We start from the raw sequence: 114,349 nt of genomic DNA, 5'->3' as shown, positions 1-114,349 counted from the left end.
TTTCTGGCAGATCGGCCGGGAGCGCAGCTTCATCACCCACGCCGTGATGGGCGCGATGGCCATGTTCACGGTCTTCGTCTTCATCAGCGGCGCGCCAGGTGTCTACATCGAGTATTTCGGACTCAACCCGACGCAATTCGGGCTGCTCTTCGCCGTCAGCGCGTCGGGCTTCATCGGCGCGTCGCAGTTGAACCCATGGCTGCTGCAGCGCTTCGGCGCGGGGCGGGTACCGATGCTCGCCATCCGGCTGGCGGGTGCGGCCGTCCTGGTGCTGACCGTCTTCGCCGTAACCGGCATCGGCGGGCTGATGGGCATCTTCATCCCGGCCGCGGTTGGCCTGGCCTGCACCGGGCTGGTCTTCCCGAACGCGGCCGTGGGTGCTCTGGCCCGGCACCCCGCGCGGGCCGGGAGCGCATCGGCCCTGCTCGGCACGCTGCAATTCACTTGCGCGGCGTTGGGCAGCGCGCTGGTGGGCGCGCTCGCGGACGGGACGCCGCGGCCGATGGCGCTGCTGATGGTGCTGGGCGCGGGCGCGGCGATCGCGGCGGAGGCGGCGCGGCCTCGGTTGTGACGGCGGATCGGGAAGGGCTCTGCCCTTCCCCGAACCCCCACCCGCCAAAGGCCTCAAGGCCTTTGGAAACCGTCACATGGCACCGTGCGCTCTCGGCCGAATGGTGCCGGAAGCCGCATTTGCGCAGAACTCGCGTTGAGCGGGGAGCGGAATGGCCGTTGCGCCGGGCACCAATGGACTACGGCATCAAGGATGCCCGGCATCCAGGGGCATTCACTGGCGTTACGAAGCAACATCAATGGCACCCCGATGGCGGGGTAGATCGGAGGCATGGCGCACGGGGTTGGTAAGGCGGCCGCGGGCGAAGCCAAGACTCTCAAGACTCTGACGCCGTGTCAGGCGTCAGCCTGGCCGATATCCGGGCCCCTTCCGATCTCGCAGCCTAGGGGGCCCGCGCTCCGCGCCGATTCGTGCCTACCCTCTTGGCAGCACCCGGCACGCCTCGTCCGCCGCCCGCGCCAGCAGGATCATCCGGCGTGCCGCAACGGCCCCGGCGGCCGTCTCGCCGGCGACATGCTCGGCGATGCGGCTGCTCAGCACCCCGCGTAGAACCGCTTCCACGGCCACATCCGTCGCAGCGACGGTCGCGGCATCGGCCGCCACGCGACGCAGCAGGGTCAGCGTGCCGGCGATGCCGGGACGAAAGCCGTGCAGGGCCGCGACCTGCCGCACCAGCCGAATGCCGCGCCAGGCGAAGACCAACGCATCCAACCCCGGCGAGGGGCTGATCGCGGTCACGGCGAAGGCTTGCATCGCGGCGGCCCGGCCGAGGGATTCCGCGTCGCGGCCGATGGGCGCCAGGGTGCGGGCCTCGACCAGGGCACAGGCCGCGTCGATGGGCATGTCGGCCAGGCCCTCGGCGCGCGGGCGCTCGGGCGGCAGCCGAGCCTGCCAGTCGCGCAGGGCGACGCGCAGCGCCGCGACGTCGCCGCGCGCATGGGCGGCGCGGGCACGATCGACGGTGCCAAGGGCGAGGTAGCCCCGCACCTCCCGCCCGATCGCGGCGAAGAGCAGCCCGAAGCCCGCGATAGCGACCGCCAGGCTGATCCAGCCCAGGGCGTCGCCGCGGGCGAATTGCGCGGCGACGAAGTTGCCGGCCTCCAACAGCGCGAAGCCGAGCACCAGCACGGTCAGCCCCGCCCCGGCCAACCCCAGGGACGACCAGCCGCGCGCCGGCGGCGGGACGACCGCCACGGCGGTCTCCCAGCCGAAATCGAGGCGCTCGGTCGGCGGCGCCGGGTCTTCCAGGATCACACGGGGCTGTGGGGTTGCGCTCACAGCGCATCCCCCAGCAGCCAGGCCAGCAGCCCGTCCATGCCGAGATGCGGCACGCCGGATGCGCCCTCGGGGTCGAGACGGGGTGGGCGGAATTCCGGCATCCGGAAGAAGCCGGACTGCCAGAAGGCGGGTTCGGGCGGTTTCATGGGCACCTCGCCGGGATAGATGGTGGCGCCCCGGCCCTCGTTCAAAAGGATGCCGCGCACGGCGGCGAAGGGCTGGCCTTCCAGGGTGGCGACGGCGTCCTCGGTGCAGCGGATGGCGGCGAGGGCGTGGAAGGAGGTCGCGGCACCCGCGGCCTCGGCCCGGCCGCGCGCGCCCAGGGCGAGATGTTCCAGCAGCGCGGCGAGCGCATCCCGCGCGCGCGTCGGGACGTGGTCGGCCTTGGTCGCGGCGAAGGCGACGCGGGTCGGCGCGGCGCCCAGCAGGCGTTCCAGCCAGTTTCCGCCCGAAACCACGGCAGCGACGGCGGCCAACGCCTCGGCCGTGTCCTCGAAGGCTTCCTGCCCGGCATGCAGCGCGCCGAGCACGTCCACCAGCACGACCTGGCGATGGAACCGGGTGAAATACGGGTCGAGGAAGGCCGTGCGCTGATCGTCGAGATAGGCGGCGTAGCGCCGGGCGCACAGCGCCCCGAGGCCGCCGCCCTGGGCAGCCGCCGGCAGCGGGAAGAACCAGAGCAGCGGCGCCTCCCCCCGCGGCCCGGGGTTCAGGAACCGACCGGGTTGCAGGAAGCGCAGGCCGTGTTCATCCCGGCAGACGCGCAGCGCGTCGCGGTAAAGGGTGAAGCCCCTCTTCGCCAGCGCGTCCTGTGCCGCCGCATCGGCCGGCAGCGCGTCGATGAAGGCGAGGAAATCGGCGGCCGCCTCGGCCCGCGTGCCACGCCGCATCCGCGTGAGCGTCGCCGCCGACCAGTCGGCGTAGTCCTGCCGCAGCATGGGCAGGTCGAGCAGCCACTCGCCCGGATAGTCGAGCAATTCCAGCGTCACCCGCCGATCCGGTAGCAACCCTCCGAGGGAGGTGCGGCGCTCGACATCGATCGCGATGGCGAGGGTGGAGAAGTCCTCGGTGCGCTCGGGCCAATGCGGCGGATCGGCGGCCAGCGCGCCGAGATGCGCGTCGGGGTCGAAGCGCGGCACCGTCTCGGTCCCCGCGGGGACCAGCGCGACGCGGCGGATGCGCCCGCCCACCGCGGCGTCCAGTGCCGGCAGCGTCCGCGCCCCCCGCCCCGCCGCCAGAAGGTTCGCGATCAGCGAAGTGAGGAAGACCGTCTTGCCGGCGCGCGACAGGCCGGTGACGGCGAGCCGCAGGCGTTCGCGGCCAATCAGGGCACGGGCGGCATCCTCGGTGGTGTCGAGCATGCCGCGCAGCAGGGAGAAGGGGTCCATGTGGATCAGGCGCTGAGGCAGGCGCGATGGGTCATGCCCGAACCTCGCATCGCGGCGCCGATGCGAATAGCCCTTGCATTCGAGTGTGTTTCGATATATCTAATTTATCGATACATCGAAACTGGAGAGGAAACTGATGCATCACGGACATTTCCACCACGGGCGCCATCACGAGGGCTGCCGACACGAACGCCGCTTCGCCCGACGCGAAGGCATGCATGAACGCCACGGGCATCGGGAGCGCGGCGGGTTGGGACGCTTCTTCGCCCATGGCGACCTTCGCCTGGTCATCCTGCACCTGATCGCCGAGAAGCCACGCCACGGCTACGAGGTCATCAAGGCCATCGAGGACCGCGTCGGCGGCACCTATTCCCCGAGCCCGGGCGTCATCTACCCGACGCTGACGCTGCTCGAGGAACTCGGCTACGTCACCGTCACGGCCGAGGAAGGCACGCGCAAGCTGCACACCATCACCGATCAGGGCCGGGCCTTCCTGGAGGCCAACCGGCCGACGCTGGAGGCGCTGCTCGCCCGCATGGACGAGGCATCCCGCCGCCAGGGCGACGGGCCTGCCCCGCAGATCGTGCGCGCGATGGAGAATCTCAAGCTGGCGATGCGCATGCGCCTGTCGCGCGGGCCACTGACCGACGAGCAGGCCAATGCGGTGGCGGCGGCCCTCGACGCCGCGGCCCAGGCGGTGGAGCGGAGCTGATGCTGCACTCCGAAGCCCGCGTGGCGACCGCCCTGCCCCGCCGCTACCTCGGCCAGTTGGTGAAGCACTTCGCGCACAAGATCCCGGCCACGCATGACGAGACCACTGGGCGGATCGAGTTCCCCTTTGGCCTGTGTGAACTGACGGCGGAGGGCGAGGAGGCGCTGGTCATGCGCGTCTCCTCGGCCGATGCCGAGGAGCTGGAACGGCTGGAAGGCGTGGTCGCACGCCATCTGGAACGCTTCGCCTTCCGCGAACCGCCCGTCATCGCCTGGAGCCGCGCTGACAGCCCTATTTCCTGAACTGTGGAACCGAGAGGGGCTTTGCCCCTCTCGGGCTCTCCCCACCAAAGGCCACAGGGCCTTTGGAAACCGATACCTGGCGCCGCGCGCTGCTGTCAAAATAAACGCCCGAACCCGCCCCTGCGCACGACACGTCCCAGGAGGGTATGGACTGCCTGAACCGCCCCATGCCAAGTGACGGTTTCCAAAGGCCCTGTGGCCTTTGGCGGGGTGGTTTGGAGGGGCAGAGCCCCTCCAATTCCGCCCTCAGCGCATCAGCGCTGGATCAACTCGATCTTGTAGCCGTCCGGGTCCTCGACGAAGGCGATGATCGTCGTGCCGAACTTCACCGGCCCGGCCTCGCGCGTCACCTTACCGCCGCCGGTCCGCACCTTCTCGCAGGCGCCGGCCACGTCCGGCACGCCCACGGCGAGGTGCCCGAACGCCGTGCCCTGCTCATACTTCTCGACGCCGTAGTTGTAGGTCAGCTCGATCTCGCCCTGCCCTTCGGCATTGCCCTCGCCATAGCCGAGGAAGGCCAGCGTGTACTTGCCGTCGGGCACGTCGCGGCGGCGCAGTTCCTTCATGCCCAGCAGGTCCGTGTAGAACTTCACGCTGCGGTCGAGGTCGCCGACGCGGATCATCGTATGCAGGAAGCGGCCCGTGCTCATGCTGTCGTTCCTTCTGTGAAGTGCTCCGGGTCGAAGGCGAGCAGGAACACCCCTGCGGCCGTCGCCCGGGCGATGGTGGTCTCACGCTCCAGAAGGATGGTGCCGTTCGCCTCGAAGGCCAAGCCGCGCAGCCCGGCTGTCACGGCATTGTCCACGGTGCGCGGGCCGATGGTGGGCAGGTCCGCCAGGCGCGACTGCCCCGGCTTCACGCATTTCACCAGCACGCCGCCAGGGCCTTCCCGCCGCAGCCCGCCGGCGCGGGCGAGCATGGCGTCGGTGCCCTCGATGGCTTCCACCGCCAGCACGAGCCCTTGTTGGATCACGCAGCCCTGCCCCACATCGACCGATCCGAGCGCACGGCACACCGCGAGCCCACGCTGGATGTCGGCGCGCGCGACGTCGTCCGGTTCCGGGCCGGACAGCAGCGCCGCGGCCGGCAGCAGCCCGGCCAGCACCTGCTGGGCGCCGATCACTTCGAAACCGTCCTCGGCCAGCACCTTCATCACCGCGCGCAGGATGGAATCATCGCCGGTGAAGGCCGCGCGCCCGATCCGGGCCAGCAGCTTGAAGCCCGCGGCGTCCGGCCGCAGCGACAGGATCGACGGGCGCGACACGGTGCCGGCGAGCACGACCTGGTGCACGCCATGCTCCTTCAGCCAGGCGAGCATCGTCGCCGCCAAGCCCCAGCGGAAGGCGCGGGAGGGATAGGCCGCATAGGCCGAGGCATCGCCATGCCCGTCCAGCACCGCGACGACGACATCACGGCCGGACGCCGCGACGGCCTCGGCCACCCGGACGGGCAGGCCGCCGCCGCCGGCGATAATGCCGAGGGGGGTCATCGGACGCCGCTGTGGCAGCGGAGGGGCATGGCCCCTGCGGACCACTCCGCTGCGGGTACCCATTCACGTCGCTCCGCCACGCGAATGGGGGTCCACATAGGCCCGAGGCGTTTCGAAACCATCACTTGGCGCCAGGCGCCACTGGCAGAACCCGTGCCGAGACCCGCACTTGCGCAGCGAAGGCGCTGTGAGGGTGGAGAATGTCGTTCGTGCCGGACGCCAAGTATCCGGCTTTCCAAATGATCCATCATTTGGCGGCGTGGTCCGGAGGGGCAGAGCCCCTCCGGTTCCGCGCTTGTCAGGACGGCACCTAGGCCTCGCAGGAAGCCGGACCGTTCCCGGTCTCGACCCAGGCCGGGTCTCACGACCCGTCCCCGTTCTCCTCTTCGACCCCGCCCAGTTCCGGCGCCGCCATCCGCCCGGGGCGGACGAGCTGCCGCCGGCGTGCGGGGTTGCGCACGAAGGCGATGATCTCAGCCACCAGGGGATCGGCGCCGTAGCGGCTCTCTGCCTCGGCCAGCTTCGCAGAGAACTCGCCCGGTTCCTTGAACAGCAGGTTGTTCACATCACGCAGCGTGCGGAGTTGGTCGCGCGACGCGCCACGGCGCAGCAGGCCGATCTTGTTGAAGCCGACGAGCCGCGCCGGCAGCCCGAAGACGTAGCCGAAGGGCGGGATGTCGTTCGTCACGCCGGCGAGGCCCGAGACCATCGCCAGCCGTCCGATGCGCACCGTCTGGTGCACCGCGGCACCGCCGCCGATGAAGGCGCCGGCATCGACATGCACATGCCCGCCCAGCATGACGTTGTTGGCGAGGATGACGCCATCGCCCACCACGCAGTCATGCGCGACATGGGCGACCGCCATCAGCATGCAGTTGGCGCCGACCGTGGTGATGCCGGACCCGCCGACGCTCGCGCGATGGATGGTCGCACCCTCGCGCACCAGCGTGCCGGCGCCGATCACGCAGCCGGTCGGCTCGTTCTTGTACTTCAGGTCCTGCGGCGCCATGCCGATGGTCGCGAAGGGGAAGACGCGCACGCCCGCGCCGAGGCGCGTGCGGCCCTCGACGATGACGTGGGCAATGAGCTCGACATTGTCCTCGAGCACGACCTCCGGCCCTATGACGCAGCCCGGGCCGATGCGGCAGCCGTCGCCGATCACGGCGCCCTCGGCGACCGAGGCAGTCGGATGGATGTCGGCCATGCTTACTTGTCCAGGATCATGGCGGCGTAGGTCGCTTCGGCCACGACTTTGCCGTCGACCTTCGCCTCGCCGTTGAACTTCCAGATATTGCCGCGCTGGCGTTCCTTCTTGACGTGCACGCGCATCTGGTCACCGGGCACCACGGGCTTGCGGAACTTGGCGTTGTCCACGCTCATGAACAGCACGAGCTTGCCGGCCCAGTCAGGGCCGAGCGTGCGCACCACGAGCACCGCCGCCGTCTGGGCCATGCATTCGATGATCAGCACGCCGGGCATCACCGGCATGGTCGGGAAGTGGCCCTGGAAGAAGTTCTCGTTGATCGTGACGTTCTTGATGCCGGTGCAGCTGTCGTTCAGCGCCAGATCGACGACACGGTCCACCAGCAGGAACGGGAAGCGATGCGGGATCGCCTGCATGATCTCCGCGATCTCGAGGGTGCTGACCTCGCCGGTCTTGATCTCTTCGTTCGTCATGGCGTCCCGCCGGGGGTTCCGTCCTTCTTCGGCGCGGCCAGCTGCCGCAGGCGCGCAAAGGCGCGCATCGTCTCTCGGGCTGGCCAGGCAGGACTGCCGACCACGTCGGTCGCCGCTGGAACGTCGTTCATCACGCCGGCCTGCGCGCCGATGCGCGCCTTCGAGCCGATTTTGATGTGCCCGACAAGCCCCGCCTGCGCCGCGATCACCACGAAGTCGCCGAGTTCGGCCGACCCCGCGATCCCGACCTGCGCGACGATGACGCAGCCGCGGCCCGTCTTCACGTTGTGGCCGATCTGCACGAGGTTATCGAGGCGGGTGCCGGGACCGAGCACCGTATCGCCGCCGGCGCCGCGATCGACGCAGGAATTGGCGCCGATCTCGACCCGGTCACCGAGGATGACGCGGCCGATCTGCGGCATGGTCACATGCTCGCCGGTGGCCGTGGTGACGAAGCCGTAGCCTTCGTTGCCCACACGCGCGCCCTGGGCCAACACCACCCCGGCCCCGGCGATGCAGTATTCCATCGAGGCGTGCGCCCGTAGCTCCGAACCGGGCCCCAGCACGCAGCCCGCGCCGACCGTCACATGCGGACCGATGATGCAGCCGGCACCGATCTCCGCCCCCGCGCCGATCATGGCGAAGGGGCCGATCTCCGTCCCCTCCCCGATCCGGGCGTCGGGCGCGACGTGGGCGGTGGGGTGGATTCCTGGCACCGGCGCGCGGCGCGGATGGAACAGCGCCGCCACCCGCGCATAGGCAAGTTGCGGCTGTTCCGTCACCAGGGCGATGCAGCCTTCCGGCACGTCCTGCGCCATGGCGGCAGCGACCAGCACTGCGCCGGCACGGGTCTCGCGGAGTTGCGCCATCATGCGCCGGCCTTCGAGGAAGGCAATCTCCCCCGGCCCAGCCAGGTCGAGGGGCGCGACACCGGTGAAGAGCCGGTCGCCGCCCTCGGCCAGCGCCACGCCTGCGGCTTCGGCAACCGCCGAGAGGGCGAGCGGACCGCGCGACGGAAAGAAGCGCGGATCCGCGCCCATGGGCCTCAGTTCCGCCGCTGTTGGCCCTGCGCCGGGCGCTGCTGCCCCTGCGCCGGGCGCTGCGGCTGCTGCTGCGCGGCGGCGGGCGCATCGGCGGCGCCTTCGGCCGGCAGGTTCACGTTCGGGATCATGCGGTTGAGCTGCGCGGCCACTTCTTCCGTCAGGTCGAAAGGCGGCTCGTTGAAGATCACCAGCGGGCGGGGCAGGACAAGGTTCACCCCGCGGCTCGACGCCACTTGGCGGATGACGATGCCGAGCGCCTGCTCGATCTCGCGCAGCGCGCCCTGGGCAAGCTGCTCGATACTCGCGGCCCGGTCACGCAGCGTGCGCTGGGCGTCGGTGATGCGGTCCTGCAGGTCGCGTTCGCGGACGCGGAGCTGCTCGGGCGACAGCGTGGCGCGGTCATTGGCGAGGCGCTGCTGCTCCTCCCGCCAACGCGCCTGCTCGCGCTGCAGGTCCTCGTTCAGCCGGGCGCGGCGCGCTTCGATCAGTTCGCGCACCTGGGTGAAGGCCGTCGAGACGCGCTGGATCTCGGGCACGTCGACGATGCCGATCACGGCGGCGGGCGGCGGCTGCCCCGGGGCGAGGGGCGGCGGCGTCGGGGCGGGGCGCTGGGCCGGCGCCTGGGCCGGGCGGGGACCCTGCTGGGCGGGCCGCTGCCCCTGCTGCTGGCCCTGCTGGCCAGGCACGAACCACTGCTGATTCTGCTGCGCTGCGGCAGGCAGGGCAAGGAGCATCGCCGCAAGCGCGGCCGGAAGGGTACGAACCATATCAGGCATCATCCTGGATCAGAAACGGGTACCGAAACCAAGGCGGAAGACCTGCGTCTCGTCGTAGGACTTCTTCACCACGGCCTGGGCGAGGTCGATGTTGATCAGGCCGATCGGGCTGCGCCAGGAGACGCCGACGCCGACGCCCACGCGCGGACTGGCGTCGTCGCGCACGCAGTTCGGCACCGTGCTGGGGCAACCCGAATCATTCACGCTGTCCGGCAGGCCGTAGTTGCCGCCCACATCGACGAAAGCGCGGCCGATGAAGCCAAGTTCCGACGGCAGCGGGAGTGGGAAGCGGAACTCCGCCGAGGAGGTCCAAAGCACCTGGCCGCCGAGCGCGTCATTGGTCGAGATGTCGCGCGGGCCAGCACCGCCCAGGGCGAAGCCGCGCAGGTTCTCGCCGCCCAGGAAGAAGCGGTCGACGATGCGGCTGTCGCCGCCATTGTAGGGCAGCAGCCAACCGCCGCCGACCGCGAGCACCAGCACATAGTCGGGGTCGCCCAGCAGGCGCTCGAAGGGAATGTAATACTGGCCGTCGCCGCGCAGGCGGACGTAGTAGACATCGCCGCCCAGGCCCGCGAGATCCGTGCCGGCACGCGCGACATAGCCGTCGCGCGGCTCGATGCGGCTGTCGCGGCGGTCATAGGTGACGGTGGTGGAGACCTGGCTCAGCAGGGTCGAGCCCGACTGTTCCTGGATGAAGCGAGACGCGTTCGGATCGACGTCGTAGAGGTCGCGGTCAACGAGCGTGTAGGACCAGCTCTGGCGCAGATGCTCGTTGATCTCGTAGCCCATGCGCACCGCGAAACCGGCACGGCGCTCGTTGTAGCCCGAGGTCGATTGCAGGTTGCGCTGCACCAGGAAGATGTCGGCGCCGGCGACGAGGTTGCGCTCGAGGAACTGCGGATCGGTCACCGAGATGTCCACCTGGCTGCGCTTCTGCGCCAGCGTCAGGTTGGTACGGGCATCGATGCCGGTGCCGAGCAGGTTACGCTCGCGCAGGCCGATATCGGCCAGGAAGCCGGCGTCGGTCGAGTAGCCGCCGCCCAAGGTGAATTCGCCGGTGGCTCGTTCGGTGACCTGGGTGTTGAGGATGACGCGGTCCGGCGCATTGCCCGGCGTCGAGTTCACTTGCACGTCCGAGAAGAAGCCCAGCGCCCGGATGCGCTCACGCGAGCGGCGCACCTGCTGGGTCACCAGGGGATCGCCTTCGGCCAGGCGGAATTCGCGGCGGATGACACGGTCCTGCGTCCGGGTGTTGCCGCTGATCTCGATGCGCTCGACATAGGCGCGCGGGCCTTCGGAGATGTCGAAGGTCAGGTCGACCGTCCGCGCCTCGCGATTGCGCACAACGCGGGGCTCGACATTGGCGAAGGGGAAGCCCCGCGCGGCAAGCAGGTCGGTGAGCTGCGTGTCGGCGCGGTCCACCGCGTCGCCGTCATACCAGTTGCCCACCGAGACCGGGATGTCGTTGCGCACCGAGGTGGGGTCGAGGCCGCGCAGGGAGCTGACCACCTGCACGTCGCCGATCCGATACCGCGGGCCCTCGTCGATCGTATAGGTCAGGAAGAACCCGCTGCGATCCGGCGCGAGTTCCGCCGTGGCGCCGGTGATCTGCACATCGGCATAGCCCTGGCGCAGGTAGAAGCGGCGCAGCAGCTCGCGGTCGAAGTTGAGGCGATCGGGATCGTAGGTGTCGGTGCTGGAGAGGATCCGGTACCAGGCCTGCTCGCGGGTCGCGATGACCTCCTTCAGGCGGCTGTCCGAGAAGTCGTTGTTGCCGACGAAGTTGATACGGGCAACGAGCGCGACCTCGCCCTCATTGATCTCGAAGACCACATCGACGCGGTTCTGGTCGAGTTCGATGATCTTGGGTTCCACCGTCGCGCCGAAGCGGCCGCGACGGGCATAGATCTCGAGGATGCGCTGGCGGTCGGTCTGGGCGGCGGCAGGGGTGAAAACGCCGCGCGGGCGCAGCTGCACCACCTCCCGCAGCACGTCGCTGGTGATGCGGCGGTTGCCCTCGAATCCGATGCGGTTGACGATCGGATTCTCGACCACGTTCACGATGACCCGTGAGCCGTCCTGCCGGATGGTCACGTCCCGGAACAGGCCGGTCGCGAACAGCGCGCGCAGGCTTCGGTCGAGCGTGTCGGGATCGGCCGTGCCACCAGGCTGCACCAGCATGTAAGAGCGGATCGTGTCCGCCTCGATGCGCTGGTTGCCCTGCACCTCGATCGCCGACACGCGCCCTGGCGCCTGTGCCGAAAGAGGGACTGCCACGATCAGCGCGGCAAGGACGAGGAGGAGGGTGCGCAGCCTGGTCAACGAATCGGCACCTGATCTGGGGGCTTACAGAGGGGCCGGACACTACCCGACGTGCCCGTCCCGCGTCACCCCTTGGCGCCTCTTCGCGGCAGCAAGAAGGCAGCCGAACCGTCGGAAGCCTTGTGACGACGGCTTCGTGGGTCAGGTGGCGACCGCCACCCGACCTTCCGGCTCTATCTCATCCGACGAGAGACGTCACCCAACGCACTACCCCAAGTTGTGTCAGGTCGTTCCAGGTGGCGAGCAGCATCAGGGTAATCAGCAGGGCGAAGCCGCCGCGGAAGGCGTATTCCTGCGCCCGCAGCGGCAGGGGCCGGCCGCGCAGCGCCTCGGCCGCATAGAGCACCAGATGCCCGCCATCCAGGACCGGGATGGGGAACAGGTTGATCAGGGCCAGGTTGATCGACAGCAGCGCGATGAAGGTGATCAGCGGCAGGATGCCCATATCGGCAACCTCACCCGACATCTGGGCGATGCGCAGCGGGCCGCCGATTTCCTCGGCGCCGCGCTGGCCGGAGATCATCTGCCACACCCCGGACAGGGTCTGGCCGCTGACCACGACCATGTGCCAGGTCCCGGCCACGAGGGCGCTGGCGGGATCGAGCCGCTCCCGCTGGATCGTCCCCCCGCCCTGCACGCCGATTCGGCCGCGGCCATCCTCGGCCCGGGCCGTGGGCGTCGGGGTGACGGTCAATTCCTGATCGCCGCGGCGCACCAGCATCGAGACCGGCTGTCCGGGCCGCGCCTCGATGTAGTGCTGCAGGTCGGTGAACTGCTGCATCGGCGTGCCGTCCAGCGCCAGGATGCGGTCGCCGGCGCGCAGCCCTGCCTCCGCAGCCGGGGATTGCGGCACGACGCGGCCGACCACCATCTGGTCTTCCGGCCGCTCCACCGGGTTCTGCACCGGCCGGCCGACGGTCGCGAAGATCGCGGCGAACAGCAGCGCCGCGAGGACGAAATTGAAGAACGGCCCGGCGAAAACGACGATGGCGCGGTCGCCGACGCTCTTTTCGTGGAAGGCCTCGCCCGGACGGTAGCTGGCGGGGTCAGGCTCGGCCTCCCCCGCATGCTCCATCCCGTGCATCTTCACGTAGCCACCGAGCGGAATCCAGCCGATCCGCCACTCGCAGCCGCGCTTGTCGGTCCATTGCGCGATGGCGCGGCCGAAGCCGATCGAGAAGCGTTCCACATGCACACCCCGCCAGCGCGCGGCGAGGTAGTGCCCGAGTTCGTGGACGAAGATGAGAACGCCCAGCACCACCGCAAAGGAGACGATGGTGCGGAAAGGCTCGGGGAGGAATTCCATCGCGTCCTTCGATCCGTCTGAGCGCGACCGGTCAAGCGGCCGCGCGTTCCGCGGCGATCCGCGCCGCTTCGTTCCGTGCCGCGCCGTCGAGCGCCAGGATGGCGGACAGGTCCGTCACCGTCGGCGCCCCCAGCCGATCGAGCGTCTCCTCGACCACCGCGGCAATGTCCAGGAAGCCGAGGCGGCGGTCCAGGAACAGCCCGACGGCCGTCTCGTTCGCAGCATTCAGTATGGTGGTTGCCCCGCCGCCCGCGCGCAAGGACTCCCTGGCCAGCCGTAACGCTGGGAAACGCACGGGGTCGGGGGCGAAGAAGTCGAGCCGCCCCAGCGTCACCAGGTCGAGCCGCGGCACCGAGGCCGCCATGCGCGCCGGCCAGGCCAACGCATGGGCGATCGGGGTGCGCATGTCCGGCGTGCCGAGTTGGGCCACCACGGACCCATCCGCATACTGCACCAGCCCATGGACGGTGGATTGCGGGTGGACCAGCACCTCCACCCTGTCCTCGGGCACCGGGAAGAGGCGGACGGCCTCGATCAGCTCCAGCCCCTTGTTCATCATGGTGGCGGAATCAACGCTGATCTTGGCCCCCATGGACCAGATCGGGTGGCGGATCGCGGCCTCCGGCGTCACGGCGGCCATTTCGGCCAGCGTCATGGTCCGGCAGGGCCCGCCCGAAGCGGTCAGCACGATCTTCTCGACCGTGGCGTAGGGATCGGCACCACCGCCCCGGGCCTCGAGCGCCTGGAAGATGGCGTTGTGCTCGGAATCGACGGGCAGCAGCGTGGCGCCCGCGGCGCGGGCGGTGGCGAGGACGATTTCCCCCGCGCAGACCAGGCTTTCCTTGTTGGCGAAGGCGAGCACCCCGCCCCGCGCCAGCGCCGCGAGCGTGGCGGGCAGGCCGACGGCGCCCACGATCGCCGCCATGGTCCAGTCGGCGGGGCGGGACGCCGCAGCGACCACGGCACCGGGCCCGGCGGCGGTCTCGATGCCCGTGCCGGACAGGGCATCGCGCAGGGCGCCATAGCAGGCAGGGTCGGCCACGACCGCGCAGCGGGCGCGCAGGCGGCGGGCCTGGGCGGCCAGGCCCGTCACGTCGCGATGGGCGACCAGGGCCTCGACACGGAAGGCGCCAGCGGGGGCTTCCTCCAGTAGGGCAACGGTGCTGCGGCCGACGGAACCCGTGCTTCCGAGGATGGTGACGCTACGGGACATGGGGCGCCGTCAGAGGGGGCTTTGCCTCCTCCGAAACTCCCCCACCAAAGGCCACAGGGCCTTTGGAAACCGATACCTGGTGCGCTGCACCAGGGGCCGGACAATCGCCGAAAGCCGCTCCCGCGCCCGAAACGTGATCACGGAGTTCGGAATGCCCGATGCGCCCGGCGCCAAGTATCGGTTTCCAAAGGCCCTGTGGCCTTTGGTGGGGAGGGGTCCGGGGAGGGGCAAAGTCCCTCCCCGCCTGCATCACCACCACAGCGGCTGCCCCCGCCCCAGCGCATACGCCACGACGGCTGCGACGGGCGCGGCCGCCAGCACCCCGTCCAGCCGGTCGAGCAGTCCGCCATGTCCCGGGATCAGCGCCGAGCTGTCCTTCACGTCGAAGTGCCGCTTGATCCAGGATTCCAGAAGGTCGCCGGCCTGCGCCATGACGCCCAGCATAGCGGCCGCGGCGGCCGCGCGGGAGGTCCCACCCGGCGCCAGCACTGCGGCGGTGACGACGCCGACCAGCATCGCGCAGGCCAGCCCGCCTGCCGCCCCCGACCAGGTCTTGTTCGGCGAGATCGCCGGGGCGAGCTTCGCCCCACCGAAGATCCGCCCGGCCATGTAGGCGCCGATATCCGACGCCCAGACCACAAGAAACAGGAACAGCACATTGGCGCGCCCAGCTTCGTTGTCGTGACGCAGTTCGATCAGCGCGATGCCGGCCAGGCCGATATAGAGGACGCCCGCAGCCAGCCAACCTGCCGGCTGGCCCTTCTTCGGCTGCGGCAGTTCCGCCAGCCACCAGGCCAGCCCCCAGAGCATCACCAGCAGGCCCAGCGCCGCGCGGGTGTGCTCCGTGACGGCCAGGATCCCCGCAGCGAAGACGAAGACCGGTACGGCCATCCCCGGCATGGCGCGCGTCCGGTAGCCGCAGAGATGCACCCACTCCCACGACAGCAGCGCGACCGCGACGGCGATCAGCATGGTCCAGGGTTCGGAGCCCAGCCAGATGCACAGCAGCGCCGCCGGCCCCAGCACCAGGGCCGAGAGGAAGCGCTTGCGCAGATCCCGCCAGCGCTTGGGCTCGACCGCGTTCAGGACCATGTCGCTCAGGGCCGGGCTCCGTAACGGCGCTCGCGGCGGGCGAAGGCGGCAACCGCCTCGGCCAGGTGCTCGGCACCGTAGTCGGGCCAGAGCACGTCCTGGAAGACGAATTCGGCATAGGCCGCCTGCCAGAGCAGGAAGTTCGACAGCCGCTGCTCGCCCGAGGTGCGGATGATGAGGTCCGGGTCAGGCATGCCTGCGGTCTGGAGAAAGCCGCCGAAGGTCGCCTCGTCCAGCGCCTCCGGGGCGAGACGCCCCTCGGCGATGGCGCGGGCGGCCATGCGGGCGGCGGAGACGATCTCGTCGCGCCCGCCATAGGACAGGGCGACGTTGAGGTTGAGGCGCATCCCGCCCGCCGTGGCCTGCTCCGCGGCGCGGATGGAGCGCGTCATCTCCGGACCGAAGCGTTCGAAATCCCCGATCACCCGCAACCGGACGCCCTCCTTGACCAGATTCGCGACCTCGGAGCGCAGATAGAGCCGCAGCAGCCCGGTCAGGGCCGAGACTTCCTCGAGCGGCCGGCGCCAGTTCTCGGAGGAGAAGGCGAAGAGGGTCAGCCAGGAAATGCCCTGGTTCGCCGCGGCCTCGATGGTGCGGCGGACAGCCTCGGCGCCGGCCTTGTGGCCGAGTGCGGCCGGCAGCCCGCGTGCCTGCGCCCAGCGGCGATTGCCATCCATGATGATGGCGACATGGGTCGGCGCTTCGGCCGGCGCGGCGTCCGCGCGAACGGGATCGGAGACGGCACTCACGCCCGCTCGGCTCCAACGCAACGGGTCTCGACCAGGCTCACCTGCAACACGTCTCCGACCCCCCTGTGCATCCGACGGCGACTCACACCGTGCGGATATCTTTCTCCTTTTCGACCAGCGCCGCATCGATCTGCTTCACATACTGATCGGTCAGCTTCTGGATATCGTCCTCAGCCCGCTTGGCCTCGTCCTCGCTGAATTCATGCTTCTTCACCCAGCCCTTGACCTGCTCCATGCCATCGCGGCGCACGCCGCGGACGGACACGCGGGTCTGCTCGGCATAGCGGGCGGCGGCCTTGGCGAGGTCGTTGCGGCGCTCCTGCGTCAGCGGCGGCAGGGGCACGCGGATCACCTGGCCCTCTGCCTGGGGGTTGAGGCCGAGATTGGCCTCGCGGATCGCGGATTCGACGGCCTTGGTGACGGCCTTGTCCCACACCTGCACGGACAGCAGGCCCGGTCCGGCGACCGAGATATTGGCCACCTGGTTCAGCGGCGTGACCGAGCCATAGGCCTCGACGCGGATCGGTTCGAGCAGCGCGGGGCTGGCCCGGCCGGTGCGCAGGCCTTGGAATTCCTTCTTCAGGGTTTCCATCGCGCCATCCATGCGGCGCGTCAGATCCTGCTTCAGGGCCTGGAAATCTGCAGCCATGGGCCGGCCTCCCTCAGAGCTGGTTCTCGTGAACGGTGGTGAAGAGCCCCTCGCCCTTCATCACCGCGGTGAAGGCGCCGGGCTCGTGGATGTTGAAGACGATGATCGGCAGCTTGTTCTCGCGCGCCAGGCTGATCGCCGCCGCGTCCATCACGGCGAGGTCGCGCGCCAGCATGTCGAGATAGGTGAGCGTGACATAGCGCTCCGCCTTGGGATTCTTGCGCGGGTCGGCGGAATAGACGCCGTCCACCTGCGTGCCCTTCAGCAGCGCGTCGCAGCCCATCTCGGCCGCGCGCAGGGCGGCGGCGGTGTCGGTGGTGAAGAAGGGGTTGCCCGTGCCGGCGGCGAAGATGACCACCCGGCCCTTTTCCATGTGCCGCACGGCGCGGCGACGGATGAAGGGCTCGCAGACCGAGGACATCGGGATCGCCGACTGCACCCGGGTCGGGACGCCGACCTTCTCCAGCGCGGACTGCATGGCGAGCGCGTTCATCACGGTCGCCAGCATGCCGATCGAATCGGCCTGGGCCCGGTCCATCCCCGTGGCCGCGCCGGCGACGCCGCGGAAGATGTTGCCCCCGCCGATCACCAGGCAAACCTCGACCCCGAGGTCAATGACGCCCTTCACGTCGTCGGCGATGCGGCGGCAGACGGCGGTATCGAGGCCGTAGTCGCGATCGCCCATCAACGCCTCACCCGACACCTTGAGCAGGACGCGCTTGTAGGATGGCATGTCGCTCATGGTCAGGCGTTTCAATTCCGAGTTGGGTGACGGGCGCGGCACCATAAAGGCCGCGCCCCTTAGGCGACAATAAGGCGATCAGGCGGGGCCATAGCCCCGCCCGGGCGGGCTTCAGCCCTGGCCGGCGGCCGCGGCGACCTCGGCGGCGAAGTCCGAGGTCTGCTTCTCGATGCCCTCACCGAGCTGGAAGCGGGCGAAGCCGGCCAGCGTCATGCCCGCCTTCTTCACCACTTCCTTCACGCGGCTCTCGCCGTCATGCACCCACACCTGCTCGAGGAGGACGACCTCCTCGTAGTACTTGCGGATGCGGCCCTCGACCATCTTCTGGATGACCGCCTCCGGCTTGCCGGAGGCCTTGGCCTGCTCGCTCAGCACGGCCTTCTCGCGCTCCAGCGCGGAGGGATCGACGACCGAGATGTCCAGCGCCTCGGGGCGGGTCGCGGCGACGTGCATGCCGATCTGGCGGCCCAGCGTCTCGACCACGGCTTCCTCGGAGGAACCTTCGAGCGCCACCAGCACGCCGATCTTGCCCATGCCCGGCTTCACCGCCGAATGGACATAGGTCGCGACGACGCCCTCGCTGACATGCAGGCGCTTCGCGCGACGGATCGACATGTTCTCGCCGATCGTCGCGATCAGGTGGGTGAGCTGTTCGCCGACGGTGCGGAAGGACGTGCCGCCCTCGACCAGGTCCAGCGAGCCCGGGTAGCGGGCGGCCTTGATCGCCTCGATGTCGTCGCCGACCGTCAGGACCAGCTCGGCCACCGCCGCGCAGAAGGCCTGGAAATGCTCGTTGCGGGCGACGAAGTCGGTCTCGGCGTTGATCTCAACCATCGCGGCGGTGCGCGGGGCCGAGGCGACGGCGACGAGGCCTTCCGCCGCGACGCGGCCGGACTTCTTGGCCGCGGCCGACAGGCCCTTCTTGCGCAGCCAGTCGATCGCGGCCTCCATGTCGCCGTTCGATTCAACCAGCGCCTTCTTGCAGTCCATCATGCCCGCGCCGGTCTTCTCGCGCAGGTCGCGCACCATCGCCGCAGTGATCTCGGCCATCGGACGACTCCGTGGTTGCCAGGTGGGAAGAAAGAACCGGGGCCCTGAAGGGCCCCGGCAGGTCAGGCTCAGGCCTGGGGCTGCGCTTCGGCGGGCGCCTCGGCCGGGGCTTCCGCCACGGCTTCGGGCAGCGCCTCCGGCAGATCCTCGGCGGCGAGATCCTCCGCGCCGCCGATATCGACGCCGGACGCCTGCAGCTCGGCCGAGATGCCGTCCAGCACCGCAGACGCGATCATGTCGCAATACAGGGTGATGGCGCGGATCGCGTCGTCATTGCCCGGGATCGGGAAGGTCACGCCCTCAGGGTCCGCATTGGAGTCGACCACGGCGATGACGGGGATGCCGAGCTTGTTGGCCTCCTCGATCGCCAGCTTCTCCTTCACGGTGTCGATCACGAAGATGATGTCGGGTAGGCCGCCCATCTCCTTGATGCCGCCGAGCGCGCGATCAAGCTTCTCCTTGTCGCGGGTCAGCATCAGGACTTCCTTCTTGGTCAGACCGCTGGTGTCGGTCCCAAGACGCTCGTCCATCTGCTTCAGGCGCTTGATCGAGCCCGTGATCGTCTTCCAGTTGGTCAGCATGCCGCCGAGCCAGCGATGGTTGACGTAGTACTGGCCGCAGCGGGTCGCGGCTTCCGCCACGTAGTCGGCCGCCGCCTTCTTGGTGCCGACGAACAGCACGCGGCCGCCGGCGGCGACGGTGTCGCGCACGGCCTTCAGCGCGCGCTCCATCATCGGCACGGTCTGCTGCAGGTCGAGGATATGGACCTGGTTGCGGACGCCGAAGATGTAGGGCGCCATCCGCGGGTTCCAGCGCCGCGTGTGGTGGCCAAAGTGAACGCCTGCCTCGAGCAGGGCACGCAGGGTGACTTCGCGCATCGCCATGGGGCGAGCCTCCTTTCCGATAGTCCGGTTGAGCCTCCGCGGCACATGCCCCGGATGTCTCCCGGGGACCGGACCCTGCCTCGGTCAAGGAAGGGCGCGCCGCGTGCGGATTTGCCGGGCGAGGCGAACCCCGACCGGCGCGTGGGGATATGGCGGAAAGCGGCGGCTTGGGCAAGCCCCGGGGATCGGTGGGATCCCGTGGCGGGGAGAGGTTCGGAGAGGACAAGGGTCCCTCTCCAATCGCCTCACTCCGGCCGGATGCCGGCGCGTTCCGCGGTCGCGCGGATCGACGCCCGTTCCCGTTCCAGCCAGGAGGCGAAGCCCTCCGGCGATTGCTCGCTCTCCGCCACGATCTCGGCCCCGAGTTGGGCCTGACGGTCGCGATAGCTCGCATCGGCGAGCCCGGCCCGCACCGCCGCCGCCAGGGTTGTCACCGCCACGGGCGGCGTGCCGGTCGCCGCCACCAGGCCGGCCCAGGACCCGCCGGTCAGGTCGAGCCCGCTCTCCTTCAAGGTCGGGACATCCGGGGCGATCGGCATGCGCCCGGCCGAGGACATGGCCAGGATGCGGATCTGCCCACCGCGCCAGAGTGGCAGGATCGTCGAGATCTCGGCCATCACCAGCGGGATGTTGCCCGCCACCACGTCCGGCACCGAGACGGAGGATCCGCGATAGGGCACATGGGTGAAGCGCACCCCGGCGGTGGCCATGACCTGCTCGATCAGGAAATGGGTCGCGCTGCCCTGGCCGGAGGAGCCGATCGCCACATCCCCGGGTCGCGCCCGCGCGGCAGCGAGCACATCCACGACGCTGCGCCAGGGGCTGTCGGCCCGCACACTGAGCGTCAGCGGGCTGCGCGTCATCATCGCCACCGGCGCGAAGTCGCGCGCCGGATCATAGGGTAGCCGCGCCTGGAGCACCGGGGCATTGGTCAGCGGCCCGTTCGACCCGAGCAGCAGCGTATGGCCGTCCGGGGTGGATTTCGCGACGGCCTCGGCGCCCACCGTGCCACCGCCGCCGGCGCGGTTCTCCACCACCACGGGCTGGCCGAGCACCGGGGCCATCCTCTCACCCATGATCCGGGCCTGGAGGTCGGAGGAGGTACCGGCGGCGAAAGGCACCACGATGCGGATCGGACGATCGGGGAAGGCCGCGCACGCCGCGCGAGGCACAATCGCGAGGGCAGGCAGCGCCAGGGCGGCGCGGCGCGGAAAGGTCATTCCTGGATACTCCCCGAACGTCTTGTCTTGTTGGGCGATCAGGCCATAGGGACGCGCGGGGCGATAGCCCCCTGGACCGCCGGCGACATAACGCAGGCTTCACTCCCACAGGACCTGCGGGCGCGGCATGGTCCGCCGCCGGCACTCAGGATCGATCCGCATGGACAGCGTCGCCCGCCACATTCTCGACCTCTCCCGCCGGCGACTACTGCGCGGGGCGACCGGGCTTGCCGCCTTGGCTGCGCTGGCACCACCGGCGCGTCCCGCCTTCGCACAGGAGCTGCCCCGGGGCTCTCTCTTCACGCTGGGCGTGGCGAGCGGCGAACCCTCACCCGATGGCTTCGTGATCTGGACGCGGCTGGCCCCCGAGCCCTTTGCCCAGGACGGAGGCTTGCCGCCGCTGTCGGTTCCCGTCGGCTGGGCGGTCGCGGAGGACGAGGCCTTCACGCGCATCGCCCTGCGCGGCATGACCGCGGCCTGGCCGCAGAAGGCCCATGCGGTCCATGTGGAGGTGCGGGGCCTCGCCCCGGGCCGGCCCTATTTCTACCGCTTCCAGGCGGGGGGCCAGGCGAGCCCGGTCGGCCGGGCGCGCACGGCCCCGGCGCCGGATGCGGCGCCCGAACGGCTGCGCTTCGCCGTCGCCGGCTGCCAGCACTACGAGCATGGCTTCTTCACCGCCTGGAAGCACATCGCGACCGAGCCCGACCTCGACTTCGTCTTCCACTATGGCGACTACATCTATGAATATGCCGGTCGGCAGGCAGGCCAGCGCGGCTGGGGACCGCTGGTGCGGCAGCATGTCGGGGGCGAGACCATGACGCTCGCCGACTACCGGTTGCGCTATGCGCAATACCGCACCGATCCGGACCTGCAGGCGGCCCATGCGGCGCACGCCTTCCTGCCGAGCTACGACGACCACGAGGTCGACAACAACTGGGCCGGATCCTTCAGCGAGGAGGATGGCCGGAGCCCGCGCCACCCCGTCGCCGTCCCGCCAGAGACATTTGCCCTGCGCAAGGCGGCCGCCTTCCAGGCCTGGTACGAGCACATGCCCGTCCGCGCCGCCGCCCTGCCACGCGGGCAGGACATCACGGCGTATCGCCGGCTCGATTTCGGCAGGCTGATGCGGGTGAACGTGCTCGACACGCGCCAATTCCGCGACGACCAGCCCTGCGGCGACGGATCGAAGCCTGCCTGCCCCGACGTCTTCCGCCCCGACGCCCAGATGCTGGGGGCCGAGCAGGAACGCTGGCTGGTCGCGGGCATGACGGACAGCCCGGCGCGGTGGAACATCCTCGCCCAGCAGGTGCCGATGATGCGGCGCGAGCTGCGCAACGGCGCGTTGTCGATGGACAAGTGGGACGCCTATCCCGCCGCGCGGCAGCGGCTGCTCGATGCCGTGGCGGAACGCCGCACGCCCAACCCCGTGGTGCTGTCGGGCGATGTGCATGTGGCCCTCGCCGCGACGATCCGCCGCAAGCCGGAGGATACGGCGAGCCCACCGGTCGCGACGGAGTTCACCGCGACCTCGGCAACGAGCGAGGGCGACGGCGCGGTGATGACGCCAGGCGGACAGGAGATCCTGCGCCGCAACCCCGACATCGCGCTGTTCCATGCCCGCCGGGGATACTGCGTGGGCGAGGCGACGGCCGCGCGGATGACGACGGAATTCGTCGCGCTGGACTACGTCACCCGCGAAGGCGCGCCGCGCGAGACGGCGGCGCGGCTGGTGGTGGAAGCCGGGCGGCCGGGCGTGCAGCGCGGGTGATCGGAGAGAAGGCCGCGACCCACTTCAGCTTGGCGGCTGCAAGGGCGCGAGAGGCCCGCTTGCTGCCGCTGTTGCCATTGGAGGGGCGCTGCCCCTCGGAACCACCCCACCATCGGGATCCCATTGACGTTGCTTCGCAACGCCAATGGGCGCCCCTGGTGCTTGGAGCACTTGGAACGCAATCTTCCGGTGCCGGGCGCAATCGCCGTGCTGCACCCGCCTAACACCCTTGATGCGCAGGAGCGGGTCTCGGCGCCATTCCGGCCGTGGCGCACGGAACCAAGTTGAGGTTTGCAAGGGCCCTTCGGCCTTTGCTGGGGCGAATCCGAGAGGCGCAACGCCCTCTCGGTCCCATAGCGGAAGTACAAGAGTGATCAGGAAGCAGCGGCCGCGCGCATTGCGCACGCGCTTCGGCATCCGCAACACATGCCCTGCCCAATGCCAAGTGACGGTTTCCAAAGGCCTTGTGGCCTTGGGCGGGGAGGGTTCGGGAGGGGCAAAGCCTCTCCCGCCTACGATCCCACCTTCAGCGTGCTGGTCAGCCCACGCAGGCAGGCGACGATCGACAGCGGCGTGATCTTGCCGGTGCGGGGGTTCTCCTCACTCGGCACGTTCTCGATGGTCATGGTCAGGCGTGCGGCGGCCGCCTCGACGCGGATTGTGTGCGTGTTGCGCGTCACGCCGGGGTCCGCCCAGATCTCGACCATGGTGCGCTCGGGCCCGATGCCGGCGAGGGCGAGTGCAGCGGCGACGTTCACGTTCGCCGGGAAGCCTTGCGCGGCGTCGAAGGCATTTCCCTTGAAGACGCACGTCGCAGTGGTGACGGCGCCGACATCGATGGCGTGCTGCTTCAGATAGGGCGCGCCTTCCAGCCCACGCGGCGGCTTGCGCGTCTCGATCGTCACGCTTTCCACCTCGCCTTCGGCGGCCGCGCGCACGGCATCGAGGCCGAGCAGCGCCCCGGTCGGCACGATGATGCGCGCGCCGGTCTGCTTCGCGCGATCCACCAGATGCATGCGCGGCAGCAACGCGCCGACGGAAGACGGGACGAAGATCTTCCCGGCTTCGATCGCGGCGGTGGCGATCTCCTCGAAGGCCGCGGCGGGGGCGGCCTCGACGACAATGTCGCAGGCGGCGAGCTCGGCATTGGGCACGACCATCGGCGGCACCTTGAAGCCGCCGACATTCGCCTGTGCCTTCTTGAGGTCGCGGGCCGAGACGGCGGCGAGGCGCAGCCCTTCCACGCCCGTATCCAGCGTGCGCGCCAAGTGCAGGCCGATCGCCCCAAGACCCGCGATGCCGACCGTCAATTCCTGCGCCATGGCCCCCTCCGGAAACTGAGGCGCGGGCGTTAGCACGGCCGCCGGCGCCGCAGAAGCCTCATCCCGGCCTTCCTGCGGCCGGCGCTGGGACGGCGCGCGGCGTCATTCCTCCTTGAAGCCGTATTCGGGGATGCCCTGCTCGGCGCCGTAATACTTGTAGGGGAGGAACTTGCCGCTCATGGACAGCTTGACGCGGTCGCCCTTCGCGTTGGGCTCGCGCTCGATCTCCATGTTGAAGTCGATGGCGGACATGATGCCGTCGCCAAATTCCTCCTCGATCAGCGCCTTCAGCGCCGGCCCGTTGACCATCACCAGTTCGTAGAAGCGGTAGATCAGTGGGTCGGTCGGCGGCATGGGCATGCCGCGATAGGGGACCTCGTTCAGCATGGCCGCCTCGGCCTCGGTCAAGCCGAACAGATCCTTCGCCTTGGCGGCGAGCGGCTTGACGAGCTTCATCTGGCCGAGCAGCGCGCCGACGACGAGCATGGGCGACATGCCGCCGATCGCCTCGGTGATCTGCTTCCAGGTGAGGCCCTTCTCACGCTTGATATCGAGGATCTTCTCGGTGAGTTGGTCGCGCGTCATGCGTCGTCTCCTTGCCATCCCGGTGCCGGACCGGGAGCAAGGGGTGTGCCGCCCGGCGCAACGGCGGTTTGCCGCCGCGCCGGCCGCCGGCCGTGAAACGCACGCCTCCTTTCCGGGCAGGAATGGCCCATGGCGCTTGCCCCGGGGTGCTGGCATCGGCCACAACCCGCCCCGCATGACCGACGCCCCTGCCCTCGCCCCGCGCGACAGCCTGCCCGACCGCATCCGCGACCTCGCCGCCAACGAGATTGCCGAAGTCGCCTATCTCGGCTTCGAGGACCCGGAGGTCATCAAGCTCTGGGTCGGCGAGGGCGACCTGCCAACGCCGGCCTTCATCACCGAGGCCGCGCACAAGGCGATGGTCGAGGGCCATACGCGCTACACCTGGTCCACGGGGCTGCCGCGGCTGCGCCAGGCGCTGAGCGACTACCACCGCCGCCATTGGGGTGTGGAGGTCGCGCCGGATCGCTTCACCGTCACCGCCGGCGGCATCAACGCGCTGATGCAGGCGATGCAGGCGATCCTCAGCCCGGGCGAGGAGGTGATCTACCCGGCGCCGCACTGGCCGAACCTCGATGCCATCATCCGGCTGCTCGGCGGTGTCCCCGTGCCGGTGCCATTCCAGCAACGCCCGGACGGACGGCTGGAACTCGATCTGGACGAGGTGGCCGCTGCGATCACGCCGCGCACGCGCGCGATCGCGATCAACTCGCCGTCCAACCCCACGGGCTGGGTGATGCCGCGGACACAGATGACGGCGCTGCGCGACCTGGTGCGGGAACGGGGTCTCTGGCTGATCTCGGATGAGGTCTACAACCACTTCACCTACGGGAACGCGATCGCACCGTCGTTCCTGGAAATCTGCGAGCCGTCCGACCGGCTGCTGGTGGCGAACACCTTCTCGAAGAACTGGGCGATGACGGGCTGGCGTGCCGGCTGGCTGATCTTCCCCGAGGGGCTGGCGCAGGTCTTCGACAATCTCGGCCAGTACAACACGACGTCGATCCCGACCTTCCTCCAATACGCCTGCATCGCGGCGCTGGAGCAGGGCGACGACTTCATTCGCACCATGGTCGCGCGCTGCCGCGCGGCGCGGGACATCTTCGTGGAAGGGCTGTCGGCCATCCCGGGGATCACCATCGCGGCGCCGGAGGGGTCGTTCTACCTGTTCCTGTCCGTGGCGGGGGAGACCGACGCCAAGGCGCTGGCGATCCGCATCCTGCGCGAGGCCAAGGTCGGCCTCGCGCCGGGCACGGCCTTCGGCCCGGCGGGCCAGGGGCATCTGCGGCTGTGCTTCGCCGTCGATGTGGCGCTGGCGCGGGAGGCGATGCGGCGGCTGCGAGCCTTCTTCACGCGGTGACCGCCGCGCCCCGGGCGGTCACTGCGCGCCGGGGCCAGGCACGTTGGGATCGTAGTCGCGCACCTCGCCCTCGGCATTCCAGAGCATGACATGGCCCTCGAAATCGTCGATCTGCATCGGCGGGACGCGGGCCAGCCGCCAGTTCCAGTCGAATGCGAATTCCCGGTCCGCGCCGCCGACGCTCTGCGGGTCGGAACTCGCCACCACCTCCGCCCCCGTCGCCACCGCGAGGGATTGGCAGAGGCTCTGACCGTCCGGCGTGTCGGCCACCTGGCAGGCACACAGCCAGATCCGGTCGATCAGCCCGTGGACAGCCCCCCACAGATGCACATTGCCCAGATGCAGACCGGTGCCGAGCGCCACGCCATCCGGCCCGGCCATACCATGGGCGTTGATGATGACGGCACGCAGCCGGCCGGATCCCGCCGCTCCGCTGACCATGTCGATGATGGATTCGGGGCGGATGATGCGCCGGACCACCACCTCATGTTCCATGGTGTAGTGGCTCGCGGTGGAGAAGTCGCTGGAGTTCAAGGCGAGGGCCGGCTGCGGGATCGGGATCATGGCGGGTCTCCTCCTGCTCGGGAGACCCCACCACGATGCCGCGTCCTGCAGCCAGGAACCGTTTCACAGACGGTCCGGTCAGCCCAGGTCACACAACGGGCGAGGACCCACCATCCACATTGATCGCGGTGCCCGTGACATAGCCGCCCATCTCGGAGGCGAGCAGCAGCGCCATGGCGGCGAATTCCTCCGCCTTGCCGATGCGCCCCAGCGGGACCGGCTTGCCCTGTTCGGCCTTCCATTCCTCCCAGGTGACGTTGCGCTTGTCGGCGGCGTGGCGGCGGACCCACTGGTCGCTTTCGATAATGCCGACCAGCATGGCGTTCACCAGCACGTTGTGCGGCGCGAATTCGTTCGCCAGGGCTTTCGTCAGCGCCATCCCTGCGGCGCGCGACACGGAGGTCGGCGTGCTGGCGGCCTTGGGCGCCTTCGCCCCGATGTTCAGCACGTTGATGATGCGGCCCCATTTCCGGTCGCGCATGCCCGGCAGCACCTGGCGGCACAGCCGCACGGCCGCGAAGAGCTTGAGGTCAAGGTCGTCCTGCCACAGCGCATCCGTCACTTCGAGGAACGGCCCGCGCTGGGAGGTGCCGGCATTGTTGACCAGGATGTCCACCTGGCCGAGCGCGCGAACGGCGCCGGCATAGGCCTGTTCGCAGCCTTCCGCGGTGCGGATGTCGGCGGCGATGGCGACGGTCTTCGCGGTCGGCGCTGCCTCGCGGAGTTCGGCTTCCGCTTGGGCCAGGGATTCAGCGCCGCGGGCGACGACCGCGACATGGCCGCCAGCCGCGGCGAAAGCCTTGGCCATGGCAAGGCCGAGGCCCTTGGAGCCGCCGGTGATCAGGGCCGTGCGGCCATTCAGTGTGATGTGCATGGATGTTTCCTCTCGCGTCGAGGGCATCCTGCCGCAGCCACGGAACCGCGCAAGGCGGCGCCGGCCAAGCCTGCCAGGGGGAAGACCGGACCTTGAACGGCCGAAGCCTTGCCGGTGCAGCAAGGCCCCCTCCACCCAGGCATCGCGGCGATATCAGAACGTATCCCGCCCATGAATGACGGTGGTTCCCTGGGGCTATTTGCCATGCGCCGAACTGGGCGCTAGCGCTGTCGGGGAGTCTACCCAGGAACTACCGCCTCTATGACCGAACCGACATTGTCGCGTCGCGCCCTGCTCGGCGCCGGAACAGCCGCATTCGCCGCATCCGGCGGCATGGCATCGCACGCAGACCCTGCCCAGGACCTCACGCTGCTGTCGGCGACGGAAGCCGGCAAGCTGATGCGTGAGCGCAGGATCAGCGCGGTCGAGTTGACCGACGCCTATCTGGCCCGCATCGACAAGGTGGATGAGCGGCTCGGCAGCTTCATCCATGTCGCGCGGAACCATGCGCGGGCCGCCGCCCGGCAGGCGCAGGCCGAACTCGAAGCCGGCCGGGATCGCGGGCCGATGCACGGCATTCCGTTCGGCGTGAAGGACCTGTTCTTCACCGGCGACATCCCGACGACCAACAATTCGCGCGTCGATCTGTCCAGCCTTTCCGGTCAATGGTCCGGGGCGGTGGTCCGGCTCAACGAGGCTGGCGGCGTCCTCCTCGGCAAGATGGATACCGGCGAGTTCGCCACCGGCACGGTGCGTCTCTATGGTGACCTGCCGCATCCCCTGGCCCGCAATCCCTGGGATCTCACCCGGTTTTCCGGCGGGTCTTCCACCGGCCCGGGCGCTGGCGTGGGCGGCCGCACGACCTTGATCGGAGTCGGATCGGATACCGGCGGGTCGGTGCGCCTCCCGGCAGCGGCCTGCGGCGCCCAGGGTCTCAAGCCCACCTATGGCCGTATCAGCCGGTTTGGCGCGCTGGAAAACACCTGGTCGCGCGACACGGTGGGGCCGATCGCTTGGTACGTGGCCGATTGCGGCATCGCCCTGCAGGCCATGTCGGGCTTCGATCCCCGGGATCCGACCTCGCTCGACCTTCCCCCCTTCGCCTTCAATCCGGCGATCCCCGCCGATCTTCGGGGCGTGCGCGTGGGTGTCGTCGCACTGGACGGCGAGGAATGGTCGAAGGTGACGCCGGCCATCGCCGCAGGCCTCGCGGCCACGCGCGATGCGCTGCGTAGCCGCGGTGCCGAGCTGGTTTCCGTCAGCCTGCCGCAATCGCTTGCAACCTATGGCCGCGTCGCAGGCGTGATCGGTGGCGTCGAATTCTACATCTCCAATATCGGGCTCATCGAGCCGGACCCCTCCCGCGTCGGGCAGGGCATCCGCGACCGCCTGCCGCGTGCGACCGGCACCAACGTGCTCGATTATGCGCGCGCGACGAAGCGGGCGGCCGAACTGGGGGCGGAGATGGAAGTCTTCCTGCGGGACTACGACCTCGTCCTGCTGCCCGGCACCTTCCATGTGGCCGGCCGTTTCAATCCGCCGTCCGAGGTCGCCGACTTCATGCTGCAGAACGCGATGGTCCCGGCTTCGGTCACGGGCCATCCCTCATTGACGCTGCGTAGCGGATTTAGCGAGGCCGGCTTGCCGACCAACGTGCAGTTCATCGCCCGCCGGCTGGGCGAGCAGACGCTGCTGCAGGTCGGCATGGCGCTGGAACCGCTGCTGGACGGCACGGGGCCGCGGCGGGTGCCCACTGCACTCGAAAGCTGATCGGTTGGCGGCCACGTCCCCGGTGTAGGATCGCCGCACGTGGCGCCCGGCCTCGGCGACGGCCAGGGCCTTCGTGATGGCCCTGATGCCTGCGCTGTGGAACCGAGAGGAGCTTTGCCCTCTCGAGCTCTCCCCACCAAAGGCCCGAGGCCTTTGGAAACCGTCACTTGGTGCCGTGCGCTGCCGGCAGAATGCTACCGTGACCCGCCTTTGTGCACGATGCGAGCGATAAGGAACCTGGGGTAGCGGCCACGCCCGGCACCAACAGACTGCGCTCCAGGGGCTCCAGGCCCCAGGGCACCCCATGACGTTGCGCAACGTCATGGGGACCCCGATGGCGGGGTGGTTCGGAGGGGCGGCGCCCCTCCGTTCTTCATCAGCGGAAGCAGGTCGGTCGCCCCTTCGCCGCCCGCGATCACGTCGCAGCGGGGGCGATCGGCAGGGAGGTTTGGCCGGAAGGCAGGGCGCATCCTGCCCCAGCCGCGGGATCGCGCAAGGAACCCCGCCGGGCGGCTGCACCCCGCCGATGGCGGTCGCGCAAGGACGGTGAGGTGGAAATTGGAGGGGCGTCGCGCTCTCCGCGCGAAAATTGTGGCGACGGTGGCGCGGGGAAGGCTCCCTCCCCCCCCAACCCCCACCCGCCAAAGGCCGATAAGGCCGCTGGTATCAGGAGATCCCGGTCAGATCGACCAGTCGCCCGGCGATGAAGACCGGGTTGCAGCGGCGCAGGACGGGGCGCCCTCCCCGTTTGAATTCCTGTGTCGGCTCGAAGATGTTGAACAGCAGGTAGCCGAAGTGCCGCAGCGTATCCTCAAGGAGACGGAACGGCACATGCGTGCGGTTGTAGGGGTTCATGCTCGCCTCGACCTGCACGAAGTCCACCGAGTCCAGCATCGGCGCGAAACCCAGGATGACGTCGAGATCGTGGCCTTCCGTGTCGATCTTCAGGAAGGAGATCGCCTCCACGCCCAGCTCGTCCGCCATGGCTGCGCCGGTATCGAGCCGCACTGCCTGCGTCTTCACCGCCACCCGCTCCTCGGGGCCCAGCAGCCGGTTGCCCGGGGTGGTCCCGATGGCGGTCATCCGTGCCTCCCCGGCGCGGCAGGACAGGCCGATCGGGTGTGCCGTGATGTTCGGGTAGGGCTCGATGCGTCTCCGCAGTTCGGAAAAGGTCTCGGGCACGGGTTCGAAGGCATGGATGGCGGCGTCAGGAAAACTCGACGCGTAGGTCGTGCAGCTCTGCCCGATATTCGCGCCGACATCGAAAATCACGCCAGGACGCCAATCCGGCAGATGCTTCGTGATCTGGCGAAAAACCGGCGCCATGGCCGCGACGGCGGCGGTCTGCGACATGTGGAAACCCCTTCCGCACAGGCGGCACGGTCTAATGACGGCCCAAAGCTAGCCGGCACGGGCGACAGGCAGCAAGGAAGGGGGTGGGGCGACCAACGGGACTCGAACCCGTGACATCCAGGACCACAACCTGGCGCTCTACCAACTGAGCTATGGCCGCCACCGGAGGCGCGGGGAATACGGCCGCGATGCCCGTCTCGTCAACCGCGCGTGCGCATGCATGGCTGATCTGCGCGGCGGGAGCGGTTGCCGCGGCGCGGAACGGAATGAGATGGTGCGGGACGACCGGGAGCGTCCGCATGAGCCTGTCCACCGCCGCTTCCCGCGCCGCGCTGCCGGCGGGGATCCTCATTACCTGTGCCGTGGCAGGGGCGATGCTCGCCATGGGGCTGCGGCAATCCTTCGGCCTGTTCCTCGCGCCGATGACCGAGGCCCATGCCTGGTCGGCCTCCGGCTTCGCCTTCGCCATCGCCCTGCAGGTCCTGCTGAACGGGGTGTCCCAGCCGCTGACCGGGCAGCTCGCCGACCGGTTCGGCGGGCGGACCGTGATCATGGGGGGTGCGCTGCTCTACGCGGCGGGCATCCTCGGCATGGCGATGTCGGACGGGCTGCCGGTCTTCACTTTCTTCGCCGGGCTGGTGATGGGCGTCGCGGTCTCGGCGGCCGGGATGCCGACCATCATCGCCTCGCTGACGCGCCTGCTGCCGGAGGAGAAGCGTGGCCGGGCCGTCGGGCTGGGCACGGCGGGCTCGTCGGCCGGGCAATTCCTGGTGGTGCCGCTCGCCGGCCTTGCCATCCAAGGCTTCGGTTGGCAATGGGCGCTGATCGCCATGGCGGCGGCGGCGCTGCTGATGATCCCCCTCGCCCTGCCGCTGGCCGACCGGCCCGCCCCCGCGAAGCCCGGCGCCGAGGATGGCGGAACAGCGTCGATGGCGCTGTCCCGCGCCTTCCGCGACCCGTCCTTCTGGTGCCTGTTCTTCGGCTTCTTCGTCTGCGGGGTGCATGTCTCCTTCCTGACCGTGCACCTGCCGGGCTTCGTCCATAGCTGCGGCCTGCCGCTCTATGTCGGGGCGGGCGCGATCTCGATGATCGGTCTGTTCAACATCGGCGGGTCGCTGTTGTCGGGCGAGCTGACGCAGCGCTGGAAGCGGCGGGAATTGCTGGTCTGCATCTACGCCGCGCGCGGCGTGCTGATGACAGGCTTCCTGTTCGCCGAGAAGACGACGGTCAGCGTCATGATCTTCTCAGCCCTGATGGGCGTGCTGTGGCTGTCCACGGTACCGCCCACCGTCGCGCTCTGCGCGCGGAACTGGGGGACGCGCTGGCTCGCGACCATCTTCGGCATCATCTTCCTGGGGCACCAGCTCGGCGGCTTCACGGGGGCCTTCCTGGGCGGGCTCGTCTTCGACCGCACCGGATCCTACGATCTGATGTGGAGCTTCGGCATCGCCGCCGCCGCCTTCGCCGCCCTGATCCACATCCCGGTGCGGGATGGCCCGCGGGCGGTTCCGGCGGTCGCCTGACCCCCGCCGGCTTGCCGCGACCGGGCCGGCCGGGTCATACCGGCATTCCCGCCGCGCCGGAAGGAGCACGTCCATGCGCCACATCGCCCGCTGCCTGATCCTCGCCGTCCCGCTGATGACGAGTGCGGCCGTGGCTCAGCGGGCCGGTACGCCGGCCCCCGCGCCTGCGGCACCGGCAGCCCCCGCCGCCCCTGCCCCGCGCGCCGCACCACCGCATGAATGGCTGTTCGGGTCCTGGACCGGTGGCATCTACCCGCCCGGCGATACCGAGTCGGCCCGCTGCTTCGGCCAGCCCACCGTGATCTTCACGCGGGAAGCGGTGCTGCGCACGGGCATCCTCGACCCCGCCTACCGTCAGCGCCTCATCGAGACGGTGGCGACCCGGCCGGACGGGGCCACCTTCCGCTTCATTCCCGTCGCGCCGGCCGGTGGCCGCGTACCGCCCGAAATCGGCTTCGGCTGCCCCGGCGGCCCGGACACGCTCGAAGTCGAGCAGACCGGCCCCAACGAGATCACCTTCCCGAATTGCCGCGAGATGCCCTCTCCGCTGCGCCGCTGCGGAAGCCCGAATCAGTGAGTGCCCCGAGGCGAATCGCCCTGATCCACGCGCTGCGGCATTCACCGCCGCCGATCGAGGCGGCCTTCGCGCGGCTATGGCCCGGCCAGGTGCTGATGAGCCTGCTGGATGACAGCCTCTCGGCCGATCTGGCGCGGGAGGGAAAGCTCACGCCACGCATGACGGAACGCTTCCTGACGCTCGCGCGCTATGCCGCCGGCACGGGCGCGGATGCGATCCTGTTCACCTGTTCCGCCTTTGGGCCGCCAATCGAGGCCTGCGCCGCCGACCTCGCCCCCATGCCGGTGCTGAAGCCGAACGAGGCGATGATCGAGGAAGCGGTGACCAGGGGCACGCGGATCGGGCTGCTGGTGACCTTCCCGGGCACCATCCCGTCCATGACGCCGGAATTCCCGCCGGGGGTCACCGTGGTGCCGAAGGTCGCCGAGGGGGCGCTCGCCGCGCTCGATGCCGGCGACGTCGCGACGCATGACCGGCTGGCGGCCGAGGCGGCGAAGGATCTGGCGGATTGCGACGCCATCGCGCTCGGGCAGTTCAGTCTGGCACGGGCGAAGCCGCTGGTGGAGGCAGCGACGGGCAAGCCCGTGCTGACCACGCCGGACAGCGCGGTGCTCAAGCTGAAGGGGCTGCTCGGGGGCTGAGGCGCGCGTTGGGGCCTTCACCCCAGGCGCGCGCGGAATTCGGGACTGGCGGCAATGGAGAGGCACTCTGCCCCTCTCCAAACCTCACCCCGCCAAAGCGCCGAGGCCTTTGGAAACCGTCACCTGGCGCCGGGCGCCGCTGGCACGATCAGAACCGAGACCCGAATTCGCACCCGGAGCGCGCTGTGAGGGCGCAGCATGCCGTTCGCGCCCGGCACCAAGTATCGGGCATTCCAAATGCTCTCAGCATTTGGCGGGGTGGTCCGGAGGGGCAGAGCCCTTCCGGTTCCTGCCGGACGGCGCATCGGCACCGGGCTTTCCCGATGCGCCGGACCGGGGCACAAGACGCCCGACATGACCCCTTCCATCGCTTCCGCCCTGATGCCACTGATGCGCGGCCTGGATGCCGAGACCGCGCACGGCATCGCGTTGAAGGCCCTGGCCGCCGGCCTGGCCGGGCACGCTTCCGGGGCCGACGATCCGGTCCTCGCGACCGAGGCCTTCGGCCTGCGCTTCCGCAACCCGATCGGTCTGGCGGCCGGCTTCGACAAGGATGCGGTGGCGGTGCTGCCGCTGATGCGGCTTGGCTTCGGCTTCGTCGAGGCCGGCACGGTCACGCCGCGGCCGCAGCCGGGCAATCCGCGCCCGCGCCTGTTCCGCCTGACCGAGGACGCAGCGGTCATCAACCGCATGGGCTTCAACAATGGCGGGCTGGACGGCTATGTCGCGCGGCTGCGCGACCTGCCGGCAGAACGGCCCGCGGTGTTCGGCGCCAATGTCGGCATCAACAAGGAAGGTGCGGATCCGGAGCGCGACTATCCCGCGCTCTATGCCGCCGTTGCGCCCTTCGCCGACTACGTCACGATGAACGTGTCCTCTCCCAATACGCCGGGTCTGCGGGACCTGCAGGGGGAGGAGAAGCTGGCGGCGATCCTGGACGCCATCGCCGCGAAGCGCGCGACGCTGCCGCGCACGCCGCCGCTGCTGGTGAAGATCGCGCCCGACCTGGCCGATGACGCTCTGGCGCCGATCGTGCAGGCCTGCCTGACGCGAGGCGTGGCGGGGCTCATCATCTCCAACACCACCATCGCGCGGCCGGCGACGCTGCGCTCGCCGCTGGCGAAGGAGGCCGGCGGATTGTCAGGTGCGCCGCTCTTCGAACCCTCCACCGAAGTGCTGCGCAAGGTCTTCCGCATCGCGCGCGGGCGGCTGACGCTGATCGGCGTCGGCGGCATCGCGACGGCGGAGCAGGCCTATGCCAAGATCCGCGCCGGCGCCGCGCTGATCCAGCTCTATTCCGGCTTCGCCTATGCCGGGCCCGTGCTGCCACGACGCCTGGCCGACGGCCTCGCCGCGCTGCTGAAGCGCGACGGATTCACCTCAGTCGCCGACGCCGTCGGCAAGGATGCGTGATGGAAATCCTCGAGGGCATCGCGCCCATCGCCGACCGCTATGACGGCTACGTGCTCGATCTCTGGGGCGTGGTCCATGACGGACGCAAGCCCTATCCCGGCGTGCCCGAGGCGCTGGCCGAGTTGAAGTCACGCGGCAAGGCGATCTGCTTCCTGACCAATGCACCGCGCCGTGCCTGGGTGGTGGGACAGATGCTCGACCGCATGGGGCTCGACCGCGCGCTGTATGACGGGATCATGTCCTCGGGCGAGGCGTCCTGGCGCATGCTGCACGATCGCAAGCACGCCTGGTTCGCGAAGCTCGGCCATCGCTGCATCCATATCGGGCCGGAGCGCGACCTGTCGGTCGTCGAGGACGGCGTGGCGGAGATCGTCTCCGATCCGTCCGAGGCGGATTTCTTGCTCAATACCGGCCCCGACGATCGGCTGGGGCCGACCAGCGCCGAACCCTATCGCCCGATCCTGGAGGCCTGCGCACGTGCGAACCTGCCCATGGTCTGCGTGAACCCTGACCGCGCCGTGATGGTCGGCGGGCGCAAGGTGATCTGTGCCGGCGCGCTGGCGGACATCTATCTGGAGCTTGGTCAGGCGGTGATGGAAATCGGCAAGCCCGACCCGGCCGTCTATGAGCCGGTGCTGGAGGTGCTCGGCCATCCCGCGCGGCATCGGGTCATCGCCATCGGCGACACGCCGCATACCGACCTGGCCGGTGCCCAGGCCGCGGGGCTCGATGCGCTGTGGGCTCTGACCGGGCTGGCGGCCGAGGCCCATGGCGACAACCCGGCCCCCGAACGCCTGGCCGAAGTCGCGCATGAGGAAGGTGTTCGCCCCATCGCCGCGCTGCGGAGCCTGCGCTGGTGAGCGCCCGCGCGCAGTCCCGTCTGCGCGCGATCTGCCTGGCCCTGCCGGAAGCGGTGGAACAGGAGACCTGGGAGGCGCCGACCTGGCGCATCCGCGGCAAGATCTTCTGCATGTGGCGCCCCATGGAAGACGGCAGCGGCGCCCTGTGGTGCAAGGCGCCGCGCGGCGTGCAGGAAATGCTGGTCGAGGCCGACCCGGACCGCTTCTTCCGCCCACCTTATGTCGGGCCGAAAGGCTGGATCGGGCTGGTCCTGTCCGGCCGCGTGGATTGGGACGAGGTTGCCGCCCTGGTGGAACGGTCCTGGCGGATGACGGCACCGAAGCGGGTGTCGGCGACACTGGCGAAGGATTGAACTGAAGGGCCGGTGGATTGGAGAGGGGCACCGCCCCTCTCCAAGCCTCACCCCGCCAGGCTGCCGTGCAGCCTGGACCGCCGGAACCTGGCGCTTGGCGCGACAGGCATGCCGGGATGACGAAGCGCGCTCAAGGCACGGCGCCCGGAAGGAAGCCGGGCTTACGGACGTGGTGCATCCGCCGTTTCTCGGGAATCCCTGTCGTGCCCGGCACCAAGTGACGGTTTCCAAAGGCCCTGTGGCCTTTGGCGGGGTGAGGTCCGGAGAGGGGCGGCGCCCCTCTCCGGTCGCCATCGCCGCACAGGAGCAACCCTTTCACACGATCTCGGTGAACCCGGCCCCTGCCTCCGTGGCCAAGGCTTCCGCCACGGCCTTCAGCGCACCACGCAGCGAGGCCCGCCCCGGGGCCGCTCCCAGGGAGAGCCGCACCCCCGCGACGGGCGCCGCGGCGGGATCGACCGTGAAGGCGTCGCTCGTCACCACGGCGAGGCCCTGGCGCCGCAGATGCGCCGCGAAGTGCAGCCGGTCCCACGGCGCCGGCAGACGCAGCCAGAGATGCAGGCCCTCGGGATGGGCATTGATTGCCTCGGCAGGCAGGATCTCGCGGGCGATGCGTTGGCGTGCCGCGCTTTCCCGCTGGATCGCGCCGAGCACCGCGTGCGCCGTGCCGTCGGCGATCCAGTCCACAATCAACCCGGTCAGCAATGGCGAGGCCATCAGCACCTGCGCTCGCAGTGCCGCGGTCAGCCGGGTCGCCCAGGACGCATCGGGCGCCACGAGGAAAGCGAGCCGCAAAGCCGGGGAGATAACCTTCGATAGCGTTGCGACGTGGAAGGTGAGCGACGGCGCCAGGGTGGCGATCGCTGGCAGGGGTTGGGCGGGGAGCAGCCCATAGGCATCGTCCTCGACGATCGGCAGGGCGTGGCGCAGCGCGACCTCGGCGATCGCCGCGCGCCGCGCCGGCGGCATGGTGATGGCGGTCGGATTGTGCATGGTGGGGACGAGGTAGAGCGCCTTCGGGGCCTGATCTCGGCAGGCGGCATCGAGCGCCTCCGGCAGCATGCCGTCCGCGTCACCGGGCACGGCCAGCAGATGCAGCCCGAGCTGAGCGGCAAGGCCGCGTAGCCCGGGGTAGGTCAGCGGATCGGTCAGCACGGTTTCGCCGCGCGCCGCCAAGCTGCCCAGCACGGTTGTGAGGGCGGGCTGCGCACCGGGTGTCACCAGCACCCGCTCGGGCGCGACGGCGCCGAGCGTGGGTTCGAGCCAGGTTGCCCCGGCGGCCTTCTCCGCCGCGCTGCCTGCGCCGGTCCGATAGGTCAGGCGCCCCGCGACATGGCCTTCAGTCAGCAGCCGCGCGAAGCCCTGCTGGAGCAGCAGGGGAAGGGGCGGATCATCCAGGATCGGCGGCAGGTTCATGCCGAGATCGACCGGGGCCTGGCCCTCGCCGAGCCGGGATATGGCCCGTGCCCCGCCGCCCCGGACGAAGGTGCCGCGGCCTACCGTCGCATCCAGCAGGCCGCGGCGCCGCGCCTCGGCATAGGCGCGGGTCACGGTGGTCAGATCGACGCCGAGCGCCTCGGCCAGCGCACGGTGCGTGGGCAGGCGGCGGCCGGGCGGCAGGGTCCCGTCGGCGACCGCGGCGCCGATGGCATCCGCGATGGCGCGATAGATCGGGCCACTGTCCGGGGCCAGCCGCGGCAGCCAGTCGCTATTGTCGGATGAGGTCATCTTGTCACGAAGCCATACAATACGTATAAATCATCTGCGGTGAAGTTGATTGTATGTATATCAACGAAAATTGTATGGCAATAGGGCCGTGCAAAGGCTTCGCCGGAACGGAGGGACCGATGGCCGGGTCATCCAGGATCCTCGAGGGCGTGAAGCGCGGTCTTCGCCTCCGCTGCCCCGAATGCGGCGAGGGGCATCTCTTCCAGGGCTTCCTAAAGGTGCGCCCGCGCTGCGAGGTCTGTGGCGCGGACAATGCCGCCTATCCGTCGGACGACGCGCCGCCCTATCTCGCCCTGCTGCTGGTGGGGCACATCGTTTTCCCCTTCGTCTTCTGGTCGGACAAGGTCTGGGCGCCCGAGTTGTGGGTCCAGTTCGCCATCTGGCTGCCAATCGTCCTAGGCGTCACCGTCGGCCTGCTGCCCTTCATGAAGGGCATGGTGATCGGCTTCGCCTGGGCGACCGGCGTCACGCGCAGCAGCGCGCGGCAGTGATCCGAACCTGTCTTGCGGATCCGGCGTCGGGCCATGCCCCGACCCGCCAGCCATCCGGGATACGCACGAGGTGCCGGCCGGTTGCCCGACTTCAGACGTCGCCGTCAGGTGACGTCTGAGACAGGTCTTCAGTCGACTATGAACAGCTTCGCGCCTGTCGTCGTGCGCGACAGGTGCGGCTCCGCGCCATCCGCGACCTGGTAGGACATGCCCGGCTTCAGCGTGAAGACGCGGCCATCGGCGAGGGTCGTCTCCATCTCGCCTTCCAGCACCAGCAAGACATGCCCCTTCTGGCACCAATGGTCGGACACATAACCCGGCGAGTGCTCGACCATGCGGACGCGGATCTGGTTGCCCTCTGGCCCGACATAACGGGTGCGCCACAGGGATTCGCCCTTCTCGCCGGCATGGCGGGTGGGCTCGATGTCCGACCAGTCGGTCGTATCGAAGGGAATGGCGGACATCTTCATGCGGGTGGTCCTCAGGCGCGGCCGGCGGTACCGGACAACAGGGCGGGGTCGATGCGCAGCTTCGCCAGCGCAGCTTCCCAGGTGTGGCTCGTATCGTCGCGGAACACCAGGGACCCGTCCGCCGGCACGTTCAGCCAGGCATTGCGCTGGATCTCGTCCTCGAGCTGCCCCGGCGCCCAGCCGGCATAGCCAAGGGCCAGGACGCAATCCTTCGGCCCGCCACCCGAGGCCACCGCCTTCAGGATGTCGAGGCTCGCCGTGAGGGCAAGGCCCGGCACGACGGGCAGGCTGCCCTCGGTGGACCAGTCGTCGCTGTGCAGGACGAAGCCGCGGCTGTTTTCGACCGGGCCACCATCGACCATGCGGATGCGCCGCTGCGGCGGCAGCGGTTCGACCTGCAACTGGCGCAGCAGATCGTCGAAGGACAGGCCCGATAGCGGCCGGTTTACCACCAGCCCCATCGCCCCGTCCTCGGAATGCGCGCAGAGGCACACGACCGAATGATCGAAGCGCGGATCCTGCATGCCCGGCATGGCGATCAGCAGATGCCCGGTCAGGTTGCTGCCATCGGTGTCGGTCGGCGGCGGGGAGGAGGAGGCCATACCTGCCATCTGGCGCCACCGGCCGGCCGACGCAAGCCTTTGCCGCCCGATGACAGCCCGCCCGGCCCGCGCTACACCCGACGCTGCAGCGAGGAGGACGATATGCCGATCAGCGTTGGCGACAGCATTCCGGCGGTCAAGGTCATGCAGGCGACGGCCGAAGGGCCGAAGGAACTCGACACGGGCGAGTTCTTCAAGGGCCGCACCGTCGCGCTGTTCGGCGTGCCTGGTGCCTTCACGCCGACCTGTTCGGCCAAGCATCTGCCGGGCTTCGTGCAGCAGGCCGATGCCCTGAAGGCGAAGGGCGTGGATGCGATCGCCTGCATGGCGGTGAACGACGCCTTCGTCATGGGCGCCTGGGCGAAGGACCAGGGCATCACCGACCAGGTGGTGATGATCGCCGATGGGTCGGCCGTCTTCACCAAGGCGATGGGCCTCGAATTCGACCTGACGGCCCGCGGCCTCGGCGTGCGTGCGCAGCGCTTCGCCCTGGTGGCGAAGGACGGCAAGGTGACGCATATCGCCATCGAGGCGCCCGGCGCCTTCGAGGTCAGCAAGGCCGAGGCCGTGCTGGCAGCCCTTTGACCCCATTCGATGCGTGGCGCTTCCTGGCGGAAGCGCAGATGGTGATGCTCCGCCGCAGCCTGGCGCTGTGGGCGGAGCCGCACAACGCCGCGCCGGCGCTGGCGCGGATGGCCGTGGAAAAGCACGTTGCCTTCACGCAGGGTGCCGCTGCGGCCGGAATGGCGATGGCGCGCGGGGCGACGCCGGATGCGGTGATGGCGGCCGCTCTCAGGCCGGCGCGCCGGCGGGTGCGGCGGAATGTGAAGGGACAGGGCTTGTCCTAGGGCGAGCATGCCGACCGGGCGCAGTGTTTCCGGCCGGCCGCCAGAACGATCGCGGACCGGCGCCTACTCGACGAGGCGGAGGCTGCTCAGCGAATTGGCGATCTCGGTGAAGGCCCGCTGCAGATCCGACGCGGACGGAGCCTCGAAGTAGTAGGGGGAGTTCGGCGTGCTGGCGCAATTCTGCAGCATGGTGCGCTGCGTGCTGTTCGCGACCTCGAACCCGATCACGTAGATACGGATGCGGTGGTTGTTCGGGTTGTCGCTGTTGGCGAGCGTGCTGTCAGGGTTCTTCATGGCCCGGCAGATAGCCGCGAAGCGCGTATCGAGCGCGGCGTCCGCATTGGTCTGCGTGACCGAGGTAATCTGCGAGGACGGGAACATCGTGTTCCAGTTGGTGACGGTGTCGGGCGGCCGCGAATCCGGGTTGATCCGGCCGTAGGCGTTGTAGAGCAACTCCGAGTTCGCCGGCGAACCCCGAACGCTGTTGCCGGCATAGGCCGCCTGCCAGTTATTGTCGCCATCGGTCAGGATGACGACGGCCTTGAACATGTTGCGCGTGTTGTAGGCGAGCGGCAGGACACCGAGGTTAGGGCTGACGGCGCTGCCCGGCCACCAATTCCGCCATTCAGGGCTCAGCGTGTACCAGGCCCCCTGCATGCCGGCGACGATGGTCGTGCCGCCGCTCTTGATGGGTGCCGTGATGGCGTTGACGGCGGCCTGTACGGTGGCGCGGCTGGCGGTCAGGGGCAGGATGGGACTTTGCGCGCACAGGGTATTGCGGCCCGCGGCGGCGACCGTTGAATCATTGGCCATGCCGGCTTCCAGGCCCTGGCTGATTCGGTCGGCATATTCGGCATTGTAGTTCGCGTTGCCGCTGTTGGTCGAAAGCGTGACGGTCGAGTTCCAGTCATTGTCGCCGCGGCAGAAGGCAACGCGGTAGTTGGTTGTCGAGTTCGCCGTATCCGAGGCGTAGAGCGCGACCGTGATCGCCCCATAGGCGTTGGCGGTCGTGCACACGCCGGTGCCGCTGTTGCTCGTGCCACCGCCGCGATACTGCGGCACGCCGGTGGCGTTGGCCCAGAGCGTCGCATTCCTGGCAAGCGTCGCGACCGTATTGCTCGGCGATGCAGGGCTCCCGGTGACGGTGGCCCAGCCGACCCGGCGGAAGGTGCTGGCGTAGAAGTACGGTCTGAGCTGGCCGGCGGAGGTCGTCGGGCCGATATCGGTGATGTCTTGGCCGCCACCGCGCGATTCGACACAGCCGTTCCAGCGCGCCAGGTCCCAGCCGCCGGGCATGCTGGTGGTGTTCAGGAAATTGGCGTTGCCGGGGCCGATATTGATCGTGCGTGCAAAGGGAACGACCGAGACGAAGAGGTTTCGCTTCGTATCGTCCGAGCCGTAGAGCGTGGCCAGCATCGTTCCGACCGCAGCCTGCGCGGCGGCAAGCTTCGAGCCGCGCATGGAGGACGTCTGGTCCATCACGACCGCGAGTTCGAGCCCGGTGGCCTCGCGCTCCGCCACTGTCGTCTCGGCCAATGGCGTGGTCTGGCGGGAGATGATGCCAAACAGCGTCGTATCGAGCGTCGCCGTGGCGGTGAGCCGAATGCGCGTATCGCTCAGGCGCTGGATCACCGGCTGTGCCGGCGTCGTGGGGACGGTCGAGCCGAGGAACCGGTTCGACCAGCCATTCTGATTGAAATTGGCCCAGAAGAGCTGCCGCGTGGACGTCTCGTCGACCGTCGTGCTCGTCATCGTCCGTGCGGCGTTCAGGCTCGCGGCATCGACCGCCGTCTTCAATCGGGCGCTGAGCATCCAGATCCGGCTGAGATCGATGGCGAGACCGGCAAAGCCCACGACGGCCACCATGACCAGGGCACTGACAGCCGCGACGGCGCCGCGGCGATCGAGGGTCGCTTTCATCATCCTGTGCAATCCGGGGTCTGGCTGTTGGTCGGCGCGGTCAACAGCGTGGTGGGATCGGGCGCGCGGGACAGGAACAGGGTCGTGCCGTAGATGTTCGCCGGCAGCACCGTGCCGATCAGGCCGGCGCTCAGTGCAAAGGGCTGCACGGTGGCGAAGACCTCGGTGACCAGCAGCGTCTGCGAGGCCGGAACGACGAAATTGTCCGAAATCGTCGCACTGCCGCCGACATTGGCACCGAGACGACTGACCCTCTGCGTATTGCCGGTGCGCATCTGCCAGGCGAGCCGGTTGGCGTTGTTGTTCCGGCCCACCGCGCTGATCACCATCGCTCCGGTACCGTCTACATTGATGATGGTGCCGGCGATACGCCGCCCATGGGCCCAGAAATTGTCGCGGTCGCCCGGCGTGGTGATGGTGCGGCACTGTGAGACGATCTGGCCGATCTGCACCGCGATGGTCTCGACGCGCAACTGGGCGCGAAAGAGCTGGATCAGGTCGGCGCAGGCGAGCGCGATGACGAAGAAGACCGGAGCGATCAGGACGAATTCGACGGCCGCAACGCCCCGGCGACCGACTGCCGGACAGCGGGCTTCAGCAGGACGCATTTTCGAACGGCTCGTTCTTCACGATCAGGAATGCCTGATGGGTAAAGGAATCGGAGCCGAACAGCGTTGCGGCAACGATGCCGGTAATAAAGGGCTGCCGATAGGTGAGGGCGTAGGAAACGATCTGGCCGGCTGCTCCCGCCCCGGCCGTGCCGTTGCCCGTCGAGCCGGAAACGCTTGACCAGTTCGTCGTCGCGACCGTGAGCCGCGACGCATTGATCAGTCCATTCGTGGATCGCGTGACGAGCCAGGGGATGTTCTGGGATCGGCAGGTCGGCACATTCTGCTGGCCCGTCGTGAGCCATGAGGGAGGGGTATCGCTGCCGGTGATGCCATAGCGGCTCGCACGCAGCGCGGCGTGGTCCAGGGCGAAGCCGGTGGCGAGTTGCCACGCCACTTCCATGATCGCGATGATCACGATGAAGAACGGAATCGCAACGAGCGCGAACTCCGTCGCGGCGGCGCCGCGGCGGTCCAAACGCGGGCCGAACCGGAGATGCAGCAGACCGCGGTAACGGCGCTGCGATGCCTGGGCTGTCATGATGCAGTGCCGTTTTGGGCAGCAATCTAGGGTGGTTAACGATACGTTGCTATAATGCGATTATCCACTAAAAATTTCCAATAAATTGAACCAGGCTCGTTAAACAGAACGATCCCGACCTCCGGGCTGTGCGGCGTATCACCGTGCCAGGGCTGGCGCTAGGCTGCGGGGCCGCTAGTCTCACAACCCTGCGCTGTCGGCGCCGCCCGATCATTCGGGCGGGGCGAGCGCCACAGGGAAGGAGTCGCGCTGCATGCTCTGGGTGATCCTCGGCATCATCGTCGTCGTCATCGTCTGGCTGGTGATCGTCTACAACCGCCTGGTCACGCTGCGGCAGGTGACCGGCCAGTCCTGGTCCGACGTCGATGTGCAACTCAAGCAGCGCCACGACCTGATCCCGAACCTGGTCGAGACGGTCAAAGGCTATGCCGCGCATGAGAAGACCACCCTCGATGCCGTCATCCAGGCCCGCAACGCGGCGGTGACCGCCCAGGCCCAGGGTCCGGCCGCGGCGGGACCCGCGGAAGGTGCGCTCGGCGCCGCCCTCGGCCGGTTGTTCGCGCTGTCCGAGGCCTATCCGGACCTCAAGGCCAACCAGAACTTCCTGTCCCTGCAGTCGGAGCTGTCGGATATCGAGAACAAGATCGCCGCCGCCCGGCGCTTTTACAACTCGTCCGTCGCCGAATACAATGCCATGACCGAGAGCGTGCCGGCCGTCTTCTTCGCGCGGTCCATGGGCTTCCAGCAGCGCGGCTTCTTCGAATTGCCGGAGGGCGAGCGCACCGCGGTCCAGGCCGCGCCCACGGTGAAATTCTAGGAACGGAGGCCCCGCCATGCAGGCCTTCGGCCTGCGCACCCACGCCTGGAACACCGCTTGGCGGTCCATGCTGCTGCTGGCGGGCTTCCCGCTGCTGCTCGCCGTCATGGCACTGGGCGTGGGGATGATCTTCGGGTCCGAACAGCGCGATCTCGGCCGCGCTTTCGGCAATGCCCTGCGCAACCTCCCCTGGCTCTATGCCATGGCCTGGGTCGGGGCGTTGATCTGGTTCGCCATCGCCTGGGTTGCCCACAACAAGATCCTCGACTGGGCGACGGGCGCGCATCCCGTCACGCGCGCCGAGGAACCGCGCCTGTGGAACCTGCTGGAGAACCTCTGCATCTCCCGCGGCATGCGCATGCCGCGCCTCGCGGTCATCGAGACCGAGGCGATGAACGCCTACGCCGCCGGCCTGTCGCGCGAGGCCGGCTCGGTCACCGTCACCCGCGGGCTGATGACGGCGCTGGATGACCGCGAACTCGCCGCGGTGCTGGCGCATGAGCTCAGCCACATCCGGAATGGCGATGCCCGGCTGGGGCTGATCGCGGCGGTCTTCGTCGGCATCATCTCGCTCGGCTTCGACATGATGACGCGCACGCGCCGCGCCGTGCGCGCCGGGCGGGTCAGCGATTGGCGCATCAACACCAATTCCCGCAACAACAACGCCGGCTGGGCGGCGCTGATCGGCGTGCTGATGATCGCGCTCGCCTGGCTGCTCGCCACCGTGCTGCGCATGGCCCTCTCGCGGAACCGGGAATTCCTGGCCGATGCGGGCGCGGTGGAACTGACCGCCGACCCCGACGCCATGATCACCGCCCTGCGCAAGGTAGAAGGCCACGCCGACATGCCCGAGGTGCCGCCCCAGGTGCGCGCGCTGTTCCTCGAGGATGCCTCCGACAACGCGCTGTCATCTCTGATGGCGACGCATCCGCCGATCGGCGACCGCGTCGCGGCGCTGGTGAAGTTCGCCGGCGGGCGTGACCCGGGACCCATCGCACCGCCACCCATGGTCGAGGCCGAGACCCCCGCCTGGGCACAGCACGACGCGACCGACGAGACGGTGCGCATCGCGCCGGGGGCTGCGGAGACGCCCGCGCCCTGGTGGCAAGGGCCGGCGCAGGGGACCGGGACGGGCGCGTCGCCCTGGGGGAAGCGGTAGAACCGGAGGGGCGCTGCCCATCCGGACCACCCCGCCAAATGCTGAGGGCATTTGGAATGCCAGATACCTGGCGCCGCGCACCAACGGCATGCCGTGCCGTCACAGCGCGCTTCGTGCGCCAATACGGGTCGCGGCGCTGATCCTGTAAGCGGCACCCGGCGCCAGGTGACGGTTTCCAAAGGTCTCGGTTCTATGCGGGTGCCCATTCGCGTTGTGAAGCAGCGTGAATGGGTTCCCCTGGCGGGGTGGCTTGGAGGGGCAAAGACCCTCCAATCTCCATCGTGCGGGAACGGCGCCACCAGTTGACGCGCCCCATCCGCCGCGGTCAGAAGCGCCCGGTCACACCAAGAAAGAGCGCGCGTGCGGGGCCCGGCCTTCATCGTCGCGGCGATGGCGCTGTTTGCGCTGCTCGACGCGAATTCCAAGCTGCTGTCGGGGCGATATCCGGCGGACCAGGTCATCGTGCTGCGCTATGCGACCCTGCTGCTGGCGCTGTTCGCCGCGCGGGCCGTGGTGCCGGGTCTGGGCGGGACGCTCGCCACCGTGCATCCCGTGCTGCATCTGACGCGCGCGGTCGTCATGATCGGGTCGGGTTTCGGTTTCTTCCTCGCCTTGCGGGAGATCCCGATGGCCGAGGGCTACCTCGTCTATTTCACCGCGCCCTTCATGACGCTGGGATTGGCCGCGCTCGTGCTGAAGGAACGCACGGGGCCGGCGGTCTGGGGCTGGTCGGTGGTGGGGTTTTCGGGGGTCATGGTGGCGATGTGGCCGGGGCTTGCGGCCGGCGGGCCGGTGCATGCCTATCTCTGGGCCTTCTTCGCGACCATCTGCTACGCGACGGTCCTGACCATCAACCGCCTGCTGCGGCACGAGACCGGCTTCGCGGTGCTGATCCTGTGGTCGTCCCTGCCGGGGCTGATCCTGGTCTCGCCCTTCGCCATGACGTCCTGGGTGACGCCGTCCTGGCCGGACCTGGCGGCGCTGTCGGTGAACGGGCTGCTGGCGGGCGGGGCGACGCTGTGCCTCGCCATCGCCTTCCGCCATGATTCGGCGGCACGCCTGGCGCCGCTGGAATTCAGCGCGCTGCTCTTCGCCCTGTCCTTCGACTTGTTGATCTGGGGCGTCTGGCCGAGCGCCTGGACCATGGGCGGCGCCCTGATCGTCGTCTTCGCCCTTCTGATGAGCCAGCAAGCGGCTCAGGCGAAATCTGCGGGGAAGACGTGACGCCCATCGGGGCCGAGCGGCAGCGCCACCACCCGCGTCACCGCCGCCATCGGCAGCGATGCGTAGAGATGCGGGAACAGCCCCGGCCGCGAACTGCCCGCGGCCGGTTCCCATTTCAGCGCCGCGCCGAGCGCAGCGACATCCGCTTCGACCAGCCGCAGATCCGGCACGCCGGCCCGGTGCTTCGCGGCACTCCCCTGCACCTGCGCCGCGGTCGAGAAATGCAGGAACCCGTCCCGCGCATCGTCCGCGCTGCCGGCATAGGCGCCGGCGGCCTCGGCCGCGCGCCAGTCGGCCTCGCGAACCAGGGTGTAGATGAAGCGTTCCATGGGCGGGGCTTCTATCAGACGAGGTCCTCAGCCCGATAGAAGCACAGCCCACCGATCTCGGCCGCCGCCGGCCGGCCGAGCGCCCATCCCGGCAGCGCCGCCGCGTCATGGTAATGTGTCGCCCCGCCCGTCGGATCGGGCAGGCCGCCCCCCATCGCCCGCGCCGCGACGCGCCGGCAGATCGCCAGCGCCCCGTCACCGGCCGGGATCTCCCGCAGCGCCGCGTGCCGCGGGTGGTTGCGGTTCCAGCACGGAAACTGGAACGGCGCGCGGCAGACCCCCGCGACACCCCTGCCCCAATGGGCCGACCCGTCAGGTTCCGCCGCCCGCCGCGCCCGGTTCATCACCAGCGCCGCCAGTGCCTCGATCGCCCGCACGGGGCGATCGGCGGCCTCGCCCCACAGGGTCAGGGCCAGGATCTCGGCGGCCGCCTCGCGCGGGCCGGCATGCAGGGCGGCGCTCATTCCCGGTCCTCCAGCCGGCGCGCGGCCTGCGCCGCGGCGATCCCGGCGCGCGAGACCTCCTCGATCTTCTCCTCGATGCGCAGGAGATGATCGGAAATCCGGCGGTCGAGGTCGCGGATCAGCGACAGCGGCACATAGGTGCGCGCCACCTCGATCTTGAACTGCGCGAGTTCGTCCCGAGTGCGCGTCAACGCATCGGATTCCCGCTGGTCGCCGCGCTCAAAGCGCTGGTGCATGTCGGTGCGCAGCCCGTGGATCATCCAGAACAGCGCCACGACGATCGGCGCCTCCACGGCCGTGATCCACCAGGTGGGTTCGATCTGGATCGGCATTCTTCGCCTGCCTTTTGCTGGAACCTTGAAGGGAAAGCGGCGCCGGCCCACCCTTGAGGGAGCACCCCAGGGGACCCGACGCCGTCACATGTGGAACGAGCCCTATCTCGAGACCTGCTGCCGCTCGGCCCTGCACCGGCTGACGCTGGTGGGGCCGCACGGCCGCCCGCCCGGTCTCAAGGACGGGCCCTGCCTGCTGCGCCTGACGGGCATGGGACTGGCCCAGACCCGCGCGGATGGGCGGTTCGAGATCACCGACGCAGGCCGCGAACGGCATGCGAGCGAGATCCTCAAGAAGCGGGCAGCCTGAAACAAAGGGCGGGGGAGAGAACTCCCCCGCACCCCCTCCTTTTTCTGCCTGTCAGCAAGACGGCGCCGACGCGACAGGACGGCCCATCTAGAGCAGATCCTGGCCGGATGAACTCATCCGGACAGGTGAAGATGCTCGCAAAAACAGATACCTAGAGCTTTGGAGGTGAACGCAAGTTCACCGGAAATGCTCTAGGCACGCCAGTCAGGGGCGCGCGCCGCAGCCGAAGCGCGGACCAGACGCACGGGCTCGGCCAGGAGGCAGCCGGCCACGGCGTCCAGCGCATCATCGCGCGCACCCACGGCATCAGGGCGCCATTCCGACATCTCGCCCGGAAACGAGGTGCGGAAGACGCTCTCATGCGCGTGCAAGCGACGCGCGGCGAGCGACGGCTCCAGCGCCGCCAGGATGCGATCCGCCTTGGCCCGCGTGCTGGCATGTTCCACCACGCGACAGGCGACACCCGCCCGCGCCAGCTCCCGCCGCAACAGGGCGGGCAGGAAGCGGCCGAGGCCATTGGTCTCGACCCGCACCACCGGCAGCAGCGTCTCTCTCAGCACCGCCGCCACGGCGCGGCATTGCTGCGTCGCCGGGTCGTCGGCCGCGTCCGGGTCATGCGTCAGATAGGTAAGCCGATGCAGAAAATGGTGCCCTTCCCCATCGGCATAGGTGCAGGCCAACACCGAAGCGTCGCCCGCACCCGGCCGCCCATAGGCCGGGTCCCAGAAGGCGCCGCCGGACACCATTCGCCGGCCAAGCAGCGTGAGCACGCCCCTGCCCTGCGCCTCGCGGTAATCCGGGTCCTCGCCGTATCGCACGATCGCCGCGGGATCGAGCCGCACGGCGGACGACGCTACCGGCTGCAGCATCATCTGCCGCTGGAACTGCAACGGCCCCACACGATCGCGCAGCGCCGCCACCGCCTCGCGCGAGAAGCGCTCCGGCCAGGCGGAGGCCCCTACCGCACTCATCACCGGCACCGCCAGCCGGCGATACCCGCGCAGGAAGGCCCCCTCCTCCTTGGGATGGCGATAGAGGCTGTCCTCGCAATGCGGCGTGCCGACGAACAGGATCGTGCCGTCGGGCACCAGGATGAACTCCGCCTCCGCCAGCCGCTCGCGCAGCTCCGCGCGCTTGCCCGGCGTGTCGCAATTGCCGGCGACCTCGACATCGTCGCAGATGATGATCTCCGCGCGGCTGCCGGTGACATTGCCACCGATGCCCTGCGCCATCATCGACGGATCGCGCAGCGCGCCATCGCGCGCGACGGTGAAGCGATCCGACGCCCAGGCCTCCGCCGCCGCCGGCACCAGGTGCCGGCACAGCGGATGCCGTTCGATGATGCGCCGGACGGAAGCAACCATCTTCACCGCCAGCGAGGCATCCGCCGCCAGCACCAGGATGCGCGTCTGCGGCCGCCGCGCGAGCTGCCAGGCGCACCACAGCCCGATCAGCGTCGACTTGCCGCAGCCGCGGAAGGCCATCAGCAGCAGGCGGCGTTCGCCTGCCGTCTCACGCCCTTCCAGCCACCGTGCGATCCGGCGGTGCACCGACGGCGTGTCGTTGTGCAACCGCCGGTTCCAGACCCAGACGAATTCGAGGAAGCCCGCATCAGCACTGCTCCTCCTCGCCATGCAGATCCTCCTCCTCGAATGCTGCGAGTGCCTGGCGCGCCTCGATCAGGAAGGTCGTCGCCTCCTCGATGCCGCTGTCAGGCTCGCCCATGGCGCGGGCGAGCTTGAGCAGATGCTCGAGATGCGCGAGCGCGGCGCGGCACGCGGCGTGATGCGCGGCGAAGGCCTTGGTGTCGTCGCCGGTGCCGGGCTCCGGCCCGCCATGCAGGAAGCGGAAATACTCCTCCGCCACCACATCCATCGCCGCGCGCAGATCCGGCCCGCGCGGGACGGCCTCGCGGCGGCCGGTCACGCCTTCACCACGCGCGCGCGCACCGTGCCGGGATTGAGGTCGATGGCCGCGCCGCTGCGGTTCCAGGCGGTGACGGTCACGACATCGGTCGCACCCACCTGTGCCAGGAACACCACGCCCGACGTCGCCACCGAGAAGGCCGCCGAGGCGAAGTCGCCCGGCCGCGCGCCAGGCACCGTCACATTGGTCTGCGCCGAGGCGCCCGCCGCGATCGAGGCCGGGTCCCATGCCGCTTCCGCCACCAGCTCCCGCGCGCCATGCGGCAGGCTGGGCTGGCCGTACAGCAGCGGCGGCGTGAACAACGGATCGCAGCCGAGCCGCATGGCGCGCACCTCGTAATCCGTGCCGATGCGCGCCAGCCCGATGATGGCGTAGGCCACCTGCGGTTCCAGATGCACGACCTGCGGGCGCGTCAGCGTATCGTCCGCCATGTCGGCCGAGCCCTGGTACCAGCGCGCCGCCGCGTTCCACACCAGCGACTGGCCCGAGGCCCGCACCAGCGGCGTGCCGCTGTCGCTCAGCAGATTGCGGTTCGCGTCGAAGCACATCACCGCAAGCCGCGGGAGATCCGCGTCGACGGCCAGCGCGAAGTCTCGGCAGCGCCGCGCATCGACCACGAAGCCGAGCCCACGCCCGCCCGTCAGCACCGCGCCGGTCTCCGTGAAGCCATAGGAATCCAGTGCCGCGAAGGCGAAGTCCGACAGCGTCGAGGGCGACCCCGAGACGTTGGAGGACAGGCAGGCGAGTTTCTCGAAACCCCATTCCGTGTTCGACCAGCGGATGCGCGCCGCGCGGAGGTTCGGCACGTTGCCGACCTCCCGCGTTGCCTCGCGGAACGCCGCTGCCTGGTGGAAGGCGCGCACGACGGCGCCGGTGCGCGTCGCGCTCGGCGTGTAGTCCACGTCGATCAGATAGGCTTGGCTCGCCCAGGCGACCTCATAGACATGGTCCTGCGCGCCGCCAGTGTGCCGCGCAACGAAGGGGCTGCAGCCTTCCATGCGGATCGCCCGTGCCCAGACCGACCGGCTGTTCACCTCGACGAGGAAGGGAATGCCGGTGATCGGCTTGTCCCTGGCCTGGAGTTCGAAGCCCGGCCCATCGAACAGATGCCGGTTGTGCGCGACATAGGCGCCCGGCGCGGCGGAGATACGCACGCCGAAGCGATCCTTGTCGGTATGTACCGAACTGCCGATGGCGAAGTGCCCGCCATAGTATCGCACGGAGGTATTCCAGGCCGCCGCCGTCTCGGTCCGCACGTCGAGACCGATCTTGTTGTTCACGATGCGCCCGAGGATGAGCGTCGTATCCTCGAAGCCGCGCTCCACGCCCTGGGTGCGGATGCCGATGGTGAAGCCTTCGATCTGCCGGATCTCGACCAGCGAGGCATCGAGGTTGCGCATCACAAGGCCGATATCGGCCTCATTCATCCAGTCCGAGATTGTGGCGCGGATCACCCGCAGCCCTACGTAGCGCTTGGCGGCATTGCGCACGGCGGCGCCGTCGCCGAGCGTCAGCGCGGCCTGCCCATCCGGTCCGGCATAAAGAATGGAGCCCAGCATCACGAGCCCCGCCGCACCGCCGCCCAGCACCAGCGGCTGCGTCGTGCGGAAGGTGCCCTCGCCGATCTCCAACACATGACCCGACGCCGCCGCGGCCGCCATCGCAGCCGCGAGCGCCGGCCCGTCATCGGTCACGCCGTCGCCCGTCGCGCCGAAGTCGCGCGCGGTCAGGCGCTCGCCAAGCTTATCCTCCACGCTGCGCGGCACGCCGCCCGGAAACGGCACGCCGAGCTTGCCGGTATCGCGATCGAATAGGGCGATCCCGCCCGACCCATCGAAACCGAGCACGCGGTTCGCGCGCGCGCTGCGGGCGGGCAGCACCAGATTGCCTGCCTCGGTCGGCGGCAGGTGCACAGTGCCGGCGACATCGTCGGCCACCTGCTGGATCGCCGCGACCTGGTAGTCGAGCTCGTCATTCAGGTTGCGCGCACGCAGGATGCCGTTGTCCTGGAAATCCGTCGCGCGGGCGATCTTCAGCCGGCGGCGTAGCGTGATCTCGCTGCCCGCGGCAGGCGGTTCGGCGAAGGTGACGACGCCACCGTCGGACGATCCGGCGCCCGCGATGGTCGTCCCACCCGCCAGCACCGTGCCATCGACGCGGATCTCGAGATCCTCCTCCGCAAAGATCGGGAAGGGATAGGTGAAGTCGGCCAGCACGCCGTCCGCGACATACTGCACGCGCGGCGCGACATCGCCGATCGTGATGTGTTCGGCCATGGGTGGTCCTCGATGTCCAGGGGGTGGGGCGGCTTAGGCGAGCAGGTTGCGCACCGCGCCGCCGAGCGTCTGTCCGGCACGCAGATAGCTGTTGAAGCTGCCATCGGCGGCGAGCAGCGACCGCCGTCCGGCAGCGAGCCGCGCGCTCATCGTCGCGACATCAGCCGCCGCGTCCTTCGCCGCATCGGCGCGCAGGCCGGTGGTCAACGCGGCGGCGGAGCCCTCATCGGGCGAAACACCGCTCGCCGCCGCGCGGGCGCGCGCCGAGGCGATGGTGCGCGCCAGCTTGTCCTGCCGGTCGCGGTCATTGGCCGCGGCCTGCGCCGTGGCCTGTTCCTGCTGGGCGACCTGCTGCTGGCGCAGGTTCTCGGCCTGGGCGTTGTTCGTCGCCTTCTGCTGCTGGCCCTGGCGGACCTGGCCGTAGACGGCGAGGCCGGTGCCGGACAGCGAGGCGATGGTAGCGAGCTGGGCCATCAGTCGGTGATCCTGATCTCGGTGGTGACGGAAAGCAGCGTCATGGGCAGGGGCGCATCGCCTGTGATGCGCCACAGCGGCTTCAGCCGGTCGCGCCGCCAGCCGAGGCCCCGCAGCGTGACGTCGCCGGTGAAGAAGGCCGGTGCCGCATCGAGCAGCGCGGCATCCAGCCGCCGGAACGGCACGGGTTCCGCACCACGGCCGAGATCGACGGCCAGCGCCTTGGTCTCCAGCAGGCGGAAGGTCGCGGCGACCAGGCGCAGCGGCCCGGTCGCGGCGCTGGTGGCGGCGATGATGTCAGGCGGCAGCGGCTCGATCTCGTGGCTGAAGGCGAGGCCGATCTGCACGGCATAGGCCGGCTCATCCAGCGTGACCTTGCCGCCCGAGACGAGCCCGGGCGCGCGCGGGGCGCCATCGGCCAGCACGCCGACCGCACGGCCTTCGAGATGCCCGAGGCCGAGCCATTCATCCTGCGGGCTCGACGCCGCGCCGGTCAGCGCGGCATCCAGCGCGAGGCCGTCCTCGAAGCGTTCCAGCGCGAAGGCGCCGGCGCGGTCGGTGACCAGCCAGACCGTGCCTTCGGATTCCGCCACGGCGCGAAAGGCGCCCTGGGTTTCCTGCCGCGTCCAGGCGGTCACTTGCTCGGCGCGGTAGATCGTCAGCGTGCCGAGCGAACCATCCGCCATGACCATGTGCAGCAGCCGCGATCCCTGGTCATAGGCCATGGAGACGGGCGTCTCGACCAGATGCCGCGCCAGGATCGCGAGGTCGTTCGCCTGATAGGCCTGGCTGACGTCTGTATAGGCAAACTCATGCACGCTGCGCCCGCTGCGCGCGACGAAGATCGTCGACCCGTCCACATCGACAGGCGGCACCAGGCGATCGACCGGCGATCCCACGCGCGTCTGCCGGTTCAACTGAATGCTGCCCGGCGTCAGCGGATCGCCGCTGACCATCCATTCGGCGCCCGAGGTGAAGACCTGCAGATGCCGGCCCGAGAACAGCCCGCGGATCGCATTCACCTGGTCCGACACCAGGCCGAACTCGATCGCCTCGTCGTCCAGGCCTGTGCCCATGTCGAAGTTGAACAGGTCGCCGGTGCGCGACAGCCACAGCCGATTGGGCGCATCGCGGGATCCGCCGATCACCAGGCGATCCTGATGGAAGCAGCAGGTCACCGGCCAGCCACGCCCGCCGCTGAAGGCGTGCTCGTCCCAATCGACGGTCGCATCGGTCGAGGACAGCGTGTCGAGCACATCGGCGATCACGCGCGTGCTGGAATTCACAGAGGTGATCATCAGCCGCTTGCCGCCGATGCGCAGGAAGGCCCCGCCATGGTTGCCGTTGAATACCGCGGCGCTGGCATCGACCACGATGCTGCCCATCGTCGCACTCGGCGTCAGCGTCACGTCGCCGGCGACGAAGCGCAGAAACGGCGTGACGGCGAAGCTCCAGCCCGCGATGGTCCAGCCGGACGCGGTACGGGTCACGCGCTGGGGCACCATCTCCGAATGCACCAGCAGCAGCGTGTCGGCGTTCTGGGTGAAGCCGATCTGCGGCAGCATCGCCGTGTTCCACGGGCCGGCCAGCACGGCGATCTCGGCATCGCCCTGGAAGACGCGCAGCTCGCCGTCCGTCAGAACGACCAGGTAGGTCTGCTCAGTGTTGAACTCGAAGGGGATCAGCCGCGCCGGTCCAGGCAGCGACGTGACGTGGCGCAGCCCGGCGCGTCGCGTCAGCCCGCCGGTCGGCTGGATGAAGACATTGCGCAGGCGCCGCGCACCGTTCTCGAAGGCGCTGATGTCGCCACGGCCGAGCAGCTCTGGCGCAAGCTCCCCGGCCGTGAAGTTCGTCTTGGCACGCTTGACGACGGCCATGGGTCAGCCCCGCACATCGATCAGCGGGAAGGCTTCCAGCACGCGAACGCTCGCCTGCTGGCTGTCAGCCTGACGCGCGACGCGCAGCTCGGCCTCGGCCAGGCGATACAGCATCTCGGAGCGGGAGGCGTTCTCGGTCAGCGGGATGCAGAACTCGGCCGCCAGGCGCGCCACCAGCGCGGAGGCGAAGAAGGGCGGAAACGCGCTCTCGTCCGGCCGGAAGACATAGGTCAGCGCCACCGCATCGGCATCGGTGAACAGCCGGTCCTCCTGCAAGCGATAGACGATGCCGCGCGCACGCCCGGCCGTGCCGGCGGACAAGGCGCGCAGGAACCCGGCGGGCAGCTGGAAGGCATGGGTGAAATCCGCGCGCGGCGTGGCAGCCAGGCGCGCCAGCGCGGCCTGTGCGGTCGCGAAGGACCAGGGATGCGCCGAGAGCAGCGCATCGCGGATGCCGGGATAGAGGTTGGCAGCCACCTCGGCCTCGGCCGTGCCTTCTTCGAGCGAGGCGACAGGCTGCGCGCCGATCTTCAACAGGGCACGCGAGCACAGCGCGAGGGCGGAGAGCGCCATCGGGTGATCCTCCTGGGACTGTCGGGAAGAAAAGAAAGGTCGGGGGAGGACACCTCCCCCGAATCCCCCTCCGTTTTCTGTCTTTTGGGAACTGACCTCCGAGGTCAGTCTCCAGGTGACCAAAAAAAGGAGGGGGGTTTGGGGGGAGTTCATCTCCCCCCAACCTTCATCACTCCTTGGCGCGCATGCGCACGACGCCGGTCGGATCGATCATCACCGCACCCTGCGACATCATGTTGTTCACGAAATGCGCGGCGCGATCGCCATGCCAGGTGATGTCGGTGACGACTTCGGAAGCCACCGCATGGCCAATCGCCGTCTTATGGTAGAAGTAGCAGTAGCGCAGCACGCCCGCCTTGGTCAGGCCAGAATGCGGCATCCACAGCGCGCCGAGCCAGCGCTTCGCCTGCGTGCCCTTCCACGGCAGCGCATCGTCGCCGACATAGTCGGCCCGCGCGAACTCGTCGATCTGCAGCAGCTCGGACCACTGCTTCCAGCCGACCACGGCGAAGCGGTTGCCGTCATCCGGCACATCGGCCGCGCCCAACATCTCGAAGGCCATCAGCACCTTCTGCTTGGTCAGGCCATCGGTGTCGGCAAGGCCCGTGCCGACGCCGCTCGCCTCGGCCGTCGCGGTGTCGAGGGCGGCGACGATCAGCTCATCGGTCTTGCGGCCGAGCGCATAGGCGCCGGCATTGGCGATCACCGAGCGCTCGTCGATCGCGGTCTTGATCTCGTCGAGGCGGTCGATCCACTCGCCGGCGTAGTAGTCCTGCAGGAAGCACTCGGCGTTGGCGTATTCCAGGTTCATCACCGGCACGACGCCGTTGCGCGCCTTGGCCGCGGCCGTGCCCTTGCCAACGCGCGGGAAGATGGTGGACGCGCCCTTCACGCCGCTCTTGGAGCGCACGGTGGGGCGCAGCTTGCTGCCCTGGCGCTGATAGGCCTCGGCGACCTCGGCCTCGAACTGCTTGACGAAGGCCTGTTCGATGGTGCCCGACATGCGGGTGTCCCTTTCGATCTGTGTTGGATGGGAAAGCGCCGAGACCCGGTTGACCGCGAAGGGCCAGGCAGCGACGCGGCCCGCGCGCCGGCGAGACCGGTTATGCGCGGGCGAAAACGGACGGGGGCGGGCAGCACGAAGCCGCCCGCCCCCGGGCCACCGCGCGGGTCGCGCGGGGCCTGCGGCGCGGCGAGCGGAGGAGGAGCCGCTCGAGCCGCGCCGGGAGGCGAGGTGTCAGGATGTTGGTCGTTTGGACGGGCGCGGATCGCCGGGACTGTCAGAACATGATGGCCGGCGGCGCGCAGGCACCGGATATCTGGATCACGCGATCAAACGATCGGTTGGAACGTGGTTGGTGAACGCAGGCGAACCAATCGCGTTCCAGCGCCGCATCGCGCCGAAAGGCCCTCAGTCGGTGACAGCCTTCGCTGCATCGTCACCCGGGCGATGGAACCAGCAGAGGTCGAGGAAGGTGACTTCGTGATCCAGTGCCTCCCATTCCCGCCGGATGCGCTGCAGGATAGCGGCCTTTCCCCGTGCCTGCTCGGGCCAGGGGGTGCTCGGCGGATCAGCATAGGGGCTCGTCACCGCCACGAAGCCATGATCGAGCAGCAGGGAGACGAAGTTGAGCATGCGCTCCGTGTCGTCGGCGCCGGGCGGGGGCCGATCGAGGTCCCGCAGCGCATTGAGGATGATCGGGAAGCTGACATCATCCATCGCTGCGGCCACGCGCAGTTGCGAGATCCTTTCCTCGATCATTGTCATCGCCACCTCCACAGGAATGGAGCTTGGTTATTTCGAGGAATCCAGGGATATTAACGTCAATCGCCGGGTTGACACTGGATGATGTCGGGCGGTAGCCGATGATGCTACCATCATCAAGACGATACATTCGCCCAGGGTGTCCTCGCGGAGTAATATTGACTGCTCCCCGCCCCTCGATCAATCGTCTCAGCATCGCCTCTGCCGCAGGTTGGTCGCCTGACAAGGAACGAATGTCAGAGATCGAGCCGCGCAATCGTGTCCCGATTGGCCGACCTCCCGGCGCAATCATATCCACCAGTTCCTGGCTGCGTGGCGAGACGGTTGGTGGCGGCGCCCCTTGCACGGAGCTCCGACCGGCCGGCGACCGATACGCGCCGCCACCCCCGGCGGCCCCTTCCAGGATCGTGTCCGGACGCCGTCCGATGATGCCGTCACGACGCCGGCGACCCATCACCGGCGCGACGGAACTGCCATCCAGCAGATTTCGTCGCGCGATCGCCAACCCATGGAGACCGGACACCGGCTGCTGCCGAACTGCGCCGGACCTGTCCTCGGCGCGGGATGCCGATCCGGCATCACGGGATTCCGCACTGTCTCGGGACGGCGCGCCGCGCACATGTGCCGCCACCGCATGCCCGTCCCGCACAAATGCGCGGACATGCATCACACCACCACTGCCCGCACGGTCGTTGCTGTAGAGCGCCTGGTATCCATCGGCGACCCAGCTCTGCCATGCGCCCCGCTCCGGATGACCAGCATTCCAGTACCGCTCATCCGCCACGGCGGCACGCAGACGCGCGGCATCGATCGGAACACGATCTGGCATTTGTGCATCCTTTGCCCAAGGGAGGCGGATCGGCCTCCGCGCTTCGCGAACGGCCGACCCAGCCGCGAGCCTACGAAGCCCCGCCCACCAGCCGCCGGAACCCATCCGTCACGCGCTTGACGAATTCCGGCTCGCGCGTCCGCCAGTAGCGCGGGTCGCGCATCATCGCGCGCAACTCGCCCTCATCCGCCGCGCCCGTCGCATCCGCGCGCGGCGCGAGGCCCGGCTCCTTCGCCTCCATCATCCGATGCAGCGCGATCACGCCCTCGGCGGTGGTGGACAGCGCCTCCATCACCGGCGCGGGCAGTTTCGCCTTGCCCCAGGCCGTGATCTGCTGCGCGACGCGACGGAAGCGCTCCTCGCCGCCGAAATGCGCGCGCAGCGTCTCGACCTGGCGGTCGGCCTCGAACTGGCCGGCGGCTTCGGCGATCAGCGGCAGCAGGCGCTCCGCCGCCAGGTCGTAGACGAGCTGCGCCTGCGGCTGGCTGAAGCCGGCCTGGTGCAGGCGCTGGTTGATCGCGTCATCCGCGCAGCACAGCTCATGCTTCGCCTCGATCGCGTAGCCGTCCGGCGCATCCGGCACGCCGATGGCGCGGCGGAAGCGGATACGCTCCTCCTCCGGCGCATCCTCGCCCGGCGGGGCGATGCGCTGGGACAGGCGCTTCTCCAGTTCGCGATACGACTTCAGCAGCGCGTCGATGCGCAGCGTGCCGGTCTCGGCATCCCAGAACTTCTCGGGCACATCCTCGGGCCGCGCGCCCTTCTGCGGCGCGGCGTCAGCGGCGAGCGCGGTCTCCAGCAGATCCTCGGGCATGGGCTCACTCCTTGTGGGGTTGAACGGGGGGAAGGACGATCTCGGCGGGCGCGGACAGCGTGCGTCCGAGCCAGCGCGCCGCCGCGGGCATGTCGATCTGGGCGATGGCCTCGTTGCCCATGGCCCGCACCGCCTGGAGGAACAGCAGCGTGTTCGCCGCATCCGCGCGCCCCTGCACCTGGGCGAGCGGGCTGCGGTAGCGCAGCACCGCCTCCTGCCCACCGAGCAGCAGCGGCGGCACCTCCCCGCGCCGGCGCAGGATGGCGAGGCAGCGCGAGACCAGCGGCGTCAGCAGTTCCGACTGCAAGCGGCCATAGGTGGCGCCGAGCAGCCGCGCGGTCTCCGCCGCGCGTTCCAGCACCTCGGTCGCCGTCATGTTGTCCTTGCGCTGCGGGCCGAGCCGGTCGGCGAGCAGCGCGCCGCGAATGCGCGACCGCATGTCCGACAGCACGAGCTGCGAGACGTCGAAATTCCCGGGCGCGGCGAGCGGCGTCAGCCCCGCCGACCCGGGCGCCTTCGGAATGATCGCCCCCGGTTCCAGCCGCACCGTGGCCGGGTTCAGTACGCCGTCATCATCGGCCTGCCAGATCCCCGTCGCGGCGATGGAGGCGTTCTTCAGCACCAGCTCCACCACCTTGTTTGCGGTGCGGATGTCGGGCAGTGCCTTGGCGACGGGGCCGCGGCCATAGGTCTCGCCCGGCGCCTTCAGCCAGCGGAAGGCGATGAAGGGATTCTCCGCGAAGCGCCCCTCGGCCAGCACGACGGGACCGGACTCCGTCGCGGCAATGGCCATGAAGCGGGTTCCGTTCCAGTCGGGCCACACCGCCTCGACGACGCGATGGCGCGGCTGGTCGGCATCGTCGTCGGATACCGGCGGCAGCGGCGCGGCGGGATAGCGGCGGCGCAGCTCTGCCTCGGTCAGCCGCGCGGCCCGATAGACGGTGTCGAGCCGGCCGGACGGTCCTTCCTCCAGCACCGCCTCGCGCAGCGGCACGGCGGTGAAGCGCAGCGCGGAGGCCTCGCCGAGCGGCGCTTCCTCGACCAGCAATACGCCCGTGCCGGCGATGACCAGGTCAAGGAAGGCCTGGTGCATCTCGAGCGCGAAGTTGGAGCGGTCGAAATGCCCCTGCAGCGTCTCGGCCGCATCTTCCAGCGCCATGGCAGCGTCGGTATCACCCTCGACCGAACGTGCGGGCGCGAGGCCGAACCAGCGCGACCAGGGCGGCGTCAGCTCGGCGAGCAGCGAGGCGGCGAGCTGTTCCGCCGCATCGGCGGCCGTCGCGTCATACAGCGCGACGCGCCCGCCGGTCGCCGGCGGCAGCACGTGGTCGTAGCAATCCTGCCACAGCGCGTCCTGGTCGCGGCGACGGTCGATGGCGCGCGCCTGGCGCGCCAGGATGTCCTCCGGCGTCATGGCGTCATTCCCCCAGCAGCGACTTGCGGGTCGCGGCGAAATCGGGCCGCGCGTCCAGCAGGCCGCGGGCCGAAGTGGCGATCGTGCCGGCAAGACCCCGCGTGGCGCGGCTGCGTGCCTCGGCGCGGGACGCGGCGGCGGTTTCCTCGGCGGCCTGCGCCGGGTCGGTGGTGGTCGTCGCCGCCGCGGCCGGCGGCGCGACGACGACAGGCTTCGGGGCTCGGAACAGGCCACCCATGCGCGCGCGGCTCCTCTTCGGATGCAGGGAGGGATCTCCCTCCGCGTGGCCCCAAAAAGCCGCGGGCCCGCCCCTCGATGAGGAGGAGCGGGCCCGCGCAAGTCTTCGGGGGGAACGGGAGGAAGGCCATCGGGCGCAGATCGCCCCTTGGCGAGAGGGGTGATAGATCAGCCCGCGGCCGCGGTCAAGACTTTTTTCCTATATTCGCCACGAATCTTCGTGAGCCGCCGGAACAGCCCCCAGGGGGTCAGCGCGAAGGGCGCGCCGGCGCCCAGCACAGCCCGGCACAGCCCCACGCAGTTCATCGGCAGCAGCCCCGGCAGCCGCGTGGCGAGGGGCGGCCCGGGCTCGAACGGCCCAGCCACGACCAGCCCCGCGCGCACGTAGAATCCCGGCAGGTCGAAACCCGCCGGGACCGCAAGGCGCATCACCACCAGCCGGCCCGACAGGGGCTCCAGCACCGTCCAGCCGGCCTCGTCACGCAACGCGGCGAAGCAGTGCCGGAAGCCACGGCGCAGGGGCCGCAGCCAGGGCTGGTCGGCGTCGCCGCCGAAGGCGATCCAGACCTCCTGCCCCGCCTCGCGCGCCGCGCGCAAACCCGGCCTCACGCAACGATTCCCTTGACCCGTAGCGGCCATTCCAGGCGATTCATCGCCTCACGCCACTGCGCCGCGTCGGCACGCTCGGACAGGTGCCGCGGGTCGGGCGCCTGGCCGCGCTCGCCCCAGACGCGCATGACGCGCGCATGGATCAGATCGATCCGGCGATGGCGATACAGCCGGTCGAGGCACTTGATCACGTCGTCGGGTTCACAGGGCCGGACCTTCTCGCCGCGGCCGGCGGCGATGCGCGCGCCGTCGCGCCGGGCGATCAGCGCCGACATAGTCCAGAACCAGGCTTCCTCGGCCGAGCGGAAGGGCTCGGCGGCGGTGATGCTGGCGTAGCGGGGCGCATGGCTGGTGCGGGGGGCAGGGCGCATGGGGGGATCTCGCCTGATAGGTGAACAATACAAGAACATTAACCGCGACAGTTGCGGCCGGCAAGTCCAAAAAGGAAAATCTACCTGTTGCTTCGCGAAACAAAACCTAGGATAGGTTGCCCAGGAACGACACAGCATCTGGATTCGCGTCCTCCACCAGGACCGGAGCAAGGAACCCCCACCACCCATGCGGCACGACGACATCTGGCGCGCCCTCGATGCCCTCGCAGCCGAGCACGGGCTCTCGGCCTCGGGCCTGGCGCGCAAGGCCGGGCTCGACCCCACCGCCTTCAACCCCTCGAAGCGCATCGGCGCCGATGGCCGCGCGCGCTGGCCCTCGACCGAGAGCGTCGCCAAGGTCCTCACCGCGACCGGGCGGGGGATCGAGGATTTCGCCTCCCTTGTCTCCGGCCTGCCTGCCCTGCCCCGCGGCGGCAGCGGCCGGGTTGGCGCCGGCCGCCGCATTCCCCTCATCGGCCTCGCCCAGGCCGGCGGCGAGGGCTATTTCGACGATGGCGGCTATCCGGTCGGCGGGTCCTGGGACGAGATCTCCCTGCCCGAGATCGGCGACCCCAACGCCTACGCCCTCGAGATTTCCGGCGAGTCCATGGAACCCGTCTTCCGCGACGGCGATGTGGTGGTGGTCTCCCCCGCCGCGCCGGTGCGCCGCGGCGACCGCGTGGTGGTGCGCACCCAGAAGGGCGAGGTGATGGCCAAGGAACTGCGCCGCCAGTCAGCCAAGCGCATCGAGCTGGCCAGCCTGAACCCGGCGCATCCCTCCTACAGCTTCGAACTGCCGGAGATCACCTGGATGCACCGGATCATCTGGGCGAGCCAGTGACGGATCAGACCGCGACCCAGGCGTCGCGGTAGCCATCCGCCTCCAGGCACCGGATCACCGCGAAGCGCCTTTGCAGGTAGATCAGCACGGCCGCGAAGTCCGGCTGTGCCAACTCCGCACGCGGCAAGCCGACATGGACTGCACCCGGCTCGCCCAGATAGGCGCGCGCGCCGACGCTCCAAGTCTCCTCGGTGAACAGGTAGTCGAGGAAATTGTAGTCGTAGTCCGGCGCCTCGCCAGGCGCGGCGTCGGCCAGGTCGCGCGAATGCAGGATCTGGGGCGGCGGCGCCTCATCCTCCTCCGGCAGTCGCGCCGGATCGAAGGGGGTCGGCGCCACGCCACTCATGCCATCGCACCCCGCGCCGCGATCGGCCACAGGCATTCCACCCGCCCCTTCCGCACGCCGACATACCAGTCGTAGCGATCGACCGTCGGGTCGCAGTGACCGGGCGCAAGACGCAACTTCTCGCCCAGCGCCGGCGCGGTTCCGTCCTCGATCAGGATCTTGCCGTGCTCGTCCGAGGCCCCCGCATAGCGCAGCCCCGGCCGTTCCCACACGCCCGGCATGCCGGAATCCACCGACACGCCCTTGTGCCCGCAATCCACCACGGCGACGCCCGGCGTCGCGCGCGACATCACCTGGCTCAGCACGAACAGCGACTGCCGGAAGGGCGGCGCATCGTCGTTCTTCGCGTAGTCCACATCCATGAAGGCGTAGGACCCGGCCTGGATTTCCGTATAGACGCCGCTGGTCGCTTCATGGCGGAAGGTGCCGGTTCCCGCGCCGCCGACGATCGGGCAGTCGAGACCTCTCTGCTTCAACTGCTCCACGGTTCGGCGCGACCGCGCCACGGCTTCGGCGATTGCCGCCGCGCGCGCTTCCGGCGCGCGAATGTGCTGCGCGCTCCCGTGATAGGCCTGCAGCCCACCAAACATCAGGTGCTTGCTCGCCGCGATCCTCTCCGCCAGCGCGACGGCCGCGGGACCATGCTCCACTCCGGCGCGGCCCATGCCGACATCGATCTCGACCAGCACGGGCAGGCGCACGCCGGCGGCTTCCGCGGCCTGTTCCGCCAGCGCGACCTGCGCCGGGTCATCCGTGCACAGCCCGACCTTGCAGATGCCCGCCAGGGCCGCGAGTCGCGCCAGCTTCCTCGGCGCCACGACCTGGTTCGTCACCAGCACGTCCGGAATGCCACCCCAGGCGAGCTGCTCCGCCTCCCCCACCTTCTGCACGCATTGTCCGACCGCGCCGCGCGCCATCTGCAGCTTCGCGATCACCGACGATTTGTGCGTCTTGGCATGGGCGCGCAGCTTCGCACCCGTGGGCGCCAGCAATGCCGCCATGGTGTCCAGGTTGTGCTCGAAGGCATCGAGGTCGATCAGCAGCGCCGGCGTATCGACCTCATCCTCGCGCATGCCGGGTTCGGCGGGTGGCGCTTGCAGCATGGTTCATCCCTTCACTCAGTCGCGGCATGATGCGGCCATGTTCCCCTCCGATCCAGACGTGCTCGTCATCGGCGCCGGCTGTGCGGGCATCGCCGCGGCGCGCGAGCTCGCCGCGCGCGGCCGTTCCTGCATCGTTCTGGAGGCAGGCCCGCGCGTCGGCGGCCGCGCCTGGACCGAGAGCGCCAGCCTCGGCCTGCCCTTCGACCACGGCGCATCCTGGCTGCACCAGGCGCATGACAATCCGCTGAGGCCGCTCGCCGCAGCGCTCGGTCTCGAGACCCTCGACCATGACAGTGTCCGCGAGCGCCGGATTCTCCTGCACGGTCGCCAAGCCACGCGCGAGGAGCGCGCCGCCTTCGCTGCCGCCGACGATGCCTTCTGGGCCGTCATCGACGCTGCGGCCCGGGACGGCATGCCCGATCGCCCGGCCTCCAAGGCCGCCCCGCGCGGCGGCCCCTGGAACCCGACGGTCGCGCATTGGGAGGGTTCGCAGATCTGCGCCGCCGAACTCTCCCTGATGTCGCTTCACGATTTCGCCGCGACGGCGCTCGATGGCCCGAACCTGATCCTGCGGCAGGGCATCGGCGGGCTCGTCGCGCGCCTAGCCGATGGCCTGCCCATCCGCCTTGACGCCCCTGTCGCCCGGTTGCACTGGGGCGCACGGGAGATCACCGCCGAAGGCCCCTTTGGCAGCCTCGCCGCACGCGCCGCGATCGTCACCGTCTCGACCGGCGTGCTCGCCGCCGAAGGCATCGCCTTCGACCCGCCCCTGCCGGCCGAGACACAGGACGCGATCCACGCCCTCCCGCTCGGCCTGCTGACCAAGATCGCCTTCCGTGCCGACAGCCCGGATGCCCCCGACCTGCCCCCCTTCGTCACCCAGCACCGCGCCGTCGAGCATGACGGCGACAGCCCGATGTCCTGGGTATCGCGTCTGTTCGGCGACCCGCTGATGATCGCCTTCTGCGGCGGCGCCCGCGCCTGGTCCTTCGCCGGCGATCCGCGCCGCGCCGAAGCCGAGGCCCGCGCGGAAGCCACCAAGCTCTTCGGCGCCCGCGCCGCCGCGGCACTCGGTCCCGTCACCGTGACGCGCTGGGCGGAGGATCCGCTGTTCCACGGCGCCTACAGCCATGCCGTGCCTGGCGCTCGGGCCGCGCGGACCACACTGGGGCGGCCGCTCGCCGATGGCCGGCTGTGCTTCGCCGGGGAGGCCTGCCACCCGCGCTTCGCTGCGACGGTGGCCGGGGCGTGGCTCAGCGGCGTCGAGGCGGCGCGCGCCGTGCCGTGAAGGGCGGATTGGAGAGGGGCAAAGCCCCCGGTTCCACTATGGCCAGCCGCGCGCGACCTCCGCACGCCAGACCGATGCAATCCAGGCGCGTGCCCGCACCGCTCCGCGCGCGGTCGTCACCGTGACCGGCGTCAGCACGTAGTCGCGGCCTTCATAGGTCGCGAGCCGAGCCAGGATGGCCGGCCCCACCCGCAGCACGGCGCCGTCCACGGCCTCATCCGCATCGCCGATCAGCGTCGGATAGGGTGTGCCGCGCAGGAACACCCGTCGCCACCCTGCCAGCCGCGCCGGCGCCAGCCGCCGCACCAGCCCCGGCTCGCCCGAAACCCGGGCCAGCACATCGGGATCGAGCAGCGTCCCGTAGAGGAAGAGCGGTGCGCTCAGTGCCCCGCATTCTCGCCGGAGAAGTCCGGCGCCTCGAGCCCGCTGGCGACGAGCTGCTTCACGAGCTGCGCCTTCAGCCGTTCGAGGCCCGCCTCGCTCGTCGCCTCGCAGCGCGCGACCAGCACCGCCTGGGTGTTGGACGCCCGCAGCAGCCACCAGCCGTCATCGGTCAGCACGCGCACGCCGTCCACGTCCTGCACCTTGGCACCCTCGGCGGCGAGGCGGTCCTTCACCTCCTGCACCACCTGGAACTTGCGGGCTTCCTCGCAGTTGAAGCGCAGCTCCGGCGTATTAATCACCTGCGGAAGGGCGGCGCGGACTTCCGACAGCTTCTCCGTCATCCGCGCGACGATGCCGAGCAGCCGGACCGCGGAATACGGCGCGTCATCGAAGCCGTACCATTTGTCGGCGAAGAAGATGTGGCCCGACATCTCACCGGCGAGCGGGCTGCCGGTCTCGGCCATCTTCGCCTTGATCAGCGAATGGCCGGTCTTCCACATCAGCGGCGTGCCGCCGGCCTTCGCCACCTCGTCGAACAGCACCTGGGATGCCTTGACGTCGGCGATGATCATCCCGCCCGGCTTCGACTTCAGGACATCGCGCGCCAGCACCACGAGAAGCTGATCGCCGAACAGAATGTGGCCTTCATCATCGACCACGCCGATGCGGTCGCCATCGCCGTCAAAGGCGATGCCGAGGTCGGCCTTCTCGCGCTTCACCTCGGTGATGAGCTGTTCGAGGTTCTTCGCCACCGTCGGGTCGGGATGGTGGTTCGGGAAGGTACCGTCCACATCGCCGTTGATGACGAAATGCGTCCCCGGCAGGCGCGCGGCGAGCGCGCGCGTGATCGGCCCCGAGGACCCATTGCCCGGGTCCCACACCACCTTCAGCTTCCGGTCGCCACCGTCCCAGTCCTGCAGCACGCGGTCGGCATACCGCTCGGCGACATCGACCTCGCGGTCGCTGCCCGCCTGCTCCGGCACCACGTCGCCTTCCGCGGCCATGCGCCCGATCTCCTGGATCTGCGCGCCGTAGAAGGGCTTCTTGCCGATCATCATCTTGAAGCCGTTGTAGTCCGGCGGGTTGTGGCTGCCCGTCACCATTGCCGCGCCATCGGCCTGAAGGTCATAGGCCGCGAAATACAGCATCGGCGTCGCGCACAGCCCGATGCGGCAGACTTCCAGCCCGCACGCCCGCAGGCCGGCGACGAGCTGCGCCTCAAGCTCCGGCGAATGCAGGCGCCCGTCATAGCCGACCGCGACGCGCTTGCCGCCGCCGCGCACCACGATGCTGCCGAAGCAGCGCCCGATGGCAAAGGCATCCTCGGGCTTCAGCGTTTTCCCGACAATGCCGCGGATGTCGTATTCGCGCAGCGAGGTCGGGTCGAAGCGGTGACGGAAAGCGGTCATGGTCACTCCGTTACGGGCGGCCGATGGAGGAATAGGTCAGGCCGGCCGCGCGCATCGCAACCGGGTCCCAGACATTGCGCAGGTCGAGCACGATACCGCCCTTCATGGCGGCCTTGAGGCGGTCGGGTGACAAGGCGCGGAACTCATTCCACTCCGTCAGCACCACCACCGCATCCACGCCCTCGATCGCGCCCATGGCGCTGTCGGCAAAGCGCACGGCGGCCGGGAGCGCCTGGCGCGCATGGCCTGGCTGCGGATCGAAGACCGTGACCTCCACACCCGCCGCGACCAGCTTCGGCAGAATGACGAGGGACGGCGCATCGCGCATGTCGTCCGTCTCGGGCTTGAAGGTCACGCCGAGCACGCCGACGCGCCTGCCCTTCGCCTCTGCCCCGAGAGCGGCGAGGATGCGATCGGCCATCTGCTCCTTGCGCGATTCGTTCACCGCGATGGTGGTCTCGACCAGGCGGACGGGCGAGCTGTAGTCCTGCGCGGTGCGCGCCAGCGCCAGCGTGTCCTTCGGGAAGCAGGACCCGCCATAGCCCGGGCCCGGATGCAAGAACTTCCGCCCGATGCGCCCGTCGAGACCCATGCCCCGCGCGACGTCATGCACGTCCGCGCCGACCTTCTCGCAAAGATCCGCGATCTCGTTGATGAAGGTGATCTTCACCGCGAGGAAGGCGTTGGCGGCGTATTTGATCAGCTCCGCGCTCTCGAGCGACACGGCGAGCACCGGCGTCTCGATCAGGTAGAGCGGGCGATAGAGCCGCTTCAGCACGGTCTCCGCGCGTTCGTCATCGACGCCGATCACCACGCGGTCGGGCCGCATGAAGTCGCCGATGGCATTGCCCTCGCGCAGGAACTCCGGATTCGACGCCACCGAGATCTGCGCATCGGGGCGGACACGGCGGACGATGGCCTGCACCTCGCGCCCCGTGCCGACCGGCACGGTCGACTTGGTCACCAGCACCAGCGGTCCGCTGGCCGCCTTCGCCACCTGTTCCGCCGCCGCGTAGACATAGGACAGATCGGCATGGCCATCCCCCCGTCGCGTCGGCGTGCCGACCGCGAGGAAGACCGCATCCGCGCCCTTCACCGCCTCGGACAGCTCGGTGGTGAAGGTCAGCCTGCCGTCGCGCACATTCTCCGCGACGAGCTTGTCGAGACCCGGCTCATAGATCGGCATGCGCCCGGCGCGCAGGCCCTCGATCTTGTCGGGGTCGACATCCATCACCGTCACGTCGACGCCGAACTCGGCAAAGCACGCACCGGACACCAGGCCGACATAGCCTGCGCCAATCATGGCGATACGCATGGGGGCTCCTTGTCAGGCGGGAAGCACGGCGCTGGAATGGCGCCTCGTCGCCTCTCTGGCAAGACGATCAGGGGGCATCCTCCTCACGCGGCAACAACGGCAGCAGCGCCGAGAGGTCCCTCTCCGCTCGACAGAGAAGGTAGCGCGGACCCGGCCCTTTTCCCTCCAGCGGCAGGGATGTGAGGCCGATATCAGCATAGACACGCAACAGTCCGGCGCCCACCCGCCAGAAGGCGGGGTCCACGCGCGCGCTGTCACACAGGTCACGAAACCGCCAGATCGCGGAGATCCGGTCGCGCTCCTCCCCGGCCGGATCCCCCAGGGCGACCCAGACGCCATCCCGCTTCACGAAAGCGACGGCGGCACGGCCGCCCTCCCCCTCGATCACGCCATCCGCGGCGCCGAGGGCCGGCGCCATGGCGCCGAGTGCGGCCAGGCGCTGCCGCGCAGCCTCGTCATAGGGCAAAGCGACCACGCGGGCCGGGCGCAATAAACCGGCGGCGGCCACGATCAGCATCACCCCGGCGACCCCGACCGCGAAGCGCACCGTCTCGGGCGTATCGCCCGACAGCACCACACCCCACCAGGACAGGTCGGCGAAGGGACCGGCATAGGCGATGCCGGCCAGCGTCAACGCGCTCAACGACAGGGCGGCGAGTGCGGCGACGGTCTCTGCCGACAGGGGCTCCTTGGTCAGCCGCGCGCTGCGATAAAAGGCCGGCCGCACCGTTGTCAGCAGCGCCGCCAGCAGCAGGAAGCCGCCGGTCAGCCACCAGGGCTCGCCGCGCAGCCAGACCACCGCTGCACCGTTCAGCAGCAGCGCCAGCGTCGCCCACCAGGCGATCGCCAGCCGTCGCATCAGCCCATAGGCCGCGACCAGCAGCAGCCCGCCGACCACAGACGCCGCGAAATGGCTCGCCGCATCGTCCAGCAGGTCGAAGATGCCATCCAGCAGGTTCGGCTTGGGCGGCAGCGCCCCAATGATGATCAGCGTCATCGCCGCGAGGCCGGTCAGCGCCGCCATGGCCGGCACCTCGAAGGAGATGGCCACCCCGCGCTCCGGTGCGAGGCGCTCCATCAGATGCCGCCGCTGGCTGATCTCAAAGCCCGCGAACATCAGCCCTGCGATGAACAGCGGCGCGATGTAGTAGTAAAGCCGGAACAGCAGCAGCGCCCCGATCACCACCGGCGCGGCCAGGTAGTTCGACAACCCGATCAGGATCGCCCCGTCGAAGACGCCGATCCCCCCCGGCACATTGGCGATGATGCCCGCCGACAAGGCCAGCACGTAGATGCCGAGGAAATGCAGGAAGGTCAGCCCCTCCGCATGCGGCAGGAGCATCCAGAAGACCAGCGCCGTGACCGCGACATCGGCCGAGGCGAGCGCCGTCTGCGCGACCGCCATGCGGAAGCCCGGCAGGTCGATCTGATGCCCGAAGATGCGGAAATGCGGCACGAAGCGCGCGAGCAGCATGTAGGAGGTGACGATGCACCACATCACGGCGCCCGCGGCCTGCATCACCCAGCGCGGCGTGCCATCCCCGAAGAAGGGCAGCACCTCCGGCTCCGCGATCAGCACAAGCCCGCCCAGCGCGAAGCCGCCGAGCCCGAAGGTGAGCGAGGTAAAGGCCACCACCTTGGCGATGGCGAGCGGCGGCAGCCCCCAGGCCGCGTAGAAGCGATACCGGATCGCCGCCCCCGACACCGTCGCGAAGCCCAGATTGTTGGCCAGCGAATAGGCGACGAATGAAGCGAGCGAGGTCCTGAGATAGGAGACCGGATACCCCGCATAGACCGACCCCAGCCGGTCATAGGCCGTCAGCACGATATAGGCCGCGAGCGTGCAGCCCCCGGCCAGCCACAGCGCCTCGGGCGGCGTATTGTCGAGCGCACCCTTGATGTCCGCCCAGGACAGGGTGCGGAATTCCCGCTGGACCCCATAGAGCGCGGCACCGAGCAGCAGCAGCCCGAAGACCGTCGCCCCGTGCCGCTTGACGAGTGCGAGCGCGCTCCGGCCCATGGTCACGCCGCCGGCGTTTCCCGTGCCAGCGCCGTCTCGATCAGCCCGATCGTGCCGGCGATGCCGTACAGCGCGACGAAACCCCCGAAGCGCGGCCCTTCCTCCTGCCCCAGCAGCACCTGGTAGAGCGCATTGAACCAGGCGCGCGACACGCCCGCCGAGCCGTCCTTGTTCGGCTGCAGGAAGGGCTCACGCCGGCCGGCGTCATAGACCAGGTCCTGGATCTCCTTCGCGCGCTCCTCGGGGGCCATGGCCTCGAGGTCCGTCGCGCGGTCGCGCAGCGCGGCCATCAGCACGGCCAGCGCCTCTCGCTCCGCCTGCGTCGGCACGCGGAAGCGCTTGGTGGGCGCGACGAAGTCCCGATAGTAATGCACCGCATGCTCCACCAACTTCGCGAGCAGCGGTTGGGTTGCAGGCGTCGCCCCCGGCGCGTAGCGGGCGAGGAAGCCCCACAGGATCTCCGGGTCATCCGCATTCACCACGCTGGCGAGGTTCAGCAGCATGGCGAAGGAGACCGGCGGTTCCGGATCGTTCGGCACCGCCCCGCCATGGATATGCCAGGCCGGGTTGGCCGGGTCGGCGGCAATGCGCAGCCGGGTACGGTGCTGGATGTATTCGTCCACCGCGCGCGGGATCTGATCGAAATAGAGCCGCTTCGCCCGCTGCGGCTGGTTGTACATGAACTGCGACAGGCTCTCGGCCGGCGCGTAGCGCAGCCATTCGTCGATGGTCAGCCCGTTGCCCTTCGACTTGCTGATCTTCTGGCCCTGCTCGTCGAGGAAATGCTCGTAGGTGAAGGCCTCCGGCGGCTCGCCGCCGAGCACGCGGCAGATCGCCGAGGACAACCGCACCGAATCGATCAGGTCCTTGCCCGACATCTCGTAATCCACGCCGAGGGCGAACCAGCGCAGCGCCCAATCCGCCTTCCACTGCGCCTTGCAATGGCCGCCGGTGATCCGCGTCGCGTGCCGGGTGCCATCCGCGGGGTCGCGCCAGATCAGCAGGTCCTCGGCCGGGCGAACCTCCTCCATCGGGACCTGCATCACCACGCCGGTCTTGGGATGGATGGGCAGGAAGGGGGAATAGGTCGCGCGCCGCTCCGGTCCCAGCGTGGGCAGGATCACCGCGCGGACCGCCTCGTGCTGCTCCGCCATGCGGATCAGCGCGTCGTCGAAGCGGCCGGACTTGTAGTAGTCGGACGAACTCGCGAATTCGTAATCGAAGCCGAAGGCGTCCAGGAATGCCCGCAGACGGGCATTGTTGTGATGCCCGAAGCTCTCATGGGTGCCGAAGGGGTCGGGGATCGCCGTGACCGGCCGGCCGAGATGCTGGGCCAGCATCTCCTTGTTCGGCACGTTGTCCGGCACCTTGCGCAGCCCGTCCATGTCGTCGCTGAAGGCGATCAGCCGCGACGGCAGCCCGGTCAGCAGCGTGAAGGCGCGCCGCACCCAGGAGGTGCGGGCGACCTCCCCGAAGGTGCCGATATGCGGCAGGCCGGACGGGCCGTAGCCGGTCTCGAACAGCGCGCTGCCCTTGCCCGATTTCTCCAGACGCGCGGCGACCTTCCGGGCTTCCTCGAAGGGCCAGGCCTTGACGGTGGTGAGATCGGCAGGGGTCGGGGTCGTCACGGTCACGAAACTCTCGGGTAATCGGACGGGCGTTATACGGGGGTGGGCGGTCCTAGGCGACCCCGGGCGCGCCCATTCCGGGATGGGGGGCGCAGTGCCTTCGGTGGTTCCTACCTGCGCCGCGGTTGCCGTTGGAGGGGCTCTGCCCCTCCAAACCACCCCGCCAAGTGCTTGGAGCACTTGGAACGCAACCTTTTGGCGCCGGGCAGCGCGGGCACGCTGCGCCCCCCCAGGCGCGCTCCCTGCACAAGTGCGGGTCTCGGCACTGTTCTGGCAGCGGCGCACAGCGCCAAGTCGCGGTTTCCAAAGGCCTTTCGGCCTTTGGTGGGGTGAGCCCGAGAGGGGCAAAACCCCTCTCCTTTCCACAGCGGAGGTATCTGGCCGCCCTGTCGGTGGCGCCGACAGCCATGTCCTCGGCGAGGGTCCGCCCCGCCCGTGAATTCGCCCCGCGGCGGCAAGGAAACATTGGTCCCCCCGCCGCTTTGCGCTAAACAACCTCCCCCTTCCAATCGTCGAAAGGACAGAGAGGGACCAATGCGTGTCGGTATTGTCGGCGCCACCGGTGCGGTGGGCCGCGAGCTCGTGGACGTTCTGGGGCGCCGGGCCTTCCCGGTCACCTCGCTGAGGCTGTTCGCCTCCGCCCGCAGCGCCGGCACGAAAACGAAAACGCCCTTCGGCGACGTCACGATCGAGGAATTCTCGGACGCCGCCGTGCGCGACCTCGACCTCGCCCTGCTCGCCGTCTCGGGCGACTTCGCCAAGGCCCATGCGCCGAAGATGGTCGAGGCCGGGGTGACGGTGGTGGACAATTCCTCGGCCTTCCGCCTGCAGGACGACGTCCCGCTCGTGGTGCCCGAGGTGAATGCGGCCGCCGCCGGCACCGCACGGCTGATCGCCAATCCCAACTGCACCACGGCGATCCTGGTCGTCGCGCTGGAGCCCCTGCGCAAGGCTTTCGGCCTGAAGCGCGTGATCGTGTCCACCTACCAGGCGGCCTCGGGCGCCGGGGCGGAGGGCATGGCCGAGCTCGAGCGCGAATCCCGCCGTGTCCTGGTCGAGGGCGTGAAGCCCGCGGCCGAGGTGTTCCGCTGGCCGCTCGCCTTCAACGTCATCCCACAGATCGACAGCTTCCAGCCCAATGGGTACACGCGGGAGGAAATGAAGGTCGTGTGGGAAAGCCGGAAGATCATGGGCGTTCCCGATCTTCCCATCTCCTGCACCGCCGTCCGCATCCCGACCATGCGCGTGCATGCCGAGGCGGTGACGATCGAGACCGAGCGCCCCGTCACGCCCGAAGCCGCGCGCGAGGTGCTGCGCAACGCGCCGGGCGTGAAGCTGGTCGATGACCCGGAGAACGGAATCTATCCGATGCCGATCAACGCGACCGGCCAGGACGATGTCGAGGCCGGGCGGATCCGTGCCAACCCGGTCTTCGGGAATTGCGGCCTCGATTTCTTCCTCTGCGGCGACCAGCTCCTGAAAGGCGCGGCCCTGAACGCCGTGCAGATCGCCGAGGGACTGACGATCCAGGCCCGCAAGGCCGCCTGATCACCGGATCCGGAGAGGGTCTGCCCTCTCCGGATCGAACCGGTCTCCTGGTACCGGACATTGCCTTGCCAGGGCTTGCAGCCACTCGGGATAGTGACGGCGATGTCCACGCCCGAACCATCGCGACGGCGAAGCCGCGCCGCCGTCCGTTCCCTCACCATCGCCTCCGTGGCCGCCTTCGCCGGCGGCACGGCCGTGGTCGCCGTGCAATTCGGGCTGGGCCTGGTCAGCGCGGGCTACCCGCCCGTCGTCCAGGCTCTCACCTGCAGCGCAGGAGAGTCCGAGGATGGCGGCGAGGTTGCCCTCCTCGCCCAGGAGGGGCAGGTCACGCCCATCGCCGAGTTTCCCGTCGGCCGCCGCGTATCCTGCCGCATCGATGCGCCGGGCGCCGACTACGCGACCTGGAGCATCATCGGCCCGACCACGGTCATGCGCTCCGGCCCCCTCAACGCCGCCCAGCCCTGCCAGACGCCGGAGGATTTCTCGGCGCAGGACCCTTCCCTGCTGACGCTCTCCGCCTGCCAGAGCTTCGTTCCGCGGAGGCCGGGCCTGTATCTGCTCTCGGTAACGGTCATGCTGCGTGGCCTGGAGGCGGTGGACCGGATGCGCATGCTGGTGCGCGTCGTGCCGGCACCCACCGCCGCGCGGGCCACGTCGACACTGCGGCGCGAGCGTCTGTCCGTCGCGCTGCGACTGCCCGCGGCCGACGCCGAGGAGACGCGTACGGCGGACCTCTCCGCCAGCTTCGGCGAGCACGGGTTGCTGCCGCAGAGCCGGACCTTTCAGCGCACAGCCTATCGCCTCGCAGCGGACGAATCCTTCGTCTCCGCCACCTTCCGCGTGCGCAGCGCGTCCAATGCCTCGGCCGTCACCCTCGCCTACGAACCACAGTCGCGCAGCGTGACGGCGCGCTACACCTTGCGCAGCGGGCCGCTGGTCGATCGCTGGCGCGGCTGGGTGACCGGGACAGTCGAGGTTCGCGTGCGCCGCGGCCGGGCCGCGCAGGACATCGCCCTGCCGGACGTCGAGTTGCCCATCCCGGGCAGGACCGAACTCGCCCTGCCGGCGGGCGTGGACACCGCCGAAGCACGCATCCTCCTGCGTCGGCCGGAGTCGTCCGCGGTCGTCGAAGTCCTGCCCGGCAACAGCGCGCTGATAGATGGTGCGCGCATTACCCCGACGCTGTCGGGTGACCAGATCATCCTGGCCGGCGAGCCCGAATAGCCAGCGCTCGACCGTCGCGAAATGATTGAGCGGAGGTCGCCGCCGGGCGCACGCTTCCCGCCAACGGAAGCGCGCCGGACACGTCCCATGGCACTGCCGCCCGCCATCGCCAGGGCGGACGCCATCCCCGCGCTAGCCTCGGGCCGCTCCTGGAACGGCGCGGTCGTCAACGATAGGGCGGGGATGCCGGGCAACGCATCGCATGCCTATGGCCGCGGCTCCCTATGGCGAAGGTGCGGTGTCGATGCCCGTGGAGATGACGGCCGTGTTCAGCCGCCCGTCGCGGCGATCCGCCGCCGACGCCACGATATGCGCCATCGGTGCCCTGGATGACTGGTCGGGACGGTAGCGCGACCGGCGGAAGGACAGCATGCCGAACGGCCGCGGCGAGGCCGAATGCCGCGGCTGCCGCAGCCAGCCCGGCAGCGCATCCCAGCGCAGCATGGGCTGCTCGGCGGCATCGAGGAAGGCGGCGGGATCGACGCCCTCGGCATAGACGGCGCATTGCGTGCCGGGTTCGAGCAGCATGAGGGTGAAGGAGGCCGAGCGGCCGCGCACACGCCAGCCGGCGGTCTCGCGCGCCGCAGTATTCGCGCGCAGGTGCTCCGGCGGGATGCGGGGCGATCCGGCCAGTTCTTCAGCAGCGACCGCATCCGGCGGCTCGTGCCGCAGCAGGGCCGCGATGCAGATGCGCTCGAACAGGGCGAGCGCCCACTCCCCCCACCGCCGCGCCTGAATCAGGCGCCGGCTCGGCCGGGCCCATCTGCGCCCAGGCGGGGGCGGCGCGCAGCGCCGCCGCCAGGGCGAGACCCATCCGCGACCGGACCATGCCTGCCTCCCCACCCCTTCGTGCCGGCACGGCAGCATGGCGCGCCGATCCGGCACGGGGAGGCGGGCGGCTGCCGGTCCCACTGACCGGAACCTCATCGGCCCTCCCGGGTGCGATTGCCCGGCGCATCATCGCGCCCCCCTCACAGCGCAGGACAGGCGGAGCCGGACGACGCGCCCTGCCGCAATAGGCATGCCGCGCACCGGCCCCGGCCATCATCCCGGCAAGGTCGCGATGGCGCTGAGTCCACCACCCGCCCGGTTGCGCAGCACCACATCCCCGCCGTGGGCGCGGAGGATGTTCCGCGTGATGGTGAGGCCGAGACCCGTGCCTCCGGTTTCCCGGTTTCGGCTGCCCTCCAGCCGCCGGAAGGGCGCGAAGACCGCCTCGAGCTCGGATTCCGGAATGCCCGGCCCGTCATCCTCGATCACCAGACGCACCAGGCCGTTCTCGGCGCGCGACAGGTGGATGCGCGCCGCACCGCCATACTTCAGCGCATTGGTCACGAGATTGGCGACGGCGCGCTTCATCGCCACCGGCCGTGCGCGCACCGTCAGCCGCTCAGGGCCATCATAGCAGACAGCCTCCGCGCATTCGGGCGCGGCATCCGCCGCCTCATCCGCCACGGTGCGGCACAGCGCGGCAAGGTCCAGCGGCGAGGCCGGCTCCGCGGCGGCATCGTCGCGCGCGAAGGCCAGCGTCGCCGCGATCATCTGCTCCATCTCGTCGAGGTCGGAGAGCATCTTCCGCCGCTGCTCGTCGTCGTCCATGAACTCGGCACGCAGGCGCAGCCGGGTGATCGGCGTGCGCAGGTCGTGCCCGATCGCCGCCAGCATCTGCGTGCGATCGGCGACGAAGCGGCGGATGCGCTCGGCCATGAGGTTGAAGGCGCGGGCGGCGGTGGCGACCTCGGATGGGCCGGTCTCGTCCATCGGCGGGGCGTTCACATCACGGCCCAGCCGGTCGGCCGCGGCGGCGAGCAGCCGCACCGGCCTCATCAGCCGCGCCACCGCACCGAGGATCAGCAGCATCGCCGCCACCGTCATCAGCACGAAGGCGGCAAGGAAGGTGGTGGAATGCCAGGGCCGCGGCGGCGGCATGCGGATGCGGATGTTGAGCCATTGCCCATCCGGCAGGCGCATGGCCACCCGCACCCCGCCGGGGAGGTCTGGCCCGAGCCGCACCTCCCGCGGGCGCAGGCGCTGCGGGCCGGAATTCAGCAGGTCAAGCCGGAACAGTCGCACGACATCGGGCGGCGGTGGAGGCGCGCCGCTCCGCACCGCGGGATGGTCCTCGAGCTCGACGCTCAGCCCCTCCGGCAGGTCCAGGTCGGAGAGCATCTGTTCCCGCCGATCGGACGGCGCCAGCACGGCAGTGCGCCAGGCGCCGAAGGCCCGCCCGGCAATCTCCCGCGCCTGGATGAAGCGCTGCAGGTCAACCCGGTCGAGCGCATGGATGGTCAACCCCGCCGCCTGCACCAGCATCAGCGCCAGGATCAGCCAGAATGCGGTGCGGCCGCCGAGGCTCGCCGGCCAGCCGCGACGGCGCGGCTCGGCGACGGGCGCTGCGGGCCGCACCTCGGCGGCGGGCGGGATGGTGCCGTCAGCCACGCTCCACCGTCGCCGCCAGCACATAGCCGCCGCCACGCACCGTCTTGATCAGGCTGGGGTTCCGCCCGTCATCCTCGAGCTTGCGGCGCAGGCGGGAGACGGCGACGTCGATCGCCCGGTCGAAGGGCCCGGCCTGGCGGCCGCGCAGCAGGTCCATCAGCATGTCGCGGGTCAGCACCCGGTTGGGCCGTTCCACCAGCACCAGCAGCAGCTCGTATTCGCCGCCGGTCAGGGATACCTCGGCCCCATCGGGGTTCAACAGCCGCCGTCGGCTCGGCTCCAGCGTCCAGCCGGCGAATTGGATAGTCTTGGCCGGGGGTTCCTTGGCGGGCCCCTCGCCGCTTGCGCGGCGCAGCACCGCGCGGATGCGCGCCAGCAGCTCCCGCGGGTTGAAGGGCTTGGCGACATAGTCGTCGGCGCCGAGCTCCAGGCCCACGATCCGGTCCGTCTCCTCCCCCATCGCGGTCAGGATGACGATGGGCACATCGGACTGGCCACGCAGCCAGCGGGCGAAGTCGAGTCCCGGCTCGCCGGGCATCATCAGATCGAGCACCACCAGGTGATAGCGGCCGAGTGGCCAGACACGCCGCGCCTCCCGCGCATCGCGCGCTGCCGTAACGCGCATGCCCTGCTTTTCAAGGAAACGGGAGAGCAATTCGCGGATCTCGCGGTCGTCGTCGACGACCAGGATGTGCGGGACGGGTTCCATGGCTCTGTTACAATAGCGCGGAGCGGCGCCGTTACATGGGGGCAAGAGGTTTCGATGCGTAACAGGCGCCCGAACGGTTGCCCTGCGTTGCAATTCCGTCGCGCCGAGGGCTTCGTGGCGGCCATGGACATCCCATCTCGTTCCTCCAGGAGCCCAGCGTCTTCCACTTCCCCCGGACGCAGCTCCGGGGCGGCGGGGGTTTCCCCCCCTCGCATCCAGGCCCCCGCCGCCTCCCCCCCTCTGCCCGACTGGGCGCGGGCGGGTATTGTCGAACTGACGCGCCTCGACCCGGATTTCGACGGCATCGAGGCTGCAGCCGGCCCGCTGCCCTGGCGCAGCCGCGACCCCGGTTTTGCCGGCCTGCTGCGGACCATCTGCGGTCAGATGATCAGCAACCAGGCCGCCGCGGCGATCTGGGGGCGGCTCTCCGCCCTGCCCGGCGCGCAGGATCCCGCCGGGCTGCTCGCCCTGTCCGAGGAAGACCTGCGCGGCGCCGGCCTATCCCGCCCCAAGGTCGCCCATGTCCGCGCCCTGGCCGTGGCGGTGATCGAGGGGCGGCTCGACGTCCCCACCCTGCGGGCGATGTCGGATGCGGCGGCGGTGGCGGCGATCTCGGCCATTCCCGGCCTCGGCCCCTGGACCGCCCAGGTGCATCTGCTGTTCGGCTTCGAGCGGCCGGATGTCTTCCCGGCAGGCGACGTGGCGCTCGCCGCCGGCTTGGCTCATCTGAAATCGCTGCCGGCGCGGCCGGACCCGAAGGCGCTGGCCGCGATGGCGCAGGCCTGGTCCCCCTGGCGGTCTCTCGCGGCCCGGCTCCTCTGGCACCATTGGCGCCATGTGACCGGCCGCCCGGCCGGAGAGGCCGCATGATCAATCCGCGTCATGGCCAATCCAGGTCATGTCGCGAAAAGAATGCTGGGCTATGCTGCCCCGCATCATGCTCCGACGCACCCACCGCGGCATCGGCCGCCTGCCCTATGAGAACGTCGCCCTCGTGCTGCAGGGCGGCGGAGCCCTTGGCGCCTATCAGGCCGGCGTCTACCAGGCGCTCTGTGAGGCCGAGATCGAACCGACCTGGGTCGCCGGCATCTCGATCGGCGCCATCAACTCGGCGATCATCGCCGGCAATGCGCCGGAGGATCGGATCCCGGCCCTGCGCGGCTTCTGGGAAAGCGTGAGCGCACCGGCCGGCGGCCTGCTCGGCGGCGCCTGGGACTCGGCCTTCGACACGCCGCCCCATGGCAGCGACATGCGCCGCTGGGTGAACGGGCTGCATGCGGCCCAGGCCCTGTTCAACGGTGCGCCGGGCTTCTTCGACCCGCGCCTGCCCCCGCCCTATCTGCACCCGCCGGGCAGCGCCGAGGCGACGAGCTACTACAACACCGCCAAGCTGCGCGCGACGCTGCTCGCCCATGCGGATTTCGACCGCATCAACCATGAGACCTCGCCGCGCCTGAGCCTCGGCGCAGTCAACGTCCGCACCGGCAACTTCGTCTATTTCGACACCCGCACCGACGAGATCCGGCCCGAGCACGTCATGGCCTCCGGCGCCCTGCCGCCCGGCTTTCCATCGGTCGAGATCGACGGCGAGTTCTACTGGGATGGCGGTCTCGTCTCGAACACGCCGCTGCAATGGATCGCGGATGCGCGGCCGCTGCGCGACACCATCGCCTTCCAGATCGACCTGTGGTCGGCCCGCGGCCAGCTTCCGCGCGACCTGTCCGAGGTCGCGATGCGGCAGAAGGAAATCCAGTATTCCAGCCGCACACGCCTCGTCACCGACCAGATCGCGCAGCTTCATCACCTGCGCGGCGCGCTGCGCACGCTTCTGGGGAAGGTGCCGCCCGAGCTGCTCGATTCGCCCGAGGTCCAGACCCTGTCCCGGGTCGCAACTGACACCGTGCATCGCATCGTCCACCTGATCTACCGGTCGCGGCAATTCGAAAGCGATTCGAAGGATTACGAATTCTCCCGCCTGTCGATGCGCGAACATTGGGAATGCGGCTACCAGGACGCCGTGCGGACCCTGCGCGATCCGAAGGCGCTCGAACGCCCCTCCGGCGAGCAGATCGTCGCGATCTACGACCAGGGCGAGTCCAGCTACGGCTGACCTTCTTCGCTCCCTCCCGCCACCCCTCACGGAAGCCCGCAATGACCGAAGACGAGATCCGCAAGCACGCCTTCGCCATGCCGTTCACATCCCCGGCCTATCCGGTCGGGCCGTACCGCTTCGTGAACCGCGAATTCATGATCATCACCTACCGCACCGACATGGATAAGCTGCGCGCCGTCGTGCCCGCGCCGCTCGAGGTGACGGAACCGCTGGTGAAGTACGAATTCATCCGCATGCCGGATTCCACCGGCTTCGGCGACTACACCGAGACCGGCCAAGTCATTCCCGTCAGCTACAAGGGCAAGAAGGGCGGCTACACCCACTGCATGTTCCTCAACGACCACCCGCCCATCGCGGGCGGGCGTGAGCTGTGGGGCTTCCCCAAGAAGCTCGCCAACCCGACGCTGCATGCGGAGATCGACACGCTCGTCGGCACGCTGGACTACGGCCCCGTGCGCGTCGCGACCGGCACCATGGGCTACAAGCATCGCGAGGCGGACCACGCCGCGGTGCTGGCCTCGCTCGCCACGCCCAACTACCTGCTGAAGATCATCCCGCATGTGGATGGCACGGCGCGGATCTGCGAGCTGGTGGAATATTACCTGCAGGACGTGACGCTGAAGGGCGCCTGGACCGGGCCCGCGGCGCTGTCGCTGTTCCCGCACGCACTTGCCCCGATCGCCGAGCTGCCGGTGCTGGAGGTGGTCTCGGCCACCCATCTCGTCGCCGACCTCACCCTCGGCTTGGGCGAGGTCGTGCACGACTACCTCGCCTAGAGCGTGATGACCGAAGGCGCGCAGGCGCCGGAGGTCTGAATCACGCGAATTGACAACAGGTTGGAGCGTGATTGGTGAACCGATCATGCTCGAATTACCGCCAACACATACGGAGAGCGGACCATGCGTCTCAAGGACAAGGTTGCGATCGTCACCGGCTCGGCGAGCGGCATCGGCAAGGAAATCGCCAAGACCTTCGTGCGCGAAGGCGCCAAGGTGGTGATCGCCGACCTCAACCTCGACGCCGCCAAGGCGGCGGCAGCCGAGCTCGGCGGTGACGGCGTCGCCCTCGCCGTCGCGATGGACGTGACGAAGGAAGAGGCGGTCGATGCCGGCGTGGCGGAGACGGTGAAGGCCTTCGGCGGCGTCGACATCCTGGTCAGTAATGCCGGCATCCAGATTGTCGCCCCGGTCGACCAGTTCGACTTCGCCAAGTGGAAGCTGATGATGGCGATCCACCTGGATGGCGCCTTCCTGACCACCCGCGCCTGCCTGCGCGAGATGTACAAGCAGGGCCGCGGCGGCTCGATCATCTACACCGGCTCGGTGCATTCGAAGGAAGCCTCGAAGCTCAAGGCGCCCTATGTCACGGCGAAGCACGGGCTGCTCGGCCTCTGCAAGGTCGTGGCCAAGGAAGGCGCCGAGCATGGCGTCTTCGCCAATGTCGTCTGCCCCGGCTTCGTCCGCACGCCGCTGGTCGACAAGCAGATCCCCGAGCAGGCCAAGGAACTCGGCATCTCCGAGGAGGAGGTGGTGAAGAAGGTGATGCTCGGCGAGACGGTGGACGGCGAGTTCACCACCGTCCAGGACGTGGCCGAGGCGACCCTGTTCTTCGCCTCCTTCGGGTCGAAGGCGCTGACGGGGCAGTCGCTGGTGGTCAGCCACGGCTGGTTCATGGAGTGATCGTCGTGCCGGGAAGGCTTTCGCCTCTCCCGGCACGCCGTTGCGAAGGGGTGGCGACCGCGTCAGGACAGGCGCGGGCCGCTCTTGAACCAGGCCCTCAGGATCTTGCTGCCCTCAACCTGGTAGATCGCGATCACCTCGACCTCGCCAGGCCCGTCGGGAAAGGATCGCGTCACGCGCTCCCGGTCGACGACGAGGTTACCGACTGAGAAGCGGGCCAGAAGTTCGCCGAACAGGTGGGGTTCCTGGAAGCGCGCGACATGCCGGCGCCGCACCTCCGCCGCGCCGCGGGCGAGAAGCGTGTCGGGAAACTCGCGGCATTCGCAGTCATCCGCCCAGCAGCGCATGAAGGCCTCGATGTCCCTGGCATTGTAGGCATCGAGCTGCATCCGCACGGGCAGCTCCGCTTCGGCGTCGTTGGTCATGGTTTCATGGGCTCCAGAATGCAGAAAGCCCCCGCAACGTCCGTCGCGGAGGCTCATCGGCTGATCGAGATGGTTGCCGGATCTAGGTGAGGATGGTTCCCGTCACCCTCGCAACCGCACAACGCCCCACGCGCCGTAGCCTCCATGGCAAGGGCGACGTCGGTCCCGGCGATGCGCGATCACGTTCATCTCGGCGCCAAGCTTCCAGCCAATCGCGCGAACCCGTCAAGCAGGGCTGGACTTCGGGCGGCCATGCTGGAAGGGTCCGCGCCCCATGCCTTTGCTTTCCCCGCGCATCCGCGACACCCAGAACCCGCCCATCCCCGCCGTCCGCGCCTGGGCGGGGCGCTACACCGGCGCGGCCGGGCCAATCCTCGACCTGACCCAGGCCGTCCCCGGCTACCCGCCACATCCGGACCTGCTCGCGAAGCTCGCCGAGGCCGCCGGCGGCCGCGCCGCCGCGACCTATGGCCCGATCGACGGCGAACCCGCCCTGCGCGAGGCTCTGGCCACCGACATCTCAGCCTTCTACGGCGCCCGCGTGCCGACTGATGCGGTGGCCATCACCTCAGGCGGCAACCTCGCCTTCACCATGGCGATGACCGTACTGGCCGGCGCCGGCGAGGCGGTGATGCTGCCCTCCCCCTGGTACTTCAACCATCGCATGGCTCTGACGGCACTCGGCATTCCCTGCGTGCCGCTGGAATGCCGCGCCGAGGACGGCTTCATCCCCGATCCCGCCCGCGCCGAGGCGCTGATGGCCGGCGTGCGAGCCATCGTGCTGGTCAGCCCGAACAACCCGACCGGCGCGGTCTATCCGCCTGAGGTCATCGCCCGCTTCGCCGCCCTGGCCCGAAAGCACGACGCCTGGCTGGTGATCGACGAGACCTATCGCGACTTCCTCGCGCCGTCGCAGTCGCCGCCGCATGGGCTGTTCGCCGATCGCGACTGGGGCGAGGGCTTCATCCACCTCTATTCCTTCTCCAAGGCCTATTGCGTGCCGGGGCACCGGGTCGCGGCCATCGCCTCGGGTTCGGCCTTCCGCAGCGAGCTGATGAAGGCGCTCGACACCATGCAGATCTGCGCCCCGCGGGCGGCGCAGACGGCGCTGGCCTGGGGCGTGGAAGCCCTGCGCGACTGGCGCATTGCCAATCGCGACCTGATGTCCGGGCGCGCCGAAGCCTTCCGCCGCGCGGCCGCGCAGCTTCCCGGCTGGCGGCTCGATGCGCTCGGCGCCTACTTCGCCTATCTCCGCCTGCCTGAAGACGCACCGGAGGCGGTCGCCATGGCCGAGACGCTCGCCGTGGAGCGCGGCCTGCTCGGGCTGCCGGGACCATTCTTCGGGCCAGGCCAGGACCGCTATCTGCGCCTCGCTTTCGCCAACGCGGCGGAGGAGACGATCGCGCAGGTGCCCACGCGGCTGTGACGCGAAGGGTTTCAGCGCGGGCAGGCACGATCGGCGCTGCGCTGCCGCGGCCAATCCCAGGGGAGTCTGCCATGACCTCGCGCCGCCTGATCCTCGCGCTGCCCGCCCTGCTTGCCGCGCGCCCCGGCACGGCGACCGAAGCGCGGCGGCAGGAGCAGCCGCCGGCCTTGCGCACGCCGCGCCCGGTGCAGTTGCGGCCCGGCGCACCGGCGGCGATGCTGCACGCTTCCGTCGATGAACTCGGCCGCAGCCTGTCCGTCCGCTTCAGCGGCACCGGCGCGCCGGAGACGGTGTTCCGATTCACCTCCTGGTATGGCTACGGGCGCGTCTTCGCCGTGCTCCCGCTGCGCGGCCGCCAAGTCGTGCTCGCGGCCTTCGAAGGCAACACCGGTACCGGCGTCTATCAGGAATTGCAGGCGGTCATCGGACAGGAGGATGACGGCACGGCGCGCATCCTGGCAATCGAGACGCTGCGCGCCCGCGAAACCCCGATGTGCAACGAGGCCGCGTATCTTTCCGTCCGCATCGTGCCGGATGGTGGCGGGTTGCGGCTGGAGCAGGAGGCCCGCGGCGTATCCGGCACCTGCGACCCACGCCGCCCGCCTGCCCGCTTTCGCGAAATCTGGAGTACGATGCTGCGATGGAGCGGGCGCGGCGTGATGCAGGCCACGCCCGCACCGCGCAATCCCGGTCCCGGCCAACGCAAGGTCGACCTGGCGCGGGTAAAGACGCTGGAATGGCTCGCCGCCGCGCCGCGCAGCGACGTCACGGTCGAGGATCTGCAGCAGCTCGGCCTGATGGAAGTCGTCCGGACCGCCTGATCACCTCGGCGGGGCGGGATCGAACCCATTCGGCGTTACCCCGCGCGGGCGGATGAAGTCATAGGGCCCGCGCGGCAGGAAGCGCCCCGTGCCGGGTTCCGCCTGCACCGTGCCATCGCGCATCACGACCACGCCGCGGCGGATGGTCGCGACCGGCCAGCCGGTGACCTCCATCCCCTCATAGGGCGTGTAGTCGATCGCGTGCTGCATCAGCGCATTGGTGATCGTGACCTTCTTCGTCGGGTCCCACAGCGCCAGATCGGCATCCGCCCCGACCGCGATCATGCCCTTCCGTGGCGCCAGGCCCATCAGCCGCGCCGGATTAGTGCTGGTCAGCCGCACGAATTCGTCCAGCGTGATCCGCCCCTTCGACACGCCTTCGCTGAACAGGATCGGCATTCGCACGGCGAAGCCCGGAATGCCGTTCGGGATGTCGCGGAACACGGCATCGGACCCGTTCTGCCGCTTGCCCTTGTCGCCCTCATACGAAAACGCGCAATGGTCGGACGAGACCACGTCCAGCGTGCCGCGCCGGATCATCTCCCAGATGCGCGCGTGTTCCTCCTTCGTGCGCGGGGACGGGCTGCACATGAACTTCGCTCCCTCGAAGCCAGGACGATCCATGTCCTCCGCGGTCAGGGCGACATATTGCGGGCAGGTCTCGCCCCACACCTTCACGCCGCGCGCCTGGGCCCGCGCGATCTCCTCGGCCGCCTCGGCGCAGGAGACGTGGAAGACCTGGATCGGCTGGTCCACCAGCTCCGCCAGCGCGATGGCGCGATGCGTCGCTTCGCGCTCGACGATCGGCGGGCGCGACCAGGCGTGGTATTTCGGCGCCGTCATGCCGTGCTTCAGCAATTCGGCCGTGCGCCAGGAAATGGCGTCGTAATTCTCGCAATGCACCGTCACCAGGCAGCCGAGCTCGCGCGCCTTGGTCAGCACACGCAGGAACTGGCCGTCCGACAGGTGCAGCGGCTCATAGGTCAGAAACACCTTCAGGCTCCGCACGCCCTCGGCGACCACCCGCGGCACTTCCTCATCCATCACGACATCGGTCGGGTCGCTGATGATCTGGTGGAAGGAATGATCCAGCATCCCTTTGGCCGCGCGGGCACGGTAGTCGGTGTAGCGCTCCCACACCCCGAAGCCTTTCCATTGCGGGACGAAGCAGACGACCGAGGTGGTGCCGCCGGCAAAGGCGGACGCCGAGGCGGTCACGAAGCTTTCCTCGTTCACCGTGATGGGTGGTTCGGCCGCACCGGTGCTGGCATAGCCACCCCGCGCCGGCTCCTCGATATGGCAGTGGGAATCGACGCCACCCGGCAACACCAGGAGCCCGTCGGCCTCGATGACCTGCGCGGCATCGACGATGCGTTCGGCAAGCGCGACGATACGGCCACCCTTCACGCCGACATCGCAACGCACCGTGCCGAAGCCCGTCGCCACCTGCCCGCCGCGCACCGCGAGATCGTATTCCGCCATCGCCCGCACTCCATTCCCTACGGTGTCAGAGTGCGGCGCGGTATCGCGGTGGGGAAGGTGGAATTTGGTGGCGCGGAACGAGACGCTGGTGTTGCGTCGCCGCGCTGCGTGCCGCGCACGAGGGCAACCGTCGGCATGAATCACCGCGGCAGCGCCCGGTGCAGGGTGACGGTCTGCAACGGCCTCGGGCCTATGGGTCCCCGTTGAGTTTGCGCAGCAATGTCAATGGAATCCCGTGGCGAGGTGAGGTCCGGAGAGGGGCGGCGCCCCTCTCGGGCCCGTCACCGCCGCGCGATCACCACCTGCATGCCACCCTTCGGCCGCAGCGCCAGCCGGCAGTTCGGCCGTGGCATGAATCCCGGCGCCAGCGAGAACCGGAACCGCCGGAACAGCACCGCCGCGAAGACGGTGACCTCCGCCATCCCGAAGGCCGCACCAGCGCAGATACGCGGTCCGATGCCGAAGGGCAGATAGGCGAAGCGCGGCCGCTGGCGCGCCGCCTCGCCCAGGAAGCGTTCGGGACGGAAGGCGTTCGGCGCCTCCCACAGTCGCTCATGCCGATGCAGCAGCCAGGGAATGGCGAGCACAATGTCGTCCCTGCGGATGTCCCAGCGACGGATACGGTCAGGCTGAATTGCCTGGCGCGCAAAGACGGCAACGGGCGGATAGAGCCGCATGGATTCCTGGATCACGGCACGGGTGAAGGGCAGCGCCATCAGCGCCGACAGATCCGACACGTCCCCGGGCAGTTCCGCGGCCATGCGGTCCGCCGTGGCCGGGTGCAGCGCGGCAAGCATCGTCGTCCAGGTCAGCGTGATCGCAGCCCCCTCGGCCCCGGCGAGGAGGAACATCACCACCTCGTCCAGCAGCCTTTCGCCGCTCAGCGCCGGCGTCCCGTCGGCACGGCGCGCGGCGCGCAGGGCCTTCAGCAGCGGTGTCCCGCCATCCGGCCCGGCAGCCTCCAGCAGCCGCGCGACGCATCCCCGCAACTCGGCCGCAAGACGCAGCGCCCGCCGCCGCGTCAGCCAGCCGAACACATCCGGCAGTCCCATCAGGCCGAGCAGATCGACCACCTCCGCCGCCTCCTGATAGGCGGTGAAGGTCTCGGCGATGGCGCGGGCTTCCTCGGCGGTCGCCAGGTTCCCGAACACGGCGAGCAACAGCACATGGCTGATCGCGGCGGCGTAGGCGGCGGCGACATCGACCGGACCGGACGCCCGGGCGAAGGACTCTGCGCAGGCCTCGGCCGCCTGCAGGAAGCAGGGGTGGAACTGACCGAGACCCGAAGGATGGATCGGCGGCGAGATCGCCTCGCGCCTCTCGGCCCAGTCATCGCCCCAGGCGATGAAGCAGGACCCACCCACCACCGGACGCAGTGCGTCCTCGAGGAATCGCGACTTCCGCTGGTAGGTCTCGTGCTTGGTGATGAAGATGTCCCGCACGACCTCCGGCGCGTTCGCGACCAGGATCAGCCGCCCCGGCAGCCGCGTCGTGAAGACCTGACGGCGATAGGCATCGGCCGGGAAGATCGAGAGCACGTCCCGTCGCGCGTTCCATAACCCGGCCAGCGCCGAGGGCTCGCGCGCCGCGCGCGGCGGCATGGGGGGGATGAAGTCGGCAAAGGCCTCCATGACGACAGGTTACGCCACCCGAGCCGATCGGTCACCGCCGGGCGACCGAGAAGCCCGCGCCGCTGCGTCAGGCCACACGGCATCGCCCGGACCGCGCACCGCCGCGACGGCGAGACACGCGGTTGCCCCACAACTCCCGGTGACACGGCGGCGCATGGCGGTCCCTGCGGTGCGGGACCCGCGGGCTGCCGCGCCGCCTCCGCGATTTCGCGTTTCGGCCGACCATCGGCCCCCAGCCGCCCGACAAATCGTGTAGCCTCCCATCCAAACACTCAGGAGGAGAGCAGGATGCACCCGATCCGCCCGGCTTTCATGCTGATGGCCATGCTGCTCGGCGGCCCGGTGGCCGCGCAGCCCAGCCCCGATCCGGTCGCCGACAGCATCGTGCGGAACCTGACGCGCGGCCTGCGCATCCAGGGTCAGGGCGGCACGCCCCCCACCAGCGAGACCGCGCCTCCCGTCCCGGGCGTCGATGCCCGCACGACCGCCCAGCCGGGACAGGGTGCGGTCTCGCTCATGATCGTCTTCGCGACGGGCTCTGACGCCCTGACGCCGGAATCCCAGGCGCTGGTCGCCTCCCTCGCCCGCGCGCTCGGAACCGAGCCCCTCACGACCGTCCGTTTCCGCATCGAGGGTCACACGGACACCGTCGGTGGCATGGCGATGAACCAGGCGCTGTCGGAACGCCGGGCCAAAGCCGTGCGCGACGCCCTCGTCACCCGCTTCGGCATAGATCCGGCGCGGCTCGAAACCAGGGGCTACGGGGAGACCCAATTGCTCGTCCCGACCCCCGACGGACAGGGGGAAATCCGCAACCGGCGAGTGCAGGTGGTCACCCTCGCCCCATGATGCGGCACGCACGGGAAAGTTGCAGAAGCGGTCCATATCACGCGGAATCAACCCGAATTCATCAATCAAATGTTCATTTCTGTGAGATTCAGGCTATCTGTATGCAACTTTCCAACCGAGTGTTCCGCGCGTGGCCCAGACCGAGTTTCCGTCCCCACGCCGGGTCCCCCATGGCCTGGCGCTAGCCATCGGCTTGACCCTGCCCGGCACGGCGCTGGCGCAGGTACCGGTGACCGTGCCACGCCCGCCGCCCCCGCCGGTCGACCTGCAGGACCGAATCCTCCCGCCGACCGCGCCCTCCCTGTCCCCTCGCACCCAGCCGCCACCGCCCGAGGCGCGCCGCGGCCCCGGTGAGGGCCAGCAGGTCGCGATCAGCATCGCCACGGTGCAGGGCAACACCGCGCTCGATATCGCTGACCTTCGCCCGATCCTGTCGCCCATCGAGGGCGAGACCATCGCCCTGTCCCGCATCGAGGATACCCGCCTCGCCCTGCTCGGCGCCTATCGCCGCGCCGGCTATCCGTTCGTATCGGTCGCCGCGGCGCTGGTGCCGGGCGCCGACGGCCGCGCCGAGGTGCGCTTCGCGATCACCGAGGGCTATGTCGCCGAGGTCCGCCTGGACGGTGATATCGGCCCTGCCGGTACCCAGGTGCTGCGCTTCCTTGAGAGAGTGAAGGAGGAACGTCCGATCTCCACCGCCGCGGTGGAACGCGCGCTGCTGCTGGCCTCCGATGTCCCGGGCGTGCGCGTGCGCGGCGTGCTGCAGCCGATCCAGGGTGAACCCGGCGCGCTGCGCCTGATCGCGCAGGTCACGCGCTCCGCCGTCAGCGGCTATTTCAACGTCGACAACCGCGCCTACAATCTGACCGGCCCGTGGGAGGCGCTGCTCGTCGCAGGCCTCAACTCCCTCAGCGAGTTCGGCGAACGCACCGAGGTGACGCTGTTCGGCTCCGAACAGGGTACCCAGTGGTTCACCCAGGCGAGCTTCGAAACCTTCATCGGCGGGTCGGGCCTCAAGCTGCGCGTCTATGCCGGCATGGGCAACACGCTGCCGTCCGGCCAGCTCGCGCAGATCGGCTACAATGGCGAGACTTCCCTTGCCGGCGTGGTCGCGAGCTACCCGATCATCCGGTCGCGCCCCGCCAATCTCTGGGCGGTCGGGCAGTTCGACATGTTCGACAGCACGACCTACACGGGCGTCGGCACGCCTTCGGGGCGCTCGCTCGCCGGCCGCGACCACATCCGGGCGGTGCGCGGCGGCTTCGACGGCCAGGCGCTCGACAGCTTCATCCCCTTCTTCCCGCCGGCGACGAACCAGGGCGGGTTCCGCGCACATCAGGGCGTCATCGACTGGGACGCCACGGCGAATGACGATCCGCGCGCGACGCGCATCGGCAGCGAGTTCGACTTCACGAAATGGACCGGCGAGTACCAACGCGTGCAGCCGATCTTCTCGCCCTTCGAAGGGGCGATGATCAATTTCCAAGGCTATGTGAACGGCCAATGGTCGGCCAACGTGCTGCCGAATGCCGAGAAATACTATCTCGGCGGCAACCGCCTCGGCCGCGGCTTCTATTCGGGCCAGGTGACGGGCGACTACGGCTACGGCTATGCGCTCGAGCTCCAGCTCGACCTCGCCTACGAGATCCCGGCCGAGCCCGCGCTCGGCAACAATCGCGGCTGGTCGCAGTTCTATCTCTTCCGCGACATGGGCTGGGCCTACCAGAACCTCGATACCGATGCGGACCGGCGCCTGTCCTCTTGGGGCGGCGGCGTGCGCACCATCGTCGCCGACACGGTGCAGGTCGATGTCGAGCTCGCCCGCCGCATCACCACCCAGCCCGACGGGCAGTTCTCCGAGCCGCTGCGCGCGACGCAGCTCTACTTCCGCACGCTGATAAGGTTCTGAGCCCATGCCGCGTCGCGCGCCCGCCCGCCCCGCCCGCCGCCGTCCGGCGAAGTCCGCGCTGACGCTGCCGCCGGTCCGGCGCGCACCCCAACGCTGGTGGCTGCTGGCGACGACGGCGCTGCTGCCGGTCACGGGCACGGCGCTGGCGCAGACATCCGGGCCTACCGGCGGCCAGGTCGTGGCTGGCCAGGCGGCGATCGCGCAGACGGCGAACCGCACCACCGTCCGGCAATCCACCGACCGCGCGGCGATCGACTGGCAGCAGTTCAACGTCGGCAGCCAACATACGGTGCAGTTCGTCCAGCCGAACCAGGGATCCTGGACGCTGAATCGCGTGACCGGCCCCGACCCCTCGGTCATCGCCGGGCGGGTTCAGGCCAATGGCGGCGTGGCCATCGTCAATCAGTCGGGCATGGTCTTCGCGCAGGGCGCGCAGGTGGATGTCGGCGCGCTGATTGCCTCGGCCGCCAACATCACCAACAACAACTTCATGGCCGGGCGCATGGTCTTCGACGGTGCGCCGCGGCCCGGCGCGCGGGTCGAGAATCGGGGCCGCATCACCGTCGCCGATCGCGGCCTCGCTGCCCTGGTCGGGCCGGGCGCGTCCAATTCGGGCGTGATCCGCGCGCGGCTGGGCCGCGTCGCCCTGGGTGCCGCCGAGACCTTCGTCCTCGACCTCGCCGGCGACGGGCTGATCGGCATCGACGTGACGCGCGCCGTGACGTCCGCGCCCGACGGCAACGCCGCGCTGGTCACCAACAGCGGCGTCATCGAGGCCCCCGGCGGCTCCGTGCTGCTCACCGCCCACGCCGCGTCGGGCCTCGTCGAGGATCTGGTGCGAAACACCGGTCGCATCGACGCGCCAACGGCTGCCGGCCGGCGCGGCGAGATCGCCCTGCGCGCCGAAGGCGGCAATGTCGTGCTGGACGGCACCTTGACCGCGACCGGCGGCGTGCAACAGCGCGGCGGCCAGGTTGCCCTGCAGGCGACGGGCGAAGTGCGCGTCGGCGCCAACGCCCGCATCGACGCCTCGGGCGGGGTGGGTGGCGGCCGCGTCCTCGTCGGCACCACCGGACGCGGCCGCGACCAGACCATGGCCGCCCGCACCACCATCGCGCGCGGCGCCGAGATTCGCACCGATGCCACGGTCCGCGGCAATGGCGGCGAGATCGACATCAACAGCACCGACCGCACCGAGATGCGCGGCACCCTCACCGCGCGCGGCGGCGCGACACGCGGCGATGGCGGCTTCATCGAGGTCTCGGGCCAATCCGCCTTCGTGCTGGACGGCGTGGTGGACCTGCACGCGACGAACGGCACCAACGGCCAGTTCCTGCTCGACCCCCTGAACATCTTCATCGCGGATGCGGGCACGCCCCTCGACCTCGACGGCAACACCGTCACCGAGACGCCAGGCGACCTCACCACGATGGGCGGCAGTGTCACCGGTCCAGGCGCCATCAGCGCGACGACCGGCACCGGCACGGAATGGGTGCAGATCACCCCCGATGTCATCGAGGCCTTCACCGGCGGCTCGATCATCCTCGAAGCCTCGCGCCAGATCGTCATCGGCAGCGTGGTGAGCCGCGACGAGGCTGGCGATGTCACGCTGCGCGCCGGCACCGGCGGCGTGGCGGGCACCGGCGACATCATCCAGCGCACCGGGGCGAATGTCTCGGTCAATGGCGTGCTGTCGCTGGAAACCGGCGCGGGCGGCATCAGCCTGGCCGCCGATCTGCGTGCCACGGGCGTGGTCCTGAGTGCATCCGGCGACATTACCCAGACCGGCGGCAGCATCGCGCACCGGGTCGCCGGCACGGAACTGTCGCTGGCGATCACGTCCAGCGGCGGCGCCGTCAGCCTGCTCGGTGCCAATAATGGATCCTTCGCGCTCGCCGCCAGCAGCGCATCGGGGGACTTCGCCCTGACCGGCTCGGCGATCCGGCTGACAGGGACGCTCGAAGGCAACGGCGTGCAGCTCATCGGGACGGAGGGCGCCGTGGCGCTCGAAGGCGATGTGCGCGCGACCGAACTCGGCGTCGCGGCCACCACCGGCATCAGCCAGGCGGCCGGCACGACCGTCGAGAACCGCGGCGGCGCCGCAACGGCCCTTGGCGTGACGGCGCTGGTCAGCGGCACGGGCGATATCGCCCTCGACCGGGACAATGGCAGCCTGGTGCTGCGCAGCGGCGGGACAGACGACGGTGCGATGCAAGTCCGCAGTGCGCGGCGGCTGGAAATCGGCAGCGGGGCGACCGTCTCGGTCGCGGGTGCGGCGACCTTCACGGTCACCGGCAACGGCAATCCGCTGGTACTGACCGGCAACCTCCATGCCGACAGCGTCAGCCTCGCGGCCGCCGGCAATGTATCCCAGCCCGGCGCGGGGGTGATGGCGCGTCGCGCATCCGGTGGCGGGGCGGACCCGACCGCCGAACTGCCGCTGACTGTGGCCGTCACGGGCAACAACCATACCGTCGCCCTGACCGGCGGCAACGGGTCACTGCAGGTGCTGGGCGCTTCGACCACGGATGGCAGCATCGCCATCCGCGGCGGCAGCATGACAGTCGCCGGCGCCGTGACGGCCGAAGCCAATGGCGCGGCGCGCAGCGACGTCACGCTGGCCACCGCGACCGGCGGACTCGCGCTCGACGCGACCGTCACTGCGCGCAACGCTATCTTCAACGCCGCCGGCGCGGTGACCCAGACGGCCTCGCTCGATCTCGGCGGCACCGCTGGCGGCAGGCTGCGCGTGCGCGGGGCCAGCGGAGCAGGCGCCAGCGCGGCGGCCAGCATCGATCTGGCGCAGTCCAATGCCGTGACCGAGCTCGATGCGCGGGTCTCGGGCACGCTGGCCTTCACAGCCGCGGGCGACCTGCTTGTGACCCAGGCGCGCGGCGCCGGCGTGGCCCTGGTCGGCGGCGACCTGACCGTTCCGGCTGGCCAGAGCGGAATCATCAGCTCCGGTGCGGCCGGCGTGACAGTGGTCGCGGACAGCCTGACCGTGCCCGGCACGCTGACCGCGGCGAATGGCCGGACGATCTCGCTGCGCGTCGATGCCCTGGATCTGTCGGGCGGCACCGTCTCGGCCGGTACCGCCGGCACGGTCGAGATCGGTCCGCGTTCCAGCGACTATGCCGTGCAACTCGGCACGGCGGGCAATCCCGCCGGCACCTTGGAACTCGCGACCGCCGATCTCGCCGCCATCACGACCGGCGCGCTGCGCCTCGGCCGCACCACCATTGCCAGCGAACCGGTCGCGACCATCACCGCACTCGGCCTGACGACGGTCGAGGCCCTGAGCACCACCGCCGACCTGTCGCTGCTGAGCGCGGCCGGCATCAGCGTGCAGGCCGCGCTGACCGCGCCGACGCTGTACCTCGAAGCCGGCGCGAACGACATTCTGCTCGGCGCCGTACCACTGACCGCGAGCGGCGCCGGCGCCGCGATCACCCTGCTCACGCCGGGGGCCATCGTCCAGGATTCCGGCGGCACGCTGGTCGCGCCGGCCGGCACCACCGTCGCGCTGATCGCCCACGCACCGGGCGGCATCACCCTGTCGGGCAGCGGCGACTTCACCCTCGCCGGTGGGCTGACGCCGAGCGGCGCGGGCGGAGAGCGCTCGCTCTACGCCCATGACAGCATCAGCTTCACCACCACCGGCGCGCTCACCGTCGCGAGCGAGGTGGAGTCGACCGTTGCGGGTGCCACCGTCGCCCTCGGCGCCGGCAGCCTCACCATCGCGGCGCCGGTCATCACCGCCCCGACCGGCACCATCGCGCTGAGCGCGACCGGGGCCGATGCCGGCAGCACCATCACCCAGACCGCCGCCGGTCTGCTGACCACCGGGACGCTGACCCTCGACGCCGATGGCGCGATCGACCTTGCCCAGGCGGCGAACGTCGTAGGCACGCTCGGCAGCGTCGCCTTCAACGAGAGCTTCGGATACCGCAGCACGACGGGCTTCACGGTCTCCGGCCCACTCGCGCCGACCAATGCCGGCAATGCCGACATCACCATCATCGCCGACAGCGGCACGATCAGCCTCAATGCTCCCATCGGGGCCGGCAGCGGCACGGTGCGCCTGACCGCGACCACCGGCGACATCGAACAGGCCGATGCCGGTGCGGCCATCACCGCCGGGCGGCTCGAGGTCACCGCGGCAGGCCATGCGCAGCTCGCCCCGACCCTGTCGGCGGATCAGAATGTCGTCGGTGTGCTGGGCGGCAGCGCGGTCGGCACGACCTTCAGCTTCGCCGCGGCGGGCGACCTCGCGATGGATGGCAGCATCACGCAGACCGCCCCCGGCGGGTCGGCGCGCATCGACGCGGCCGGCGCGCTGACGCTCAATGCCGGCGCCATCCTCGGCTTCGACAGCATCACCCTCAACGCGCAGGGGGCGCTGACGCTGCGCGGGACGGTCGGGATCGACCAGGCGACCCCGATCAGCCTGGTCCGCCTCGGCGCCGGCGCCGGCATCACGCAGGAGGCGACGGGCCGCATCGTCGCCGATACCCTCGGTATCCGCGCGACCGGCGACGTGCTGCTGACCACCGGCACCAACGACGTGCGCCACGTCGCGGCAGGCACCGATGGCGCCTTCGCGCTCGACACCGCGGGGGCGCTGGCGACCGGCACGGTCGATTCCGTGCCACTGTGGGGCGAGGCCGCGGTGGCGGTCTCCGGTGTGCTCGGCAGTTCGGTCACGCTGTCAGCCGGTGACCTGACGATCAACCCGGCATCGCTTGGCGTCATAGGACTCGGCGTTCATGCCTCGGCGGTCGACGGCGTCCTGACGTTGCGCGCCGATCGGCTGGCGCTCAACGGCTCCATCGGCGCCGGCGATGTCTTCGGCGCCCCCGATCTCAACGGCACGATCGACATCGCGCCGCGCACGCTCGGCCGCGCCGTGGTCATCGGCGGCACCGATGCCGGCGCGCTGGCGCTGTCGCAATCCGACCTGCTCGGTCTCTACGCACGGCATCTCATCATCGGCCGCTCCGAGGCCGGGGCGGGCGGGCTGACCGTCGCGAGCGCCGTCTCCACACTCTACATCAATACGGTACTGCTGCGGGGCGGCGGCATCACGCTCGATGGCACCTTCACCCTGCCGACGGCCGATGGCTTGCTGACCCTATCTGCGGTCACCGGCGACATCGTGCAGAATGCTGGCTCCGTCACGGCCACGCATCTGCTGGCGCAAGCCCTTGCGGGTTCCGTGCGGCTCGACGGCACCGCTGTACTGAACCAGGTCGGAGACATCGCGGGCAGCGCCGGCACGGGCGAGGATTTCGCGTTTCGTGGCGCGGGCAGCTACGGCATTGCCGGCCCCGGCATCGCGGCGCCGGACGGTACGGTCACCCTCCGCGCGCCCTCGGGAAGCATCGCCCAGGCGCTGGGCGCGCCGATCACCGCGGATCGCCTGGCGGTAACGGCGGCCGGCGCGGTGATGCTGGATGGCGGCGGCGCAACGGCAGGGATGGCGGATCTCAACCGTGTCGCGACACTCGGCGCCACCGAGGGCACCAGCGTCACCTTCCGCAATGCCGATGCGCTGACCGTCGAAGGCGTGACGGCGAACGGCTTCACCGGTAGCGCGGTGGTGCTGGAAGCGCCGACGCTGGCACTCGCCGGCGATGTCGTCGCCAGCATCGCCGATGGTCGCATCGTCCTGCGCACCGGCGCCGATTTCGACGCGCCCGGGGCCGGCACCGCCATCACCCAGACGGCCGGTGTCATCCGCACGCACGACCTTTCAGCCTCGGCCGGGGACGAGATCGCGCTGACGCGCAACAACGAGGTGACGCGCCTCGCTGCCGGAGTGGGCGCGGCGTCGGCCAGTGCCGATAGCGTCGTGCTGCGTGACGGCGGCACGCTGTCCTTCACCGATGCGGCGGGCGGCGTGGAGGTTGCGGCGCGCGTCAATGCCGGCGCCGGCAGCGCGGTGCAGATCGTCGCGGACGGGCTCACCGTCGCGCCGGCAATGGCCGGTGCGGTCTTCTCCGCACCCGGCGGGGTCGTGCGCTTCCTGCCCTTCACCGCCGGGGCGACGATCGGCCTCGGCGGATCGGGCGATACGACGAACTACGCCACGTCGCTGCTGCAGCGGGTGCAGGCGGATCGGCTTGTGATCGGCGCGGACGATGCGGGCACCCTGACGCTGCGCCAAACGCTCGATCTGACCGGCGCCTCGGCCCCGCTGGTGCTCGAACTGCACAGCGGCGGCGATATCCTGGCCGGCGGCTTCGCGCTCTCGCTGCGCGGCATCAGCGCCTTCGCCGCCGGCGACGTGACGCTCGGCACGACGGCCAGCGCCATCCAGCATGTGGTGGCGGGAGAGAGCCGCAGCGGGGGCATCGTCGCGGGCGGTACCATCGCGATGACCACAGGCGGCACGCTCGCCGTGGATGCACCGATCGCGGCGGCAGGCGCCAGCCTCACGCTGACGGCGCAGGATTTCGTCATCGCCAATGGCGCGACGATCGCAACCGGTGCGGTGCCGGACGCGCTGCTGCGCATCGTCTCGACCAATCCGGCGGGGCTGCGGCTCGGCGTGGCCGGGGGCGATCCGGGGCTGTCCCAGGCCGAGATCGCGTTGCTCGATGCGGGCGGCGGCACGCTGCACCTGGAAGGCGCCACCATCACCTTCGCGGGAACCGTCGCCGTCGATGGCGCGGCAGCGGGGCTGGTGGATATGTCCACCACAGGGTCGATCACCCAGACCGACGGAGCGCTGTCCGTCGCTGCCTTGCGCGCCGCAGCCGCCTCCGTGCAGCTCGACCGCGCAGGCAATGTCCTGCCGCAGATCGAGGCCGTCGCCACCGGCAACATCGCGATCGCGACCGATGGCGCGACGACGCTGCGCGGCACGCGCAGCGCCAATGGCGACGTGACCGTCACGGCGGGCAGCATCGCGCTGACCGACGCGGCCGGCAGCATCGCCGTGCGCGCGGCCGATACGGTCAACCTGACCGCCACGAATGGCGACATCACCGGCACCGCCGACCTCGCCGCCATCCGGGCCGCGACGCTGAACGCGACAGCAAGCGGCGCGATCACCCTTACCGGCGACAACGCCGTCGGTACCCTCGCCGCCATCGCCGGCACGGGCGTCACCTTCGACAACACGCTCGACCTCACTGCCGGGGCGACCGGCGCCGGCGGGACGGCCGTCGCGGGTGGCGTCACGCTCTCGGCCCCGTCACTGCGGCTGAACGAGACCCTCGCCACCGGCACGGTGGACCTGACAGCGACTGCAGGCGACGTCACGCAGGCGACGGGCACGCGCGTCGCCACCGGCACGCTGCGGGCGAGCGCGACCGGCGTCGTCACGCTCGACGCCGCCAATCCGGACGGCACCGCACGCAACCAGATCCAGGACATTGACGCGCTGTCGGCCGGCACCGACATCACGCTGCGCAATGCGCTGGCGCTGACGCTCGACCTGCCGGTCTCGGTCGGCGCGGGCCGCGTACTGACGTTGGAAGCGCCGGCATTGACCATCGGCGACAGTCTCTCGGCCGGCGCTGGCGGGCGCATCGTGCTGCGGACTGGGTCCTTCAACGGCGGTGTCGCTTCGGGCGGCGACATTCTCCAGACCGGCGGGACGATCAGCACGCCGGAACTCGCCGCGCTGGCGGGTGGCGCGGTCAGCCTCGACCAACCGGCCAATGCCATTGGTGCGCTGGGCGGCGGCCGCAGTGCGGCGGGAGTGGATCTCGGCCTTGGCCTGGTGGCGGGCACGAACGGCGTGGTGCGCAGCGGCGGCTTCGGCGGCTCCGCGAGCCTCGGTGTCACCGGCGCGCTCGATATCGGTACGGGGGGCTCGCTGCTGCTGCGCGCGGATGATTTCGCCATCGCCGCGGCGATCCGTGTGCCCGATGGCACCGTCACCCTGCTGCCTGTCACGACCGATGCCGGCATCGGCTATGTGCTCGGTGGCGCATCGGGCAGCACGCAGGCAGGGCGGATCACGCTCGACAGCACGGAACTGTCCTTCTTCCCCACCGGCACGCCGGCGGCGGAGCTCATCCTCGGTGCCCTCGGGGTCACCGGCAGCGTGGATATCGAAGGCACGGTCTCCCTCGCCACCGGTGGCGCCACACCGCGCGTCAACCAACTCACCCTGATCGGCGACGGCGCGCTGACCCAGGCCGCCGGCACCAGCATCGACGTCGCCGCGCTGCGCGCGATCTTCCCCAATGGCGCGGTGCGGCTCGATCCGGGCATCGCGGGCAACCGCATCGCCGCGCTGGCCGGCATCGTCGCTGGCGGCGATGTCGCGATCCGCGGTGGGGCCGGGCTGATGACGCTGCGCAACGGTGGTGGCGGCTCGGCCATCCGCACCAGCGCTTCGGGGTCGACCATCACGCTGCGCGCCGACGACCTCGACATCCAAGCTTCGGTGCAGACGCCCAACGGCACCATCAACCTGCTGCCCGAGACGATCGGCACGACCGTCACCCTCGGCGGCACGGGCGCGGGCACGCTGGCGCTGACGGCCGTCGAACTCGCTCGCCTCGGCGGCAGCGGCGAGACGCTGGACGCGCCCACCGCCGCGAGGCTGCGCATCGGCGCCGACGGCACGCAGCGCACGGCAGGCGACATCCGCGTGGTCGGCGACGTGCCGCTGCGCGGCCGGGTTGGGACGCTGGACCTCGTTGCCGGCCAGCCAGGCGCGGCGGGCGGTTCGGTACGCCAGACCAATGGCAGCGTCGACGTCGCGACCCTCACCGGCACGGCGCAGGGCGATTTCCGCCTGGGCCTTTCCGGCAATGCCTTCGACACGGCGACGGGCATCGCCGCCGGCACCCTGCCGGCCGCCGGCGCGACCGGTGTCATCGACCTCGCCACCGCCGGCGCCCTGGCGGCGACGGGCATCACCGCGCCGGTCTCGATCCGTCTGGCGGCCGGCGCGGCGCTGACCGCCGGCGGCATCACCGCGCCCACCATCCTGTTGCAGGGCGGCGCGGTGCGCCTGACCGACCTGATCCAGGGCAGCACCAGCGTCGCCATCGAGAGCACGGGCGGCGTGACCCAGGATCCCGGTGCGATCGTCGTCACCGGCCTCTTCACCCTGAATGGCGGCACCATCGCCCTGCCCGAGGACAACCAGATCGTCGAGCTGGACGGCCTGGTCGCGACCGGTCCGGTGCTGTCGCTGAACACGGTGCTGCCGCTGCTGGTCAGCGGTGCGGTGTCGGCGGTCGGCAGCCTGTCCTTCCATACCGACCAGGGCCTGACCGTCGCTGATGCCGGCAGCATCAGCGTCGCGGGCGGTCCGGGCACGGCGACGCTCTCGGCCGGCGGGGACATCGACTACCGCGGCGGCCTGTCCACCTCGGGTGCGTCCAGCCTGACGGCCGGCGGAGCGCTCGCCTTCAGCGGCGTGGCCAATATCGGCGGGGCACTGACCCTCGGCGCCGGGGCGGGCATGACGCTGGCGGGCAGCATCACCACCGGCAGCGCGATCGGGGCGACAGCGACCGGCACGCTGACCAGCACGGCGACCCTGGACGCGATCGCCGGCATCGAACTGGTTGCCGGCACCGACCTGGCACTCGGTGGCGCCTGGTCGGCGGGCGAGGCTGCGCGCTTCGCCGCCGGTGGCTTACTCACCTACACCGCAACGGGCCGAGGCGACGGCAACGTCACCCTCACCACGCCGGGCGCGATCGAGGCTGCGTCCGGCAGCAGCATCATGGCGGCCGCCACGCTGCGGTTGGATGCCGGGACCGATCTGACGGCCGTGGGCAGCCTCGGCGGCGGCCCCCTGGTCACGCTGAGCGCGGGCACGGGAGCGATGACCCTCGCCGGCACGATCGGCGCCACCGGCGCAGTGACCGGAACCGCCGGCGGCGCCATCACCACGACCGGAACCGTGACGGCGGAGGGTACGATCAGCCTGACGGCGGGTGGCGCCCTCGCTGCGTCAAACAGCCTCGACGCCGGCGGCGCCCTGACATTGGATGCCGGGGCGGGGCTGTCGCTCGACGGCGCCTGGTCAGCGGGTGGCGCTGCGACCATCACGACGACCGGCGCCCTGGCCTATGCGGCGGCGGGCACGGGTGCGGCCGACATCACCCTGCGCGCCACGGGTGCGATCACCGCCGAGGCCGCCAGCACCATCGCCGGCGCCGGCACCGTAAGGCTGGATGCCGGAACCGATCTCACCGCCCAGGGCACCGTCAGCGGCGGCCCGCTGGTGGCGCTGACGGCCGGGACCGGCGCGGTGACGCTGGTGGGCACCATCGGCGCGACAGGCGACCTGACCGCGACCGCCGGCGGCGCCCTGACCACGACGGCGGCGCTCACGGCCGGCGGCGACGCCACGCTGACCGCCGGCGGGATGCTGGTCGCGTCGAACCGCCTCGCAGCCGGCGCTGCGCTGACCCTTAACGCGGAGGGCGTGATGGAGGTCGGCGGCACCTGGTCCGCCGGCGCCGCCGCGACCTTCGCCGCAGGTGGAACGCTCAGGATGACCGCCTCGGGCACCGCCGGTGCCGATGCCACGCTGGCCACGCCGGGCGCCATCGTCGTCACCGACGCCAGCGTGATCACGGGCGTCGGCCAGGTGCGGCTGGCCGCCGGCACCGACCTGACCGCGGCTGGTACCCTCAACGGCGGGCCGCTCCTCGACCTCGCCGCCGAGGCGGGGGCGATGACGCTTTCGGGCACCATAGGCGCTGCGGGTGCCGTCACGGCGCGCGCTGGAGGCACGCTCGCGACCTCGGCCGCGCTGACCGCCGGCGGCGATGTCGCGTTGACGGCGGGCGGGGCGCTCTCGGCCGCGAACAGCCTGACCGCGGGTGGCACCCTGCGCCTCGATGCCGGTGCTGGCATGACGGTCGGCGGTTCCTGGTCGGCCGGCGGAGCGGTCACCTTCAGCGCGGGAGCTCTGCTGGCCCATGATGCGACGGGCCAAGCCGGCGGCGCGGTGACCCTCGCCACGCCGGGTGCCATCAACGCTTCGGCCGGCAGCAGCATCACGACGCCGGCGACCATCGCATTCGCGGCGGGGACGGATCTCCTGGCGCTTGGGACGCTCGACGGCGGTCCACAGATCACCCTGACCGCCACGAGCGGCGCCATGACGCTCGACGGCACGATCAGCGCGACCGGCGCCGTGGCCGGCACGGCGGGCGGCACGCTCACCACCGACGCCGCGATCACGGCGGGCCAGACGGTCAGTCTGCTGGCCGGCGGCGCGCTCCACGCGACCAACCGGATCGCTGCGAATGCCGGCGACCTGACGCTGCGCGCCGGGACCGACCTGTCCGCCGACGGCACCTTCACCACGGGCGCCAATGCCGGCCTGACTGCCGCTGGCGGTGCCATGAGCCTCGACGGCACGATCGAGGCGACCGGCACCGTGACCGGCACGGCCGGCGGCGGCCTCGCCACCGACGCCGCGATCACGGCGGGTCAGGCGATCAGCCTCCTCGCCGGCGGCGCGCTCAATGTGACCGACTGGATCGCTGCGAATGCCGGCGACCTGACGCTGCGCGCCGGGACCGACCTGTCCGCCAGCGGCATCTTCACCGCGCGCGCCAATGCCACCCTGACGGCGGCCGGCGGAACCATGACCCTGGCGGGCACCATCGGCGCCGGCGGCGACCTCGCCGGCACGGCGGGGGGCGCCCTGGTCACCGGCGCAACCATCACGGCAGGCCGGGCGATCAGCCTCCTCGCCGGCGGCGCGCTCGACGCCACCAACCGGATCGCCGCCACTGCCGGCGACCTGACGCTGCGCGCCGGGACCAATCTGTCCGCCACGGGCATCTTCACGGCCGGGGTCAATGCCAACCTGGCCGCCACCGGCGGAGCCATGACCCTCGACGGCACGATCGGGGCGAACGGCACCGTGACCGCCACGGCGGGCGGTGCGCTTACCACCGCTGCCGCGATCACGGCGGGCCAGGCGGTCAGCCTCATTGCCGGCGGCATGCTGGATGCGTCCGGCCGCATTGCCGCGAATGCCGACGACCTGACGCTGCAGGCCGGCACCGGCCTGTCCGCCAGCGGCACTTTCATCGCGGGCGCCAACGCCACCCTGTCGACCTTCGGCGGGCCGTTGACACTGGTCGGCACCCTGTCCGCCACGGGCAGCATCGCCGTGGCCGCCGGCGGCAGCCTGCAGAGCACCGCGACGGTAGAGGCCGGCCAGGCCCTCACCCTCACCTCCGGCGGCGACATGACGCTCAGCACGCTGCACCGTGCGGGTACGAGCCTGTCGGCCGCGGCGGGCGGCACGCTTGCCGCCTCCGGCACGCTGGCCGCGAACCAGGACATCGCGCTCCGCGCCGGCCAGGCCATGACGCTGCAGGGGCTGGTCCAGGCCGGCGGCACGCTGGCCGCAACCGCGGACGGGGCACTGACGCAGTCGGGTACCGTCCAGGGTGACGCCGTGGCGCTCAGGGCAGGCGGCGTGCTGACGCAGACCGGCGCTGTCTCGGCCGCGGCCGCGATGACGCTTTCAGGCGCCGGCGGCATTGCCAGCAGCGGCACCGTGTCTGCCGGCGGCCCGGTCACACTGGAGGCCGGGGGCGGCCTCAGCCAGTCGGGATACCTCCGATCCGGCCAGGATGCGGCTCTCTCCGCCGGTGGCGCCGTCTCCCTCGGCGGCCAGGCCGTCGCAGCCACGGACTTCACCGTGCAGTCCGGCGGTACGGCCACGCTGACCGACGGCAAGATCACCGCCGGCGGCGTGGTGCGCCTGACCGCCGGCCAGGGCGCCACGCTCCAATCCTTCCAGATCGATCCGACAGTCATCGAACTGCGGACAAGCGGCGCCCTGGACCTGACCGCGGTGACCCTGGTGTCGAGCGACGCGATCATTCTGTCGGGCAGCACGGTCACGCTGCGTGGCAACAGCATCACCACCGGCACGCTGGACGTCGATGCGGCCGGCCGGCTGACGCTGGATGGCGGCAGCTACGTCATCGGGCGCGCGGTAAGCTTCACCGCGCCGGGCGGCATCACCACGCCGAACACCATCACCGTCTCGCCGCGCGGCAGCCTGCGGCCGGCGGTGGTCTTCGATACCCGCGCCGCCGGGACGCTGCCCGATCCGCTCGATGTGGTGGAGCCGGACGTCCCCGGCCTGCCCAACGCCCAGCAGACGACCCAGGTGCGCCTGCCGGGCACCGAGGTGCCTGGCGCCTTCGGCCCGGCCTCCACCGCGGCCGCGGGGCCGATGCAGATCGACATCGACGCCGGACGCAGCGCGATCTTCCTGCTGCTCGACGGCGGCACGGTCACCGGCAACATCGTCTCGGCCGGACGGCTGGGCATCCATGGCACGGGGGGGTCGGCCGAGCTGACCGGCCAGATCATCGATATCAGCGGCACGCCGGTCGGCGGCACCACGGCCGCGCGCTTCGCCGACAGCACGCGCCCAGCCAGCACGGGGGCACTGACGCGTTACCGCATCAATGGCTGCGTGGTCTCCTCGGTCAATTGCGTGGTGCCGAGCCAGGTGCTGACCATCCCGCAGGCGCCGCCGCAGCGCATCGACATCCGCCTCGGCGGCGGCGCGATCACTGATCCCGATGTGCAGCTGCCCAACATCGCCGAAGAGGATTACTGACCCCGTGCGCCGCCCCCTCCTTGCCATCGGCGCAGTGCTCGGCCTGTTCGGCTGCACCGAACCGCCCCCCGACGCCTATGCGACGCGCACTGTGGGCAGCATCGCCGGCGAGCCCGCCGGCACGGACGCGCGCAACGAGGCCTGCCAGGCGCAGCCTGGCCGCGCCAGCCCGGCCGACCGGCCGGTCCTGCGCACGCGGGAGGTCTATTGCGGCGGCTGGACCCAGCCTGCTGCCCGCATCACCGAAATGTCGGGCAGTGCGACATCCGCCGACCTGGATGCCATCGCCGCGGCCGGGCTGTGGCGCAACTGGCTCGACCAGCGCGTGACCTGCGCGGCACCCACCCGCACCACCATCGCCGGCGGCACCGAGGCGCGGCTGCTCGCCTGCACCCGCCGCGCGGGCGGCTGGCCGCACGTCGCGATCGTCACGCGCGGCGCATCCGGGCCGGTCGTCGCCGACGGCGTTGCCACCGCCCTGCCTGTCATCGAACGCCTGGCCACCGGCCAGTCCTCCGGCTCGGGCAGCGGTTCGGGCGGTCGCTCAGCGGCACTGGAACTCGCCGTCGCGCGGCTGTCCGCGGATGCCTTCGGCGCCACCGATGTCGGCCGCTACGAGCAGCTCATGACGCTCGGCCGCGACCTGAACCAGACCGAGAACTTTGCCGCCGCCGAGGATGCCTATCGCGCCGCCCTCGCCGTGCAGGAACGCGTGCTGGGCCGCGACAATCCGAATACCGCGACGGCGATGCTGGCCCTCGCCGTGAATCTCTCGAACCAGAAGCGGCTGGCCGAGGCGCAGCTGCTGCTCGATCGTGCCGCGACCCTCGCCCCCCAGGCCGCCGATCCAGCGACCCCCGCCCGCGTCCTGCATTACCGCGGGCTGCACGCGCTCAATGCGGATCAGCCTGGGCAGGCCATCCCTCTGCTGCAACAGGCCGAGACCGCCTATGCCGCGCTCATCCCCGGCGGCGCCGCGGGACGCGAAGGAGACGGGACTGAGCTTGTCGCTGATCCGGTGGTGCAATCGGCCGTGCTCGGCCTCGCCGAGGCCAAGCGCAACCGTGCCGTCGCCCTGACGCGCACTGGCCACGCCTCCGAAGCGCAGGATCTCGTCGCCGAATCCCGCCAGGTGCTGCGGCGCGCCGGCCTTGAGCCCAACATGATGGTCGGCCGCGCGCTGCGCACCGAGGCCGGGGCCGATATCCGCCTCGGACGCACCGAGGCGGCCGCGCAGCTCCTCGAACGCGCCGCCGGGCGCTTCGGCATCGCCGCAGCCGGCGAACGGCCGGAGGCGGTGACGCTCTTCCTCGCCGGCCAGCAGCGCATCCGCTCCGGCCGCCGCGCCGAGGCGCTGGTAGCCTTCCGCACCGGCGCGGGCATCCTGCGCGCCCGCCAGATCGGCCTCCCCGTGCCGCTCATCGTCGCCTATCTCGACGCGCTGGATCAGGAGGCGAACGCCTCCCCCGGTCAGGCGCCGGCGCTGCGTGCCGAGATGTTCGGTGCGGCGCAGCTCGCGCAACGGTCCAGCACGGCGCGCTTCGTCCAGCAGGCCTCCGCGCGCCTCGGCGCCTCGGAAGGCAATCCGGCGGTGCAGGGCGCGGTGCGCGGCCTGCAGGACGCCGATCGCGAATTGCGCGAGCTGTTTGCCGAGCGCGACGCCTCGGGCGGCCAGAATCAGGCGCTCGACGACCGCATCGCCGCCGCGCAGCAGCGCCGCGCCCAGGCGGAAGGCGAGGTCGCCGCCGCGGCCCCTGGCTACCGCCAGCTCCTGCTCGCTTCGGTCGATGCGGACAGCGTCGCGCGTTCGCTCAGCCGGGGCGAGGCTCTGTTGACCATGCTGCTCGGCCCGCGCGAGGGCTTCGTCATGGTGGTGCGCGACGGCCGCGTCGATGCCCGCCGCATACCGCTGGGCGAGGAGGCCGTCGCGGCCCTGGTGCATCGCGTACGGCAATCCTCCGAACTGGGCGCCGGCGGCGTGCCGCGCTTCGACACCCAGGCCGCCTTCGAATTGCACCGGCTCCTCGTCGCCCCCCTGGCCGCCAGCCTGGACGGCGCGGAGAACCTGGTGGTGGCGCCCGACGGCCCGCTGCTCGCCCTGCCCTTCGGCCTGCTGCTGGAACAGCCGGCCAGCCCCGACGCGCTGGGCGGCGCCCCCTGGCTGATCCGCCGCCACGCCATCGTCCACGTCCCGTCCCCGCAGACGCTGGTCACGCTGCGCGCGGCGGGAACCGGATCGACGGCGCCGAACCCCTATATCGGCTTCGGCGATTTCGTCCCGCCCTCGGCGGGGCAATTCGCGCGCGCCTTCCCGGCCAATCGCTGCGGCACGGATGCCCGCCTCGCCACCGGGCTTGGCCGCCTGCCGGGGACGCGGGCAGAGGTGCTGACCTCCAGCCAGCTCCTCGGCGCCGGGCCCAGCCGTGCGATCCTCGGCGCCGAATTCACCATTCCCTTCCTCAAGCGCCAGCCGCTCAACCAGTTCCGCGTCGTGCACCTCGCGACCCACGCGCTGTTGCCCGGCGAGCTGTCCTGCCTGACCGAACCATCGATCGTCGCCTCCCCCCCGGCCGGGGCGGCCTCGGCCGATGCCTCCTTCCTCAAGGCCAGCGAGGTACTCGACCTCAAGATGGATGCCGACCTCGTCATCCTCTCCGCCTGCAACACGGGCGGTCCGGGCGGCGAGGGCGGCGGCGAGGCGCTGTCGGGCCTGGCCCGCGCCTTCTTCTATGCCGGCGCGCGCGGCCTGATGGTCACCCATTGGGCGGTGGACGACGCAGCAGCCGCACTGACCGTCGCCGACACGCTGCGGCGCCAGCAGGGGCGCGCGACCTCGGCGGCCGCGCTGCGCGGAGCGCAGTTGCTGATCCTGGACGAAGCCGGGCGCAATCTGCCGGCGGCCTTCGCGCATCCCTACTACTGGGCGCCCTTCGTGCTGATCGGGGACGGACGTCGCGGCGGGCAGCCGCGGACGTAGGGCGGAAGCGGCGGGGAGCCGCTTCGACCCTATCCGGACCTCACCGCGGTAAAGGCCGCAACGCCTTCCTGGTGGCTCGCCTGATTCCACTGTCGCAATTGGAGGGGCCTTGCCCCTCCAAACCACCCCGCCACCGGGTTCCCATCGACGCTGCTGCGCAACGCCGATGGGTGCCCCTGGTGCTTGGAGCACTTGGAACGCAATCTTCTGGTGCGCCGGGCGCGTCGTCCCCGCTGACGCCCTTCATGCGCAGGAGCCGGTCTCGGCGCCATTCCGGCAGCGGTGCACGGCGCCAAGTATCGGTTTCCATAAGCTCTGTGGCCCTTGGCGGGGTGAGGTTTTTGGACGGGGCAGGCCCTTTTCCGCTCGCGTCGCTTCCACCGATCTGCCGCGATTCGCGCGCCACATCAGCGCGCCGCAGTGACGGGGATCGCACAGCATGGCTGACAAAGTCGCGTGATGACGACATATCCCCCGAGAGGCTGTAGCATCGCTGCACTGCCGTTGCCGGACGCTGGAGACCCCGTCAGCCCATGCTGCCACCCGAGCTGAACCAGAAATACGAGGTGCGCGGCACGCTCGGCGCAGGGGCCATGGGCACGGTGTATGATGCGGTGGACCGCATCATCGAGCGCCGCGTCGCCATCAAGGTCGTCAACCGCCCGAACGAGAGCGACCCCGAGGCCGTCGAGGCGCATGCCCGCTTCCGGCGCGAGGCCCAGGCCGCCGGCCGCCTGTCCCACCCGAACATCGTCGGCGTGTACGATTACGGCGAGAACGCGTCCCAGGCCTGGATCGTAATGGAACTGGTCGAGGGCGGCTCGCTGAAGGGTCGGCTCGACAAGCAGGAACGCTTCCCGATCCCCGAGATCGTGCGGATCATGGGCGAGGTCTGCGCGGCGCTGAACTATTCCCACCAGCGCGGCGTGGTGCACCGGGACATCAAGCCCGGCAACATCATGATGACCACCGACGGGCAGGTGAAGATCGCCGATTTCGGCATCGCCCGGCTCGAGAATTCCTCGATGACCCAGGTGGGCACGCTGATCGGCACGCCGTCCTACATGGCGCCCGAGCAGTTCCGCGGCGAACCGGTGGATCTGCGCGCCGACATCTGGGCGGCCGGCGTGATGCTGTATCAGCTCCTGACCGGGGAGAAGCCCTTCGAGGGCGGCTTCTCCGCCGTGATGCACAAGGCGCTGAACACGGAGCCCCCGCCACCCTCGCAGCTTTCCGTCACCACACCACGCGGCTTCGATGCGGTGATCGCCCGCGCATTGGCCAAGCGGCCGGAGGATCGGTACCGCTCAGCCGCCGAGTTCGGCGAGGCCATTCGCAACGCCGTGAACGCTCCTGCGGCGACGGAGCCGACCGGCCTGCCGGGACTGCCCGGCCTGAACGACGATGCGACGATGGTCTCCGCACGGCCTGCCGGCGGCGGCCCCACCGCGCCTCGTCCGATGCCGCCGGCACCTGCGCCGGACAGGAAGGGCGCGCCGATCGGGCTGATCGCCGGCGGTGCCAGCGCTGTGGTGGCCGCGGCCGCAGCGGGTTGGTTCTTCCTGATCGGCCCCGGTGCCGGACCTGACCCGGCCCTGGAGCGTCAGCGCCAGGAACAGGAATCCCGCGACGCGGCCGAGGCCGCAACACGCGAAGCCGCCGCCCGCGAGCAGGCCGCGCGTGACGCCGCGGCGCGCGAACAGGCTGTCCGTGACCAGACCGCGGCACAGCAGCGCCTTGCTGCCCAGCGCGAGCAGGCCGCCCGCGATCAGGCGGCTGCCGAAGCCGCCGCACGCGACGCAGCCGCCCGCGAGGCCGCCGCCCGCGACCAGGCCGCGCGTGAACAGGCCCAGCGCGACCGGGCAGCAGCAGAAGCCGCAGGCCGCGAAGCCGCCGCCCGCGAGCAGGCCGCACGGGAACAGGCGGCCCGCGACCAGGCCGCTCGCGAGCAAGCCGCGCGGGACCAGGCCGCACGGGACCAGGCCGCGAGGGACCAGGCGGCGCGCGATCAGGCCGCCCGCGAGCAGGCCGAACGGGACCGCATCGCGCGCGAGCAGGCGCAACGGAACCAGGTGGCCCGGCTCGACCTGCGCGCCGCGGCACAGGCGATTTCCGTCTCCACCCCCTGTTCGCTCATCGCCTGGTCGGCAACCGACCGGCAACTCACCCTCTCCGGCGTGGTGCGTCGCAGCGACGAGACCGCAATCCGGCAGGAACTCACCCGGCGCGGCGTGCCCGAGGATGCCGCGCGGCTCGACATCACCCCCTTCGACGGCGATTTCTGCGAGGCGCTCGACCTGTTGCGCCCCGTGCTCGGCCCGGCCGGCGTGGCGCCGACGGTCAGCGTGGTCGGCCGCCTGCCGCTTCAGAAGGAAGAGCTGATGCGCCTCGACGTGACGATGCCGGATTGGCCCGCGCATCTCTACGTCGCCTATTTCATGCATTCGGGTGAGGTCGCGAACCTCGTTCCCTCCACCCTGCAGCAGCCCAGCGCGCAGATGCGCCTCGGCGAGCCGCAGGGCAATTTCCCGGGCTGGGTGGTGGACGAGCCCTATGGCACCGACCTCGCCGTCGTCATCGCCTCGGACCGGCCGCTCTTTGCCACGCCGAGGCCAGTGGTGGAACCACAGGCAGGTTATCTCTCGGCGCTGGCAGCGGCGCTGCGCAATGCGCGGGCGAACGGCACCCGCGTCGTGGTCCGGCCGGTGGTGGTGGAGACCGTCGCCCGGCGGTAAGCGCCTTTTTCGATCGAACAGCGCGTGGAGGCAGCAGCCCTCCCCAGCCTGCCGCACAGTGGCGGGATGGGTTGGAGAGGCGTCATCCTCACGCTCTATGCGAACACCTGCCGCACCGCGCGCCTTCGCGCCTACCGCGGCGCACCCTCGCGCAGCGCCGCCCGCAATGCATCAGCCCGCGCATCATCCAGCCCGGCATGGGCGGGAGTGAAGAAGCGCGCATCAGGCGTGTAGATCAGATAGGCCATGGCCTCGTTCAGCATCACCTCCTCGATGCCGGGATCGTAGCCCTCGCGCTGGAGGAAGGCGCGGAAGTGCGCGCGTTCAGCCTCGGTGAAGACCTCCCGCCAGACCCGCTCGACATGGGCGGCGAAGGCCGGGTTTGTGAAGAAATGCCCGTGACCGATCTCATGATGCAGGATCGCTGCGCGCATCGACTCATCCACGCGGGAATCAACCCCGGGCACGGAGATGACCGCGAATTCCGTCCCGGCTGGCAGCAGCGTGCGAATGCGCGCCACCTGATCATGCAACCAGGTCTCCTCCGGCGTCAGCCTCACGCCGTCCCGCGCGGCGAGGTCGAAGAATCGCTCGAGGTCGCGGCCGCGATAGTTGTGACCGTAGTAATAGGTCGCCGGCGTCTCCCCGGCGCGCGCGATGGTCGAGGCCAGCGCGGCATCGTCCAATACGCGGTCACGCGGTGCGCCGGCCTTCTCGATCAGCGCGGCCGCGCGGTTCAGCGCAGCACCCTGCTGGTCGAGATTCGGGAAATCTGAAACGAAGACATGCGGATTCTCGACCAGCCGGAACATGGTCGGTTCGGCGCCGCGGTGATCGCGGATCGTCTCCTCCGTCGCGATCGCGATGCTCAATGCTGCGGGCGGCGCGACCCTCGGCGTGGTGATGACCGGTCCGGGCGTCGGTGTCGGGGCAGGCAGCGAAGCGACCGATGCCTGCGGCGCCAGCGCCACCGTGTCCGGCTTTGGCGGAGGCTCCGTGGGGCTTGTATCGCGCCCCAGCCAGAACCACGCACCCGCCCCGGCGGCGAGCAGCACGCCGCTCGCCGCCGCCAGGATCACCAAGCGCCCGCCCCCGGTCTGGAGAGCGGGCGGCGGTCCTGGCGGCAAGGCTGTCCCGGGCCGTTCGAGGCGGACCGTCGCGTCGTCGTCGACCACGCCAGACCTGTCAGCTGCCGATATTCACGACCTGGACACGGCGGTTCCGTGCGTTGGACGTCTGCGGAGGCGTCGGCACCAGAAGCTGGCTGTCACCCAGGCCAATGGCCACCAACCGGTCCGGCGCCACGCCGAACTTGGCGATCAGGTATTCCCGCACGGCCGCGGCCCGGCGTTCCGACAGCGCCTGGTTCAGCGCCGCGCTGCCGACCGTGTCGGTATGACCCTCGATGCGGAAGCGGAAGCCAGCCAGATCCTGCGAGGACAGCGCACGTCCGAGCGGCGCCAGCGCCCGTTCCGCATCCGGCGTCAGCTCGGCCGAACCGGAGGCAAAGGTCACGGTGATGGAGGCCGACGGCGCGTCCGAGGTCGTCTCGCGCACCGGCGGGCGGGCCACGGCCTGGGTCGGGCGGGAGGTCCCGGTCGTCGGGTTGGCGGTCGGCGCGCCGGGCCCGGCGACAGAGGTGCCCGCAGGCTGCGTCGGCTGCTGGCCGTAGATCGGTGCGGGCTGCACGGGGGCAGGCGCCGGCGCCGTGTTGTCCACTGCGCCCGGCACGCGGATGCCGCGCGTCTGGCCGCCAGCCTGCGGCCGCAGCCGCTCGATGAGGGACAGGGCCGCCGGATCGGATTGTGCCTGCACCGACGGCGTCATCGTGACGAAAGCCAGCGCGGCGGCGCCGGCGAGTAGCAGCGAGCGGGTCATGGAGAGCCCTCCTTCGATACGCTCATGAGTAGCATGGGCACCACCCCCATGCATCCGAAGCGGTTCACAACAGGCCAAGCCCACGCCACGCCCCGAGCCGCATCGCGAGCAGCTGTTCGATCGAGCCTGTGGCGTTGGTCAGCATCTCGGGCGGCGCGTCCCCGGGGATCAGCCGCTGCGCGATCTCGGCCGGCATGGGCGGCACGCCCTTCTGCAATTCGATCAGCACGGCCAGGTCCGACGGAGACGCCGCGATGGCGCTGCCAAGCGCCGGCGCCACCGCCCCCAGGACCGAGCCGCCGGCAGCCCCTTCCTGCGCGACGCTGGTCAGCAACTGCACATTCGACCGCAGCGCCCGTTCGACCGTGACCGGATCGCGCGTGATCGGCCGCCACAGCGGATGGGCCGACCCGCTCTCGATCAGCATCACCGCGATTTCCATCATGGTCAGGTCGCCGAGGCCCGGCAGGGCGGCAAGCTCGCCCAGCATTCGCGGCCCGTCGGCGAGCGCGCCGGCCAGGATGGCCTGGTGCTCGGCCTTCAGCACCGCCTCCCCAGCCGCGGTCGCGATGGACGTGTCCATCAGTTCCGGCGCGACGGCGAGGACAAGCGGGATCTCGGCGAGCGCCCGCCCGCCGCCGCTGCGACGCCCGCGCACATACAGATCCGTGCGGAAGCGGCGCTGGAGAAACAGGTCGAACAGCGTTTCCCGATGGATGCCCGGCGGCGCCTGCTCGATCGCCGCACGCTGCTCCGCGTTCAGTTGCAGCGTCGGCAAGCTGCGGGAGGGATTGGCGCTGCCCGCATAATCCAGTCGCGCCGCCTGCAGCGCCGTCGCGATGTCCGCGTGATAGACCGGGCGCCAGAAGGAGGTCAGCCATTCATGCACCATGTAGCCGGGTGCGCGCTTGGCGGAGTCGATCATGCGGGCCAGCATCTGCTCCTGCGGCAGATGCAGCGCGCCGGCCGATTTCAGCATCTCGATCGCTGCGAAGGCGGCCATGCCGCGTTCCTCCAGCGATCCCGTGGTGTTGCGGCAGGCTTCTTCGAGCAGCCGCTGCATGACCAGCGTGTCGGAGTATCCCGGCAGCGCGTTGTAGGCCATCAGCACCACGCCGCCCGGCTTCACGCGGGATTTCAGCAGGCGGACCACGCCTTCCCGCGCCGCGTCCGGCACCCAGGTCCAGACGCCCCAGCAGACGACGATGTCGACCTCGGGCAGCAGGCGCTCGAAGCCCGCCTCGTCATGCTCGGTCAGGTCGACTTCGAGAAAGTGGACATTGTCCACGCCCGCAGCGGCCGCCGCCTCGCGCGCCTCGGCGATATGCGCGGGCTGGAGGTCGATGCCATAGACATCCCATCCCGGATTGGCCGCCGCCAGCAGCCGCGCCGTCACGCCCAGGCCACAGCCTATGTCGAGCACGGTCAGCCGCTCGCGGTCCGCCGGCGCCCAATGCGTATCGGACAGCGCCAGGGCGTAGTGCAGCCGCGCGGGAGAGGCCTCGGCCTGGAAGGCGGTGACGTAGCGGACCTCGGCAGCGCCGTAGTGGGAGGTGGGGGCGCTCATGCGGTGACGTCTCCGGGTGGCGACTGATGGAAGCGGAGGGGGCTCTGCCCCCTCCGAGCCTCCCCCGCCAAAGGCCACAGGGCCTTTGGAAACCGATACCTGGTGCCCGGCATGACAGGTGTTCCGCTGTGTCCCAGCGCGCTTGGTGCGCAGAAGCGTGCTTCGCCCCCCGTCCTGACCATGATGCACGATGCCAGGTGACGGTTTCCAAAGGCCTCGGGCCTTTGGCGGGGTGGTTTGGAGGGGCGGAGCCCCTCCAACTGCGCCAGCAGAAGATGAGAGGCAGTCAGGAAGGCCTTTCGGCCTTTGGCGGGGACGGTTCGGGAGAGGCAGAGCTCCCCCCGCGCGCGGCGCCGCATCACACCACCTCCCGCGGTTCGAACAGCGCGTCCCGCGCATCGGCCTTCCTGGGCTTCGACGTGCCGGACCATGACGTCCAGCCGAGCCGGCTCGTGCTGCCAAGCGCGCCCATCGGCACCTCTTCCTTCTTCAGCACGAGGTTCACCGCGAAGGCTGTATCCGGCCCGACGAACAGCCGCGCGAGCTGCGTCACCCGCATCCAGGCCGGCGTGCCGGGCAGCAGGCTGTCAAAGGCGGCGCGGTCGAGCGGCCCGAACCGGATGATGAAGCGCGCCTGCGGGTCCCAGACCTGCGCCCCGGCAGTGGTGGACACGCCGAGCGCGCAATGCTGCGGCGCCCCGCGGCCCTTCGGCATGCGGCTGCGTTCTTCCTCCGGCAAGCGGATATAGCCGCCGGCGAATTCCTCGATCTCGACGCGGCGGCCGGTCTCGGCTTCCAGCATCGCACGCAGGCGTTCGCCGCTGCGGCTGCGCGCGGCGAGGTTGCCGGCGTGATAGAGCAGCGCATCCTCCGGCAGCGGCATGCGCCCGCCCAGATGCGGCGTCCCCATGCCAATCGCAGCCGAGAGCACCCGACCCGCCGGTTCGGCATTGCGTGTCGGCCGATACTTTGCCCCGGCCTTCGGATACAGCCCCGTCGTGCGCCGCCCCAGCATGTCGAGGAAGGCATGCAGTGCGAGCGACCGCTTGCGCTGTTCCGCCGCGACCATCGCACTGTGATGGCGCGGCAGCACGCCCCCCGCGCCGACCAGCCCGAAGGTGCCGAGGGTCAGTTCGCCCTGCTCCGGCTTCGCCGCGACGACGGCACCAACGGGCATGGCGAGGCGTGCCGCGGTGCGCAGGTCGAGTTCCTCCGGCTCACCGGCCGGCAGCCCCGCAGCACGCAGCGCGACGGTCGTGGCCTGATCCAGATCGAAGCGCGCCGGCTCCTGCTTCAGCCGATCGACCGGCGAGACCGGCCTGAGCAGCGGCGCCGGCGGCGGTTCGGGCAGCGGGCGCGAGGCTTCGGCAGCCTCGGGCGTCGCTACCGCAAGCTCAGTGATGTCCGGAATCGTATCCGCGGGCGGGCCGTTCGGGTCCGGGGCGGCGGTGTCGCTCACAGCAGTGTCCGCGTGCCGCTGCGCGGCGCGAACCGCGCCACCACGCCCGGCCTGCCGCGCAGCGCGATCAGTGTGCGGGAGAAGGCGTTCACCGAGACCTGCAACGCCAGGAAGCGTTCCAGCACCTGCGCCAGCGGATAGAGCCCCGCCGCCTGCCATGCCGCCGGGTCGAAGGTGAGCGTGACATCGAGCCCCCGCGCAAAAGCCCCTGCCCGCCCGCCGGGCAGGCGCGCGATGCCGGCCCGCGTATCGACCGCGACGATGGCGCCCAGGGCAGCGCGTGTCTCGGCGGTGTCGCGCAGATCGTGCAGGCGCAGGATCTCCCGCAGCGCCGCCGCCCCGCCTTCCCCGCCCGTGACCGAAAGGTGGTTCAGCGCCAGATGCGAGATCAGCCGCCACGCGCCACGATCGTTCAGCCGCGGCCGCAGCGTCGGTGTGGGCGGGGAGATGCAATCGACCGCGGAGACCGGCGCGCCGCCCTGCGCCACGCGCAGCCGCGGCTGGCCGGCGCCGAAGGGCAGCAGGGCAGGCAGGTCGCGGTTGCAGCACAGCGCCTCGACGGTCAGCACACCTTCCGCTGGCTGTGCGGGGTCAAAGGCCGAATCGCGCAGCTCGATCCAAGTCTGGGTGCCCGTGATGGGCAGCGTCGCGCCGCGGCGGAAGCTGACGTAGTTCACCTCGGACAGCAGCGCCTCATCCGTCTCGGACCGGCCCAGGCGATAGAAGGGCAGCACGGTGCGGCGACGACCATCGGAGCGGCTCTCGCGCACGCCCTCAACCGAATAGATCTCCAGGGCCCCTGGCCGCCGCGCATCGGGCACCACCATCCATTCGGATTGGGTGCCGTCGAGTGAGATCGGCTCGCAGCGCTGGGGAAACAGGTTGATCGCCGGCGTGCAGCCCAGCGCCACGTTCTCCGGCCCCAGCGTGCGCTCGAGCTCCGGCATGGCGCGGGAGAGATAGATGAAGATGTCGAGCTTGTCGGACTCCTGCAGCAGGGTGCGCGCGTCGAGCCCGTTGATATCGAGGTAGAGGAACTTCTCCGGGAAGGCGAACCACTCCGTCAGCATGCGATAGCCGGCGAAGGAGCGGTTGGGCCAGGGCAGCGCCGCTTCCTCGGCGGCG

The 114,349-nt window shown here is 70.2% G+C and carries 98 protein-coding genes and 1 tRNA gene (2 of these 99 only partly in view); 34 read left to right on the top strand and 65 right to left on the bottom strand.

What is annotated here, in order from left to right:
* Window positions 1–571: the 3' portion of a multidrug effflux MFS transporter gene (locus KPL78_RS24620; RefSeq protein WP_219765619.1), read on the top strand. It extends 596 nt beyond the left edge of the window; the window shows 571 of its 1,167 coding nt (coding positions 597–1,167); its start codon lies off the left edge, out of view; the stop codon is at window positions 569–571.
* A gap of 414 nt (window positions 572–985) precedes the next feature.
* On the opposite strand, the gene KPL78_RS30900 is transcribed toward KPL78_RS24620, so the two are convergent.
* Window positions 986–1,849: a DUF697 domain-containing protein gene (locus KPL78_RS30900; RefSeq protein ID WP_219765618.1), complete on the bottom strand. Its 864-nt coding sequence runs from the start codon at window positions 1,847–1,849 to the stop codon at window positions 986–988.
* Window positions 1,846–3,237: a YcjX family protein gene (locus KPL78_RS24610; RefSeq protein WP_219765617.1), complete on the bottom strand. Its 1,392-nt coding sequence runs from the start codon at window positions 3,235–3,237 to the stop codon at window positions 1,846–1,848. Before KPL78_RS24610 ends, KPL78_RS30900 begins: the two co-directional genes overlap by 4 nt.
* Window positions 3,238–3,373: 136 nt before the next feature.
* Here KPL78_RS24610 and KPL78_RS24605 point away from each other — a divergent pair, with 136 nt between their 5' ends.
* Window positions 3,374–3,949: a PadR family transcriptional regulator gene (locus tag KPL78_RS24605; protein WP_219765616.1), complete on the top strand. Its 576-nt coding sequence runs from the start codon at window positions 3,374–3,376 to the stop codon at window positions 3,947–3,949.
* On the top strand, window positions 3,949–4,251 hold the full coding sequence (locus KPL78_RS24600; protein WP_219765615.1) for a DUF2218 domain-containing protein: 303 nt from the start codon (window positions 3,949–3,951) through the stop codon (window positions 4,249–4,251). The genes KPL78_RS24605 and KPL78_RS24600 overlap by 1 nt, the downstream gene beginning before the upstream one ends.
* Window positions 4,252–4,505: 254 nt before the next feature.
* Here the strand turns inward: KPL78_RS24600 and gloA are convergent, their stop codons facing one another.
* The 16 genes from gloA to KPL78_RS24520 form a co-directional block, all read right to left on the bottom strand.
* On the bottom strand, window positions 4,506–4,901 hold the full coding sequence (gloA, locus tag KPL78_RS24595) for a lactoylglutathione lyase (protein ID WP_211869068.1): 396 nt from the start codon (window positions 4,899–4,901) through the stop codon (window positions 4,506–4,508).
* A complete protein-coding gene (locus KPL78_RS24590; RefSeq protein WP_219765614.1) occupies window positions 4,898–5,740 on the bottom strand; it encodes an LpxI family protein in 843 nt (280 codons plus the stop codon). The genes gloA and KPL78_RS24590 overlap by 4 nt, the downstream gene beginning before the upstream one ends.
* A 361-nt stretch (window positions 5,741–6,101) precedes the next feature.
* Window positions 6,102–6,944, bottom strand: a complete 843-nt coding sequence (gene lpxA / locus KPL78_RS24585; protein WP_219765613.1) for an acyl-ACP--UDP-N-acetylglucosamine O-acyltransferase — start codon at window positions 6,942–6,944, stop codon at window positions 6,102–6,104.
* Window positions 6,945–6,946: 2 nt separating this feature from the next.
* Complete coding sequence (fabZ, locus tag KPL78_RS24580) at window positions 6,947–7,417, bottom strand: 3-hydroxyacyl-ACP dehydratase FabZ (protein ID WP_219765612.1); 471 nt, start codon at window positions 7,415–7,417, stop codon at window positions 6,947–6,949.
* On the bottom strand, window positions 7,414–8,457 hold the full coding sequence (gene lpxD / locus KPL78_RS24575) for a UDP-3-O-(3-hydroxymyristoyl)glucosamine N-acyltransferase (RefSeq protein ID WP_219765611.1): 1,044 nt from the start codon (window positions 8,455–8,457) through the stop codon (window positions 7,414–7,416). The genes fabZ and lpxD overlap by 4 nt, the downstream gene beginning before the upstream one ends.
* 5 nt (window positions 8,458–8,462) lie before the next feature.
* Entirely contained in the window at window positions 8,463–9,227 is a 765-nt protein-coding gene (locus KPL78_RS24570) for an OmpH/Skp family outer membrane protein (RefSeq protein WP_219765610.1), read from the bottom strand.
* Between the two features lie 18 nt (window positions 9,228–9,245).
* Complete coding sequence (gene bamA / locus KPL78_RS24565; RefSeq protein ID WP_219765609.1) at window positions 9,246–11,558, bottom strand: outer membrane protein assembly factor BamA; 2,313 nt, start codon at window positions 11,556–11,558, stop codon at window positions 9,246–9,248.
* Between the two features lie 178 nt (window positions 11,559–11,736).
* A complete protein-coding gene (gene rseP / locus KPL78_RS24560) occupies window positions 11,737–12,864 on the bottom strand; it encodes an RIP metalloprotease RseP (RefSeq protein ID WP_219765608.1) in 1,128 nt (375 codons plus the stop codon).
* 31 nt (window positions 12,865–12,895) lie between these two features.
* Window positions 12,896–14,077, bottom strand: a complete 1,182-nt coding sequence (gene dxr / locus KPL78_RS24555) for a 1-deoxy-D-xylulose-5-phosphate reductoisomerase (RefSeq protein WP_219765607.1) — start codon at window positions 14,075–14,077, stop codon at window positions 12,896–12,898.
* 249 nt (window positions 14,078–14,326) lie between these two features.
* Window positions 14,327–15,169 (bottom strand): phosphatidate cytidylyltransferase, encoded by an 843-nt coding sequence (locus tag KPL78_RS24550; RefSeq protein ID WP_219765606.1) that lies wholly within the window; start codon window positions 15,167–15,169, stop codon window positions 14,327–14,329.
* 5 nt (window positions 15,170–15,174) lie between these two features.
* Complete coding sequence (uppS, locus tag KPL78_RS24545) at window positions 15,175–15,846, bottom strand: polyprenyl diphosphate synthase (protein ID WP_408904496.1); 672 nt, start codon at window positions 15,844–15,846, stop codon at window positions 15,175–15,177.
* Window positions 15,847–16,000: 154 nt separating this feature from the next.
* Window positions 16,001–16,567 carry a ribosome recycling factor gene (gene frr, locus KPL78_RS24540; protein ID WP_219765604.1) on the bottom strand — a complete coding sequence of 189 codons (567 nt, stop codon included), beginning with the start codon at window positions 16,565–16,567 and terminating at the stop codon, window positions 16,001–16,003.
* A gap of 13 nt (window positions 16,568–16,580) precedes the next feature.
* The gene (gene pyrH, locus KPL78_RS24535; RefSeq protein WP_219765603.1) at window positions 16,581–17,309 is read right to left on the bottom strand and encodes a UMP kinase; all 729 of its coding nucleotides are present in this window, start codon (window positions 17,307–17,309) and stop codon (window positions 16,581–16,583) included.
* Between the two features lie 111 nt (window positions 17,310–17,420).
* Window positions 17,421–18,359: a translation elongation factor Ts gene (gene tsf, locus KPL78_RS24530; RefSeq protein WP_219765602.1), complete on the bottom strand. Its 939-nt coding sequence runs from the start codon at window positions 18,357–18,359 to the stop codon at window positions 17,421–17,423.
* A gap of 68 nt (window positions 18,360–18,427) precedes the next feature.
* Window positions 18,428–19,243: a 30S ribosomal protein S2 gene (rpsB, locus tag KPL78_RS24525; RefSeq protein WP_219765601.1), complete on the bottom strand. Its 816-nt coding sequence runs from the start codon at window positions 19,241–19,243 to the stop codon at window positions 18,428–18,430.
* A gap of 245 nt (window positions 19,244–19,488) precedes the next feature.
* Window positions 19,489–20,463, bottom strand: a complete 975-nt coding sequence (locus tag KPL78_RS24520; RefSeq protein ID WP_219765600.1) for a Bug family tripartite tricarboxylate transporter substrate binding protein — start codon at window positions 20,461–20,463, stop codon at window positions 19,489–19,491.
* A 160-nt stretch (window positions 20,464–20,623) separates the two neighbouring features.
* Here KPL78_RS24520 and KPL78_RS24515 point away from each other — a divergent pair, with 160 nt between their 5' ends.
* The gene (locus KPL78_RS24515) at window positions 20,624–22,231 is read left to right on the top strand and encodes an alkaline phosphatase D family protein (RefSeq protein ID WP_219765599.1); all 1,608 of its coding nucleotides are present in this window, start codon (window positions 20,624–20,626) and stop codon (window positions 22,229–22,231) included.
* Between the two features lie 512 nt (window positions 22,232–22,743).
* Here the strand turns inward: KPL78_RS24515 and KPL78_RS24510 are convergent.
* Window positions 22,744–23,553 (bottom strand): aspartate dehydrogenase, encoded by an 810-nt coding sequence (locus KPL78_RS24510; RefSeq protein ID WP_219765598.1) that lies wholly within the window; start codon window positions 23,551–23,553, stop codon window positions 22,744–22,746.
* A gap of 102 nt (window positions 23,554–23,655) precedes the next feature.
* The gene (gene cynS, locus KPL78_RS24505) at window positions 23,656–24,138 is read right to left on the bottom strand and encodes a cyanase (protein ID WP_219765597.1); all 483 of its coding nucleotides are present in this window, start codon (window positions 24,136–24,138) and stop codon (window positions 23,656–23,658) included.
* A 175-nt stretch (window positions 24,139–24,313) separates the two neighbouring features.
* On the opposite strand from cynS, the gene KPL78_RS24500 reads away from it, so the two are divergent.
* Window positions 24,314–25,498 carry a pyridoxal phosphate-dependent aminotransferase gene (locus KPL78_RS24500; protein WP_219765596.1) on the top strand — a complete coding sequence of 395 codons (1,185 nt, stop codon included), beginning with the start codon at window positions 24,314–24,316 and terminating at the stop codon, window positions 25,496–25,498.
* Window positions 25,499–25,516: 18 nt separating this feature from the next.
* Here KPL78_RS24500 and KPL78_RS24495 read toward each other — a convergent pair whose 3' ends face one another.
* Both KPL78_RS24495 and KPL78_RS24490 read right to left on the bottom strand, forming a co-directional pair.
* The gene (locus KPL78_RS24495) at window positions 25,517–26,062 is read right to left on the bottom strand and encodes a DUF4347 domain-containing protein (RefSeq protein WP_219765595.1); all 546 of its coding nucleotides are present in this window, start codon (window positions 26,060–26,062) and stop codon (window positions 25,517–25,519) included.
* Between the two features lie 88 nt (window positions 26,063–26,150).
* Window positions 26,151–26,936, bottom strand: coding sequence for an SDR family NAD(P)-dependent oxidoreductase (locus tag KPL78_RS24490; protein WP_219765594.1), 786 nt, complete (start codon window positions 26,934–26,936; stop codon window positions 26,151–26,153).
* Window positions 26,937–27,197: 261 nt separating this feature from the next.
* Between KPL78_RS24490 and KPL78_RS24485 the strand changes: the two genes are divergently transcribed.
* Window positions 27,198–28,706 (top strand): amidase, encoded by a 1,509-nt coding sequence (locus tag KPL78_RS24485; protein WP_219765593.1) that lies wholly within the window; start codon window positions 27,198–27,200, stop codon window positions 28,704–28,706.
* A gap of 666 nt (window positions 28,707–29,372) precedes the next feature.
* Here the strand turns inward: KPL78_RS24485 and KPL78_RS24480 are convergent.
* A complete protein-coding gene (locus tag KPL78_RS24480; protein WP_219765592.1) occupies window positions 29,373–30,059 on the bottom strand; it encodes an FkbM family methyltransferase in 687 nt (228 codons plus the stop codon).
* A gap of 84 nt (window positions 30,060–30,143) precedes the next feature.
* Window positions 30,144–30,219: transfer RNA gene (locus KPL78_RS24475), tRNA-His, on the bottom strand.
* Between the two features lie 139 nt (window positions 30,220–30,358).
* Between KPL78_RS24475 and KPL78_RS24470 the strand changes: the two genes are divergently transcribed.
* From KPL78_RS24470 to KPL78_RS24445, 6 genes are all read left to right on the top strand, one after another.
* Window positions 30,359–31,582: an MFS transporter gene (locus tag KPL78_RS24470; RefSeq protein ID WP_219765591.1), complete on the top strand. Its 1,224-nt coding sequence runs from the start codon at window positions 30,359–30,361 to the stop codon at window positions 31,580–31,582.
* Between the two features lie 73 nt (window positions 31,583–31,655).
* Window positions 31,656–32,159: a hypothetical protein gene (locus tag KPL78_RS24465; RefSeq protein WP_219765590.1), complete on the top strand. Its 504-nt coding sequence runs from the start codon at window positions 31,656–31,658 to the stop codon at window positions 32,157–32,159.
* Window positions 32,156–32,800: an aspartate/glutamate racemase family protein gene (locus KPL78_RS24460; RefSeq protein ID WP_219765589.1), complete on the top strand. Its 645-nt coding sequence runs from the start codon at window positions 32,156–32,158 to the stop codon at window positions 32,798–32,800. Before KPL78_RS24465 ends, KPL78_RS24460 begins: the two co-directional genes overlap by 4 nt.
* A gap of 354 nt (window positions 32,801–33,154) precedes the next feature.
* Complete coding sequence (locus KPL78_RS24455) at window positions 33,155–34,213, top strand: quinone-dependent dihydroorotate dehydrogenase (protein ID WP_219765588.1); 1,059 nt, start codon at window positions 33,155–33,157, stop codon at window positions 34,211–34,213.
* A complete protein-coding gene (locus KPL78_RS24450; protein ID WP_219765587.1) occupies window positions 34,213–35,073 on the top strand; it encodes a TIGR01459 family HAD-type hydrolase in 861 nt (286 codons plus the stop codon). The genes KPL78_RS24455 and KPL78_RS24450 overlap by 1 nt, the downstream gene beginning before the upstream one ends.
* Window positions 35,070–35,426 (top strand): MmcQ/YjbR family DNA-binding protein, encoded by a 357-nt coding sequence (locus KPL78_RS24445; RefSeq protein WP_219765586.1) that lies wholly within the window; start codon window positions 35,070–35,072, stop codon window positions 35,424–35,426. Before KPL78_RS24450 ends, KPL78_RS24445 begins: the two co-directional genes overlap by 4 nt.
* Before the next feature lie 315 nt (window positions 35,427–35,741).
* Here the strand turns inward: KPL78_RS24445 and KPL78_RS24440 are convergent, their stop codons facing one another.
* Entirely contained in the window at window positions 35,742–37,154 is a 1,413-nt protein-coding gene (locus tag KPL78_RS24440; protein WP_219765585.1) for an aminotransferase-like domain-containing protein, read from the bottom strand.
* A gap of 149 nt (window positions 37,155–37,303) precedes the next feature.
* On the opposite strand from KPL78_RS24440, the gene KPL78_RS24435 reads away from it, so the two are divergent.
* Window positions 37,304–37,645: a DUF983 domain-containing protein gene (locus KPL78_RS24435; RefSeq protein WP_219765584.1), complete on the top strand. Its 342-nt coding sequence runs from the start codon at window positions 37,304–37,306 to the stop codon at window positions 37,643–37,645.
* Between the two features lie 128 nt (window positions 37,646–37,773).
* On the opposite strand, the gene KPL78_RS24430 is transcribed toward KPL78_RS24435, so the two are convergent.
* Both KPL78_RS24430 and KPL78_RS24425 read right to left on the bottom strand, forming a co-directional pair.
* Window positions 37,774–38,115 carry a DHCW motif cupin fold protein gene (locus KPL78_RS24430; protein WP_219765583.1) on the bottom strand — a complete coding sequence of 114 codons (342 nt, stop codon included), beginning with the start codon at window positions 38,113–38,115 and terminating at the stop codon, window positions 37,774–37,776.
* A gap of 11 nt (window positions 38,116–38,126) precedes the next feature.
* A complete protein-coding gene (locus KPL78_RS24425) occupies window positions 38,127–38,717 on the bottom strand; it encodes a YqgE/AlgH family protein (RefSeq protein ID WP_255569413.1) in 591 nt (196 codons plus the stop codon).
* Between the two features lie 102 nt (window positions 38,718–38,819).
* On the opposite strand from KPL78_RS24425, the gene KPL78_RS24420 reads away from it, so the two are divergent.
* Both KPL78_RS24420 and KPL78_RS24415 read left to right on the top strand, forming a co-directional pair.
* Window positions 38,820–39,302, top strand: a complete 483-nt coding sequence (locus KPL78_RS24420) for a peroxiredoxin (protein ID WP_219765581.1) — start codon at window positions 38,820–38,822, stop codon at window positions 39,300–39,302.
* A 38-nt stretch (window positions 39,303–39,340) separates the two neighbouring features.
* Window positions 39,341–39,565, top strand: a complete 225-nt coding sequence (locus KPL78_RS24415; protein WP_219765580.1) for a hypothetical protein — start codon at window positions 39,341–39,343, stop codon at window positions 39,563–39,565.
* Window positions 39,566–39,628: 63 nt separating this feature from the next.
* Here the strand turns inward: KPL78_RS24415 and KPL78_RS24410 are convergent, their stop codons facing one another.
* From KPL78_RS24410 to KPL78_RS24400, 3 genes are read right to left on the bottom strand one after another with little or no spacing between them, the layout of a single operon-like run.
* Entirely contained in the window at window positions 39,629–41,488 is a 1,860-nt protein-coding gene (locus KPL78_RS24410; protein ID WP_219765579.1) for a pilus assembly protein TadG-related protein, read from the bottom strand.
* Window positions 41,485–42,093: a TadE family protein gene (locus tag KPL78_RS24405; protein ID WP_219765578.1), complete on the bottom strand. Its 609-nt coding sequence runs from the start codon at window positions 42,091–42,093 to the stop codon at window positions 41,485–41,487. Before KPL78_RS24405 ends, KPL78_RS24410 begins: the two co-directional genes overlap by 4 nt.
* On the bottom strand, window positions 42,080–42,634 hold the full coding sequence (locus KPL78_RS24400; RefSeq protein WP_219765577.1) for a TadE/TadG family type IV pilus assembly protein: 555 nt from the start codon (window positions 42,632–42,634) through the stop codon (window positions 42,080–42,082). The genes KPL78_RS24405 and KPL78_RS24400 overlap by 14 nt, the downstream gene beginning before the upstream one ends.
* 253 nt (window positions 42,635–42,887) lie before the next feature.
* Between KPL78_RS24400 and KPL78_RS24395 the strand changes: the two genes are divergently transcribed.
* The 3 genes from KPL78_RS24395 to KPL78_RS24385 all read left to right on the top strand — a co-directional run bounded on the left by KPL78_RS24395 (window position 42,888) and on the right by KPL78_RS24385 (window position 45,834).
* Entirely contained in the window at window positions 42,888–43,451 is a 564-nt protein-coding gene (locus tag KPL78_RS24395; protein WP_219765576.1) for a LemA family protein, read from the top strand.
* A 16-nt stretch (window positions 43,452–43,467) separates the two neighbouring features.
* Window positions 43,468–44,610: a M48 family metallopeptidase gene (locus KPL78_RS24390; RefSeq protein WP_219765575.1), complete on the top strand. Its 1,143-nt coding sequence runs from the start codon at window positions 43,468–43,470 to the stop codon at window positions 44,608–44,610.
* Window positions 44,611–44,970: 360 nt separating this feature from the next.
* Window positions 44,971–45,834 carry a DMT family transporter gene (locus KPL78_RS24385; protein WP_369412843.1) on the top strand — a complete coding sequence of 288 codons (864 nt, stop codon included), beginning with the start codon at window positions 44,971–44,973 and terminating at the stop codon, window positions 45,832–45,834.
* On the opposite strand, the gene KPL78_RS24380 is transcribed toward KPL78_RS24385, so the two are convergent.
* Genes KPL78_RS24380 through KPL78_RS24370 form a run of 3 tightly spaced genes read right to left on the bottom strand, consistent with a single transcriptional unit; the run spans window position 45,807 to window position 46,959 of the window.
* Window positions 45,807–46,163, bottom strand: coding sequence for a DUF952 domain-containing protein (locus KPL78_RS24380; protein ID WP_219765574.1), 357 nt, complete (start codon window positions 46,161–46,163; stop codon window positions 45,807–45,809). The two genes, KPL78_RS24385 and KPL78_RS24380, sit on opposite strands and share 28 nt — an antisense overlap.
* Window positions 46,164–46,177: 14 nt before the next feature.
* Entirely contained in the window at window positions 46,178–46,627 is a 450-nt protein-coding gene (locus tag KPL78_RS24375; RefSeq protein ID WP_219765573.1) for a cell wall hydrolase, read from the bottom strand.
* Window positions 46,624–46,959: a hypothetical protein gene (locus tag KPL78_RS24370; RefSeq protein ID WP_219765572.1), complete on the bottom strand. Its 336-nt coding sequence runs from the start codon at window positions 46,957–46,959 to the stop codon at window positions 46,624–46,626. Before KPL78_RS24370 ends, KPL78_RS24375 begins: the two co-directional genes overlap by 4 nt.
* Window positions 46,960–47,047: 88 nt before the next feature.
* Between KPL78_RS24370 and KPL78_RS24365 the strand changes: the two genes are divergently transcribed.
* On the top strand, window positions 47,048–47,269 hold the full coding sequence (locus KPL78_RS24365; protein ID WP_219765571.1) for a hypothetical protein: 222 nt from the start codon (window positions 47,048–47,050) through the stop codon (window positions 47,267–47,269).
* A 191-nt stretch (window positions 47,270–47,460) separates the two neighbouring features.
* Here the strand turns inward: KPL78_RS24365 and terL are convergent, their stop codons facing one another.
* The 14 genes from terL to KPL78_RS24295 all read right to left on the bottom strand — a co-directional run bounded on the left by terL (window position 47,461) and on the right by KPL78_RS24295 (window position 60,434).
* Entirely contained in the window at window positions 47,461–48,903 is a 1,443-nt protein-coding gene (gene terL, locus KPL78_RS24360) for a phage terminase large subunit (RefSeq protein ID WP_219765570.1), read from the bottom strand.
* On the bottom strand, window positions 48,881–49,195 hold the full coding sequence (locus KPL78_RS24355; protein ID WP_369412842.1) for a hypothetical protein: 315 nt from the start codon (window positions 49,193–49,195) through the stop codon (window positions 48,881–48,883). Before KPL78_RS24355 ends, terL begins: the two co-directional genes overlap by 23 nt.
* Complete coding sequence (locus tag KPL78_RS24350) at window positions 49,192–51,471, bottom strand: phage tail fiber domain-containing protein (protein WP_219765569.1); 2,280 nt, start codon at window positions 51,469–51,471, stop codon at window positions 49,192–49,194. Before KPL78_RS24350 ends, KPL78_RS24355 begins: the two co-directional genes overlap by 4 nt.
* A gap of 33 nt (window positions 51,472–51,504) precedes the next feature.
* Window positions 51,505–51,945: a hypothetical protein gene (locus KPL78_RS24345; protein WP_219765568.1), complete on the bottom strand. Its 441-nt coding sequence runs from the start codon at window positions 51,943–51,945 to the stop codon at window positions 51,505–51,507.
* Entirely contained in the window at window positions 51,945–53,822 is a 1,878-nt protein-coding gene (locus KPL78_RS24340; protein WP_219765567.1) for a phage tail protein, read from the bottom strand. Before KPL78_RS24340 ends, KPL78_RS24345 begins: the two co-directional genes overlap by 1 nt.
* A 3-nt stretch (window positions 53,823–53,825) precedes the next feature.
* Window positions 53,826–54,395, bottom strand: a complete 570-nt coding sequence (locus KPL78_RS24335) for a phage connector family protein (RefSeq protein WP_219765566.1) — start codon at window positions 54,393–54,395, stop codon at window positions 53,826–53,828.
* 169 nt (window positions 54,396–54,564) lie between these two features.
* Window positions 54,565–55,398 (bottom strand): phage capsid protein, encoded by an 834-nt coding sequence (locus tag KPL78_RS24330; RefSeq protein ID WP_219765565.1) that lies wholly within the window; start codon window positions 55,396–55,398, stop codon window positions 54,565–54,567.
* 408 nt (window positions 55,399–55,806) lie between these two features.
* Window positions 55,807–56,115, bottom strand: coding sequence for a hypothetical protein (locus tag KPL78_RS24325; RefSeq protein ID WP_219765564.1), 309 nt, complete (start codon window positions 56,113–56,115; stop codon window positions 55,807–55,809).
* Window positions 56,108–56,989, bottom strand: coding sequence for a hypothetical protein (locus KPL78_RS24320; RefSeq protein WP_219765563.1), 882 nt, complete (start codon window positions 56,987–56,989; stop codon window positions 56,108–56,110). The genes KPL78_RS24325 and KPL78_RS24320 overlap by 8 nt, the downstream gene beginning before the upstream one ends.
* A 70-nt stretch (window positions 56,990–57,059) precedes the next feature.
* Window positions 57,060–57,803: a capsid assembly protein gene (locus KPL78_RS24315; RefSeq protein ID WP_219765562.1), complete on the bottom strand. Its 744-nt coding sequence runs from the start codon at window positions 57,801–57,803 to the stop codon at window positions 57,060–57,062.
* A gap of 4 nt (window positions 57,804–57,807) precedes the next feature.
* Window positions 57,808–59,217, bottom strand: a complete 1,410-nt coding sequence (locus KPL78_RS24310; protein WP_219765561.1) for a portal protein — start codon at window positions 59,215–59,217, stop codon at window positions 57,808–57,810.
* A gap of 4 nt (window positions 59,218–59,221) precedes the next feature.
* A complete protein-coding gene (locus KPL78_RS24305) occupies window positions 59,222–59,455 on the bottom strand; it encodes a hypothetical protein (protein ID WP_219765560.1) in 234 nt (77 codons plus the stop codon).
* A gap of 167 nt (window positions 59,456–59,622) precedes the next feature.
* Entirely contained in the window at window positions 59,623–60,063 is a 441-nt protein-coding gene (locus KPL78_RS24300) for a hypothetical protein (protein WP_219765559.1), read from the bottom strand.
* Window positions 60,060–60,434, bottom strand: a complete 375-nt coding sequence (locus KPL78_RS24295) for a hypothetical protein (protein ID WP_219765558.1) — start codon at window positions 60,432–60,434, stop codon at window positions 60,060–60,062. The genes KPL78_RS24300 and KPL78_RS24295 overlap by 4 nt, the downstream gene beginning before the upstream one ends.
* 187 nt (window positions 60,435–60,621) lie before the next feature.
* Here KPL78_RS24295 and KPL78_RS24290 point away from each other — a divergent pair, with 187 nt between their 5' ends.
* Window positions 60,622–61,275 (top strand): S24 family peptidase, encoded by a 654-nt coding sequence (locus KPL78_RS24290; RefSeq protein WP_219765557.1) that lies wholly within the window; start codon window positions 60,622–60,624, stop codon window positions 61,273–61,275.
* A 4-nt stretch (window positions 61,276–61,279) separates the two neighbouring features.
* Here KPL78_RS24290 and KPL78_RS24285 read toward each other — a convergent pair whose 3' ends face one another.
* Entirely contained in the window at window positions 61,280–61,612 is a 333-nt protein-coding gene (locus KPL78_RS24285) for a hypothetical protein (protein WP_219765556.1), read from the bottom strand.
* Between the two features lie 5 nt (window positions 61,613–61,617).
* Window positions 61,618–62,724, bottom strand: coding sequence for a DSD1 family PLP-dependent enzyme (locus tag KPL78_RS24280; protein ID WP_219765555.1), 1,107 nt, complete (start codon window positions 62,722–62,724; stop codon window positions 61,618–61,620).
* 37 nt (window positions 62,725–62,761) lie between these two features.
* On the opposite strand from KPL78_RS24280, the gene KPL78_RS24275 reads away from it, so the two are divergent.
* Complete coding sequence (locus KPL78_RS24275; RefSeq protein WP_255569380.1) at window positions 62,762–64,012, top strand: flavin monoamine oxidase family protein; 1,251 nt, start codon at window positions 62,762–62,764, stop codon at window positions 64,010–64,012.
* A gap of 36 nt (window positions 64,013–64,048) precedes the next feature.
* Here the strand turns inward: KPL78_RS24275 and KPL78_RS24270 are convergent, their stop codons facing one another.
* From KPL78_RS24270 to KPL78_RS24250, 5 genes are all read right to left on the bottom strand, one after another.
* Window positions 64,049–64,396 (bottom strand): gamma-glutamylcyclotransferase family protein, encoded by a 348-nt coding sequence (locus KPL78_RS24270; protein WP_255569410.1) that lies wholly within the window; start codon window positions 64,394–64,396, stop codon window positions 64,049–64,051.
* Window positions 64,393–65,805, bottom strand: coding sequence for a phosphoglucomutase/phosphomannomutase PgmG (pgmG, locus tag KPL78_RS24265; RefSeq protein ID WP_219765552.1), 1,413 nt, complete (start codon window positions 65,803–65,805; stop codon window positions 64,393–64,395). Before pgmG ends, KPL78_RS24270 begins: the two co-directional genes overlap by 4 nt.
* A 10-nt stretch (window positions 65,806–65,815) precedes the next feature.
* Window positions 65,816–67,120, bottom strand: a complete 1,305-nt coding sequence (locus tag KPL78_RS24260; protein WP_219765551.1) for a UDP-glucose dehydrogenase family protein — start codon at window positions 67,118–67,120, stop codon at window positions 65,816–65,818.
* Between the two features lie 67 nt (window positions 67,121–67,187).
* A complete protein-coding gene (locus KPL78_RS24255; RefSeq protein WP_219765639.1) occupies window positions 67,188–69,140 on the bottom strand; it encodes a phosphatidylglycerol lysyltransferase domain-containing protein in 1,953 nt (650 codons plus the stop codon).
* A gap of 2 nt (window positions 69,141–69,142) precedes the next feature.
* Complete coding sequence (locus tag KPL78_RS24250) at window positions 69,143–70,768, bottom strand: lysine--tRNA ligase (RefSeq protein WP_219765638.1); 1,626 nt, start codon at window positions 70,766–70,768, stop codon at window positions 69,143–69,145.
* A 534-nt stretch (window positions 70,769–71,302) separates the two neighbouring features.
* Here KPL78_RS24250 and KPL78_RS24245 point away from each other — a divergent pair.
* Both KPL78_RS24245 and KPL78_RS24240 read left to right on the top strand, forming a co-directional pair.
* The gene (locus tag KPL78_RS24245; RefSeq protein ID WP_219765550.1) at window positions 71,303–72,316 is read left to right on the top strand and encodes an aspartate-semialdehyde dehydrogenase; all 1,014 of its coding nucleotides are present in this window, start codon (window positions 71,303–71,305) and stop codon (window positions 72,314–72,316) included.
* Between the two features lie 102 nt (window positions 72,317–72,418).
* Window positions 72,419–73,540 (top strand): hypothetical protein, encoded by a 1,122-nt coding sequence (locus tag KPL78_RS24240; RefSeq protein WP_219765549.1) that lies wholly within the window; start codon window positions 72,419–72,421, stop codon window positions 73,538–73,540.
* 222 nt (window positions 73,541–73,762) lie between these two features.
* On the opposite strand, the gene KPL78_RS24235 is transcribed toward KPL78_RS24240, so the two are convergent.
* The 3 genes from KPL78_RS24235 to KPL78_RS24225 form a co-directional block, all read right to left on the bottom strand.
* Window positions 73,763–74,407: a hypothetical protein gene (locus tag KPL78_RS24235; protein WP_219765548.1), complete on the bottom strand. Its 645-nt coding sequence runs from the start codon at window positions 74,405–74,407 to the stop codon at window positions 73,763–73,765.
* Window positions 74,408–74,584: 177 nt separating this feature from the next.
* Window positions 74,585–75,853, bottom strand: coding sequence for an ATP-binding protein (locus KPL78_RS24230; protein ID WP_255569408.1), 1,269 nt, complete (start codon window positions 75,851–75,853; stop codon window positions 74,585–74,587).
* Between the two features lie 118 nt (window positions 75,854–75,971).
* The gene (locus tag KPL78_RS24225) at window positions 75,972–76,688 is read right to left on the bottom strand and encodes a response regulator (RefSeq protein ID WP_219765547.1); all 717 of its coding nucleotides are present in this window, start codon (window positions 76,686–76,688) and stop codon (window positions 75,972–75,974) included.
* 54 nt (window positions 76,689–76,742) lie between these two features.
* Between KPL78_RS24225 and KPL78_RS24220 the strand changes: the two genes are divergently transcribed.
* The 4 genes from KPL78_RS24220 to KPL78_RS24205 all read left to right on the top strand — a co-directional run bounded on the left by KPL78_RS24220 (window position 76,743) and on the right by KPL78_RS24205 (window position 80,480).
* Entirely contained in the window at window positions 76,743–77,558 is an 816-nt protein-coding gene (locus KPL78_RS24220) for a DNA-3-methyladenine glycosylase family protein (RefSeq protein ID WP_219765546.1), read from the top strand.
* A gap of 52 nt (window positions 77,559–77,610) precedes the next feature.
* Complete coding sequence (locus tag KPL78_RS24215) at window positions 77,611–78,798, top strand: patatin-like phospholipase family protein (RefSeq protein WP_219765545.1); 1,188 nt, start codon at window positions 77,611–77,613, stop codon at window positions 78,796–78,798.
* A gap of 41 nt (window positions 78,799–78,839) precedes the next feature.
* Window positions 78,840–79,577, top strand: coding sequence for an acetoacetate decarboxylase (locus KPL78_RS24210; RefSeq protein WP_219765544.1), 738 nt, complete (start codon window positions 78,840–78,842; stop codon window positions 79,575–79,577).
* A gap of 123 nt (window positions 79,578–79,700) precedes the next feature.
* A complete protein-coding gene (locus KPL78_RS24205) occupies window positions 79,701–80,480 on the top strand; it encodes a 3-hydroxybutyrate dehydrogenase (RefSeq protein WP_219765543.1) in 780 nt (259 codons plus the stop codon).
* Window positions 80,481–80,542: 62 nt separating this feature from the next.
* Here the strand turns inward: KPL78_RS24205 and KPL78_RS24200 are convergent, their stop codons facing one another.
* Window positions 80,543–80,905 (bottom strand): nuclear transport factor 2 family protein, encoded by a 363-nt coding sequence (locus KPL78_RS24200; protein WP_219765542.1) that lies wholly within the window; start codon window positions 80,903–80,905, stop codon window positions 80,543–80,545.
* Window positions 80,906–81,179: 274 nt separating this feature from the next.
* On the opposite strand from KPL78_RS24200, the gene KPL78_RS24195 reads away from it, so the two are divergent.
* Entirely contained in the window at window positions 81,180–82,331 is a 1,152-nt protein-coding gene (locus KPL78_RS24195) for an aminotransferase (RefSeq protein ID WP_219765541.1), read from the top strand.
* Between the two features lie 71 nt (window positions 82,332–82,402).
* Window positions 82,403–83,152: a hypothetical protein gene (locus KPL78_RS24190; RefSeq protein WP_219765540.1), complete on the top strand. Its 750-nt coding sequence runs from the start codon at window positions 82,403–82,405 to the stop codon at window positions 83,150–83,152.
* On the opposite strand, the gene hydA is transcribed toward KPL78_RS24190, so the two are convergent.
* Both hydA and KPL78_RS24180 read right to left on the bottom strand, forming a co-directional pair.
* Window positions 83,153–84,634, bottom strand: a complete 1,482-nt coding sequence (gene hydA, locus KPL78_RS24185; RefSeq protein ID WP_219765539.1) for a dihydropyrimidinase — start codon at window positions 84,632–84,634, stop codon at window positions 83,153–83,155.
* Between the two features lie 281 nt (window positions 84,635–84,915).
* Window positions 84,916–86,265 (bottom strand): cytochrome P450, encoded by a 1,350-nt coding sequence (locus KPL78_RS24180; RefSeq protein ID WP_219765538.1) that lies wholly within the window; start codon window positions 86,263–86,265, stop codon window positions 84,916–84,918.
* Window positions 86,266–86,553: 288 nt separating this feature from the next.
* On the opposite strand from KPL78_RS24180, the gene KPL78_RS24175 reads away from it, so the two are divergent.
* From KPL78_RS24175 to KPL78_RS24155, 5 genes are all read left to right on the top strand, one after another.
* The gene (locus KPL78_RS24175) at window positions 86,554–87,114 is read left to right on the top strand and encodes an OmpA family protein (protein ID WP_219765537.1); all 561 of its coding nucleotides are present in this window, start codon (window positions 86,554–86,556) and stop codon (window positions 87,112–87,114) included.
* 130 nt (window positions 87,115–87,244) lie between these two features.
* Entirely contained in the window at window positions 87,245–89,023 is a 1,779-nt protein-coding gene (locus tag KPL78_RS24170) for a ShlB/FhaC/HecB family hemolysin secretion/activation protein (RefSeq protein WP_219765536.1), read from the top strand.
* Between the two features lie 4 nt (window positions 89,024–89,027).
* Window positions 89,028–102,608 (top strand): two-partner secretion domain-containing protein, encoded by a 13,581-nt coding sequence (locus tag KPL78_RS24165; protein WP_219765535.1) that lies wholly within the window; start codon window positions 89,028–89,030, stop codon window positions 102,606–102,608.
* Window positions 102,609–102,612: 4 nt separating this feature from the next.
* Window positions 102,613–105,585 (top strand): CHAT domain-containing tetratricopeptide repeat protein, encoded by a 2,973-nt coding sequence (locus KPL78_RS24160; RefSeq protein WP_219765534.1) that lies wholly within the window; start codon window positions 102,613–102,615, stop codon window positions 105,583–105,585.
* A gap of 533 nt (window positions 105,586–106,118) precedes the next feature.
* Entirely contained in the window at window positions 106,119–108,320 is a 2,202-nt protein-coding gene (locus KPL78_RS24155) for a serine/threonine-protein kinase (protein ID WP_219765533.1), read from the top strand.
* A gap of 131 nt (window positions 108,321–108,451) precedes the next feature.
* Here the strand turns inward: KPL78_RS24155 and KPL78_RS24150 are convergent, their stop codons facing one another.
* The 5 genes from KPL78_RS24150 to tssF all read right to left on the bottom strand — a co-directional run.
* Entirely contained in the window at window positions 108,452–109,495 is a 1,044-nt protein-coding gene (locus KPL78_RS24150; protein WP_219765532.1) for a flagellar basal body-associated FliL family protein, read from the bottom strand.
* A 10-nt stretch (window positions 109,496–109,505) separates the two neighbouring features.
* On the bottom strand, window positions 109,506–110,198 hold the full coding sequence (locus KPL78_RS24145; protein WP_304621883.1) for an OmpA family protein: 693 nt from the start codon (window positions 110,196–110,198) through the stop codon (window positions 109,506–109,508).
* A gap of 64 nt (window positions 110,199–110,262) precedes the next feature.
* Window positions 110,263–111,765 (bottom strand): class I SAM-dependent methyltransferase, encoded by a 1,503-nt coding sequence (locus tag KPL78_RS24140; protein ID WP_219765530.1) that lies wholly within the window; start codon window positions 111,763–111,765, stop codon window positions 110,263–110,265.
* A gap of 358 nt (window positions 111,766–112,123) precedes the next feature.
* On the bottom strand, window positions 112,124–113,224 hold the full coding sequence (tssG, locus tag KPL78_RS24135; RefSeq protein WP_219765529.1) for a type VI secretion system baseplate subunit TssG: 1,101 nt from the start codon (window positions 113,222–113,224) through the stop codon (window positions 112,124–112,126).
* A protein-coding gene (gene tssF, locus KPL78_RS24130) for a type VI secretion system baseplate subunit TssF (protein WP_219765528.1) crosses the window boundary here: on the bottom strand, window positions 113,221–114,349 show its 3' portion. The gene runs 698 nt beyond the window's last position; the window shows 1,129 of its 1,827 coding nt (coding positions 699–1,827); its start codon lies off the right edge, out of view; its stop codon occupies window positions 113,221–113,223. Before tssF ends, tssG begins: the two co-directional genes overlap by 4 nt.

This window comes from Roseomonas alba (assembly GCF_019430885.1).
GTDB classification, from domain to species: Bacteria; Pseudomonadota; Alphaproteobacteria; order Acetobacterales; family Acetobacteraceae; genus Neoroseomonas; species Neoroseomonas alba.
This window is presented reverse-complemented; position numbering and strand designations above follow the sequence as displayed.

Bases quoted from the DNA above. Each gene is read 5' to 3' on its own strand.
- KPL78_RS24610 (WP_219765617.1), bottom strand. From the start codon at position 3,237: ATGGACCCCTTCTCCCTGCTGCGCGGCATGCTCGACACCACCGAGGAT.
- KPL78_RS24605 (WP_219765616.1), top strand. From the start codon at position 3,374: ATGCATCACGGACATTTCCACCACGGGCGCCATCACGAGGGCTGCCGA.
- KPL78_RS24600 (WP_219765615.1), top strand. From the start codon at position 3,949: ATGCTGCACTCCGAAGCCCGCGTGGCGACCGCCCTGCCCCGCCGCTAC.
- gloA (WP_211869068.1), bottom strand. From the start codon at position 4,901: ATGAGCACGGGCCGCTTCCTGCATACGATGATCCGCGTCGGCGACCTC.
- KPL78_RS24590 (WP_219765614.1), bottom strand. From the start codon at position 5,740: ATGACCCCCCTCGGCATTATCGCCGGCGGCGGCGGCCTGCCCGTCCGG.
- lpxA (WP_219765613.1), bottom strand. From the start codon at position 6,944: ATGGCCGACATCCATCCGACTGCCTCGGTCGCCGAGGGCGCCGTGATC.
- fabZ (WP_219765612.1), bottom strand. From the start codon at position 7,417: ATGACGAACGAAGAGATCAAGACCGGCGAGGTCAGCACCCTCGAGATC.
- lpxD (WP_219765611.1), bottom strand. From the start codon at position 8,457: ATGGGCGCGGATCCGCGCTTCTTTCCGTCGCGCGGTCCGCTCGCCCTC.
- KPL78_RS24570 (WP_219765610.1), bottom strand. From the start codon at position 9,227: ATGGTTCGTACCCTTCCGGCCGCGCTTGCGGCGATGCTCCTTGCCCTG.
- rseP (WP_219765608.1), bottom strand. From the start codon at position 12,864: ATGGAATTCCTCCCCGAGCCTTTCCGCACCATCGTCTCCTTTGCGGTG.
- dxr (WP_219765607.1), bottom strand. From the start codon at position 14,077: ATGTCCCGTAGCGTCACCATCCTCGGAAGCACGGGTTCCGTCGGCCGC.
- KPL78_RS24550 (WP_219765606.1), bottom strand. From the start codon at position 15,169: ATGGTCCTGAACGCGGTCGAGCCCAAGCGCTGGCGGGATCTGCGCAAG.
- uppS (WP_408904496.1), bottom strand. From the start codon at position 15,846: ATGGATGGCAATCGCCGCTGGGCGCAGGCACGCGGGCTGCCGGCCGCA.
- frr (WP_219765604.1), bottom strand. From the start codon at position 16,567: ATGGCTGCAGATTTCCAGGCCCTGAAGCAGGATCTGACGCGCCGCATG.
- pyrH (WP_219765603.1), bottom strand. From the start codon at position 17,309: ATGAGCGACATGCCATCCTACAAGCGCGTCCTGCTCAAGGTGTCGGGT.
- tsf (WP_219765602.1), bottom strand. From the start codon at position 18,359: ATGGCCGAGATCACTGCGGCGATGGTGCGCGACCTGCGCGAGAAGACC.
- rpsB (WP_219765601.1), bottom strand. From the start codon at position 19,243: ATGGCGATGCGCGAAGTCACCCTGCGTGCCCTGCTCGAGGCAGGCGTT.
- KPL78_RS24520 (WP_219765600.1), bottom strand. From the start codon at position 20,463: ATGACCTTTCCGCGCCGCGCCGCCCTGGCGCTGCCTGCCCTCGCGATT.
- KPL78_RS24515 (WP_219765599.1), top strand. From the start codon at position 20,624: ATGGACAGCGTCGCCCGCCACATTCTCGACCTCTCCCGCCGGCGACTA.
- KPL78_RS24510 (WP_219765598.1), bottom strand. From the start codon at position 23,553: ATGGCGCAGGAATTGACGGTCGGCATCGCGGGTCTTGGGGCGATCGGC.
- cynS (WP_219765597.1), bottom strand. From the start codon at position 24,138: ATGACGCGCGACCAACTCACCGAGAAGATCCTCGATATCAAGCGTGAG.
- KPL78_RS24500 (WP_219765596.1), top strand. From the start codon at position 24,314: ATGACCGACGCCCCTGCCCTCGCCCCGCGCGACAGCCTGCCCGACCGC.
- KPL78_RS24495 (WP_219765595.1), bottom strand. From the start codon at position 26,062: ATGATCCCGATCCCGCAGCCGGCCCTCGCCTTGAACTCCAGCGACTTC.
- KPL78_RS24490 (WP_219765594.1), bottom strand. From the start codon at position 26,936: ATGCACATCACACTGAATGGCCGCACGGCCCTGATCACCGGCGGCTCC.
- KPL78_RS24485 (WP_219765593.1), top strand. From the start codon at position 27,198: ATGACCGAACCGACATTGTCGCGTCGCGCCCTGCTCGGCGCCGGAACA.
- KPL78_RS24480 (WP_219765592.1), bottom strand. From the start codon at position 30,059: ATGTCGCAGACCGCCGCCGTCGCGGCCATGGCGCCGGTTTTTCGCCAG.
- KPL78_RS24470 (WP_219765591.1), top strand. From the start codon at position 30,359: ATGAGCCTGTCCACCGCCGCTTCCCGCGCCGCGCTGCCGGCGGGGATC.
- KPL78_RS24465 (WP_219765590.1), top strand. From the start codon at position 31,656: ATGCGCCACATCGCCCGCTGCCTGATCCTCGCCGTCCCGCTGATGACG.
- KPL78_RS24455 (WP_219765588.1), top strand. From the start codon at position 33,155: ATGACCCCTTCCATCGCTTCCGCCCTGATGCCACTGATGCGCGGCCTG.
- KPL78_RS24450 (WP_219765587.1), top strand. From the start codon at position 34,213: ATGGAAATCCTCGAGGGCATCGCGCCCATCGCCGACCGCTATGACGGC.
- KPL78_RS24440 (WP_219765585.1), bottom strand. From the start codon at position 37,154: ATGACCTCATCCGACAATAGCGACTGGCTGCCGCGGCTGGCCCCGGAC.
- KPL78_RS24430 (WP_219765583.1), bottom strand. From the start codon at position 38,115: ATGAAGATGTCCGCCATTCCCTTCGATACGACCGACTGGTCGGACATC.
- KPL78_RS24425 (WP_255569413.1), bottom strand. From the start codon at position 38,717: ATGGCCTCCTCCTCCCCGCCGCCGACCGACACCGATGGCAGCAACCTG.
- KPL78_RS24420 (WP_219765581.1), top strand. From the start codon at position 38,820: ATGCCGATCAGCGTTGGCGACAGCATTCCGGCGGTCAAGGTCATGCAG.
- KPL78_RS24415 (WP_219765580.1), top strand. From the start codon at position 39,341: ATGGTGATGCTCCGCCGCAGCCTGGCGCTGTGGGCGGAGCCGCACAAC.
- KPL78_RS24410 (WP_219765579.1), bottom strand. From the start codon at position 41,488: ATGATGAAAGCGACCCTCGATCGCCGCGGCGCCGTCGCGGCTGTCAGT.
- KPL78_RS24405 (WP_219765578.1), bottom strand. From the start codon at position 42,093: ATGCGTCCTGCTGAAGCCCGCTGTCCGGCAGTCGGTCGCCGGGGCGTT.
- KPL78_RS24400 (WP_219765577.1), bottom strand. From the start codon at position 42,634: ATGACAGCCCAGGCATCGCAGCGCCGTTACCGCGGTCTGCTGCATCTC.
- KPL78_RS24395 (WP_219765576.1), top strand. From the start codon at position 42,888: ATGCTCTGGGTGATCCTCGGCATCATCGTCGTCGTCATCGTCTGGCTG.
- KPL78_RS24390 (WP_219765575.1), top strand. From the start codon at position 43,468: ATGCAGGCCTTCGGCCTGCGCACCCACGCCTGGAACACCGCTTGGCGG.
- KPL78_RS24380 (WP_219765574.1), bottom strand. From the start codon at position 46,163: ATGGAACGCTTCATCTACACCCTGGTTCGCGAGGCCGACTGGCGCGCG.
- KPL78_RS24375 (WP_219765573.1), bottom strand. From the start codon at position 46,627: ATGAGCGCCGCCCTGCATGCCGGCCCGCGCGAGGCGGCCGCCGAGATC.
- KPL78_RS24370 (WP_219765572.1), bottom strand. From the start codon at position 46,959: ATGCCGATCCAGATCGAACCCACCTGGTGGATCACGGCCGTGGAGGCG.
- KPL78_RS24365 (WP_219765571.1), top strand. From the start codon at position 47,048: ATGTGGAACGAGCCCTATCTCGAGACCTGCTGCCGCTCGGCCCTGCAC.
- terL (WP_219765570.1), bottom strand. From the start codon at position 48,903: ATGGCGAGGAGGAGCAGTGCTGATGCGGGCTTCCTCGAATTCGTCTGG.
- KPL78_RS24350 (WP_219765569.1), bottom strand. From the start codon at position 51,471: ATGGCCGAACACATCACGATCGGCGATGTCGCGCCGCGCGTGCAGTAT.
- KPL78_RS24345 (WP_219765568.1), bottom strand. From the start codon at position 51,945: ATGGCCCAGCTCGCTACCATCGCCTCGCTGTCCGGCACCGGCCTCGCC.
- KPL78_RS24340 (WP_219765567.1), bottom strand. From the start codon at position 53,822: ATGGCCGTCGTCAAGCGTGCCAAGACGAACTTCACGGCCGGGGAGCTT.
- KPL78_RS24335 (WP_219765566.1), bottom strand. From the start codon at position 54,395: ATGGCGCTCTCCGCCCTCGCGCTGTGCTCGCGTGCCCTGTTGAAGATC.
- KPL78_RS24330 (WP_219765565.1), bottom strand. From the start codon at position 55,398: ATGTCGGGCACCATCGAACAGGCCTTCGTCAAGCAGTTCGAGGCCGAG.
- KPL78_RS24325 (WP_219765564.1), bottom strand. From the start codon at position 56,115: ATGGATGATGTCAGCTTCCCGATCATCCTCAATGCGCTGCGGGACCTC.
- KPL78_RS24320 (WP_219765563.1), bottom strand. From the start codon at position 56,989: ATGCCAGATCGTGTTCCGATCGATGCCGCGCGTCTGCGTGCCGCCGTG.
- KPL78_RS24315 (WP_219765562.1), bottom strand. From the start codon at position 57,803: ATGCCCGAGGATCTGCTGGAGACCGCGCTCGCCGCTGACGCCGCGCCG.
- KPL78_RS24310 (WP_219765561.1), bottom strand. From the start codon at position 59,217: ATGACGCCGGAGGACATCCTGGCGCGCCAGGCGCGCGCCATCGACCGT.
- KPL78_RS24305 (WP_219765560.1), bottom strand. From the start codon at position 59,455: ATGGGTGGCCTGTTCCGAGCCCCGAAGCCTGTCGTCGTCGCGCCGCCG.
- KPL78_RS24295 (WP_219765558.1), bottom strand. From the start codon at position 60,434: ATGCGCCCTGCCCCCCGCACCAGCCATGCGCCCCGCTACGCCAGCATC.
- KPL78_RS24290 (WP_219765557.1), top strand. From the start codon at position 60,622: ATGCGGCACGACGACATCTGGCGCGCCCTCGATGCCCTCGCAGCCGAG.
- KPL78_RS24280 (WP_219765555.1), bottom strand. From the start codon at position 62,724: ATGCTGCAAGCGCCACCCGCCGAACCCGGCATGCGCGAGGATGAGGTC.
- KPL78_RS24275 (WP_255569380.1), top strand. From the start codon at position 62,762: ATGTTCCCCTCCGATCCAGACGTGCTCGTCATCGGCGCCGGCTGTGCG.
- pgmG (WP_219765552.1), bottom strand. From the start codon at position 65,805: ATGACCGCTTTCCGTCACCGCTTCGACCCGACCTCGCTGCGCGAATAC.
- KPL78_RS24260 (WP_219765551.1), bottom strand. From the start codon at position 67,120: ATGCGTATCGCCATGATTGGCGCAGGCTATGTCGGCCTGGTGTCCGGT.
- KPL78_RS24255 (WP_219765639.1), bottom strand. From the start codon at position 69,140: ATGGGCCGGAGCGCGCTCGCACTCGTCAAGCGGCACGGGGCGACGGTC.
- KPL78_RS24245 (WP_219765550.1), top strand. From the start codon at position 71,303: ATGCGTGTCGGTATTGTCGGCGCCACCGGTGCGGTGGGCCGCGAGCTC.
- KPL78_RS24240 (WP_219765549.1), top strand. From the start codon at position 72,419: ATGTCCACGCCCGAACCATCGCGACGGCGAAGCCGCGCCGCCGTCCGT.
- KPL78_RS24235 (WP_219765548.1), bottom strand. From the start codon at position 74,407: ATGCTGCCGTGCCGGCACGAAGGGGTGGGGAGGCAGGCATGGTCCGGT.
- KPL78_RS24230 (WP_255569408.1), bottom strand. From the start codon at position 75,853: ATGCTGGTGCAGGCGGCGGGGTTGACCATCCATGCGCTCGACCGGGTT.
- KPL78_RS24225 (WP_219765547.1), bottom strand. From the start codon at position 76,688: ATGGAACCCGTCCCGCACATCCTGGTCGTCGACGACGACCGCGAGATC.
- KPL78_RS24220 (WP_219765546.1), top strand. From the start codon at position 76,743: ATGCGTAACAGGCGCCCGAACGGTTGCCCTGCGTTGCAATTCCGTCGC.
- KPL78_RS24215 (WP_219765545.1), top strand. From the start codon at position 77,611: ATGCTGCCCCGCATCATGCTCCGACGCACCCACCGCGGCATCGGCCGC.
- KPL78_RS24210 (WP_219765544.1), top strand. From the start codon at position 78,840: ATGACCGAAGACGAGATCCGCAAGCACGCCTTCGCCATGCCGTTCACA.
- KPL78_RS24205 (WP_219765543.1), top strand. From the start codon at position 79,701: ATGCGTCTCAAGGACAAGGTTGCGATCGTCACCGGCTCGGCGAGCGGC.
- KPL78_RS24200 (WP_219765542.1), bottom strand. From the start codon at position 80,905: ATGACCAACGACGCCGAAGCGGAGCTGCCCGTGCGGATGCAGCTCGAT.
- KPL78_RS24195 (WP_219765541.1), top strand. From the start codon at position 81,180: ATGCCTTTGCTTTCCCCGCGCATCCGCGACACCCAGAACCCGCCCATC.
- KPL78_RS24190 (WP_219765540.1), top strand. From the start codon at position 82,403: ATGACCTCGCGCCGCCTGATCCTCGCGCTGCCCGCCCTGCTTGCCGCG.
- hydA (WP_219765539.1), bottom strand. From the start codon at position 84,634: ATGGCGGAATACGATCTCGCGGTGCGCGGCGGGCAGGTGGCGACGGGC.
- KPL78_RS24180 (WP_219765538.1), bottom strand. From the start codon at position 86,265: ATGGAGGCCTTTGCCGACTTCATCCCCCCCATGCCGCCGCGCGCGGCG.
- KPL78_RS24175 (WP_219765537.1), top strand. From the start codon at position 86,554: ATGCACCCGATCCGCCCGGCTTTCATGCTGATGGCCATGCTGCTCGGC.
- KPL78_RS24165 (WP_219765535.1), top strand. From the start codon at position 89,028: ATGCCGCGTCGCGCGCCCGCCCGCCCCGCCCGCCGCCGTCCGGCGAAG.
- KPL78_RS24155 (WP_219765533.1), top strand. From the start codon at position 106,119: ATGCTGCCACCCGAGCTGAACCAGAAATACGAGGTGCGCGGCACGCTC.
- KPL78_RS24145 (WP_304621883.1), bottom strand. From the start codon at position 110,198: ATGACCCGCTCGCTGCTACTCGCCGGCGCCGCCGCGCTGGCTTTCGTC.
- KPL78_RS24140 (WP_219765530.1), bottom strand. From the start codon at position 111,765: ATGAGCGCCCCCACCTCCCACTACGGCGCTGCCGAGGTCCGCTACGTC.